Annotated in this window: 75 protein-coding genes (1 of these 75 cut by a window edge); 28 read left to right on the plus strand and 47 right to left on the minus strand. The window is 39.0% G+C overall.

What is annotated here, in order from left to right:
* Both WAE64_RS05390 and WAE64_RS05395 read left to right on the plus strand, forming a co-directional pair.
* A protein-coding gene (locus WAE64_RS05390) for an ELWxxDGT repeat protein (protein WP_340235208.1) crosses the window boundary here: on the plus strand, positions 1–3,985 show its 3' portion. The gene continues 1,034 nt to the left of window position 1, outside the view; only the last 3,985 of its 5,019 coding nucleotides appear in the window; the start codon falls outside the window, past its left edge; the stop codon is at positions 3,983–3,985.
* Positions 3,986–4,252: 267 nt separating this feature from the next.
* Positions 4,253–5,452 (plus strand): thioredoxin family protein, encoded by a 1,200-nt coding sequence (locus tag WAE64_RS05395; protein ID WP_340235209.1) that lies wholly within the window; start codon positions 4,253–4,255, stop codon positions 5,450–5,452.
* Positions 5,453–5,458: 6 nt separating this feature from the next.
* Here WAE64_RS05395 and WAE64_RS05400 read toward each other — a convergent pair whose 3' ends face one another.
* From WAE64_RS05400 to WAE64_RS05410, 3 genes are all read right to left on the minus strand, one after another.
* On the minus strand, positions 5,459–6,442 hold the full coding sequence (locus WAE64_RS05400) for a hypothetical protein (RefSeq protein ID WP_340235211.1): 984 nt from the start codon (positions 6,440–6,442) through the stop codon (positions 5,459–5,461).
* A complete protein-coding gene (gene mtgA, locus WAE64_RS05405) occupies positions 6,442–7,224 on the minus strand; it encodes a monofunctional biosynthetic peptidoglycan transglycosylase (protein ID WP_340235212.1) in 783 nt (260 codons plus the stop codon). Before mtgA ends, WAE64_RS05400 begins: the two co-directional genes overlap by 1 nt.
* Before the next feature lie 69 nt (positions 7,225–7,293).
* Complete coding sequence (locus WAE64_RS05410; protein ID WP_340235213.1) at positions 7,294–8,178, minus strand: PhzF family phenazine biosynthesis protein; 885 nt, start codon at positions 8,176–8,178, stop codon at positions 7,294–7,296.
* A gap of 208 nt (positions 8,179–8,386) precedes the next feature.
* On the opposite strand from WAE64_RS05410, the gene WAE64_RS05415 reads away from it, so the two are divergent.
* The 3 genes from WAE64_RS05415 (at position 8,387) to WAE64_RS05425 (ending at position 12,443) form a co-directional block, all read left to right on the plus strand.
* The gene (locus WAE64_RS05415) at positions 8,387–9,502 is read left to right on the plus strand and encodes a DUF2911 domain-containing protein (protein WP_340235214.1); all 1,116 of its coding nucleotides are present in this window, start codon (positions 8,387–8,389) and stop codon (positions 9,500–9,502) included.
* Between the two features lie 196 nt (positions 9,503–9,698).
* Positions 9,699–11,576, plus strand: a complete 1,878-nt coding sequence (locus WAE64_RS05420) for a M61 family metallopeptidase (RefSeq protein ID WP_340235215.1) — start codon at positions 9,699–9,701, stop codon at positions 11,574–11,576.
* A 189-nt stretch (positions 11,577–11,765) separates the two neighbouring features.
* Positions 11,766–12,443: a hypothetical protein gene (locus tag WAE64_RS05425; RefSeq protein ID WP_340235216.1), complete on the plus strand. Its 678-nt coding sequence runs from the start codon at positions 11,766–11,768 to the stop codon at positions 12,441–12,443.
* A gap of 81 nt (positions 12,444–12,524) precedes the next feature.
* On the opposite strand, the gene hisC is transcribed toward WAE64_RS05425, so the two are convergent.
* The gene (hisC, locus tag WAE64_RS05430; protein ID WP_340235217.1) at positions 12,525–13,571 is read right to left on the minus strand and encodes a histidinol-phosphate transaminase; all 1,047 of its coding nucleotides are present in this window, start codon (positions 13,569–13,571) and stop codon (positions 12,525–12,527) included.
* A gap of 174 nt (positions 13,572–13,745) precedes the next feature.
* Entirely contained in the window at positions 13,746–14,513 is a 768-nt protein-coding gene (locus tag WAE64_RS05435; RefSeq protein WP_340235218.1) for a 3-hydroxyacyl-CoA dehydrogenase, read from the minus strand.
* Between the two features lie 81 nt (positions 14,514–14,594).
* Here WAE64_RS05435 and hemF point away from each other — a divergent pair, with 81 nt between their 5' ends.
* Together hemF and WAE64_RS05445 are read left to right on the plus strand one after the other, a co-directional pair.
* Positions 14,595–15,491 carry an oxygen-dependent coproporphyrinogen oxidase gene (gene hemF / locus WAE64_RS05440; protein WP_340235219.1) on the plus strand — a complete coding sequence of 299 codons (897 nt, stop codon included), beginning with the start codon at positions 14,595–14,597 and terminating at the stop codon, positions 15,489–15,491.
* Positions 15,492–15,802: 311 nt separating this feature from the next.
* On the plus strand, positions 15,803–17,206 hold the full coding sequence (locus WAE64_RS05445; protein WP_340235220.1) for a chloride channel protein: 1,404 nt from the start codon (positions 15,803–15,805) through the stop codon (positions 17,204–17,206).
* Between the two features lie 69 nt (positions 17,207–17,275).
* Here WAE64_RS05445 and WAE64_RS05450 read toward each other — a convergent pair whose 3' ends face one another.
* Both WAE64_RS05450 and WAE64_RS05455 read right to left on the minus strand, forming a co-directional pair.
* Positions 17,276–19,018 (minus strand): DUF885 domain-containing protein, encoded by a 1,743-nt coding sequence (locus WAE64_RS05450; protein WP_340235221.1) that lies wholly within the window; start codon positions 19,016–19,018, stop codon positions 17,276–17,278.
* 100 nt (positions 19,019–19,118) lie between these two features.
* Complete coding sequence (locus tag WAE64_RS05455) at positions 19,119–19,958, minus strand: AraC family transcriptional regulator (RefSeq protein ID WP_340235222.1); 840 nt, start codon at positions 19,956–19,958, stop codon at positions 19,119–19,121.
* 114 nt (positions 19,959–20,072) lie between these two features.
* On the opposite strand from WAE64_RS05455, the gene WAE64_RS05460 reads away from it, so the two are divergent.
* Together WAE64_RS05460 and WAE64_RS05465 are read left to right on the plus strand one after the other, a co-directional pair.
* Positions 20,073–20,945, plus strand: a complete 873-nt coding sequence (locus WAE64_RS05460) for a 3-keto-disaccharide hydrolase (RefSeq protein WP_340235223.1) — start codon at positions 20,073–20,075, stop codon at positions 20,943–20,945.
* 43 nt (positions 20,946–20,988) lie between these two features.
* Positions 20,989–21,399 carry a Dabb family protein gene (locus tag WAE64_RS05465; protein WP_340235224.1) on the plus strand — a complete coding sequence of 137 codons (411 nt, stop codon included), beginning with the start codon at positions 20,989–20,991 and terminating at the stop codon, positions 21,397–21,399.
* Between the two features lie 63 nt (positions 21,400–21,462).
* Here WAE64_RS05465 and WAE64_RS05470 read toward each other — a convergent pair whose 3' ends face one another.
* Complete coding sequence (locus tag WAE64_RS05470; protein ID WP_340235225.1) at positions 21,463–23,022, minus strand: FMN-binding glutamate synthase family protein; 1,560 nt, start codon at positions 23,020–23,022, stop codon at positions 21,463–21,465.
* A gap of 213 nt (positions 23,023–23,235) precedes the next feature.
* Between WAE64_RS05470 and WAE64_RS05475 the strand changes: the two genes are divergently transcribed.
* Positions 23,236–24,264: a sialidase family protein gene (locus tag WAE64_RS05475; RefSeq protein WP_340235226.1), complete on the plus strand. Its 1,029-nt coding sequence runs from the start codon at positions 23,236–23,238 to the stop codon at positions 24,262–24,264.
* A gap of 1,254 nt (positions 24,265–25,518) precedes the next feature.
* The gene (locus WAE64_RS05480) at positions 25,519–25,740 is read left to right on the plus strand and encodes a hypothetical protein (protein ID WP_340235227.1); all 222 of its coding nucleotides are present in this window, start codon (positions 25,519–25,521) and stop codon (positions 25,738–25,740) included.
* 76 nt (positions 25,741–25,816) lie between these two features.
* Here the strand turns inward: WAE64_RS05480 and porD are convergent, their stop codons facing one another.
* Together porD and coaBC are read right to left on the minus strand one after the other, a co-directional pair.
* The gene (gene porD, locus WAE64_RS05485) at positions 25,817–26,722 is read right to left on the minus strand and encodes a type IX secretion system protein PorD (protein WP_340235228.1); all 906 of its coding nucleotides are present in this window, start codon (positions 26,720–26,722) and stop codon (positions 25,817–25,819) included.
* Positions 26,723–26,762: 40 nt separating this feature from the next.
* Positions 26,763–27,962, minus strand: coding sequence for a bifunctional phosphopantothenoylcysteine decarboxylase/phosphopantothenate--cysteine ligase CoaBC (gene coaBC, locus WAE64_RS05490; RefSeq protein ID WP_340235229.1), 1,200 nt, complete (start codon positions 27,960–27,962; stop codon positions 26,763–26,765).
* Between the two features lie 136 nt (positions 27,963–28,098).
* On the opposite strand from coaBC, the gene WAE64_RS05495 reads away from it, so the two are divergent.
* A complete protein-coding gene (locus WAE64_RS05495; RefSeq protein WP_340235230.1) occupies positions 28,099–33,063 on the plus strand; it encodes a translocation/assembly module TamB domain-containing protein in 4,965 nt (1,654 codons plus the stop codon).
* Positions 33,060–35,423: a translocation and assembly module lipoprotein TamL gene (gene tamL / locus WAE64_RS05500; RefSeq protein ID WP_340235231.1), complete on the plus strand. Its 2,364-nt coding sequence runs from the start codon at positions 33,060–33,062 to the stop codon at positions 35,421–35,423. Before WAE64_RS05495 ends, tamL begins: the two co-directional genes overlap by 4 nt.
* Before the next feature lie 102 nt (positions 35,424–35,525).
* On the opposite strand, the gene WAE64_RS05505 is transcribed toward tamL, so the two are convergent.
* From WAE64_RS05505 to WAE64_RS05525, 5 genes are all read right to left on the minus strand, one after another.
* On the minus strand, positions 35,526–35,831 hold the full coding sequence (locus WAE64_RS05505) for a DNA-directed RNA polymerase subunit omega (protein WP_340235232.1): 306 nt from the start codon (positions 35,829–35,831) through the stop codon (positions 35,526–35,528).
* 90 nt (positions 35,832–35,921) lie between these two features.
* A complete protein-coding gene (locus tag WAE64_RS05510; protein WP_340235233.1) occupies positions 35,922–36,821 on the minus strand; it encodes an outer membrane protein assembly factor BamD in 900 nt (299 codons plus the stop codon).
* Between the two features lie 77 nt (positions 36,822–36,898).
* Entirely contained in the window at positions 36,899–38,185 is a 1,287-nt protein-coding gene (hemL, locus tag WAE64_RS05515) for a glutamate-1-semialdehyde 2,1-aminomutase (RefSeq protein WP_340235234.1), read from the minus strand.
* 194 nt (positions 38,186–38,379) lie between these two features.
* Positions 38,380–40,740 carry an ABC transporter permease gene (locus tag WAE64_RS05520; RefSeq protein WP_340235235.1) on the minus strand — a complete coding sequence of 787 codons (2,361 nt, stop codon included), beginning with the start codon at positions 40,738–40,740 and terminating at the stop codon, positions 38,380–38,382.
* A 195-nt stretch (positions 40,741–40,935) separates the two neighbouring features.
* Positions 40,936–41,391: an Lrp/AsnC family transcriptional regulator gene (locus tag WAE64_RS05525; protein ID WP_340235236.1), complete on the minus strand. Its 456-nt coding sequence runs from the start codon at positions 41,389–41,391 to the stop codon at positions 40,936–40,938.
* 291 nt (positions 41,392–41,682) lie between these two features.
* On the opposite strand from WAE64_RS05525, the gene ald reads away from it, so the two are divergent.
* Both ald and WAE64_RS05535 read left to right on the plus strand, forming a co-directional pair.
* The gene (gene ald / locus WAE64_RS05530; protein ID WP_340235237.1) at positions 41,683–42,795 is read left to right on the plus strand and encodes an alanine dehydrogenase; all 1,113 of its coding nucleotides are present in this window, start codon (positions 41,683–41,685) and stop codon (positions 42,793–42,795) included.
* A 121-nt stretch (positions 42,796–42,916) separates the two neighbouring features.
* On the plus strand, positions 42,917–43,552 hold the full coding sequence (locus tag WAE64_RS05535) for a ribonuclease H1 domain-containing protein (protein ID WP_340235238.1): 636 nt from the start codon (positions 42,917–42,919) through the stop codon (positions 43,550–43,552).
* 52 nt (positions 43,553–43,604) lie between these two features.
* On the opposite strand, the gene WAE64_RS05540 is transcribed toward WAE64_RS05535, so the two are convergent.
* From WAE64_RS05540 to WAE64_RS05560, 5 genes are all read right to left on the minus strand, one after another.
* Positions 43,605–44,345: an SDR family oxidoreductase gene (locus tag WAE64_RS05540; RefSeq protein ID WP_340235239.1), complete on the minus strand. Its 741-nt coding sequence runs from the start codon at positions 44,343–44,345 to the stop codon at positions 43,605–43,607.
* A 62-nt stretch (positions 44,346–44,407) separates the two neighbouring features.
* Positions 44,408–44,983 carry a Crp/Fnr family transcriptional regulator gene (locus WAE64_RS05545; RefSeq protein WP_340235240.1) on the minus strand — a complete coding sequence of 192 codons (576 nt, stop codon included), beginning with the start codon at positions 44,981–44,983 and terminating at the stop codon, positions 44,408–44,410.
* Between the two features lie 66 nt (positions 44,984–45,049).
* Positions 45,050–45,796: an SDR family oxidoreductase gene (locus WAE64_RS05550; RefSeq protein WP_340235241.1), complete on the minus strand. Its 747-nt coding sequence runs from the start codon at positions 45,794–45,796 to the stop codon at positions 45,050–45,052.
* 298 nt (positions 45,797–46,094) lie between these two features.
* Entirely contained in the window at positions 46,095–47,012 is a 918-nt protein-coding gene (locus tag WAE64_RS05555) for a PfkB family carbohydrate kinase (protein WP_340235242.1), read from the minus strand.
* A 186-nt stretch (positions 47,013–47,198) separates the two neighbouring features.
* Positions 47,199–48,383 (minus strand): hypothetical protein, encoded by a 1,185-nt coding sequence (locus WAE64_RS05560; protein ID WP_340235243.1) that lies wholly within the window; start codon positions 48,381–48,383, stop codon positions 47,199–47,201.
* Between the two features lie 267 nt (positions 48,384–48,650).
* Here WAE64_RS05560 and WAE64_RS05565 point away from each other — a divergent pair, with 267 nt between their 5' ends.
* The 3 genes from WAE64_RS05565 (at position 48,651) to WAE64_RS05575 (ending at position 50,446) form a co-directional block, all read left to right on the plus strand.
* Positions 48,651–49,241, plus strand: a complete 591-nt coding sequence (locus WAE64_RS05565) for a hypothetical protein (protein WP_340235244.1) — start codon at positions 48,651–48,653, stop codon at positions 49,239–49,241.
* Positions 49,242–49,327: 86 nt separating this feature from the next.
* Positions 49,328–49,594 carry a hypothetical protein gene (locus tag WAE64_RS05570; protein ID WP_340235245.1) on the plus strand — a complete coding sequence of 89 codons (267 nt, stop codon included), beginning with the start codon at positions 49,328–49,330 and terminating at the stop codon, positions 49,592–49,594.
* Positions 49,595–49,699: 105 nt separating this feature from the next.
* Complete coding sequence (locus tag WAE64_RS05575) at positions 49,700–50,446, plus strand: NIPSNAP family protein (protein WP_340235246.1); 747 nt, start codon at positions 49,700–49,702, stop codon at positions 50,444–50,446.
* Positions 50,447–50,532: 86 nt separating this feature from the next.
* Here the strand turns inward: WAE64_RS05575 and WAE64_RS05580 are convergent, their stop codons facing one another.
* The gene (locus tag WAE64_RS05580; protein WP_340235247.1) at positions 50,533–52,152 is read right to left on the minus strand and encodes an amidohydrolase; all 1,620 of its coding nucleotides are present in this window, start codon (positions 52,150–52,152) and stop codon (positions 50,533–50,535) included.
* 23 nt (positions 52,153–52,175) lie between these two features.
* Positions 52,176–53,318, minus strand: a complete 1,143-nt coding sequence (locus WAE64_RS05585) for an amidohydrolase family protein (protein ID WP_340235248.1) — start codon at positions 53,316–53,318, stop codon at positions 52,176–52,178.
* Positions 53,319–53,512: 194 nt separating this feature from the next.
* On the opposite strand from WAE64_RS05585, the gene WAE64_RS05590 reads away from it, so the two are divergent.
* On the plus strand, positions 53,513–54,151 hold the full coding sequence (locus WAE64_RS05590; protein ID WP_340235249.1) for a SanA/YdcF family protein: 639 nt from the start codon (positions 53,513–53,515) through the stop codon (positions 54,149–54,151).
* A gap of 75 nt (positions 54,152–54,226) precedes the next feature.
* Here the strand turns inward: WAE64_RS05590 and ispF are convergent, their stop codons facing one another.
* The 3 genes from ispF to WAE64_RS05605 form a co-directional block, all read right to left on the minus strand.
* Positions 54,227–54,706 carry a 2-C-methyl-D-erythritol 2,4-cyclodiphosphate synthase gene (ispF, locus tag WAE64_RS05595; RefSeq protein ID WP_340235250.1) on the minus strand — a complete coding sequence of 160 codons (480 nt, stop codon included), beginning with the start codon at positions 54,704–54,706 and terminating at the stop codon, positions 54,227–54,229.
* A 235-nt stretch (positions 54,707–54,941) separates the two neighbouring features.
* Positions 54,942–55,571: a hypothetical protein gene (locus WAE64_RS05600; protein ID WP_340235251.1), complete on the minus strand. Its 630-nt coding sequence runs from the start codon at positions 55,569–55,571 to the stop codon at positions 54,942–54,944.
* Between the two features lie 15 nt (positions 55,572–55,586).
* On the minus strand, positions 55,587–56,192 hold the full coding sequence (locus tag WAE64_RS05605; protein ID WP_340235252.1) for an RNA polymerase sigma factor: 606 nt from the start codon (positions 56,190–56,192) through the stop codon (positions 55,587–55,589).
* A 614-nt stretch (positions 56,193–56,806) separates the two neighbouring features.
* Between WAE64_RS05605 and WAE64_RS05610 the strand changes: the two genes are divergently transcribed.
* The 3 genes from WAE64_RS05610 (at position 56,807) to WAE64_RS05620 (ending at position 62,114) form a co-directional block, all read left to right on the plus strand.
* Positions 56,807–57,934 carry a hypothetical protein gene (locus tag WAE64_RS05610; RefSeq protein ID WP_340235253.1) on the plus strand — a complete coding sequence of 376 codons (1,128 nt, stop codon included), beginning with the start codon at positions 56,807–56,809 and terminating at the stop codon, positions 57,932–57,934.
* A 53-nt stretch (positions 57,935–57,987) separates the two neighbouring features.
* Positions 57,988–60,768 carry a CHAT domain-containing protein gene (locus WAE64_RS05615; protein WP_340235254.1) on the plus strand — a complete coding sequence of 927 codons (2,781 nt, stop codon included), beginning with the start codon at positions 57,988–57,990 and terminating at the stop codon, positions 60,766–60,768.
* 110 nt (positions 60,769–60,878) lie between these two features.
* Positions 60,879–62,114, plus strand: a complete 1,236-nt coding sequence (locus tag WAE64_RS05620) for a M16 family metallopeptidase (RefSeq protein WP_340235255.1) — start codon at positions 60,879–60,881, stop codon at positions 62,112–62,114.
* Between the two features lie 270 nt (positions 62,115–62,384).
* Here the strand turns inward: WAE64_RS05620 and WAE64_RS05625 are convergent, their stop codons facing one another.
* From WAE64_RS05625 to WAE64_RS05665, 9 genes are all read right to left on the minus strand, one after another.
* Positions 62,385–62,711: a HesB/IscA family protein gene (locus WAE64_RS05625; RefSeq protein ID WP_340235256.1), complete on the minus strand. Its 327-nt coding sequence runs from the start codon at positions 62,709–62,711 to the stop codon at positions 62,385–62,387.
* Positions 62,712–62,795: 84 nt separating this feature from the next.
* Positions 62,796–64,328 carry an ArnT family glycosyltransferase gene (locus WAE64_RS05630; protein ID WP_340235257.1) on the minus strand — a complete coding sequence of 511 codons (1,533 nt, stop codon included), beginning with the start codon at positions 64,326–64,328 and terminating at the stop codon, positions 62,796–62,798.
* 93 nt (positions 64,329–64,421) lie between these two features.
* Complete coding sequence (locus WAE64_RS05635; RefSeq protein ID WP_340235258.1) at positions 64,422–65,492, minus strand: M42 family metallopeptidase; 1,071 nt, start codon at positions 65,490–65,492, stop codon at positions 64,422–64,424.
* A gap of 89 nt (positions 65,493–65,581) precedes the next feature.
* Positions 65,582–66,445, minus strand: a complete 864-nt coding sequence (locus tag WAE64_RS05640) for an alpha/beta hydrolase (protein ID WP_340235259.1) — start codon at positions 66,443–66,445, stop codon at positions 65,582–65,584.
* Between the two features lie 57 nt (positions 66,446–66,502).
* Positions 66,503–67,375 carry a carboxypeptidase-like regulatory domain-containing protein gene (locus tag WAE64_RS05645; RefSeq protein ID WP_340235260.1) on the minus strand — a complete coding sequence of 291 codons (873 nt, stop codon included), beginning with the start codon at positions 67,373–67,375 and terminating at the stop codon, positions 66,503–66,505.
* A gap of 101 nt (positions 67,376–67,476) precedes the next feature.
* Complete coding sequence (locus WAE64_RS05650; RefSeq protein WP_340235261.1) at positions 67,477–68,625, minus strand: hypothetical protein; 1,149 nt, start codon at positions 68,623–68,625, stop codon at positions 67,477–67,479.
* A gap of 31 nt (positions 68,626–68,656) precedes the next feature.
* Positions 68,657–69,247 carry a hypothetical protein gene (locus WAE64_RS05655; RefSeq protein WP_340235262.1) on the minus strand — a complete coding sequence of 197 codons (591 nt, stop codon included), beginning with the start codon at positions 69,245–69,247 and terminating at the stop codon, positions 68,657–68,659.
* The gene (locus WAE64_RS05660; protein WP_340235263.1) at positions 69,237–69,782 is read right to left on the minus strand and encodes an RNA polymerase sigma factor; all 546 of its coding nucleotides are present in this window, start codon (positions 69,780–69,782) and stop codon (positions 69,237–69,239) included. The genes WAE64_RS05655 and WAE64_RS05660 overlap by 11 nt, the downstream gene beginning before the upstream one ends.
* A gap of 181 nt (positions 69,783–69,963) precedes the next feature.
* Complete coding sequence (locus WAE64_RS05665; RefSeq protein WP_340235264.1) at positions 69,964–70,380, minus strand: winged helix-turn-helix transcriptional regulator; 417 nt, start codon at positions 70,378–70,380, stop codon at positions 69,964–69,966.
* A gap of 117 nt (positions 70,381–70,497) precedes the next feature.
* Between WAE64_RS05665 and WAE64_RS05670 the strand changes: the two genes are divergently transcribed.
* Complete coding sequence (locus WAE64_RS05670; protein ID WP_340235265.1) at positions 70,498–71,301, plus strand: enoyl-CoA hydratase/isomerase family protein; 804 nt, start codon at positions 70,498–70,500, stop codon at positions 71,299–71,301.
* A gap of 214 nt (positions 71,302–71,515) precedes the next feature.
* Here the strand turns inward: WAE64_RS05670 and WAE64_RS05675 are convergent, their stop codons facing one another.
* Both WAE64_RS05675 and tilS read right to left on the minus strand, forming a co-directional pair.
* On the minus strand, positions 71,516–73,822 hold the full coding sequence (locus WAE64_RS05675) for a carboxypeptidase regulatory-like domain-containing protein (RefSeq protein WP_379976963.1): 2,307 nt from the start codon (positions 73,820–73,822) through the stop codon (positions 71,516–71,518).
* A 148-nt stretch (positions 73,823–73,970) separates the two neighbouring features.
* Positions 73,971–75,305, minus strand: coding sequence for a tRNA lysidine(34) synthetase TilS (gene tilS / locus WAE64_RS05680; RefSeq protein WP_340235267.1), 1,335 nt, complete (start codon positions 75,303–75,305; stop codon positions 73,971–73,973).
* A gap of 90 nt (positions 75,306–75,395) precedes the next feature.
* Here tilS and WAE64_RS05685 point away from each other — a divergent pair, with 90 nt between their 5' ends.
* The 3 genes from WAE64_RS05685 (at position 75,396) to WAE64_RS05695 (ending at position 78,875) form a co-directional block, all read left to right on the plus strand.
* Positions 75,396–77,003: an OstA-like protein gene (locus WAE64_RS05685; RefSeq protein WP_340235268.1), complete on the plus strand. Its 1,608-nt coding sequence runs from the start codon at positions 75,396–75,398 to the stop codon at positions 77,001–77,003.
* Positions 77,004–77,186: 183 nt separating this feature from the next.
* Positions 77,187–77,780: a T9SS type A sorting domain-containing protein gene (locus WAE64_RS05690; protein WP_340235269.1), complete on the plus strand. Its 594-nt coding sequence runs from the start codon at positions 77,187–77,189 to the stop codon at positions 77,778–77,780.
* 117 nt (positions 77,781–77,897) lie between these two features.
* The gene (locus WAE64_RS05695) at positions 77,898–78,875 is read left to right on the plus strand and encodes a glycosyltransferase family 2 protein (RefSeq protein ID WP_340235270.1); all 978 of its coding nucleotides are present in this window, start codon (positions 77,898–77,900) and stop codon (positions 78,873–78,875) included.
* Here the strand turns inward: WAE64_RS05695 and WAE64_RS05700 are convergent.
* The 6 genes from WAE64_RS05700 to WAE64_RS05725 all read right to left on the minus strand — a co-directional run bounded on the left by WAE64_RS05700 (position 78,872) and on the right by WAE64_RS05725 (position 83,598).
* On the minus strand, positions 78,872–80,194 hold the full coding sequence (locus tag WAE64_RS05700) for a spinster family MFS transporter (protein ID WP_340235271.1): 1,323 nt from the start codon (positions 80,192–80,194) through the stop codon (positions 78,872–78,874). The genes WAE64_RS05695 and WAE64_RS05700 overlap by 4 nt on opposite strands.
* Before the next feature lie 76 nt (positions 80,195–80,270).
* On the minus strand, positions 80,271–80,864 hold the full coding sequence (locus WAE64_RS05705) for a DUF4126 domain-containing protein (protein ID WP_340235272.1): 594 nt from the start codon (positions 80,862–80,864) through the stop codon (positions 80,271–80,273).
* Between the two features lie 62 nt (positions 80,865–80,926).
* Positions 80,927–82,174, minus strand: coding sequence for an MFS transporter (locus WAE64_RS05710; RefSeq protein WP_340235273.1), 1,248 nt, complete (start codon positions 82,172–82,174; stop codon positions 80,927–80,929).
* A 7-nt stretch (positions 82,175–82,181) separates the two neighbouring features.
* Complete coding sequence (locus WAE64_RS05715; RefSeq protein WP_340235274.1) at positions 82,182–82,397, minus strand: hypothetical protein; 216 nt, start codon at positions 82,395–82,397, stop codon at positions 82,182–82,184.
* Between the two features lie 52 nt (positions 82,398–82,449).
* On the minus strand, positions 82,450–83,040 hold the full coding sequence (locus WAE64_RS05720) for a TetR/AcrR family transcriptional regulator (protein ID WP_340235275.1): 591 nt from the start codon (positions 83,038–83,040) through the stop codon (positions 82,450–82,452).
* 51 nt (positions 83,041–83,091) lie between these two features.
* Positions 83,092–83,598 (minus strand): YdeI/OmpD-associated family protein, encoded by a 507-nt coding sequence (locus tag WAE64_RS05725; protein WP_340235276.1) that lies wholly within the window; start codon positions 83,596–83,598, stop codon positions 83,092–83,094.
* Between the two features lie 65 nt (positions 83,599–83,663).
* On the opposite strand from WAE64_RS05725, the gene WAE64_RS05730 reads away from it, so the two are divergent.
* Complete coding sequence (locus tag WAE64_RS05730; protein ID WP_340235277.1) at positions 83,664–85,424, plus strand: ABC transporter ATP-binding protein; 1,761 nt, start codon at positions 83,664–83,666, stop codon at positions 85,422–85,424.
* A gap of 86 nt (positions 85,425–85,510) precedes the next feature.
* On the opposite strand, the gene WAE64_RS05735 is transcribed toward WAE64_RS05730, so the two are convergent.
* Positions 85,511–85,702, minus strand: coding sequence for a cold-shock protein (locus WAE64_RS05735; RefSeq protein ID WP_116982241.1), 192 nt, complete (start codon positions 85,700–85,702; stop codon positions 85,511–85,513).
* 229 nt (positions 85,703–85,931) lie between these two features.
* On the opposite strand from WAE64_RS05735, the gene WAE64_RS05740 reads away from it, so the two are divergent.
* Positions 85,932–88,709, plus strand: coding sequence for a TonB-dependent receptor domain-containing protein (locus tag WAE64_RS05740; protein WP_340235278.1), 2,778 nt, complete (start codon positions 85,932–85,934; stop codon positions 88,707–88,709).
* A gap of 74 nt (positions 88,710–88,783) precedes the next feature.
* On the opposite strand, the gene WAE64_RS05745 is transcribed toward WAE64_RS05740, so the two are convergent.
* From WAE64_RS05745 to WAE64_RS05760, 4 genes are all read right to left on the minus strand, one after another.
* The gene (locus tag WAE64_RS05745; protein ID WP_340235279.1) at positions 88,784–89,011 is read right to left on the minus strand and encodes a VF530 family protein; all 228 of its coding nucleotides are present in this window, start codon (positions 89,009–89,011) and stop codon (positions 88,784–88,786) included.
* Positions 89,011–90,255: a DEAD/DEAH box helicase gene (locus WAE64_RS05750; RefSeq protein WP_340235280.1), complete on the minus strand. Its 1,245-nt coding sequence runs from the start codon at positions 90,253–90,255 to the stop codon at positions 89,011–89,013. The genes WAE64_RS05745 and WAE64_RS05750 overlap by 1 nt, the downstream gene beginning before the upstream one ends.
* Positions 90,252–90,626, minus strand: coding sequence for an RNA recognition motif domain-containing protein (locus tag WAE64_RS05755; protein ID WP_340235281.1), 375 nt, complete (start codon positions 90,624–90,626; stop codon positions 90,252–90,254). Before WAE64_RS05755 ends, WAE64_RS05750 begins: the two co-directional genes overlap by 4 nt.
* Positions 90,627–90,744: 118 nt before the next feature.
* On the minus strand, positions 90,745–92,124 hold the full coding sequence (locus WAE64_RS05760) for an HAD-IB family phosphatase (protein WP_340235282.1): 1,380 nt from the start codon (positions 92,122–92,124) through the stop codon (positions 90,745–90,747).
* Positions 92,125–92,701: the final 577 nt, after the last annotated feature.

Raw genomic sequence — 92,701 nt, forward strand, 5'->3', positions numbered from 1 at the left:
TTTTCTGGGTAGTTGGGGGTCTTTTGTATCAAACCTGATAGATATAAACGGAACAATTTATTTCGTGGCTAATACCGGGTCTAATGGACCCGAACTTTGGAAAAGTGATGGCACACCAGAAGGAACAGTGCTGGTAAAAGCATTTATTTCGAGTTATGATTATAGACAGTTAGATAATCTGACAAATGTAAATGGAAAATTGTATTTTGTGGGGAGTATTGTAGCAAATACATCCGTTTATTATTCTACACTATGGAGTATAGGCTCTTGCACACCTGCCAATCCTTTTATCAATACAGCCGAAAAAACATCACCCTTTAATATTCAGGTGCAGGATTCAGTTAATATTACCTGCTACTGCAATGTTTTTAACGAACTGATTACTACAGTTGAAGCAATAGGAGATACGCCTGTCAGCGGTACTGTTCCTATAAAAGAATGGCGATACCCGCCGACTGAAGGGTATTATGTACCACGTCAATATGAACTTTATCCTGAAAATGACCCTGACAATGCCATGGCTAAAATAACGTTCTATTACACTCAGAATGATTTTAATGAGTATAATGGATATACTGCCAGTGCACTTAAACTGCCTATTGACAGTAGCGACATAAAGGGGATAAGCAGTATACTTATTGAAAAACGTGTTGGCACCAGTTATAACGATTCAGGCTGGCCAAGTACGTATGCCGGTGCTACAACACAGATTGACCCTGTAGATACTGATATAATCTGGAACAGTACAGCCAAACGTTGGGAAGTGAGTTTTGAGACTAAAGGGATGGGAGGGTATTATCTGAAAACCCTGACACTAACCGAACCAACGTCTGTGACCGTGAGCGATACCGCTATTTGTAGTAATAAAACCATTACGCTTCAAGCTACGTGTGCGAGTGGAGTGCTTAACTGGTATACCAGTGCTACAGGGGGAAGTAGTATTGGTACAACCTCACCGCTGGTGTTTTCTCCTGCTACTACGCATACCTACTATGCCGCTTGTGAATATGGACTGAACAGCACTAACAGGATAGCTACTCATGAAGTAGTTGTAACAGCAATGCCTACCAATCCGACGGGCCTATCGGTTAATAAAACAGCTATTTGTAGTGGTACAACCATTGAGCTGACAGCTACTTGTGCTATAGGAATCGTTAAATGGTATAATCAGGCCAGCGGTGGAAGTGTTATCAGTACAGAATCAGTCTTGCAAGAGACACCTATGAGTAGCATACCTTATTATGTAGCTTGTGAAAATGATAATTGCAAAACTGATAGAGTATTGGTAGGAGATATTAGTGTAACCCAACAGCCAACCAAACCAACAGGTGTATCAGTTGACCAAACATCTGTTTGTACATATTATACGATTAACCTGTTTGCCTCTTGCGATATTGGAACTATCACATGGTATGCTGGCCAATATGATACGACAAGCATCGGTACGGGTAATAATTTTAATATAATACCAGAAAATGGTACTTCTTATTATGCATCTTGCGAACTTGGTGAATGCACAACCGAGAGAGTTTTGGCCGGAACTGTTACGGTATATGAACAGCCTGATACCCCAACTAATGTTTCGGTAAACAAGACCGCTATTTGTAGTGGTACGAATATTACTTTATCAGCTCTTTGTTCTGTAGGAACACCTGTCTGGTATGAAATAGGAGAAGATGATGCTCCACTTGTAGGAGAAGGTTCTATTGTTACTTATACTCCTGCGGCTACTGCTAAGTATTTTGTCTTTTGTAAAAATAATATATGTGAGAGTGATAGGGTAATTACAGCAGAAGTAGCAGTAACTACGCAACCATCTGTACCAACTAATGTTTCAGCTAGTAAATCTGCTATTTGTCGGGGAACAAGTGTTTCTCTATCAGCTACTTGTAGTGTCGGGACTCTTTTGTGGTATACACAGGCAACCGGAGGTACAGCAATAGGCACCGGGACAGCGCTGAGTCAAAGCCCAACTACCCCAACTACATACTATGCAGAGTGTAAAAATGCTGATTGTATTAGTGCAAGGGTGGCTACAGCCGAAGTGCTTGTAGATGCGCCAACTACCAGCCCAACCGGAGTTAGCGTCGATAAGACAAATATCTGTAGTGGTACAAAAGTTACCTTATCGGCTAATTGTGCTACCGGAAATATCACATGGTATAATTCGTCTACGGCCTTTAATGTAGTGGGCACAGGAAACAATCTTACTCCGACTCCTGGCGTAAATACAAATTATTATGCATCGTGTGAAAATGGTGTTTGTAAGTCGCCTAGAATACCTACCGGAATGGTAACAGTTTTACCTAGCCCTGCCAAACCTACGGCACTCAGACAGGCTTCATCAACACTTTGTAAAGGGAGTGATTTCTTTCTTTCAGGTGAGTGTGCTAGCGGAACATTGAATTGGTATGATTCAAGCACAGCTACTACAGCTATTGGCTCAGGAGAATTTTTTGTGTTGTATCCTACTACAACAAAAACTTACTATGCTGCTTGTACAACTACCTCTTGTAGTAGCGAAAGAGTGGCTATGAACGAAGTAAAAGTATATGATCAACCTGAAGATCCTACTGGAGTAGCTCTAGGTAAAACAACTATCTGTAAGGGCGATACTGTTTCTTTATCAGGTAGTTGCGCTATTGGTAGTATAAGCTGGACAAGATATGGTGCCGGCTTAGGTGTAGATACGATCTTTACTAAAAAACCAGATACACTTAGTATTTATTTTGCCCGTTGTGTAAACGGCACATGTTCAAGTAATAGTATATCTACAGAAATAGTAGAGGTTTTAACGCAGCCCGTAGATCCGACTAATGTATCAATTAATAGCACAATTATCTGTCAGGGAGATAGTGTTATTGCCGAGGCTTCATGCCCGGTTGGAGTTGTTACGTGGTACAAGTCTGCAACAGATATAGCTGTATTCGGAACAGGCGATAGTTTTAGGTTTGCTCCCTTATCAACCACTACGTATTATGTAGCTTGTGTGAACGGAATATGTACTAGTGGAAGAGTAATGGTAAACGAAGTACAAGTGAAGTCAAAACCTTCAACACCTGTAATTTCGGCTAATAGAAATAGTATTTGTAACGGCGAAAGTGTTACGATAACTGCATCGGTTCCTGCAAATGTACCAGCGGCTACATTGCATTGGTTAAGTGGGCTAACGGGTAATAGCGTTTCTTCAAATATATTACCGACAGTTACAACAAATTATCAAGTTATAGCCACTTATGATGGTTGTAATAGTGATTCATCAGCTAAGTTTCAGATAACCGTAAATCGTGTACCTGCACAACCAAGCATTAGTGCCGACAACGCAACTATCTGTAGAGGCACTTCAGCTATTCTGATTGCACAATGCCCGAGTACAACAGATAGTTTCTACTGGAGCAATAATTCGGCATTGACAAACGCCGATACTCCTGGTGGGGTTTATAAAAGTACCAGAGCGATAACTGAACCGGGTACATATAAAGGCTGGTGTGAGTCAAACACAGGTTGTAAAGGGCCTGAGAAAAGTATCACAATTACCGCAGGAACTAATTGTAATGGCAAAGATTTTATTACTATTACTCCCGCAAAACCTGTTATCTGCCCTAATACTTCGCTCACACTTACCGCAGCAGGTTGTAGTGGAACTATTACCTGGATAGGTGGCGCGAGTAGCCGGACGGGGACAAGCATTAGCATAAGCCCAACTACAACAACTACTTATATTGCCCAATGTAGCACAGGTGGCTTTAGCTCAGTTGATGTAACAGTAGTTGGCACAGCCGTAGTTATGAATAACAATATTAGTACGGGTACTGAGAAAATAAAGGCATTAAATACTATTGAATCGGCTAAGAAAATAGGCGACCCGAATTTTACGCCTGCTCCGGTTGTAACTTTTGAAGCAGGTAAATCTATTTTACTAAAACCGGGCTTTGTAGCTGATTCCCGAAGTGTATTTACAGCGCAGATAAAGGGGTGTAATTAGCATAGGGCATGGGGTGAAGGGCAGAGGGAAAAGGGTATAGAGCATGGGGTTGAAAAGGAGATGGATTTAATTCTTGCTATCTTCTTTTTTACCTCATTCTTTTTCTACTAAACCTTTAACCCTTTGTCCTTCTAAAATAAGTTTTTATCCTATGCCCTTTGCCCCATGCCCTCTGCAAAATGCCCCATGCCCTTCGCCCTATGCTCAAAAATACTTTTTGAAGCAATCGGTTTTCTTGCTTACTTTGCCTTTTTAACCAAGTCTTTAATGAAGAAAACATACTTTTTGCTTGCATTTGTGTTGCTAACACAACTATCCTTTGCGCAGGGGATTATCTGGGAAACTGACATCGAAACTGCTTTCAAAAAAGCAAAAGCTGCCAATAAACTGGTTTTTGTAGAGTGTTATTTGCCTACTTGTCCGGTATGCCAAAGTTTTGAGCCTGTGCTGAAATCGGCTACTGTGGGGGCATTTTTCAATAAGAATTTTATCAATTATAAACTGAATGGCGAAAAAGCCGAGCAGGTGAAGTTTTTGAATAGTAAAAATATCCATCTACCAAATTTTCCTTTGTTTTTGTTTTTCGACCCTAATACCAATCTGGTACATCAGGCTGATGCCGGCGAGCCAAAAGATGAAAGTGTGATTAGTGTAGGAAAAATAGCGCTTGATCCTGAGAAAAGGTCATCAAGCTACAAAAAGCGGTATGAGGCAGGAGAAAGAGATTTGAATTTTCTGATAGGCTATGCTTATTATAGCCGTGTGGTGAAAGATACCGCTACCAATCTGGCAGTTGCCCGCACTGTTTATGAGGTTTTCCCGAAAGATGAATTGAACACCCAAATCAGTTGGGCTATTACAAAAAAAGTAGTAGAAGATGTTGACAACGGCTTTGCCCAATACTGGCTCGAACACGTAGATGTAGCCAAACAATATGAAATTGCTGGAGGCCACGCCGGAGGGGAGCAAAATGTATTTGGTGTTATTATTCAGAACTCATTATATAGCAAAAGAGGACAATCATATTCTTCGGCAAAGCTTAACCAGATTAAGCAATACATGAACCGTGTAGGCTTTGGCCAATATGCCGAAGGCGCTACCTGGCAGCAAGAATCTAAGGCATTGGTTCGTGAAGGCCACACCGACCAGGCAATGACGATAATAGATAATTTTGCCAAAAAACTGAGCGGCAATGGCGCAGGTTTGGTTTATATCGCCTCATTTGTGTTAGACAATACAGCAGACAATACCCATTTGCCACAGGCTGAAAAATACCTTACCCAAGCCAAACCAATATTGAAAGACAATGGGCAACAAGCAGAGTATTATTTCCAATCGGCCAGATTAAAACAAAGAAAAGGTGATGTAGCCGCTGCCAAAAAGGAACTGGCAGAGGCAGAAAAATATGCTACGCTAGGCAAGCAGGATTTAACGAAATTCAAAGAATTGGGTGCTACGCTAAAGTAAATGGATTTAATGGTTTTTTTGGTAGAATTCTTTTAGATTAGTTATTAATTTATTCTCTGCTTGGTTAATTAATTTTTCAACGTTATTCGCTTCTGAATGTAAATCATCAGCTATATTCTTATTGTTAAATATAATACCATTATATAAGTGATTATATTCTATAACTTTTAGTTCTAAATTCTTAGATTCAATATTACTATTATCTAAAATTTCAGATAGATATTCTATAAGTGGTTTTACTAATTGATCATAAAAGATTGTATAACTATTAGAGATATTATTATTTCTAAGGTAATTATGAAAGTCAAACCACATTTTATATAATTTAATGAGAAGGTTTTCTTCTCTTGAAGAAAATTCTCTCATTATATTATTTATCTCATTTACCAGTAAACTTAACTGAGTTTTTCTATTAAAATCTAACTGAACTTTTTGTTGGAAATTATCGATTAAGCTTTTCCTGTTACCTTCAATTGTTTCAAATACTCTGAATAAATCTGCTATTTTGCCATCGCCTATTTGATTTTGATATGAAATATAATAATCTTCTTGATTAATGACAGAGACAATTTTTTGTAAACTTATATGTGATTCACTTTTAATAGGAACAATAGATTCGGGATTATCTTTGATAACTCTAGATGCTTCTCTTAATCCTTTGACATAACTTTTGCCAAATATTAAAGATTGAGACACTAGATAATTAAAATACAATAATTTCTCTTTTTCATAATTTTCTCTATCCTTTCTGTCTTTTTCTTTACTATCATATAGTGTATATACCACTAAGACCACACTTAGAAAACTGAGCAAAGTACCTAAAATTCCACCTATGAATGATCCATAATGGTCTAATAATTCAGTTTTTAAATTTAAAAAGCCAATAGCAAATAAGGAAAACATTGATGAAAGAGCGAGAAAGACTATTATTATTAAAGCAAAAGCTTTTATGAACTTATGAGTAAACATAATATTATGAAGAATAGACATTAAAACTTTCGTAGATTATTCAAATACGCAGGGCCACCTAAAGCTCGCATCTGGCGGGCTATTTGCCCTGTGCGACGTACCACATAAGGCCCCGGCTTGTTGATAGACCACTTTCTGGGGCTTGGTAATACGGCTGCAATACGAGCCGCTTGTTCACGGGTCAAATTAATAGCTGCTTTCCCGAAATATCGTTTTGAGGCTTCTTCAACGCCAAAAGTCATATCGCCCATTTCGGCTACATTCAGGTACACTTCCAGAATCCGTTGTTTGCCCCATATTAATTCTATCAATACCGTAAAATATACCTCAATTGCTTTTCTGATATAGCTACGGGTTTGCCATAAAAATACATTTTTGGCTACTTGTTGAGATATAGTACTGGCACCACGTATTTTCTTACCTTTCATGTTCCGTTCAAAAGCAGTATTCATCGATTTAAAATCGAAACCCATGTGCTCAGGGAAAAGCTGGTCTTCTGCCGCTACCACTGCAAGCGGGGCTTCTCTTGATATTTCGCTGTAAGGCGTCCAATCATAATAAATCTTGCTGTTTTTACCCTCGGCTATGGCGTCTATCTTTCTCGATAGCATAGTAACCGTAAAAGGTACAGGTACAAACTTGAATAAAATAACTGCTCCTATAGTAGAGGCAAAGAAAAAGATTGTAAACCTGATGAGCATACGCTTCAACCTTACACGCACAGAAGCAAATCGGGGTGGCGCAGGAGCCTGAGCTACTTTTGCAGGTGGAGGTGTTTTGCTTCGGAATGTATTCTTTGCCATAGGTTAGGTATTTTAGAAAGGGTAATTATGAGGTTAATTGTTTGTGCAAAAATCGTAAAAATTTAGTGCTTACACAAACCATTTTCCTTGTGCTACCAACTGAACTTTTCCACCAACTTGCAATTTGTAATTACCCTCGTTATTTACCTCGCCACGTATACCAATTAAAGACGGACGATTCATTTCATAGCCTTGTTCAACATATTTATGAATCATGGGTAGCTCGTATTTAAGTAAATATGCCAGCAAACAAGCATTTGCACTTCCTGTGGCGGCATCTTCTACAATTCTATCGTTTTCGAGGCAAAACATACGGGCGTGTATATGATTAACACTGGCGTGGGTTTCTTCGGTAAAAATAAAAAATGCCGTAGTCAGTCCATCGGGCGAGTTAGTTTTATACAACTTGTTTTCTGCCAGCCATTCTTTAATAGGCAAATCTTCTATGCGTACTTCCTGAATAGCCCGCATGGTTTTTACAGGGACAATAATATAAGGCAGCCCGGTTGAAACCAATTGTATAGGCAATGTTTCATCTATATCTTCCGGCAAAATACCTAGTAACTGCGCTAAATCCGAACTAAAATTCTCGCCAAAAACAGGATTAGTTGTTTCAAGCCAAAGTGTTTTATTTTCTACGTTTACAGGTATTTTTCCAACTTTCAGATTCAGACTTATCTGAGTTTCCGCCTCTTTCATCAACACAAAGGCTGTGCCTAGTGTGGGGTGGCCTGCAAATGGCACTTCGTATTCGGGCGTAAAAATTTTAACATCATAAGCACCATCTAAGGCTTCGTCAGAAACCACAAAGGTTGATTCCTGAAAGCCAATCTCACGGGCAATATGAAGCATCTGTTCGTCAGTCAGCCCATTGGCATGCTCAAAAACAGCCAGCTGATTACCCTGATATTTTTGCTCTGCAAATACATCAACAATCGAAAAATCTAATATCATAGTTGTAAGATTTATATATACAAAAATATATTTTTTCTCTTGAAATCAAGCCATAAAGGCATATTTCAGCAAGATTAAGGGTATAGAATTAGTTTAACGACGAAATATCCCCAAAAATGGGTGATAGAGGGCAGATTATTTTTTACTTATTTGCTGTGCTTCTTAAAAGCCTTAGCAATAATCTATTATTTACTCAACAATCTGAATTATGAAAAAGACAATTTTACTTGCTATTGCCTTGCTTGTAGCAAGCACTACCACATTTGCCCAAGGAGACTTGACAGCCGCACCCGATGGCGGAAACAAAAAAGCATCGGTATCAGAACAAATAGGAATAAGTAAAATCACGATTGAATACGGCCGTCCGGGTGTGAAAGGCCGTGAGGGTAAAATATGGGGTACGCCTATAGCGCACTATGGCTTGGCTGACCTAGGTTTTGGTACCAGCAAAGCAGCACCTTGGCGTGCCGGAGCCAACGAAAACACTACTATCAGTTTTTCAAGTCCTGTGAAAATAGAGGGTAAAGATTTACCGGCAGGTACTTATGGTTTTCATATTATATTAGGTGAAACCAACAATACCCTCATTTTCTCGAAAGCCAACAATTCTTGGGGTAGTTTTTATTATGACCCGTCGCAAGATGCCTTGCGGGTAGATGTAAAGAGCCAAACACTCGATAAAAGTGTAGAATGGCTCAAATATGAGTTTCTTGACCAGACCGACAATTCAGCCACGATTGCGCTGATGTGGGAAAAACGCATGATATCTTTTAACGTAGTGCTTGATGTACAACAGATACAACTGGCATCTTTCAGAAACGAGCTCCATACAAAGCCGGGCTTTAAGTGGGAGTCGTTTGTGCAGGCGGCTAATTATTGTCTGCAAAACAACATAGCATTAGAGCAGGCTCTTGCTTGGGCCGACGAAGCCATTACAGCCCGTTTTGTTGGGCAAAAGAATTTTCAGACATTAAGCACCAAAGCCGCTGTGCTGGCAAAACTTAACAGACAAGCCGAAGCTAAACTTTTAATGGACGAGGCTGTGCCGCTTGGCAACATGATAGAGTTGCACCAATATGGCCGCCGATTGTTAAGCATGAAACAAGCGCAAGATGCCCTGATAGTTTTCAAGGCCAATTATGATAAACACCCTAATGTATTTACAACAAATGTAGGACTAGGAAGAGCGTATTCGGCTAACGGCGATTACAAAAAAGCACTCGAATACATGAAAGCCGCTTTGAGCCAGGCACCAGATGATTTGAATAAAAACAGCGTAGCCAACATGATAAAAAAGCTGGAGGAAGGTAAAGACGTTAATTAATGTTAACAAACAAAGGTTCAGCGAGGTTTGTTTTTAGCTTAGTACTCTTAAAAATAGGGTGTTTAGCAGCCTTTTAATAATTAATCCGTGCAATTGATTATTCGGTCTATTTCATACTCTTATAAGAATTAATAAATTTGTGCGTTCTTATGTACCCGATTCGTTTTAAATTTTAACAAACAATAATCAAATATTTATGAAAAAAATAGCTTATATGCTTCTGACTATGGCTGTAATGACAGCTTGTACCAGAAAAGCTTCTGTGAGTACTTCATCCGCACAAAAAGATAATCTGTATCAGTTTTCTGTTGATTTAACTAAAGTTGAGAACGATAAATTAGAAGTTTCGTTAGTTGCGCCAAAAATCAGTGCCGACCAGATTACTTATTTTCTGCCTAAAATTGTACCGGGCACTTATGCTAATTATGATTTTGGCCGTTATGTATCGAACTTCAAAGCTTACAATGCAAAAGGCGATACTTTGCCTGTTGATAGAACAGACGTGAATAGCTGGACTATCAAAAATGCGCAAAGTCTTTATAAAATTACTTATAAAGTAGATGATACCTGGGACTCGCCGGAGATTAAAGGAGAAAAAATATTTGAACCTGCCGGAAGTGACATTGATGCCAATAAGAAATTTGCCGTGAATACTTTCTGCTTTTTCGGTTATTTCGGTGGCATGACAAAAGTACCTTATCAGGTTTCATTCACTAAGCCTGAAGGTTTTTATGGTGCTACTTCAATGAATTTTGCTAACACTACAGCTACTAAAGATGTATTTGTAGCCGACAATTATTTCGATTTATCTGATGCACCGATTCTTTATACCCGCCCTGATACAACCGTATTGAAAATTGGTGGTGCCGATATTCTTGTATCTGTTTTCTCGCCAAACAAACAGGCTAATTCTAAAGAAATCGCAGCTAATATTAACTCAATGCTGAATGCACAGAAAGAATATTTGGGTGGAGAGTTACCAATTAAAAAATATGCTTTCCTGATTGTGTTGTCTGACAACCCTAATCTAATGAGCTACGGTGCTTTAGAGCACTCTTATTCATCTTTTTATTACCTGCCTGAGGGAACATCTAAAGAGCTTGCACAGACGGTAAAAGATGTAGCTTCGCATGAGTTTTTCCATATCATTACACCTTTGAGCATTCACTCAGAAGAAATCGGCGATTTTGATTTCAACACACCTAAGATGTCGAAACACTTATGGATGTACGAAGGTGCAACCGAATATGCAGCAGGGCACATGCAGATTAAATATGGTTTGATAGAAATGCCGCAATACCTTGATATGTTGCGCCAGAAAATGACAACCATGAAAATGATGAACGATAAGTTGCCATTTACTGAAATGAGCAAAGGTGTATTGGATACGTATAAAAACCAATACATGAACGTGTACAACAAAGGAGCTTTGATTGCACTTTGTTTAGATATTAAACTACGCCAGCTATCGGGTGGTAAATATGGTACGCAAAACCTGATGAGAGATTTGGCAAAAACTTATGGTAAAACACAGTCGTTTAAAGATGATGAATTATTCGATAAAATTACTTCTTTAACTTATCCCGAAATCCGTGAGTTCTTTGCTAAATATGTAGAAGGCTCTAACCCGTTACCGTTGACAGAAGCTTTGCAATTGGTAGGTATTGAGTATTTGCCAGAGGCTACTATCAAAAAAATCAGCTTAGGTGGCATCAATCTGGGCTTTAATGCACAAACCAAACGTATCAAGATTGCCAATGTGAGCAAAATGAATGAGTTTGGGACCAAAATGGGCTATCAATTAAATGATGAAATAGTATCATTGAATGGCCAGCCGTTTGATATTCAGAAGGCACAACACATTTTAGATGATTATAACAACAATACCAAAGAAGGTGACGTAGTTACGATGGAAGTTGCCCGTAAAAATAGCGACGGTAAAGAAGAAATAATCAAGTTATCGTCTCCGGCAATGGTGGTAGATGTAACCGAGAAAAATGTGTTAAAACTGGTTGATAAGCCAACAGAGGCACAATTGAAATTAAGAAAAGATTGGTTGAGTACTGAAAAATAATCAGGGCCTTACAACCTTTCAATATAATTAACAGTCAAGGGTATAAAAGCAATTTTATACCCTTGACTGTTTTATGAACCTTAGTTTAAGGCTTTAGTAAATCAGGGTAAGATGAAATTAAAATTGCTGTAGATCGTTATTTATTTTTATATGTTATCACTATCCTCTAAAAAGCTTGTGAATAAATTTTTGAAGAATAGCCTTTTCTGTGCTCTTGCCGGAATAACTGCTGTTGCCTGTACAAACCTAGTACCTACTCCGTCGTCACCTTCCGAAGCAGTTCCTGAAGAACAAGCAATTAGAATAGGTGATAAGCCTTCTACCAAACCCCCTACCAATAGTAACGACAATGGTTTGGTGGTAACGCCCGATACGCTTAAGACCACGCTTGTTAGAAGCGATTTAGGTCAGCAAGTTTTTGATTTCTATCCGATTACCTCACCTGATATTAATTTTTCTTTTCCTTCGCATAGCGTTGTGATGATGCCGGTTTCATATGTAGGTATCGAACAAGGAATTGCAAATAGTTTTTGTGAGTATTGGCTTTATACTAAATCAGGAGAGTTGGTTTGTTACTGCAAAAATACCGTAAGTGGTTTGCATCCTGTTTATGGTAATAGTTTCAATGCTAACAACCATTTGCCTGATTTTACTAAAAAAATTGCTTATGGTGAGTACAGACTAGTATACAAGAATATTTCTACAGACCCCGTTAAGCAAACTTTGATTTTTGGCTTGATAGCTAATTACGGTAAAGACCAGATAGATACATACGTATTGAGCGGAGAAACGAAGGAATTCTGGATTAAGATTTATCCGTCTACGAGCGAGTTCAAGATGAATAATAATAACAAAGAACCTATGTAAGCATTAGGTAGAATTATTACAGAAATAGCCCTATTAGTGAGTTTCGCTAGTGGGGCTATTTGTATAAATAACGCAATAAAATCAATAGGTCTTTAATACTTCTACCAAGCTGCTGTTCTCTGCATCAGTACCAATAGAGATACGGATACAGCCTTCGCATAATTGTACGTTTGAGCGGTCTCTGGTAATTATTTTTCTGTCAATCAAATATTTGAAAACAGCCTTGGCATCATCAAATTTAACCAGTAACTGATTAGAATCAGACGGATAAATGTGTTTTACCAACGGCAACTCACTTAGTAATCCGGCCAGTTTCTCACGGGCTTTCAGAATATCTTTCACATAATTGTTTTTCTTTTCCTCGTTATCAAGTGCTTCTAAAATCAAAGTCTGTGTAACAGCATTGAGGTTATAAGGGTATTTGATTTTGTTCAGAATCTTAATTAAATCTTCTGATGCAAAAGCCATTCCGAAACGCAAAGCGGCCAGGCCCCATGCTTTAGAGAAAGTTTGTAATACCACCAGATTCGGATAAGTATCTAATAGTTTGGTGAACGATTCGGCATCTGTAAAGTCAATATAGGCTTCGTCAACAATTACTAAGCCCGTCTGAAAACTATCCAGAAGCTGAATAACGGCTTCACGCTGCACCAAATTTCCTGATGGGTTATTAGGCGAACAAACCCAGATAAGTTTTGTATGCGCATTTACAGCCGCTAATACTGCCTCAACATTTATCTGAAAATCGGGCGTAAGAGATACCTGCACAACAGGCGTATTCTGAATATCGGCACATACCTTATACATACCATAGGTTGGCGGCATGGTAATGATATTGTCTTCTTTGGGCTCACAGGTAGCACGAATCAACAAATCGATGGCTTCGTCAGAACCATTGCCCAGAAAAATCTGGCTTGGCCGAACGCCCTTGATAACAGCCAGTTTCTCTTTTATTTCAGACTGATAAGGGTCAGGATAACGATTATATTTGCCTTCAATAACAGCCCCGAAAGGGTTTTCGTTGGCATCTAAAAAAATGCCCTCTTTTCCGGTATACTCATCACGTGCCGAAGCATAAGGTGTTAAAGTAAGGATATGACGACGAATAATATTACTTAATGAGAACATGATTGTTTAGGAATTTGTCTTGAACTTTGATTTACCTGATTTAATGATTTTACTGATTTGCTTTAATTGAGGAATTATCTAATCAGAAATTATAACCTCAAAATATTCATTTTAAATCATTTTAATCAGACTAATCAGGTAAATCAAAGTTCAAGATTTTTTGTTTAATTCTATTTATTTCGGTGCCATTCTGATTGCGCCGTCGAGACGGATTACTTCGCCATTCAGCATGGTGTTTTCTACAATACTTTGTGCCAGTTGAGCATATTCATCAGGGCGGCCTAATCGTGGCGGGAAGGGCACTTGCTGACCTAATGATTGTTGAGCTTCTTCGGGCAATGAGGCCATCAAAGGGGTTTTAAAAATACCCGGAGCGATGGTCATTACTCTTATGCCGTTTCTCGATAAGTCTCGTGCAATAGGCAAGGTCATGGCAACAATGCCTCCTTTAGAGGCTGAGTAAGCAGCTTGTCCGATTTGTCCATCGTAGGCAGCTACCGAAGCGGTGTTGATTATCACGCCTCTTTCACCTTCTTCGTTTGGTGTATTGTTTGACATCTCAAACGCCGCCAGACGAATCATATTAAACGAGCCAACAAGGTTGATATTAATGATTTTCTGAAAATGTGCAAGCGAATGCGGGCCTTCTTTGCCAACTGTGCGGGCAGGTGGTGCAATACCGGCACAATTAACCAGAATATGAATGGCCTTGAAACGTGCAATAGCCTGACTCATTACCTTTTGCGCATCTTTTTCAGAAGAAACATCACACTTTACAAACTTAGCTTTGCGGCCTAATTCGCTCGCCAAAGCTTTGCCTTTTTCCTCGTTCAAATCCACAATAATGGCGTTTGCTCCTGCCTTAACGAATCTTCTTACTACGGCCTCTCCCAAGCCCGATGCACCTCCTGTAACTACGGCTGTTAATCCTTTTAGTTGCATATTGAATAGATAAAAAAGAAAATTATTATTGGGTAGCTCTATAAGTGTCGCTAAATTGCCACAAAATTTGAAAAGAATCTTATGTTATCCAAAGAAAATATTGCTGATTACTTCAAAACACTTCAAAATAACATTTGCAAGGCGCTTGAAGAGACAGATGGCAAAGCAAAGTTTCATGAAGACCTGTGGCAGCACCATAGCGGTGGCGGCGGACGCACACGTGTAATTACTGACGGCAATATCATTGCCAAAGGCGGGGTGAACTTCTCGGCTGTTTCGGGCGAGGTTTCAGAAGCATTACAAAAGCAATTGAAATTAACCGAAAAGACAGATTATTTTGCTACCGGGGTTTCTATTGTGCAGCACCCCATAAGCCCAATGGTGCCTATTATACACATGAATGTGCGCTATTTTGAAATGGCAAATGGCACGTGTTGGTTTGGCGGCGGTATTGACCTAACCCCCCATTATGTAGTAGAAGAAGATGCCCGTTGGTTTCATGCGCAATTGAAAGCAGCTTGCGACACGCACTCGCCAGAGTATTATCCGAAATATAAAGAATGGGCCGATAATTACTTTTTTATTCCGCACAGAAACGAAACCCGTGGCGTAGGAGGGATATTCTTTGATTACCTGAAACCAAGTGAAGAATTATCAAAAGAAACTTTGTTTGCTTTTGTGCAATCGGTTGGTGAAAGTTTTGCGCCAATTTATACGCATTTGATGGCTAAAAACAGCAAATTACCTTACGGAGAAGGTGAAACAAACTGGCAGATGCTTCGCCGGGGACGCTATGTAGAGTTTAATCTGGCATGGGATAGAGGAACAAAATTCGGACTCGAAACAAACGGCCGTACCGAATCGATATTAATGAGTTTACCGCCAGTAGCCAATTGGGTATATGATTATAAAGCCGAAGCAGGTAGTGAAGAAGAAAAGACTTTAGGCTTATTGAAAAAGGGAGTTGATTGGGTTTAAATTGCTTTTTAAGTGTGGTAGACATAGCTTGCAAGTCCTCTGAATGCTTATGCGTGCCACGGCCTTTTTCGGGCGAGTATAGCTGTGGCACACTAGTGTTTTCTGCAAGGTGTGGGTTTAAGAAGCTGTTTGAGTTAAATTTTATGAATCAAAATGAATTATTTTTTGCAAAGACAATACAACAAAACCGGAGTTTAGCAGAGCTAAATGAGGATTTTGGTGGCGCAGAATTTGCGAAAAAGAATCATTTTGAACATAATTAAGATTAACTCAAACAGCTTCTAAGATGTTGAATCAAACAATTTACTGTTATGAAATATAGATTTATCAGGAAGAATCTGAAAACTATCAGATGGGTACAGAAAATCGAAGGGATAGTAAGAGAATATCTGAAAACCAGATTTGATTCGATAGCTAACAACAAGCTTAAACAAACTTTGCTCAATGCCTTGCCATTTTGGCTAGGGGCTTTACTTACAGGTGTGGTTGCTGTAATTTATGCCAAACTTTTTTTACTAGCCGAACAAGGTACAATCTATCTTTATAACCTCAATAAGTGGTTGTTTTTTGCCATAACTCCGCTGTGTTTTGTTGTATCGTGGTGGTTGGTGCATAAATATGCACCTTATGCAAGAGGTAGCGGAATTCCGCAAGTGAGTGCCAGCATAGAGCTGGCAAATCCAAAAAAATATCATTTGGTTAGTAAGCTTTTAGGTTTTAGGATTTTGTTGATAAAGATTTTTTCGAGCTTGGTTATGGTTTTTGGTGGCGGTGTAGTGGGGCGTGAAGGCCCGACTATTCAGATTGCTGGTTCTATTTTTAAGAAAATTAACGACCTGCTACCCGAATGGTATCCTAAAATATCGAAGAAAAACATGCTCATTACCGGAGCCGCTTCGGGCTTGGCGGCTGCTTTTAATACCCCACTTGGGGGTATTGTTTTTGCTATTGAAGAGTTAACAAAGACACATTTCAGCTTCTTTAAATCAGCATTGCTCACGGGTGTAATTATTGCCGGGCTCACAGCACTTAATATACTTGGGCCTTACTTATACCTCGGGTATCCAACAGTTAATCATCTTTCATGGTGGGTAATTTTTCCGGTTTTGATAGCAGCGGTGCTTTCAGGTTATCTTGGGTGTAGCATGACACGCATTATTCTTTATGTGTTAAAGAAGAAAAGTGTGCTACAAACCAATGCAAAGAAAATTGCTTATGGTGTTGTAGGAGGCTTAATAATTGCTGCACTTGGGGTTTTGATAAACATGGAGGCTTTTGGCTCAGGCAAAGAGCTTATGCAAACAGCACTACTTACCGACAATAAATATGTTGAGTGGTATGTGCCGCTTTTAAGGTTTTTTGGCCCTGTTATTTCTTTTACTAACGGAGGTGCGGGGGGCGTATTTGCACCCTCTTTAAGCGCAGGTGCAAGTATTGGGTCGTTTGTGGCCGAATGGTTTCAACTCAATGGTTCAAATGCCAATCTTATTATTTTGTGCGGTATGGTAAGTTTTCTTACAGGTGTTACCCGTAGCCCTTTTACTTCGGCAATTCTGGTTTTAGAAATGACAACTGCCGAGACTACTATTTTTTATCTAATGATGGCTGGGCTGATGGCTAATCTGGTTTCGTCGTGGGTAAGTAAACATTCTTTTTACGACCAGCTCAAAGAGCAATACATGCAAGAAGTTGACCACGAAGAAGTGAAAGCTTGAAAACTTCCTACAATTATGTGTGCCACGGCCTTTTTCGGACGAGTATAGCCGTGACACACGGGTAGTTATCTATTTCTTATTTAACTCTTCGGCAATATATTTATCAACCATTTTTTCCAGAATAGACATCGTAACTGTGCCTTGTGATAACACAAGGTCATGGAACGCCCTTACATCAAATTTATCTTTCAAGGCTGCTTCTGCTTTTTTGCGTTGGTTTTTGATAGTTATTTCACCAATCTTGTAAGCAAGTGCCTGTCCCGGCCAGCAGATATACCTATTGATTTCGGTATTTACTTCGTGTAAAGAAAGGGCAGTGTTATCGGCCAGAAAACTAACCGCTTGCTCTCTCGTCCAGTCTTTGTCATGGATACCTACATCAATCACTAATCTGCAAGCTCGCCACATTTCATACGTAAGGCGGCCAAACAGGCTATAAGGGTCTTTGTATAAACCTAGTTCATAACCCAGATATTCTCCATAAAGTCCCCAGCCTTCGCCATAAGCATTTACATACAGGTTGCGTCTGAACTCCGGTAGGGTTTCTAATTCTTGTGTAAGCGATATTTGTAAATGATGCCCCGGAACGGCTTCGTGTAGCGTCAGGGCCTCAAGCGTATATAAAGTACGGCTAGGTAGATTATAAAGATTTACCCAATAATTACCCGCATTTTTTGATTTAATTGATGCACCACTATAGCGGCCCGCTGTATAGGTAGGGGCGAGGTAGTCGGGCACAGGCACAACACCATAAGGTTGGCGAGGCAATTTACCGAATAGCAGGGGCAGCTTGCCATCTATTTTTTTGGCAATAAACGATGCTTCCTTTAGCAATTGCTCACCCGTAGTCGGGTAAAACTTAGGGTCATTACGCAGGTAATCAATAAAGTCTTTGATAGAACCCTTAAATTTTACCTCATCAAGTACCTGTTGCATTTCTTTTCTGATGCGTTCTACTTCCTGCATTCCTATGTTGTAGATTTCGTCAGGTGTTTTGTTAGTAGTAGTGAAATGCTTTACCTTTTCAGCGTAGAATTTCTTTCCGTTTGGCAGGTGCGATGCTCCCAGTGTTTTACGGGTTTTAGGGTGGTATTCTTTCTCAAAGAAAGTTCTTATTTTCTCATAACTTGGCACCACACTTTGTTCAATCTGTTTTCTGCCCTCGGCTTGTAATTGTGTCCAATCAGCGTCTGAAATTGCATAGGGTTTCTCTTTAAATGGCTTCCAGAAATTAGATTTTTCGTAACTATCAACAATATGGGTGTTGTAGGTTGCCTCATAACCTTTCAGCGCCACGCTAGGTTGCGAAATGCCCAAAGCAAGCCCTTTTCTGATTAAGTCAAGGTTGTCATCAACAAATACCGGAATCCCTTTCAATAGAGTGATATAGCGTTGCATCTGCTTTTTGTCGGAATAATTGCGTGAAGCAATACCCGCCAGACCTGTGTGGAAGCCTTCATCAGAGAGAATCGGGTTCAGGTGCTCTTTGTATTCGTAAGAAATCAACTCATCGTTGATTCGGTATTTCAGCAAGGCAATATTTATCTGGTCGTCGAAAGTCAGACTTTTTTCGTCAACACTGTTTAGTTTATCATATTCTTTTTTATAAAACTGATACTTACGTAAGAAATCTTCTTCCCGATTTCTACCAAACGGATAAGGAGAATTAACAGAGTCAGAGGCTGATTCCTGCTTGTTAAATGCTTTCATATCATCAAGCACAGCATTAATAACCATGTTTTTTACCGGATTTTGAGCGAAAGCAAGAGAACTGTAAAGGCATATCCAAAGCAAGAAGAAACATTTTTTCATGGATTAGTTGGTTAAGGTTGTTGAGACTCCGAAGATAAGAAAAATATATACTTTACCGAAAAATTAGAACATCGGCGAATAAAATTCGGGTAAAAGAATTTTAAGCATCCCTTTTGCGAAAAGCCGTAGGCGTGCTGCCCGTAAATTTTTTAAATTGTTTACAAAAATGGCTCTCGTCGGTATAACCAAATTCGTCAGCAATCTCTGAAATTGTCAACCGACTGAATAGCAATCTGGTTTCAATGAGTTTAATTTTATGTTTGGTAATGTACTGCTTCAACGATTCTCCCGTATGTTTCTTGAAGAATATACTGATATAATCGGGAGCATAATTAAATACATCGGCCAGATGCTCAATCGTAAGTTCTGAGGGTTGATAAATATGTTTCTTTATATAGGTTAGAATAGCTTCAACCGAATCTTTCAGCACCGGGCTAGTGGGTGTTTGTCCAAATAGGTTCCGTGCCAGAATTATCATCATACTGCGCATAATACTGTTGCGGATTATCTCAAAATACTGCGATTGCTCATTCTCGTTTTCTTCTTCGAGCAGTTTTAGTAAGCTATGTAGTTTTTCTCTCTCATGTTTATCATGCACTATAGTACCTCGGCTCTGCGACGAGGTATAAAGCAAGGCTTTCATAATCTGCTGCCAGTTGCTGTCTTTCTCTTCGGCATGGGTATTATAAATAGATTCGTTGAAGCGTATAAAACAAAACTCGGTAATAGCATGAATCTCAAAATGATGATAATCTTCCGGCCCTAAAAGATATACGTCTCCCTCAGCATACTGAAACTCATTACCATTGATATTATGAATGCCATTGCCACGGAGTATAAAAATAATCTCAAAATAGGTGTGTTTATGCACCGAGTGTACCCACGTAGTGGCCTCGAAGTGATAAATGCTAAAGGGAGTATGTAGTATGTATCGTTTCATGAGTGTATAGTCAAAAAAGCACCAGTATATATTGGATTTTTACAACGATTGAGCCCGTGTTTTCAATTAGTTTTGCAGCAAGATATATAATTCTACAATTAAATGAATAGGGTCATGAAACAAATATATTTGCTAATAGCATCATTTATGAGTGTTATTGCGCTGTTGTCTATCAACAAAGCCGATGAATGGTCGACGCTTTTAGATAAAGACCTAAGTCAATGGGAAAACTATTTAAGTTATGAACACAAGAATAATTATAATGGAAATATACCAAAAGATTCGCTAGGGCGAGATATTAAACCTATTGGTTATAATAATGATACTCATGGAGTGTTTACTGTTGCAAACCAAGCAAGCGGCCCTGTATTGAGGGTAAGTGGCGAAATATATGGTTGCTTGATTAGCCGTAAGTCGTATGAAAATTATCACCTGAAACTGCAAGTAAAATGGGGAAAGCAAAAGTATGTACCCAGATTAGATAAACTGCGAGACTCTGGTATTCTTTACCATTCTATCGGTGAGGCAGGTGTAGAATACTGGCGCTCGTGGATGCTTTCGCAGGAGTTTCAGATTATGGAAGGGCACATGGGAGATTTCTGGTGCCAAGCAAATTCGGCTATTGATATACGCTCGCTTGCCTCAGAAGGTATCATGAATAGCATTGCTGATGAAAAAGCACCATACAGAACATTTAAAAGCAAGGGAGATTATTATTGTATGCGTTCGGGTAACTACGAAAGCCCAGCTAATGAATGGACTACCCTAGAGTTAATTTGTTATAATGGCAAAAGCCTGCATATTGTAAATGGCCACGTAGTAATGGTGCTGCAAAACTCACGATACATACAACCTGACGGTAAAGAAGTGCCTATGACCAGCGGAAAAATACAATTGCAAAGCGAAGCGGCCGAGGTATTCTACCGTGATATACGCATCAAACCTATTAGTGCCATGCCTAAGGCGTATGAGAAATTATTTTTGTAAACGCTCCCGGCAAAGATTTATCGAATTATAAATAGAAAAGACAATGAATAAGACAACACGTAGAAAATTCCTGAAAAACACTGCATTGGCTTCAGTGGCTACTGCACCGGTTTTTGCAGCAGAAGAAACAAAGGCTAAAGAACTATTTGTGCATCATGTATATTTCTGGTTGAAAAACCCAAGTAGCGAAGCAGATAAAGCTAAGTTATTAGAAGGCTTAGATGCGCTAACCAAAGTACCTCAAATAAAAATGGCGCATATTGGCTTGCCTGCAAGCACCAATCGTAGTGTAATTGAGCGTAGCTACGCTGTTTCGTGGTTATTGTTTTTTGATAGCCTCGAACAAGAAGAGATTTATCAGACACACCCGATCCACCTGAAATTTGTTGAGAATTACTCACACCTTTGGGAGAAAGTGATTGTCTATGATTCAGTTGGGCCGAAGAGGGGTTAATTTATTGCTATAAAACGTTGTGGTAATTCATGAACAGACATACCACAACGTTTTATAGTAAACTCAATGTGAGCCTTTTCCACCCAAATAAGGATTATCTAGCAACTTCTGGAAACCTTCAAACTTAACAGGAGTTTTCTGATACTGATACGTTGTTCTGAGCGATTGCGTACGGTTGTTATCGCCCATTGCTACATCAACATCGTCCATCATAAACTGGCAAGGGTGTTCATAACCTGCCGCATGGCATATCTCCAATATCTCTTTTGTCATGGTTTTCATGTAATTATACAGGCGTTCGCTTTTTAGCGTTGGGTCAATGCCCGACTGCAACCACTTGTTTTGTGTAGCTACGCCCGTAGGGCAGCGGTTATTGTGGCAGACCTGTGCCTGAATACAGCCGATTGAAATCATGGCCTCACGCGCTACATTTATTACATCAACACCCATCGCAAAAGCCATTACGGCCTTATCTGGCAAGCCTAGTTTTCCGGCACCCATAAATGTGATTTTATCGTTCAGGTCTCTTTTCTGGAAAATACGGTATACCGACGAGAACGCATAAACAAAAGGCAATGAAACGTGGTCGGCAAAGCTTGGTGGCGCAGCACCTGTGCCGCCCTCGCCACCATCGATATTAATAAAATCGGGGCCTTTGCCTGTTTTTTTCATTATATCAGCCAGTTCTTCCCACATTTCCAGTTTTCCAACCGCCGATTTAATACCAACAGGTAAGCCTGTGGCATCGGCCATTTGCTCAATAAAATCAACCATTTCACGGATATTGGAAAAGGCGCTGTGGCTGGCAGGCGAAATAATGTCTTTTCCCATTGGCACGTGTCTGATGTCGGCCAGCTCTTGTGTGAGTTTAGAAGCGGGCAATACGCCTCCTTTGCCGGGTTTAGCGCCTTGTGAGAGCTTCAATTCAATCATTTTTATTGCCGGGTTATCCTGACATAATTTAATGAGTTTCTCCATCACAAAATTGCCATTATCATCACGCACGCCAAAATACGCCGTTCCGATGTTTACCACCACATCGGCTCCTTTTTTATGGTAGGCTGATACGCCGCCTTCGCCTGTATTATGGTAACAACCAAACTTATTAGCCCCTACATTCAGCGACTCTATGGCCGGAGCTGATAGAGACCCAAAGCTCATGCCCGATATATTAATAATCGACTTAGGCAGATAAGGGTTTTTACGCTTATGATATTCGCCGATAACCTTGGCAGAAGGACAGATATATGGGTTTGCTATATTTGGATGCCCTGACGGTAATTTATAAGGTAACATAGCAGGTTTAATAAAGTTGTAGCCTGCACTGTACATATCCTGGTCGGTACCAAAGCCCTGAAAGTTGTTTTCTTTTTTTGAAGAAGCATAAATCCAAGAGCGTTGGCGGCGGTTGAACGGAAGCTCTTCCCGGTTATTGGCAACAATATACTGGCGAAACTCTGGCCCTATGCTTTCGATAAAATAGCGTAGGTGACCTACCAGCGGAAAATTATGAACTATGGTGTGTTTCTTTTGTGAAATATCTCTGACTATAAGCAAAACAAGAATGATAAGTAGGTATCCCCACCAGGGAATGTTACCTAAAAACTGTAACAGGGCCTCCATAAAGCAAAATTTGATGTGATGAATTTAATGTACTGTTTAGTAAGAATTATGCAATAGAATGGGTGAAAGTATAAGTTTTTACCAGATGAGTAGTAATATATCGCATTAAATTCGTATTAATCTACGATATTTGAAAAACAATTGCCTTTTATTTATCGAGCAATACACAAATCTGCTCAACAATCACTATTTCACTCAAAACTATTGTATCCTATGAAACTTCAACGTCTATTAGTTCTATTTTGTTTACTATACGTAAAAAATAGTTTTTCACAGAATTTGGTTCTTAAAAAAGAAAATATCTTTACCAATCCACCATTTGCTGAGTGCCATGCTTCTTCAATTGTAGAGTTATCGAAAGGTAAAATGATGGCCACATGGTTTGCAGGCACACGTGAGTCGAACCCCGATGTATGTATCTGGCTTTCGACTTACGAAAACGGTGTGTGGTCGAAACCTGAAAAAATCGCCGATGGGGTTATTGATGAAAAACTAAGATACCCAACGTGGAATCCGGTATTGTTTAAAAACACCGATGGCAAACTATTCTTGTTTTACAAAGTAGGTAAAAACCCAAGAGAATGGTGGGGTGAGGTAAAAACATCGACTGATAATGGTACTACATGGTCTAAAGCAGAGAAATTGCCTAATGGTATGCTAGGACCAATCAAAAACAAACCTGTGCAATTGGCTAATGGTGATATTCTGTATCCAACAAGTACCGAAAGCGTGAAAGGCGATATCTGGCATATTCATTTGGAGAAATCAGATAAAGATGGTAAGAACTGGGAGAAGATTGAAATTAAGAACGATACCTTCAGTGTTATCCAGCCAAGTATCTTGCAGTATGCCGATGGCCGTATGCAGTTGCTTTGCCGTAGCAAGCAAAACTATGTGGTAGAAACGTGGTCGAGCGATAATGGTAAAACCTGGGGGCCGCTAAAAACAACCAGCCTGCTAAACCCGAATTCGGGTACTGATGCCGTAACTTTAAAAAATGGCAAACAAGTAATTATCTATAACCCTTTGAAGAAAGGTAAAAAGTGGGATAATGGCCGCCAAAAACTAGCCGTAGCGGTTTCGGAAGATGGTGTTAACTGGAAAGATATATGCATACTAGAAGACGAGCCTAAAGGCGAGTTTAGCTACCCTGCTATTATTCAATCGTCAGATGGGTTAGTGCACATTACTTATACCAACGACCGTAAGAATGTAAAATATGTTGTATTAGATGTGAAGTAAAATAAATACCGACAAAACTTATTTATAGTACTTAAAGCAGGTATAGTGTAACTATATCTGCTTTTTTGTGCCCATACAAATTACCAAAAAGGCTTAAACGGTACCACTTATCGAAAATAGCTTACCACTTACCCGAATAAGGCCGCCAATTATCTGAAAATTGTCTCCAAACAGAGGGCATTTCCTGCACTTCATCGAAAAAGGCTCTCTTCATACTCAAATTGCGTATAAATTTGTATCATCAAAACGCAGGAAAAAAAAGCGTAAAAGTAAAAATACTAAGCTATTATTGAGTGGATAAGTTTTTTTTGAGTGACCAATTTTATTAGTCGACGTCCCAAGAGTAAAAGTGTTTTAGTGAAAGAGTTTTTTAACAATTGCTATTGAAGAAAATTGAGTTTTATCAAACTGCTGTTTATTTTAAAAGTTGAGGTTGAATAGAACAATTGCTATTGAGTTGAATAAAAATTACTATTGAGAAAGAATTTAATACCGATTACAAGGACTGCTGTTTTGTTGGAATAGGGAATTTTTTACAAGTTACAGAAGAGTTGAGGAATACACTATTACGCCCAAAAAGTAAAAAGTGTTTAAAAAAGAAAAGTGGAGTTGAAAATCGACTCCACTTTTACTGACAATTGCTATTGAGTGAATATTTTTTTTACATTGATTATATATAAATCTAAGTATTAAAAATCTGGTTTAAAAATAGGGAATTGTATTTTTCTAATAAAAACAGAAACATACAAGCTGGCACCGGAAAGAATACATAAAAACAAACGCATGTATCCCAAATTGTTATAATCACTTCCAACGCCTCCCTACAATGAGCATCTTTACATATTACCAGGAGAGCAAAAATGCTCATTCACGGGAGGGTTGGAGTGACCATTACGATGTCCCATAAATTACATAAGAAATAATCATACCAAACCTTGTAAATAAAGCAAATAGTATTTATTTTTGTTTAGAGGTACATCTAAAAAAGCCTTAAAATGTTGTGTTTTTAGATGATTTTATGCCGCTTAATAATAAAGTTAAACTTTTGCTACCTTTTGATAATTTTTTTAAAAGCGAAAAAAAAATCTGCTTTGAGCTTATCAAAAACTATAAAATGAATTTTAATATTATCGAACGGTACCAAAAGCAAAAATCAAAAAAAATGGTATGAATTTTGTTGACGTGTGATGCCGTTTTTTTAAGGTTTGGTTTGTACTTTCTTACGTGTCATAAACTTCATAAACCCAACATAAAATGAAAACTTCTACAAAGAATACTTTGAATACAATTGAGGAGGTTCTAACAGAAATTAACAATTTAATTGCCCTAGAAGAGAAAGAAGATTATGCCAGAATTTTTATTAAACGCAATAATCTCTCAACCACGTATCATTCAAATGAATATTTGACGATAATGGATATAAGCTCGACACTTTCTACACAGAGCATCGCATGGCAGGCTGACTTTAGCTTGTAAAGCATAGCACTCTATACCAATAATTTACCTATCAAATACTGTACCATAATAGGATAAAACACAGTTGCATTTTTACCTATTTTACTAACTTGCGGTATAGTTCGGTTTTTGAAGGATCAACCGCAGAAAGCACCTGAAATGCTTTTTGCTTTTCGTCTTTTGTTGCTTCCGAAAAAACATTTACCATTTCTTGCCCCTTGGCATCTAAAAAACTATTCAATAATACCGAATTGCTTCGTGATTGTTGCATTGTTTTTATTGAATTCAAAAACTCAAGCACTTGCCGACGTCCGTTACCTGGGTCGTTGGTAAAATTGTCTAAGGCTAAACGATGGTATGTATAAAATCCTTCACGGAAAGGTAATAATTGCTGATTTTGCAGATTCTCCACCAACCAATACCTGTTTCTCCCGTCTCCTGTCTGTTCCCAGCCGCTTTGTCCGGCACTAGAAGCCATGTTGGCAATATTATAAGCTCTTGTAAGAAACTGATCTCCGCCTGTTTTCGAGAAACTATCGTAATCAAGCGTGAGCGCAATCATCGAATAAAAACCCAGAATAGAGGTCAGATTGTTAGTAAATGTCTGTTCATTAAAAATCATCTGACGGTCTTCTGGCGAAAACGAAATATTAAAATTTCTGTCAACATAGCTCAATAGCAGGGTTTCATAAGTGGTATTAAATACTGGTCTTATTACCTGAAATTGCGCATTGCCCTGAAAAACATTTTGCTGCGGCGATTTTGTGAACGTAATGATGAGGTTACACTTAATGCGCTCGTCTTGTGAGTAAATATCGTTTGTCCAGCGTTTGTTGTTTATAAAATCGCTTATGGCAATTTTCATATCAACAAAAACCTGCTTTTCGGCTGCTTGTTGCGCATTAATCTGGTCTGATATAATAGTTACGTTACAGTTCAGCTCTTGAGCCTGGGCTATAAACGAACAACAAACTGCCGACAATAAAATAATAAATCTCTTCATAGCTGATTTTAAGCACAGGTATAGCCGTAGCTTACCTTATTTATGATAGTTTTTCCAGTACAATATTCAGAATATCTTCGGCTACTTCTTGCTTTGGCTTTAAGTCAAAATCGTATTGATTCCCTTCTTTATCCAGAATTTTGATTTTATTGGTATCATAACGAAAACCAGCCCCTTTATCTTGTAAAGAGTTAAGTACTATAAAATCAAAATTTTTCCGTTCAAGTTTTCCTTTCGCATTTTCAAGCTCATTGTCGGTTTCTAAAGCAAAACCTACTATCAGTTGTCTGTTTTGTTTTTGTTTGCCAAGTGTAGCTGCAATATCAACAGTCTTGGTGAGCTCTATATTGAAAACATCTTCTTTCTTTTTAATCTTTTTATCGGCCACGTGCATAGGAGTATAGTCGGCAACGGCTGCCGCCAGAATAACGATATGGCTTTCGGAAAAATGTTTTTCTACGGCTTCAAACATTTGTTGAGCCGAAAAAACTTTTTCAACCTTTATGCCAGCAGGTGCCTGAATAGCTACCGGCCCACTCACAACGGTTACGTCAGCACCTGCCATATAAAAGGCTTCGGCAATGGCAAACCCCATTTTACCCGACGAGTGGTTGCTGATAAACCTTACGGGGTCAATAGGCTCTTGGGTAGGCCCGGCGGTAATCAAAACTTTTTTGCTTTTTAATACAGGCTTTTGCAAAAAATGACGACGTAGCTCATATACTATATGCTCAGGCTCGGCCAGTCGGCCTTCGCCTACCAGTCCGCTGGCTAGTTCACCGTATTCGGCATTGATAATGCTATTGCCATACGAAACCAGTTTTTCAAGATTGCTAAGGGTGTTTGGGTGCTTATACATATCGAGGTCCATAGCCGGAGCAAAGAATACGGGGCATCTGGCCGAAAGATACGTAGCTACCAAAAGGTTATCGGCAATGCCATTGGCACATTTGGCAATTGTATGAGCCGAGGCGGGAGCAATAAGCATGGCATCGGCCCATAAACCTAACTCTACATGGTTGTTCCATTCACCTGTTTCATTATTACTGAATGCAGATAACACCGGATTCTTCGATAGCGTAGATAAGGTAAGCGGTGTAATAAACCCTTGGGCTGCTTCGGTGAGTATTACTTTTACCTGCGCTCCTTCTTTTACCAATAGGCGTACTAGTGTTGCTGCTTTATAAGCTGCAATGCTTCCGGTAACCCCTAAAACTATTTTTTTATCTCTTAAACTCAAGGTATTAAACTTTGGTATGATTTTTTTATCTCTAAAAACTATTACGCAACAAAAATAGAAAACATAAGATTAAGTCTTTGATATTTTCGTTAAAAGTACATACTTTTAAAAGTAGGGCAACCAATAAAAGATTTTGATGAAACGACTTACACGCATTTTTTTATGGTTTATTGTTGGGGTCCTGGCACTGGTTGGATTAGTGATTGTGTTCGTGCAGTCGCCTACCGGACAAGATTTCATTACAAAGCAAGCCGTAACATTTCTCCGCAAAAAATTAGGCACACCCGTAGTTGTTGAAAAGGTTCGTTTTCGTATTCCCGACTGGGTTACGTTAGAAGGTGTTTACGTACCCGACCTCAAAAAAGATACACTACTATACGGGAAACGCTTACACGTTGACCTCGATATGCTTGGTCTGCTGAGTGGTAATGTGAAACTCAACCAGATTGAGTTAGAAAACATACGGGCAAAAGTGATTCGTACTTTGCCGGATACCACCTTCAATTTTAATTATATTCTTGATGCGTTTATGTCAAAAGACGAAAAAGTGGATACCACCTCTTCGTCAGACCCTTTTGATATAAGTCTTAAGCGAGTTAAACTTAATAATGTAAGAATTACGTATAATGATGCCATTATTGGTACCGATGCCGATCTGTACCTGAAAGACTTAAGTACTGATTTTAAGGAGTTTAGCATCGCTAAATCGCAGTATCATTTTGGCAATATAACGGGCAATGGTGGCGCTGCAAAGCTAAGGCTGTATAAGTCGGTAAAGCCAAGTCCTGTTGCTCCACCAAGCACTGTACCACCCGAAGTTGCTGCTGCTGACACGCTCGATTTAAATATAGGAACTGTAAACCTCGCTAATTTTGACTGGCAAATGAATAGCGAGGAAGACGGTATGCGCAATAGTGTAAAACTAGGTAAATTAGAGCTGGAAGGTGATAAGATTTATCTGAATGGGCAGAAAATAATTTTCAAAAAAATAGCCTTAGAGAATACAGAGGCTATTGTTGAAATGGCCAATAAACCTGAGCCTGCACCTACTAAAAAAACGCAGACTCAGCCAGCCAAAAAACCTGAGGAAAACAGCACAGATAATGGCCCGGGTTGGACGGCCATACTAGGCAATGTAGAGGTCAATAAAGTAAGGCTTAAATACGATGATAAATATGCACCACGCCAGACAAAAGGCCTCGACTACGGGCATCTTGATGTAAGCAATCTGGCACTGGTATTAAAAAACTTTACGTACAGCCCTGATAGAATTGCCGGACAATTGGCTAAAGGTACGTTTACAGAGCAGAGCGGATTGAACCTTCAGAGCCTGACAGCCAATTTCACGTATAGCAATAAGGAGATTGGTTTGAGGAATTTATTCCTCAAAACTCCCCAAACTGTGATTCGTGATGAAATGGTAATGCAATATGATACCATCGCTGATTTAAGTAATAATCTGGGTAATGTAAGAGTGAAAGTGAACATCAAACAAAGCCAGGTGGCAATGAAAGATGTTTTGCTGCTTGTGCCCGATTTGGCTAAAAATCCTACATTCAAAAACAATCAGAACGACATCATTAAGGCTGATGGAATTATTACTGGTAAAGTAAATAATTTGTCGGTTTCTAAGCTTTCAATTACAGGTTTTGGGGCAACCAGAGTGCTAGCCAAAGGAAACATTACAGGCTTACCTGACCCCAATAAATTGGGCTTTAATTTAGATATTACTGAGGTTTCTACTACCAAGCAGGACATCATAAAACTTGCAGGGGCCGATGCTATACCAGAATCTATTGAATTGCCTGAGAAAATAGCAATAAAAGGCAAATTAAGAGGTAAAGCCAATGATTTGCAGGTTGATGCCTCGCTCGAGTCAGACCTCGGCGGGGCTGTGTTTACAGGTAAATTACAAAACTTTGTAAAAGGCCAGAATCAGGCTTATGACGGTAAACTAACCCTTGAAGAATTTGATGCAGGTAAACTCATAAAACAACCTGAAAATGTTGGTAAGCTAACGTTGGAAGTAAATGCCAAAGGCACGGGTATTGACCCTAAAACCATGAATGCCAGCATTGATGGTACTGCAAAAAAAGCAGTACTAAAAGGATACGAGTATAATAATCTTATACTAAAAGGAAATATCAATAATCAGATTGCCAACATCAATGCATCTTTAGATGACCCTAATGCAGATTTTAAGTTGCTTGCTAATGTTGATTTATCAAAAGAGTTCCCTGGCGTAGAAGGTAATGTGTCAATCAATAATATCGATTTGAAAAAACTGAACCTGTATGCCGACGACCTTAAGATAAAAGGAGATATTAAAATGGATTTGGCATCAACTGACCCTAAGAATCCAAGCGGAACAGTATCGATTAATAAGGCAGTGATTGAAATGGGGGGTAAAGTAATTCCATTAGATACTACTAATCTACAGATTCAGAACTTACCCGAAGGCCGTAACATAGTGCTCAAATCGCCGATTGTTAATGCAGAGGTAGAGGGTAATTTTGACTTTGAGCGTATACTCGATATGGTATTAACAGAGGTAAACAAATATTTCAAGATTCCTGATGTTGCCTATACTCCTGTTACCGAAGGGTATGATATACATATTAATGCTAAGATAAATCAACACCCGATAATTCAGAGTTTTGTACCTGAGTTAACAAAACTTGGAACTGTAAGTTTTATTGCCGAAATAGATAATAGAAAAGATACTACTATGCAGGCAACTGTAATTGTGCCTTTGGTAGAGTATGATTCTTCAAGTGTGCGCAATGCTAATTTGAAACTCTATGCTACTGGTAACAAAGCAACTTATAGCGGAGCCATCAGCCAGATAAATGTTTCAGATTTTAGTATTAAACGTACTTCTCTTAGTGGCGAAATAGCCGATAATGCACTTACAACAAAAGTGGTGCTGAAAGACTCTTTGAACAAAGACCAGTATGCACTAGCTGCCCGACTGAAATCAGAAGAAGGCAAGTATCGCATGAACCTTAGTTCGAGAGGTACACTGATTGATTATAAAGAGTGGCGTTCTGACTCAACCGGATATATCGAATACGGCCCGCAAGGCCTATTGGTTAAACAGTTTTTATTGGAACAAAACGGACAAAAGCTATTGGTAAACAGCGCAAGCAACGAGCCTAATTCGCCGATTGATGTAAAAATTGATAGCCTTGATATTAAGCCTTTTGTTACTATTGCTACGCTCGACTCTACATTGGCAGGAGGGACGCTGAATGGAGAATTAAAGCTGTCTAATTACATGACATCGCCTGTTTTTACTGGTGACCTCGTTATTAACAATCTTACCGTTACCCAGATTCCGGTTGGAAACTTAGCCTTAAAGGCCAATAACGAAACAGCAGATATAATTGCGGCAAAGGTATCGTTGACCAACGATAAAAACGATATTCAGGTACATGGCAATTATTTAACTAAACAGAAAGAAGCCCTCGACCTTACTGTTGATATTAACAAGCTTGGAGCTGAAACTGTGAAGGCCTTTAGTTTCGGGCAAATCAAAAGTGCTGATGGAAATTTGAGCGGTAAACTGGCAATAAAAGGCGAACCTACTAAACCGAAAGTTTCGGGTGAGTTGAAATTTGATGACGTAGCGTTAAGCCTTACACAATTAGGCTCAAAATACATCTTCAATAACCAGGTGCTTACTTTTAATGATAGCGACCTTAAGTTTAACAACTTTGTAATAGCCGATACCTTGGGGCAAAAGCTGACAGTTAATGGTAATCTGAATCTGCAAAACATACCTGAGTTTAACTATAAACTACAAGTAAATGCCAACAACTTTATGGCATTGAACGGTAGCCGTAAAGACAATGATTTCTTCTATGGTAAAGGTTTTATAGATGCAAATCTGAATATTACAGGGGTAGGAGCAAAGCCTTCGATAGATGGAACAGTGAAGCTGAAAGAGGGTAGCGATATTACTGTGATTTTGCCCGACGAGTCTATCAGTGAAACAGAAACGGATGGTATCATTGAGTTTGTGAACATGAAAAATCCGGCACCTGTTGCTGCACAAGATAGTAGCCAACTGGCTTCAACCTATGATTTCGCCTCCGAAATGGCATTAAATATTGAGGTTGACGATAAGTCGCAGTTAACAATAGTGATAGATGAAGTAAACGGCGATAACCTGAAAATAAAAGGTAATGCCCAGCTTAATACAGGTATCACACCAAGTGGTGAGTTTTATATCTTTGGTTTATATGAAGTTACCTCGGGGCAATATGACCTAACCTTTGAAGTATTAAAACGCCAATTTACAATAGAAAAAGGTAGTAACCTGCTATGGACCGGAGACCCAATGAAGGCCCAGATAGATATAACGGCAGCATATCCGGTTAGTGTTGACCTTACATCGCTTAATGAGGGTACAAGGCTGTATGGCAAAGTACCAATAAAGGTGTTATTAAAAATGCAAGGCAATTTGTCAAGCCCTGATATTAGTTTTGATATTCAGCTCGACGAAACGCTGGCATCAAGTGATGTAAAGAATTTTGTTGAAAACAATGCTGTATTCAGAGATATAAAGAGAGATCCTGTGGTGATGAACAAAGAGGTTTTTTCATTATTGGTACTTAACCGTTTCTCTGGCCAGCAATCATCTGATTTCTTCTCGGGTATGAACGCCGAGGCCATTGCCCGCCAGAGTGTGAGTAAAATCTTGACCGAACAATTGAATATACTGGCAGGTGATTTGATTAAGGGTGTGAAACTAGATTTTAACCTCAACTCAAACTTTCAACCAAGCCAGACAGGAACAGGCGCACGAACAGACCTTAACGTGGGCTTGAGTAAGGCATTCTTAAACGACCGCTTAACGGTATCGGTTGGTAAGAATTTCCAACTCGAAAACACAACCGGAATTCAGAAAAACTCAACCGAAATTTTTGATAACATCGCACTGAATTATAATCTTACAAAAGATGGCCGCTATATGTTTAGGGCCTATCGTAAAAATGAGTTTTTTATTCTGGACGGCTACGTACAGGAAACCGGGGTTAGTTTTGCCCTTACTTTAAGTTACGAATATTTTAAAGAATTATTTAATAAACAGAAATGAGAGCAGCAAAATACATATTACTATTAAGTATGATAGGCCTATGGAGCTGTTCGGTTACGAAGCATATACCGGCCGGAGAAAGTTTATATACAGGGGCAGTAATAAAAATACAAGCAGATACTTTGGTTACCAAATCGCAGATAAGTTCGGTTAACGACCAGATTAAAGAAATTATACGGCCTAAACCTAATGCTACTATATTGGGTTTTCCGTATAAAGTTTGGTTTTATTATTTATTTGGTGAACCCAAAAAGCCAAAAGGTCTAAAGAATTTTGTTCGTACCAGATTAGGCGAACCTCCGGTATTAGCCAACAAGAGAATGGTTACAACCAGTTCGGCCATTATAGCCAACTACCTGAATACCGAAGGGTATTTTCGGTCTACGGCAAACGGAGAATTAGTGATTGAGGGCAAAAAAGCCAAGGGTATTTATACAGCATATCTGAAGCCTCGCTATACCATTAATAATGTAGAATTTGTGGTTAAAGACAGTAGTATATTTAACAGAAGTTTCAGGGTATCGGAGAGAAGAAGTATCTTGAAAAAAGATGACCCTTATAGGTTTGAAACTATAAAACTGGAGCGTGAGCGTATTGACCAGTTTATGAAACGTAGAGGTTTCTATTTTTTTCGTCCTGATTATTTGATTGTTAAAGTTGATACTAATCTGAATACACACAAAGTAAATTTGTATGTAGATGTTAAGCCTAATGTCAATCAGACCTCATTGAAGCAGTATCGAATTAACAATATTTTTGTAAATACCGATGCCACCGATACCACTACTGCTCAGTTTGTGCAGCAAAAGTATATTAAGATTTCAGACATTAAAAATACTTATCGGCCAAGAGTGTTCGACGATGCCATAGGTTTCCGATCAGGAATGATTTACAGCAGTACTATACATGATGCATCATTGTCCAGACTTATTAACCTACGTAATTTTAAGTTTGTCAGAAATCGCTTCGAGATGGTGCCTCGCTCTGATTCAGCCCTTATTGATGTTCATTATGATATGACACCAATGAAGAAAAAATCGTTACGGTCCGAGATTACAGGTTCTTCCAAATCTAACGGGCTGGTAGGGTTTCAGATAGGTGTAAACTGGTCGAACAGAAATATGTTCAGAGGGGCAGAGGTCTTAAACGTAGGTGTAAACGTCGGAACTGACGTTCAGCTAAGTGGAAGAAGAGCCTCAAACCTGAATAGTTACCGTAAGTATGGCGTTAATTTAGATCTGGCTTTTCCAAGATTCGTATTGCCATTTTTCAGAATAAATCCTGCAAGAAATCAGGCTTTGCCTAAAACAAACCTTAATCTTGCTTACAACTGGTTGTTGCAAAGAGGTGTTGCATATAATAACGATAGCACTACTTATGCTTATACGCAATATGTACTTACTTCAATTGCAGGGTCGTGGGGCTATGAGTGGAAGCCTAATCCGAATGTAACACATACACTTACACCTTTCTCTATAAATCTTGTAAAACCTCGGAACATAAGCCAGGAGTTTGTAGAATTGATATTCAGAAGCCCGAATCCGGCAGACGTAGTAAGATATATAAGATTACTAGAGAACCGCTTAATATTAGGAGGGCAGTACAATATTTCATATACACCACAACAACGAAACAATAAGCGCCATTTTCTATATTTATCGGGTGGGGTTGATATTGCTGGTAATTTCGGTAGCTTATTTGCAAAAAAGCCGGTAGATGAAACATCTCCGAAATTATTGTTTGGTATTGCATACGAGCAGTATGTCCGGTTTGATGGAGAAGTAAGGTATTACTATGATTTTTCGCCTAGAGTCCGTATTGCCAATAGGTTAGTTTTAGGCTATGGTATACCATACGGTAATTCGAGAGAGTTGCCACAAATTAAACAATATTTTGTAGGGGGAAGTAACAGTATGAGAGCATTTAGGGCTCGTTCGTTGGGGCCTGGGCTTTACAATGCCGACTCGCTTACAGTAGCTATTTTTGGTAATCTGTCGTATGGTGATATCAAACTTGAAGGCAATACAGAACTGAGAGTTAAGGCAACTGATTATATTAATCTGGCAGCATTTGTGGATGTCGGAAACGTATGGATAGCCAAATATGACCCCAATACTTCTTTTTATACACAAGATTCTGAGTTTTCTAAAGATTTTTACAAGCAATTGGCAGTTGGCGGTGGTTTGGGGCTTCGGCTCGATTTCAGTTATATCAAACTACGATTTGACCTTGCTACGCCTTTCAGAAAGCCGTGGTTGCCTGAGGGGGAGCGATGGGTTTTAAAAGATATTTCATTTTCACAGAAAGCTTGGCGGAGAGATAATCTGATTCTGAATATTGCGGTCGATTATCCGTTCTAAGAACTTATATTTTAACATATATACAAAGCCAAAAAGCGGTGTACTTAATAGCACACCGCTTTTTATATAAAGAACCTATCTAAACAGGTTCTATAAAAACTCTTATTCTTCGTCTTTCCAACGATACTCTACTTTCTCTTCTGAGAATTCATCAAGAGCAATAGATGTTGGTTTTGGTTGACGCTCATAAAAACGTGAGATTTCGATTTGCTCACGGTTTTCGAAAATTTCTTCTAAATTATCAATATTCGAAGCAAACTCTGCGAGTTTTTGTGTCAATTCTTCTTTGGTCTTAACAGCCACTTGTTTGGCACGTTGCGAAACAATGAATACAGACTCATAAACATTACCCGTTTTAGCGGCAAGTTTATCAACGTCTCTTGTTACTATTGAAGGATTTACTGCCATAATATAAAAACCCCGGCCTCGGAGGGGGTATTGTGTTTATGTGTAATGATAGCAGATAAGCAAGTCTTACTGAGGCTAAAGACTAAGGGCTTATCCTTTATTTGCAGTATCGGCTTTTGCTGCTTCTTCTGCTTGTTTTGCTTTTAATTCTTTTATTCGCTGCTCTTGTTTAGCAATATCTTCCAGGGCTTTGGTTGCACCATCGTAGGCTTTCTGGCCTTGTTTAATATATTTGCTATTCGGATACGCATCTACAAACTCTTCATAAAACTTCAATACATCTGTGTAGCGCTCTTTTTGTTTGTTCTCAAAACTCACCATTGCCAGTTCGTATTGAGATTGTACTTTCAGATTAGCCAGTTCTTCGTTGTATTGCGAGTCAGGAAAATCTCTCTGAAAATTATCAATGGCTACTACTGCTGCCTTAAAATTGGCAATAGTTACACCGCTGGTTTTATAATAAAGCTTTGCCTTTTCATAGGCTTTCTGCTCTAGTCTATGCCTTAAATCAATCAGGTGCTCGCTACAATTGGCTGCATACTTGCTATCAGGAAAACTGTTGATAAAAGTCTGCAAGGCGTCAATAGCGGTTATTGTATTGGTCTGGTCGAGGTTATAATTAGGCGAATCTTTATACATCGAAAACGCATACATATAAAAAGCTTCCTCGGCTAGCGGGCTATTGGCATAAGTAGCATAAAAGCTCTTAAATAAATAAGAACTCATACTATACTGCTTCTGCTGAAACTGGGCATAAGCATTATAAAACTGTGCATTTTCCGCCAAAGAATCTCCCTTCAATAGCGGTATAATTTCTTCAAAAAGCAGACCAGCTTTATAATAGTCTCCTTTTTTATAGTAATCGTTGGCCGCTTTGTATTTTTCTTCAGTCGTACCTTTTTTCTGCAACCTCGTAAATTTTGCCGAGCAAGCAGAAGCCAATACAATTACAACAAATAAAAGGGCGGTATAAGGTCTTTTCAAAAACATGGGTGCAAAGATAATAAAAAATATATGCTTTCAGAACGAAAAATTTTGCATAATTATTTTTATTTTCCTTTATTCTCCTATAATTCTTTCAAACTTTCTTCATTAGCGTTTAATATCGCCTGAATATGGTCATCAGTAAGGGCTGTCGACAAGAAAAGTGCCTCGTACTGAGACGGTGCCAGATAAATTCCACGGTTGAGCATGGCATGAAAATACTTGCCAAAACGAGGTATGTCTGAGGTCTTAGCCGTATCGAAATCAACCACCGCTGCATCGGTAAAAAACAAACTATACATAGAGCCAATATGGTTGATAGTATAGTTTAAATTCAGTTTTTTAAGTATTTCTCTTAATCCGCCTACAATCTTGTTTCCTGTGTTTTCTAGTTGGGTGTACACTTCCGGATGCTCGTTCAGGTAAGTAAGCATGGTATAACCTGCTGCCATAGCTATCGGATTGCCCGATAAAGTTCCTGCCTGGTAAACCGGCCCTTGTGGCGACACACAGTCCATAATTTCTTTGCGGCCACCATAAGCCCCAACCGGCATACCACCACCTATGATTTTACCTAGGGTTGTGAGGTCAGGCATAATATTGAAACGCTCCTGCGCACCACCTCTCGACAAGCGGAAGCCCGTCATTACTTCATCGAAAATCAGTACGATTCCCTCTTTGGTACATAGCTCACGCAGGCTTTCAAGAAAGCCCTCTTGTGGTAATACAGTACCCATGTTACCTACAACTGGTTCAAGTATTAAAGCCGCAATCTGCCCTTTGTTGGCATCAACCAATTGTTGTACTGCGGCAATATTGTTGAAAGGAGCAGTAAGGGTATCGTTGGCTACGCCTTTGGTTACGCCCGGGCTATCAGGCACGCCCATTGTTACGGCTCCACTACCTGCGGCAATCAGAAACGAATCGCCATGCCCGTGATAACAACCTTCAAACTTAATTATTTTATCTCGACCCGTGAAACCACGTGCTACCCTGATAGCCGCCATAGTTGCCTCAGTACCCGAATTAACCATTCTCACTTTTTCGATAGAAGGCACCATGTTTATAATCAGCTCGGCCATTTCAACCTCACGGCGTGTAGGTGCACCAAACGAAAATGAGTTTTTGATGGCTTCACGCACGGCTTCTTCTACTGGCTCGTAGGCATGCCCTAAGATCATTGGCCCCCAAGAGTTGATTAACTCAATATATTGGTTATCGTCTTCGTCGAAAATATAAGCACCTTTTGCTTTTTTGATAAAGATGGGGTTGCCACCTACCGATTTAAACGCTCTGACAGGAGAGTTTACGCCACCCGGAATAAAATTCTTGGCTCTGGCAAAAAGGGCTTCACTTGTTGTATGTATCATGAAATGCTATATTTTTTATTCAGGCTGCAAAGTTCGTTAAGAAAAGGGAATGACGAAAAGTTTTTTGCAAATTTAGATGAGTTAGAAAAATGACGGTAGCTTATCACTCATGAAATAAGCGTTTTATTAAAACATTAAAGCCAATTGATAATCAATTGGCTTTAGGAGTAGCATAATGATTTTACACCATCAACTCACATATTTCTCAATGACTTTACTGGGTTTGCCAAAGCCGCTTTTATGGCCTGAAAACTTATTGTTAATATCGTAATTACCAATGCAGCAGCTCCTGATACTGCAAATATCCACCAGCTTATATTGGTATGATAGGCAAAACCCTGTAACCAATTGTGCATGATAAAATAGGCTATTGGTCCTGCAATGATAAAGGCCACAAACACAAGCATAATAAAATCTTTTGATAGTAAAGCCATAATACTCGAAACAGACGCACCCAAGACTTTTCTGACGCCTATCTCTTTGGTTCTTTTTACTGTACTGTATGCTACCAAGCCAAATAAACCAAGGCAGCAAATAAGCGCAGCAAATGCAGTAGCAATTAAAGAAAGTTTACCCATTGTTATTTCTGTACGATACTCTCGTGCAAAAACTTCATCAAGAAACGAATATTCAAACAGGTAATTAGGGCTGTATTTCTTAAATGATTTTTCTATGGCAGCAAGTGTTTCGGTTACAGGTGCACTTCCGTCTATTTTAATAAAGTAATTTGCTCCGATATTTTTTGAATAAAGAAAAACAAGCGGCTCTATGCCATGGTGTAGGTTGTCGTTGTTAAAATCATTAGTCAACCCTACGATTTTTCCTTTCCCGTTCCACATTTCCAAGTCAGCACCGATGACATTATCAGGCGTAAGCCCCATTATCTCCATCGCTTTTCTGTTAATGATATAATTGGCAGAGTCACGATTATTTATATTTGAAAAATTTCTACCTGCCAGCATTTCTATGCTCATTGTAGGAATAAAACCTTCGTCACAACGAAAAATCTTAAACGTTACCGAAGAATTTACAGGCTTGTTTTTCCAAACGGGGTCGGTTGTGGTAATAGGCACCGTGAAAACATTACTACCTCCAAAGCCGATACTTTTAACAGAAGGAATCTGAAGCAAATCGTTTTTAAATGGGGCGTAGTTTTTACCGAGTATGTCGTTCCGTTTTACTTCAATTACGTTTTCTTTTTCAAAACCAAGGTTTTTATTGCTGATAAAATTGATTTGCCTGTAAATTGTTATGCTTCCGGTGATTAAAATAATAGATGTGGCAAACTGCACAACTACCAATATTTTGCGGAATCCACCCGAAATTGATGGGGAAACATCTCCTTTCAACACTACAATCGGCTTGAATGATGAAAGTAAGAATGCAGGGTAGCAGCCGGCAAGTAAGCCACAAACTATTGTAATTACAAATGTACCTGCCACAAATATCGGATCGGTGAAGTCTAACTGTACAGATTTTTCGGTGATGCCATTAAACACTGGCAGCAAAAGATGTACTGCAAACAGGGCAAATGTTAGGCTGATAAACGATAAAAGCAGCGATTCAGAAATAAAATGCACAATCAAGCCGGATTGTCTGGCTCCAATTATTTTGCGAACGCCAATTTCTCGGCTGCGGGCGGCCGACTGAGCCGTAGCCAGATTCATAAAATTGATACATGCCATTATCAAAACAATGGCCGCTATAATGCTGAACAACTTAACCTGTTCGATGCGCCCACCCACCGATTGCCCGTTTTCAAATTCGCCATGAAGTCTGTGTTGGGTATATGGGTATAAAAAGGCGTTTGTGCTGCAATCAGTACAGTTCTTTTTAATCAATGCCCCGATTTTTGCGTTGGCATTTTCAAGCGAAGCACCTGGTTTTAAGGAAACCATAGTTTGTGTGCCACCGCTTCGCCAGTTTTGTGTCCATGGGTTATCTTTCACAAAAGCGCCAATAGGTAATATAAAGTCAAACTGTAAGGTAGAGTTTGAAGGAACATCTGCAAATACGCCTGTTACCGTAAATGGACGCATATCGTCTATGCTTACAGATTTTCCGACTGGGTCATTATTACCAAAAAGCTTTGTGGCTAGTGCCTCAGAAATAACTATGGCGTTATTGTCTGGTATCGGATTCTTTTTATCACCTTTCAGTAAAGGAAAACTGAATATTGAAAATAGTGAAGAGTCGGCATAAATGCCTTGTTCACTAAATAAGTTTTTTTCATTTCTGATAAGCGCATTGGTTTCCATGCTAAGCAGTGCTACCTTTTCTACTTCTGGAATTTCATTTTTTATAGCATCTTTCAAAAGTGCCGTAGTTGCACGATAGGTCTCAATCTTACCATCGGGGTATGTATTATTGGTCATTACCCTATAGATATTCGGCGCATTTGCATGAAATTTATCAAAAGACAATTCATCTACAACCCACAAAAATGTAAAAATGGCAGCAGTTAACCCTACGGCAAGACTGAATATTTTGATGAAAGAATAAACCTGGTTTTTTATTAGATTTCTCCAAAAGATTTTTAGATAATTGCGTATCATCGTATTTGCTTATTTTCTGTCAAAAGTAAATATCACAAAATATGCCAATATTGTATCTGTCTTATTATCAGTAGATTGTGTAATTTTCTGGGAGTTTTTATGTCCGAATCTGGACAGTTTATTGCGTTTTCGGACAACGATTAGTCTAATCGATTTTAAAAAATAGAATTGTCGTACACTCTTCAAAGGCAAGCATCAAATCGGCAAAACTGTAGTACTTTTCACTTCTGACATCACAAAAAAACTATGGATCAAGGAAACACTGGGTAGAACCGAAAGCTTTTGCTGGTGAAAGAGGTGATAACTCTCCATATCGGGCACTACAATTTTAAGCAGATAATCGAAACTGCCGGATACGAAATCACAGCTGATAATCTCGGGTAGGTCAAGAATCGACTGGTTGAAATCTTCGGAAGTATCGTGCGTTTGCTTTATCAGTGTAACCTGACAATAAACGGTCAGATTCTTACCTAGTTTTTTTTTATTCAGAATCGAAACATACTTTTCTATAATGCCCTCATGCTCCATGCGCTTGATGCGATCATGCACAGGCGTAAGAGAAAGGTTAATATGCTGAGCAATCTCTTTGAAGGTCAGATGAGCGTTTTCTTGCAATAAACGTAGAATTTTTCTGTCGGTTTCGTCTAGCATTTTTATACAGTTTTAAGCATGGAGCTGTGAAGCCTTATAAATGTGAGAAGTGCGTGCAGAAAAATTTTCTTTCATGCATTCAAAAAACTATATAAGAAAGAAATATTTTTTGCAAATATACTTATTCGAGAAAATATTTTCTTATTTTTTTGAATATAGAAAAAATATTTTCTCCATGTATTAATTTTGTTTTGCAATTATACTTCATCAATAAGCTAAAAATGATTCAATCGTAGTAGTCGGTAAGACTACTTGTATTGAAACACTTCATCAACAAACCTTTCAGAGAGAATGATAATCGGAGTACCAAAGGAAATCAAAAACAATGAGAATAGAGTAGCCCTAACACCTGCTGGGGTAGCTGAATTTAAAAAATACGGACATACGGTTTACGTACAGTCAACAGCCGGAGAAGGCAGTGGTTTTAATGACGATGAATACATCAAAGCAGGGGCTACATTATTGCCAACAATAGAAGAGATTTATGGTATTGCCGAGATGATTGTTAAGGTAAAAGAACCGATTGCTTCTGAATACAACCTGATTAAAAAAGACCAATTATTGTTTACTTATTTCCACTTTGCATCGTCAGAAGAACTAACGCATGCAATGATTAAGCAAGGCGCTGTTTGTTTGGCTTATGAAACAGTAGAAAAAGCTGACCGTAGCTTGCCTTTATTGGTGCCGATGTCGGAAGTAGCAGGGCGTATGGCGATTCAGGAAGGAGCGAAGTACTTAGAGAAACCATTGAAAGGAAAAGGTATTTTGTTAGGTGGTGTACCGGGTGTACCTCCGGCTAAAGTATTGGTTTTAGGTGGTGGTATTGTGGGTACGCAAGCTGCTAAAATGGCGGCTGGCTTAGGTGCAAGAGTAGTGATTATGGATGTGAGCCTACCACGATTAAGATATTTGTCGGATATTATGCCGCAAAATGTAGTAACTATTATGTCGAACGAATACAATATTCGTGAGGCTATTCAAGAAGCTGATTTAATTGTTGGTGCGGTGTTGATTCCGGGAGCAAAAGCCCCACACCTCATTACGAGAGATATGTTGAAAACCATGCGCCCGGGTACTGTAGTAGTTGATGTAGCTGTCGACCAAGGTGGTTGTATAGAAACCTGTACACCAACTACGCACGAAAACCCGACATTTATTATTGACGATGTAGTTCATTATTGCGTAGCCAATATGCCAGGTGCAGTACCTTATACTTCTACACTTGCTTTAACAAATGCTACTTTACCTTATGCTATTCAGTTGGCAAATAAAGGCTGGCAAAAAGCTTGTGCCGAGAACGAAGAATTGAAAAAAGGCTTAAACGTAGTTGATGGCAAAGTGGTTTACCAAGGTGTAGCCGATGCATGGGGTTTAGCCTACGAGAGCGTAGAAACAGTTTTGTAATAAACGCACCATTGCTTTATATATATGACCTCTTCTTTTGCGAGAAGAGGTTTTTTATTGCCCAAGGTTCATATTTTGTGGATAAGTTTTAATTTTGCTTCTAAAATTTGCAATTTGCGGCATGGAAAAAAAACAGAAATTCTACACTGTATGGGAAGGTCGGAAACCGGGTGTTTACGACTCGTGGGATGAGTGTAAAAAACAAGTAGAAGGGGTTGCAGGAGCAAAGTATAAGTCGTTCGATAGTAAAAAGGAAGCAGAAGCGGCATTGAAAGATAATTACTGGAAACACACCCAAGCCCAGAAAGCCCAACAGAAGCAAACCAAGATTCCGGCGTCGGCTTTTCCGCCACCCAATCTTGATTCTATTGTGGTAGATGCAGCCTGGAACTCGGTAAAAAAAGACATGGAGTACCAAGGGTTTTATCTGAAAACCAAAGAACGAATTTTTCATAAAGGGCCTTTTCCGAAGGCTACTAATAATATTGGCGAGTTTCTGGCTATTGTGCACGCATTGGCTTATCTGAAAAAACATAATTCTACTTTACCTATTTATTCTGACTCACGCACTGCCATTAGCTGGGTGCGTAACAAGAGGGCTAATACCAAATTGGAGGAAGCCGACGGCAACGAAGAGGTTTTTGATTTGCTCGATAGAGCCGAAAAATGGTTACAAGCCAATACATACCCCAACAAAGTACTGAAATGGGAAACTGATTATTGGGGAGAGAACCCTGCTGATTTTGGGCGAAAGTAAACTTTGATAGATATATATTAGCCGGATAAATGCTTATCCGGCTATTGTTTTATTATGCCAATGAATTAATCTTTCTAATAGCAAATGCAGGAGCAATGCGTGCCAACCAATACAATAAATTTACTGCACCTATTCTGATTTCTGTGTTATTGCTCTTCTCTAATTTCTGAATCATTTCTTCTACTGCCTTTTGAGTTGTAATAGCTGTTTTAGGAGGATTCCCTTTGTGCCAAGGCGTATTTACTACAGGTAGTAATACTTCAATAATTTTTATTGGTTCATTATTTAACTGTAACCTTAAGGTTTGTGTAAAGGCGTGTAAAGCTGCTTTGGTTGCATTGTAGAATGGATACACTGCCCGTGGTGCATAAACCAAGCCCGTTGTGATATTGATTAATTGCGCATTCGTGTTTTTTAGTAGCAAGGGTAAAAACAATTTACTTAGTCTGATGGGAGCTAATATGTTTGTCTCAAATTCGTAATGCGCCTTTTCTATGGCCTTTTCGTCGTCCAGAAAATCTGTCTTATGTACTATTGCCGCATTATTGATTAGCATATTGCAATTGGGGTGATGGTTTGCTACCCATTCATAAAGTCGCTGGCACTCTGTTTCTGAGGCAATATCGCATTGAAAAATTTTAACTTCGGGTAGTAATTTTTGAGCTTCTTTCAGTTTTTCTTGTGAGCGGCCGCAGATTAAAACTGTATTGTGTTTTGCTAGTAATTTTGTGGCTAGTTCAAGCCCAATGCCCGAGCTTCCGCCTGTAATCAGTATGGTGTTGTTTGTAAGCATTTTATGAGTGTTTTGTGCGTTACAAAACAATAAGCTGCCAGCTACAAAAACATTAACTTATGTTAACGAGCCAATTTATTTCTGATTCGGCTCAAAGAAATAGGAGAGATACCCAGATAGGAAGCTATCAGGTGTTGTTTAATGCGGTGCTCGAGTGTCGGAAATTCTTTTTTGAATAGAGCGTATCTCTCTTGGGCTTCTAGCAACAATAAATCTCGCTCACGGATTTCTTTGGTCGAAAAGGCTTTTTCGAGTATTGTTACCAAAAACTGATTCCAGCACTCATGGCCTTTTTTTAGCTCCAGCCAATCGTTGTAGCTGATGTCGTACAAAAAACTATCTTCCAGTGCCTCAATAAACATACGTGAGGGTTGCTGGCTAATCATGGCCGAATAGGCAGAAATAAAGTTATTTTCTAATATGAAATTCTTGGTAAACTCTGTGCCCTTGTTATTGATATATAAGTATCTGAAGAGCCCTTGCTCAACAAAGCCAAACTTTTTAGGTATTTGCCCTTCTCTTATGTAGTACTCACCTTTGGCAATTTTCGCAGGCTTAAGCAATTTCAGAATCTTTGCCTCTTCTGCTTCCGGTAAATCAATGATGCGTTTTACAAACGATATAAATGATTGAGCCATTGGTTTGTTTTATTTGTTATAAAGTGCATAGATAACGCCATATTTCAGAAAAGCAAAGTGAGTATTTTATCTTCCGCCTGATACATCAAGTATAGCACCTGTTACATAAGAAGCTTCGTCTGACAACAACCAGAGAATAGCCTTGGCAACTTCATCAGGTTTGCCGCCGCGTTTCATAGGTATAAACTCTTTCACCCGGTCTACTCTGCCGGGTTCTCCGGCTTTGCCATGTATATCGGTCTGGATAGTTCCAGGCCGTACTACGTTGACTCTTATCTGGTCTTCGGCTATTTCTTTTGATAAACCAATGCTCATGCTATCAATGGCGCCTTTGGTAGCAGCATAATCGATGTATTCGAAAGGAGAGCCTAGGCGAGATGCCATTGATGAAATATTGACAATACTACCGCCATTGCCCTGATTTTTTACCGACATTCGTTTAATGGCCTCTCTGGCACATAAAAAACTGCCGATAACATTTACTGCAAAGATTTTATGCAGGCGTTCAGCCGACATATCAACCAGTTTCTGTTGCGATTCAATAATACCTGCATTGTTCACTAAAGCACTTATACGCCCCACTTGCCTATCGATAGCTTCAAACATAGCCAGCACATCGGCTTCAACCGAAATATCGGCCTGAAATGCATAGGCCAAACCGCCTTCATTATTGATTTTCTCTACAATGTGGTTGGCGGCAATGTGGTTTTGTCGGTAATTAATGCAAACGGTATAGCCTAGTTTGGCGGCTAATTCGGCAGTAGAAGCGCCGATTCCATCGCTGCCACCCGTGATTAAGATAATTTTGCTCATGGTTTTGTTGATAAAGAGGTGTTATTGCAAAATACTAAATTTGGCGTATTATTGATAGAATTAATAAAGAAATATATGCCAGAAAATAAAAAAGAGGCTGTCTCAAAAGTTTTTTGTACCAAATAATATTTGGAAAAGACCCCACCCTAACCCTCCCCAACAATGGGGAGGGGACAAAAAAGCCCCTCTCCCCACAGTTGGGGAGAGGGGTTGGGGAGTGGGGTCAGTGTCTTGCCAAATAATATTTTGTGCTATTTTCTTTTGAGACGGCCTCTTTAGGTACTTATAATAAAGCGTTTTATTTCAAATCAAAACTTGCCAGTTTTTTAAATTCGTTAATTCGGCTAGTAATTTCTTCCTGTGTCAGGTTCTGTATTCTTTCAGAACCGAATTTTTCAACACAATAAGAAGCCATAGCCGACCCGTAAATAATGGCACGTTTCATGTTTTCGAAGCTCAGATCATCAGTTTGTGCCAGATAGGCTATAAAACCACCTGCAAAAGTATCGCCTGCACCTGTTGGGTCAAATACTTCTTCTAAAGGAAGCGCAGGGCAGAAGAAAATGTTATCTTCCTGAAACAACAAAGCACCATGCTCACCTTTTTTGATGATTAGGGTTTTAGGCCCCATCGCCATAATAGTTTTGGCTGCTCTGCGAAGCGAGTAATCGCCAGAAAGCATACGTGCCTCTTCATCGTTGATAGTCAAACAGTCTACTTCTTTCAATAGTGCTTTTAAATCAACATTCGCAATGTCAATCCATAGGTTCATGGTATCAACCATTACAAACTTAGGGCGGTTACGCAAACGGGTTAATACACGCATCTGTATCTCAGGCGATGTATTCCCTAGCATCAAATATTTACAGTCTTGGTATGCTTCCGGTATTTTTGGGTCAAAATCACCCATTACATTCAGTTGAGTTTCAAGGCTATCACGAGAATTCATATCATTGTGGTAGCGACCTGACCAGAAAAACGTTTTTCCACCTTCTACAATTTCTAAGCCTTCTGTATTTACTCCATGTGTTTCGAGCACCTCAATCATGCTTTGCGGAAAATCTTCTCCAACTACTGCTACAAGGTTATTTTCTTTAACAAAATAAGAAGCTGTAAGGGTAATAAAAGTAGCGGCTCCGCCAATAATTTTATCTGTTTTGCCGAAAGGTGTTTCAATTTTATCGAATGCCACCGAACCAACTGTAAGTAAAGACATAAATGCTAGGCCCTGTTATAAAACTGTGGGCAATTTTTGTTTAGAATGAAAAATTAAACTTAATGGTGTGTTTAGTAAAAACGGCACAAAATTAATAAAAATCCTCATTAAATAGCGATTATAGCTATGTGTTTCATCAGAAAAAGAGAGGTTTTTACCTGCTTTTACTAATGCTGATACTAATTTTTATAAGACAGGGTGCCGTTTGAACGGCTTGGTGTGGTCGAACAGATAGCGGTAGGTAATATAAGTTTTAAACTTTTTAGCACCCAATATTTGTGTTACTTTCAGCATATTTGGGTTGAAATCGGCTATCCAGTTTAATTCAAGTATTTTATATTGATAATTTGGCCGCCAGCAAGCTTTTGAAAATGCCAGTGAAATGGCTGACTCTATCCCACGCCCTTGGTATTCGGGTATCACGCCAAAAATTACCCCTCTTGCTTTATGATTGGTTTTCATTAATTGATGATACAGCCATTTTAGCTTTCCTATCCAGTTTAGCTTACCGTTTAAATGCTTGATAATCTGGTTCAGTTCTGGTATCATAATTGAAAATGCAATGGGTTTATCGTTATGATACCCAAACCACATCAGCTCTTCTTCTAGTATCGGCTTCATCATTTGCATAATCGCTTCGGCACGTTCGGCGGTCATTTCTCCGGCCGCCATATTTTTAGCCCAGGCTTTGTTATAAATAGTTCTGAAATCCTGCGCAAATTTCGATAAGTGCTTTTTATCAACATGGCGAAAATCATAACCAGGTGTATTGTACACACGGTTCGCAATTTCGAAAAGTGCTGGGCGCACAACTTTGCGAGCCTCTTTTTCTTCAAGTGGCAACAGAAATGTATATTGCTGAAAATAATCCCGAAAGCCATAGTCTTCAAAAAATTGTCGGTAATAGGCATGATGGTAAAACATCGACCAGGTAGGCTCGGCATCATAAGGGTCAACCAATAGCCCCCACCAGTTATCACGCTCACCAAAGTTAATTGGCCCTTCCATGGCTTCCATACCTCTTTCTTTTAGCCATTCTTTGCACTTATCGAACATAGCAAATGCCACTTTGTTATTGTTGATACACTCAAAGAAACCCATGCCGCCCGTTGGTTGGTCGTTACTATGTACCACCGTATTCGGATTAATAAAGGCAGCGACCCGGGCTATTGTCTGGCCTTGTTCGTCAATGGCAAGCCATCTGATACAATTGTTATCTTTTAATAATGGATTTTTTTTAGGGTCGAAAACCTTCTCAATGTCGTTATCTAATGGACGAATCCAGTAGGGGTTTGTTTTATAAAGTCTTGCCGGAAATTCCAGAAACTCTTTCTGGAGTTTTGGATTGTCTCCTACTTCAATTATTTGCATGTACAGTTTATTATCGGTCTTTACTGCAAAGATACAGCAATAAAATAATAGAAGGTAGGTGTATGCGTAATTGGGTGATACTATGGGGTTTATGAAATTAATGGCACAACATTTAATAAAATTTTAGAAATAACTTACAACCAATTACGTTCTAAAATAGTCTATTAAGAAACATTTAAGAATTTATTAATTATTTGTTAGGTGTCTTTTTCCTTAATTTTGAGTCTTAATACAAGACAAAAGGAGTTTCAACGAAAAAAGTAAAAAATGAAAAAACAAGTATTTGCTTATTTGATTGCTGGATGCATGCTTGTCTTTGCGCACACCTCGTTTGCACAAAGAGTAACCTTAGAAGATTTGCTGGACAAAGCTATGGTGCTTTCTCAACAGAATGAGAAACAAAAGTTGGCCGAAACCCTGAAAGACGGCAGTATTGCCTTGGAAAGCGAGGCTAATACAAGAGGAAACGATATGAAAGCTAAATTGCTTGGACAAGCAGGAGAGCTTAAAAATCTTATTCCATTGGCTACCGAGGGTACTCTGAAAACAGACGTACTTGGCAAGGTAATTAATACCATAAGATTGGTAGTGGGTGCAAACCAGATAAATAATTTGTTGAGTGAAGGCAAAAATGGTTTGCTTGGCAATGCCGAAAGTCTTACTGGTAGCCTGAATCTGTTGAATGCAGGCAAAGAAGCGCTTAATGTTAAAGACCAAGATAAACTAGGTACTTTGGTAGATGCTGTTTCTGGAGCTGTAAAGAAACTAAATGGGCAAGATACAAGTGCTAAATTGGCTGCTTCGTCGGCAAAAAAAACCTTGGGAAAAATAGTTGACTTGATAAAAGACGCTGTTTAGGATTTTAATTAATGAAATAAGCCAGAAGCTTCTCTCAGATGTAGGGGAGCTTTTTTTGTGTATATTGCACCAAAATTATAGAGACTATGAAGATTCGGTGCCCTAAATGCGCTTGGGAACCAGACGGAGGCGAACATTGGCAATGCCATTGCGGCCATATCTGGAATACTTTTGAAACTATTGGCCGATGCCCGGCTTGTCATCATCAGCATGAATATACACAATGTGTGCCCCATGCCGGAGGGTGCGATAAGCACTCGCCACACCTTGATTGGTACGAAGGGCTTGATAAAATTGTAGAAGAATTGATTGAAGAAGTGTTTACCACCGAAGAGGTACTTCAACAGCCATAGATTAAAGGTTTATAAAGTACGTAGTTATGTATAAAAATATCATAGAAGTAATGAATGTATTTTCTACATAATGAAATACATTTGTATTCTAATCAACCTTATTCTATGAAAAAATCAATCAGCCTATTTATGGCCTTATTGTTTACTATGGCTGCCTTTGCCCACAAACAAGACACCCGCTACTACGAGATGCGGATTTATTACTGCGAAGCAGGTAAACTACCCGATTTGTTGACTCGTTTCAGAAATCATACTACCAAATTGTTTGAAAAACATGGTATGACCAACGTTGGATACTGGGTGCCTATATCAAATGAACAAAATGCCCTCTATTATGTATTGTCGTACCCGAGCAAAGAAGCACGAGATGCTTCGTGGAAAGCCTTCGGTGCTGACCCTGAGTGGAAAACTGTAAGAGAAAAATCTGAGGAAAACGGCAAGATAGTAGCCAAAGTAGAATCAATATTTATGAACTTAACAGATTTCTCTCCGGCTGTAAAAGCGCAGAAGAAAAACCCTGAAAGAGTTTTTGAATTAAGAATATACACTCCAGGGCCTGATAAATTGAATGATTTACTGGCACGTTTCAGAAACCATACTGTAAAACTTTTCAAGAAACATGGTATGGATAACATTGCTTACTGGACAACTATCGAAAAAGATGGAGCGCAGCCGAAACTAGTGTATTTCTTAGGTCATAAAAGTGAAGAGGCTGGTAAAGCATCTTTTGAGGCTTTCAGAAAAGACCCGACATGGGTTAAAGCCCGTGAAGAATCGGAGAGAAACGGTAAACTGGCCGAAAAAGTAGAATCAATATACATGACACCTACTGATTTTTCAACGATTAAATAAATTTTTTTAATGTCGAGTGTCGATTGCAGATTGTCGAATAAGGTTTTCTTAATTTGACATTCTGCAATCGACACTCGACATTTTCTTTATTTTTTCGCTTCTTCTCTTACTGTCGGATACTTAATACCCAATTGCTCAAGATAGGTTTTGTATTTAGTAGCATCATAATAATACTTACTCATTTCCGGACGGAATTTCTCCATAATCTCTTTATTCAACTGAATAGCCGGCTTATCATCTTTCGAAATCAGCGGAGTATATTTTATTTCTTTCGTTTGCTCTTTGTTATAATACTCCCAAGCATTTTTAATAATTTCAGGCTTAAAAAGCATATCTAATACTGTAAGTGCTTCTACTTTTGCCCCTGCGGTACAGCCTTTGTGGGCAATAGGCGTGGCCATTGTAATTGCATTGGCCCAGTGATGCCCCGGCATACCCGGCATATTCGACGGATAACGCAACACAACAGTAGGCAAAGACCACGAAATATCAGCAATATCATCAGAGCCACCCTGACGAATAATATTTGGCGAATACACAGGCTCACCCATAGTATCTAGTTTCATGGCTAGTCCGTCAGTTTTAGGTGAATTGAGTTCTTTCTGGCTGGCTTTTGCCAGAAGCTGGTCTTCTGCCGACCACTCAGGTAAGCCTATACGTTTTATATTATAAAACATGGTTTCGGCAATAGGCTTATTAAAATGCCCCGGCCAGGCACTACCAAGTATTTCGTAAGTAAATTTGGTGTCGGTCATGATAGATGCGCCTTGTGCCATCTTGATACCGTTATCAAAAAGATTTTTGATTCTAGGGTAAGTACGCTCACGGAAATAATACCATACAGTAGCTTTAGACGGCACAACGTTTGGTTGGTCTCCACCATCTGAAATCACATAGTGCGAGCGTTGTGTAGTTTCCAGGTGCTCACGTTTGTAGTTCCAGCCTATGTTCATTAACTCAACGGCGTCAAGGGCACTTCTGCCACGCCACGGTGCACCTGCTGCATGGGCTGCTGCTCCTTCAAAATGAAATTTTACTGAAACCAATCCGGTATTTCCGGCATCTCCCCACGATACCGAAAGGTTATCGCTCACATGGGTAAATATACAGGCATCAACATCTTTAAAATAGCCATCACGTACAAAAATGGCTTTGGCTCCTACCTGCTCTTCGGCAATACCCGGCCATAGCATTAATGTACCCGATAGTTTCTCTCTTTCCATGATTTCTTTCAGGGCAATCATGGCTGTAATATTAAGCGCCTGCCCCGAGTTGTGGCCTTCGCCGTGGCCGGGTGCGCCATCTACAATAGGGTCTTTGTAGGCAACACCGGGTTTTTGTGAGGCTTTCGGAATACAATCTACATCAGAACCAATGGCAATCACGGGTTTGCCCGAGCCCCATTTAGCAATCCAGGCGGTAGGCATACCTGCCACACCTCTTTCTACAGTAAAACCGTTTTTCTCAAGCAATTCAGTAAGGTATTTTGAGGTTTCAAATTCCTGAAAGCCTAATTCGCCAAAACTGAAAATCTGGTCGTTTACTTCTTGTGTAAACTTCTGGCGTTCATCAATTTTCTTGATAACCTCTTGTTTCAAAAGTTCAAGTTTATCGGGTGGGTTAGTGGTTGCTTTTTTCTTTTTTTGAGAAAAAGCAATTCCGCTGCTCAAAATCAAAGTAAGAGCAATGATGAAGTGTTTCTTCATGTAAGTATTTGTTTAGTTTAGATTTACTTCGGAAACTGACCCTTATCAAGGCCGGGTACTATTTTCAAGGCGTTTTTGTAGTACACTTTTTTCAATACTTCGTCTGGCAGCCCTAAGCCATACATGCGCCAGTAAGCATGGTATTTTTTATGGTAAGGAAAATACTCATCTTCTGACTCCAGTACACGGAAGTACGTCTGATATTCATCGGGCACCCAAGAGTCTTTTCCGAATAAGATACGGTCCTGACGTTTTTCAAAGAATTTCTTAGCTGTGCGTGGTTGGCGGCCTAACTCGGCAATTACAGCACCAATTTCGGCATACATATTCGGGAATGCATCCATCAGACTATCAAGTTTTGCCAGATTATTCGGGTACCAACCCATGTGTGCGTTGATGAAGATGGTTTTAGGGTTTTTTCTGAAAACATTGTGTTGTTGCACAAGTAGTTCTTCCCATGTAAATTCTTTTCCGGCAGAGGCGTCACGTTTGCGGCCCGGGTGCGTTTTTAATTCTAACCAACGCTCGTTCTGTGCATTGATAGGGTCCCAGAAAGAAGAAGGGTCGGCAGTATGGATTAATACCGGAATTCCCAATTCGCCTGCTTTTTTCCAGATAGGGTCAATGCGAGGGTCGTCAACGGGTACAATCTTACCATTGTCTTTTACATTAAATCCTAAGCTCTTATAGATTTTAAGCCCTTTGGCTCCACGTAGTTTTACATCATCTTCCAAGGTTTTTACCGCTTTGGCTGTCCAGTCAGGCTCATTTATTTTAGAAAAATCAATGTTGGTAAAAATAGCAAAACGATTAGGGTAATAAGTCTTTACACTTTCAATTTGCTTTACCAGACCTGCGGTACTCTTGGCTTCGTCCTGATTAAACCCACGGCCGCTCAGATTCACCATAATGCCCATATTTAATTTGTCCATTTCTGTGATGAGCTTATTCAAATCGTCTTTGCCATTCATTTCCCATTGGTGGTTATGAATATCAATAAAAGGAAACTTGGCACGCGTGATAGGCTTCCCCGGAACAACTAAGGTTGATTTAGGCTCGTATTCCTCGAAAGTAACTGCACCGGCATTGTCTCCAATTTTAATTTGTTGGGCAAATAGCTGGCCGGTAGTTAATAAAATAGTAGTGGCTAATGCAAACTTTTTCATTAATTATCTTAGGTAGTTTATAAATGATTTTTGCAATATAACGAATAATGATAAATTTTCGGCAGACGAATGGCATGTTTCAGAAGAATAGTATGTGATTTGAGAATATAAATTCATGAAAATTTTCTTGCTCTTATTTATCTATATATTTTTATTAGAGCAAAATACGTTTTGTACTCACAGTTTCTAAAATTATGAACAAGAAAAAACGCATTGTCTTATCCTTATTTGGGCTGTTGATTGTTGCCGCAATAGCAGTATATGTATGTGATGCTACCATTAAGAAATCGGCCAAAGGTAAAGTCTACACAAGCGTTGATGATATTCCGTATAGCAGGGTAGGTTTGCTACTAGGCACAGCCAGAAATACCAAAAGAAAGGGATTTATGAATCCTTATTATAAACATAGAATTAAAGCAGCTACCGATTTAATGAAAGCCGGTAAGATAAAATATCTGGTTATTAGCGGAGACAACGGCCGAAAAGAATACAACGAGCCCGAAATGATGCGTGATGATTTGATAAAAGCCGGCATTGACTCTGCCAATATTTATCTTGATTATGCAGGTTTCCGGACTTTTGATTCAATGGTACGGTTGAAAGAGGTTTTCGGACAAGATTCGGTTACTGTTATCTCTCAATTATTCCATAATGAGCGAGCGCTGTTTATTGCTTCAAAAGAAGGTATTGTAGCTAATGGCTTTAATGCCAGAGACGGCTATGCCGAGGGCGTGATGTTAAGAGAAAAGCTAGCCAGAGTAAAAGTTTTTGTCGATTACCTGATAGCCACCAAACCTAAGTTTTTGGGAAAGAAGATAGAAATACCCGATTAAGGAGTTTTGGTATAGGTATGGCAGGTGTACCCCAACGGAGACATAAACGTTGTGCCTCCGTCGGAATTTGATTGATTAAGCCTTATAAATTAATGCAATGGCATGCGCTTCTAAACCTTCTTTGCGGCCTACAAAGCCCATTTCTTCGGTTGTAGTAGCTTTGATTGAGATACAATTTTCGGGCAGATTGGTTACTCCGGCAATGGCTTTTATCATTTCAGGAATATACTTACCTATTTTAGGCTCTTGCAAACAAACCGTTGAATCGATATTACCAATTTTATAGCCTTCTTTATCGAGCATTTCTGCTACTATTTTGAGTAATATTTTACTGTCGATACCTTTCCAGCGTGGGTCGGTATTTTTGAAATGTTTACCAATATCGCCCATAGCTGCGGCCCCTAAAAGCGCATCACAAATGGCATGTAAGAGTACATCAGCATCTGAATGCCCAACCGAACCAACACTATGTGGTATTTTTACACCACCCAGCCACAGGTCGTATCCTTCGCCTAATTGATGTACATCATAACCCTGCCCAACTCGAATATTCATAATATAATTTTAATTTGTTTTATCGTATAAATTTTAAAGTTAGGGTAAAACTAAGGATTTTTAATGAGATTCGAGAAAAGAGATTCTAAGAAGAGATATCTGAGTTAGCATTTCTACACAAAGCCAATCATAATTGTACTCAAACGTATAAGCCGGGCGTAAGCAAATATTGGTATAAAAAATAAGGCTGCTTTGGTATAAAAGCAGCCTTAGTATATGAAGTAAAGATATTTAATCAAAAGGTTTTACCCCAGAAAATCTGCCAATGAATTTTAGTGATTTCCCATTTTGAGAAAGGGCGGCCTGTATCTTCCCATTTCACTTCGTCAAAAGTCTTTTCGGCTTTTGTTGCTTCACCTACTTGTAGATAAGCCACCACCAACAACCATTTTGATTCGTTACGGAAGTTTTTACTTACGTTTTCATCAGCTTTCAAGCGCTCAAGAATCTTGATTGCCTCTGGCAGGTTTTGTTCGTTTTCCAAAAGCTGGGTAGCTTTTTGGTAATCGTTGGCACGCACCTGGGTTTCGGTGCTCACCGAAACACCATCGCCCCGGTAGTTAAACTTCTTTGGCGAGAAGGTAACAGTGGTAGATAAAAGAAAAACTACAATAGCTGCTGCTGTACTAACAGTACCCAGTATGTAACTCAAGCCACGTTTGGGTTTGTGAATGTGTGTACGGGCATTTGCTACACTAGTACGCACATGAGCCCTTAAAAAGGCCTCTTGTACGAGTCTAAGGTCTTCAACTTGTTGGTGTAAATTAAGGTCGTTTCTAATTAGCTTTTCAAATTCTAGTTTAGTTTTCTCTGGCATTATGCCTGCTACATAATCTTCAATCTGATTTTGCAGAATATCATCCATAGTGTTTAAAAATATTTATTGATGATTTGAGGTAATCAATTCCATTATTTTTTTCAAGCACTTACTTTTGGCATTTCTTACCGTTTGGTCGTTTTCAAATGTCCCGTTGGCTATAAGTTTTTGTGAAATTTCTTGCATTGATAAGCCCTCAATAAGGCGCATATCTAATATTTGTTTACAATTTTTTCCGAGTTTATTTACAAGATTGATGTAATTCTCCCAGTTTTCTTTTTCTATGAGCATATCGCTCACATCATCTTCCAGTTTATCCCACTCGGCCATATATTTATTCTGACGCTCCTCTCTTGAAGCCTCTTGCGAAATATATCTAAACCATAAATTTTTACAAATACTTTTCAGGTAAGTCTCTAATGTAGCATCTTTGAGGGTAAAACTACCTTTTTTTACGTTCACAACAAATGCTTCAATGGCTTCCCAAATGATGTCCTCTGGTTGCTTTGCATAATCTCTTCCGGTGCTTCTATGGATAATGAACCTCTCCAAAGAAACATGAAATTTCTTATATAATGCTACTAACGCCTCATGTTCTTTACGTCCACCTGCCAGAATCCCCTCAACAATTGATTCATCTGACGGGTGTTTTGATAAGCCAAGGATCATATTATATCTATTAATATCAATGCCCCCCTTTTATGTAACCTCCGGAAAGATTTTTTTTTTAGGGCCTTTAAAAAGTATAGTAATCACTCAGTAAAAATTTACAGTTAGTTTAATTTTAACAGCTTGCTTAGTAGTAGTTTACTAAGCAATAATTATGCAAAACAACCCAGTATTTTGGTAACAAAAAAAAAAAATAAAAAAAAAGAAAAATTAATGGTTACAAATTTACTTCTGCTGATATTAATGTTCAGAGTTCAGTGCTTACTAAATCTACACAAGGCTTATAATTGATTTTGGTAAAATGCCTAAACAGGCTAGTAAAAAAAATTATATGCTTTGTGGTTACAAAACGATATTCGACTGATATTAATACACACAAGTTAACTCTATAGCCATAAAACAAAACCCCTCACCCAAAATTTTACTAGGGTTAGGGTTAATTAGCTCAACATTCCCCCTCATTTTGAATAAAAATAGGGGGATATTGACTTTGTTCAAAGTTATACTTAAAAAAAATCTCAACAAAGTTTTCCTTACAACAAAAATTCAAAGATATTTGTTAAGTTCATAAGTTTTGCCAAGGTCTATACTATATTAAAATCACTGACGTTGTAATGAAAAAAATTTACTCTACTTTATTCTTACTATTCACGTTTACGGTTGGCGCTTTCTCACAATCAACAACAATTACTGCTGGTCAGACTGCAAATATCCAACTACCTGTACTAAAGAATGAGGAATTATCTTCGATTCAGTCTCCGAAGGTAGGTATGATGGTATTTGATGCGACTTTTAATGTTGTGAGGGTGTATAACGGAACAACCTGGAGCTGTATAGGTTGTAACGAACAAGCCTACTCGGGTGTACAGCTTGCAAATATCGAATCATTTACTATCGAAAACACAAAAGTTGGAACCAATACCGTATATACCGCCAATAATATTGGGGCATTTAAGGTTGGCGATAACGGAATCGGAAAGGTTAAGCCTGTATTGAGTAATAGTGGCGTACAGCCTAATGGTTTTTTGATGGATAATCAGGATGTAATAGTTTTTGAAACTACACTCCCGTGGCAGTTACAGATTCTATCGCAGTACGACCTGCTGAATATCATCAACCAAAGTAAATGGGTGAATCCGTACACGTATAACCAACCAATTGATTTGATTACTGATGCAGACGAAACTACCCTTACTTATAAAGTAAGAGAATCGGGTAGTTTTGAGCGCCGCGAAAGCAATATATTTGGTTTAAAAGCTTACAGATTTACCAACCGTGTATATACCGAAATATATGCGCCATTTGTGGGTTTCTTTGATAAGCTAATTACACCTGAAACCGCAATTGATTTATACAAAGCAATGGGGCTTAGCCCGCAGGCATACAATATTTTCAGTACATCGCCATGGTTCGCTGTGAATGATGGTACACTGACATTCCCGAGAGGACAAAATAAACCCCAGAGTAATTATGGGCTGATTTACTTCATAGCTAAGTCAAAAAATTTGCCAAATTTCCGCATGAGAATCTTTACCCACCGCCCAAGCTCAAGTAATATTGAGCAGTATTTTGATAGAAGCGGTAATATTAAGAACCGTTCGGAGTATTTGAATAATTATTATATAAACGCCATGAATTCTGACGTCCCGTCGACGTTGAACTTCTCAACGAAAAACCCTAACTTAAAAGTTGCCGACCCTCCAAGAGTACCACCGCCAACAGCAGGTACCGAAAACGGTTGATTTTTAGTGAAGGGCAATCGATATGTATTTAGTCATAAAGCTAATGTTTTAGTATGAGAAAAAATCTTCTTATATCTGTATTTGCTGTATGCGTGTTGAATGTATGGGCGCAGTCGAAAGATCAGGCAATGCAAATTCAACAGGTAAGAGATAAGGTATATACTAGCCTGAACAACCACGAGATTACTACCGAACAAGCACTGAAAACTTATAAGGGCCTTCAGAAGAAACTTCTTGATAAAAAAGATTACGAGAATTATCTGGAGATGTATTTGTTTACAGCGGTAGATATTTATGTAATTAATGATGACTACGAGCACGCCTCAGAAGTGATGCTCGAGAGTTTTGATGCATTAAAATACTTCAACGGTGAGAAAAAAGATTTGTATTTCTTCCAGTTAAACGCCGAGCTTTCGGAGTATTACCGACGAATGCCTAGCAAGCTTAATATGGCAGAAAAACATTTCAAAAAAGGCTACGATTTTTTATTACAACATAAAGAACTTCAGAAAAAAATACCCGCTTTTGTTATTACTTTCCTGAGCAACTATGGTCGTTTGATTGATGACCTGGGAGATACCGAGCAAAGTTTCTATTATTTTCAACAAGCCAGACAAATTGCCAAGCAAGAGAAAATTACGCTAAACCAGTATGCGGTTTTGAGTAATATGGCAAGGTATTACAGAGAAAAAAAACAATATGAAAATGCGCTTGCCTTACTGAAAGAAGCACTGCCACTAGCTGAAAGCGATGATAAAATCGCTAATATTCATTTGTCGATAGGGCGTTGCTATAATCAGATGAACCAGCCAGCCAATGCATTGAAAGCACTTGCAGATGCAGAGAAGTTTTATAGGAAGGCGCAGGAGCAACAACCTCGTATCTGGATTTATATACAGATAATGAGAGCCGATGCTTACGTACAGCTAAACGATTTAGCCAGAGCCGAAAACACCTATAAAAATGCTCTGAAAGATTTTGTTCGTATTTTTAAACATTCGCAGGGTATTCAGGTAGCACGTATTGAAAACGGCCTAAGCGAAATTTATCAGAAAAAAGGTAATATAAAAGAAGCACTATTGCATAGCGAAAAAGCTATGGTAGCTGCCGATAGCTCTTATAAATATTTAAGTGTAAACGCCAGCCATACTTTTGAGGCTATGAGTGCACCCCAAGAGCTGTTTATAGCATTGAATCAAAAGGCAGATTTATTGTCGAGTTCAAATCCGGCCTTATCGGCTGATACTTACATTGCAGCTATTAAGTTTGCTACGCATTTGCGTAAAACTTTTGATATGCCTGAGTCGAAGCTGTTTTACAGCGAAAAGGTGTATCCGGTTTACGAAAAGGCACTTTCTAAGTTGTTTGAGCAGTGGAAAGCCACTCGGTCGATAGTATGGGCTGAGAAGTTTTTTTATGCCTTAGAAGCCAGCAAATCGGCCACCTTATGGGATGCAGTAAAAGAACAAAAGATACGTCCTAAATCGTTGAACGAAGATGTGCTGAATCAGGAAGCGGCTCTGCGTCAGAAGATTGTGAAATTACAAATAAGGCTAATGGAAGCAGGCAATGAAAAAACGCTTTCTGATTTATCTGACGCCAAAATTCAGTTAAATCATCTTACCAAGAAAATTGAGCAGGAGTCGAAAAGTTATTATAAACTCAAGTATGATAACCACCTGATTTCACTGAAAGAAACACAGCAGAAAATTGATAAAAATACCGCCTTTGTCGATTATTTTTTAGGTGAAAATGTATTGTATTACCTGGCTGTTGGTAAAGAATCTTATAACATTGTTAAACACGAAAAGGCTTCTGAAATAAATAACCTTGTACTTGAGTTATACGCTAAAGTAAATACCCCACCAAATATTGATGCCTACAAAGGGCACCAATTATCAAAAAGAATTTATGAAGCATTATTAGCTCCGATTGAACCTATAATGAAGAAGTCGAAGAAGCTGATAATTGCCCGCCATGATATTCTGGGCTTTTTGCCTTTTGAAATACTAGAGAAAAAAGGAGAGTCAGACTACCTATTGTTTGATTATACTATTTCTTATGCCAATTCCGCATCATTACACTTCGACAACGATATTAATAAACCACAGAGCGATATTATCGCCTATGCGCCATTTAGTAATGGTAAGCAGTCTGGTATTTTCAGAGACAAGGGCTTTAAAACCTTGCCGGCTTCGAGCAACGAAATAGGCGAAATAAGTGGACAGATTTTTCAGGATAATAGAGCCACTAAGCTGAATTTTCAGGAAACTTACCGCAACAAAGGTATTATCCACTTTGCTACTCATGCACAGGTAAATGATGCCGAGCCTTTGAAATCTTTTATTGCTTTGTATCCTGAGGGTAAAGATTTTAAATTGTATACGCCAGAACTCTACAATTTATCTTTAGAAAATACCCAATTGGTGGTGCTAAGTGCCTGTGAAACAGGTAAAGGGCAAATCAGAAAAGGAGAAGGAATTATAAGCCTTGCAAGAGCATTTCAGTTTGCTGGTTGTCCATCGGTTATTACTACACTCTGGAACGCCCACGACGAAAGCATTGCCAAATTATCAGAGAAGTTTTACTATTATCTGAAAAAAGGCTACGCTACTGATGAAGCCATTCGCTTATCAAAAATAGACTTAATTCAGAACGAGTCAGACCACCCATTTTATTGGTCGAATTTTGTATTGATTGGCAAATCTTCGGTAATTCCGATTGCTTCAAACAATATCATTTATCTTTGGATAGGTTTATTTGTGCTTATATTATTAGCTGTGTATTTTTTCAGAGCCCGAATAGCTACTTTTTTCTCTAACTTGTCGAGATAAAATATATTCTGCATTTTTCGAAACTCATCAGAAACCTTACATTTGTGATTAGTGTTATGTTAGAATAGGCTTAACAATATGTTAAGATTCTAAAACCCAAATCGCAATTAATGATTAGCTACGAACATTTTACGCTGAAAAACGGACTGGAAGTGTATGTGCACGAAGACCATACAACACCAATGGCTGCTGTGAATATATTATACAATGTAGGTTCAAGAGACGAAGACGAAAAAAAAACAGGCTTTGCTCACCTTTTTGAACACCTGATGTTTGGTGGCTCAAAAAATATACCTTCGTATGATGAACCCCTGCAAAAAGTAGGCGGCGAAAACAATGCCTTTACCTCGCCTGATATTACTAATTACTATATTACGCTTCCCGCCAAAAATATTGAGACGGCTTTCTGGCTGGAATCTGACCGTATGATGAGCCTCTCGTTCGATGAAAAAGTACTAGAAGTACAACGTAAAGTTGTAATTGAAGAATTTAAGCAACGTTACCTCAACCAACCTTATGGTGATGTGTGGTTGAAACTACGCCCATTGGTTTATGACACACACCCTTATAAATGGGCTACTATTGGTAAGGAAATCAGCCATATAGAAGAGGCTACAATGGATGATGTAAAACATTTCTTCTTTAAATATTATCTGCCCAATAATGCTATTCTGGTTGTGGCCGGCGATGTAACTGTGGCACAAGTAAAATACCTTTGTGAAAAATGGTTTGAGCCGATTCCACCGGGAGAAAAATATGTAAGAAATCTGCCACAGGAAAGTATGCAAACTGAGGCAAAGTTTTTAGAAACTTCTGCAAAAGTACCTCTAAATGGTATATACAAGGCATACCACATGCCGGGTCGTTTTGATCCTGATTTTTACAATGCTGACCTACTAAGTGATTTATTGGGCAGAGGGAAATCATCAAGACTTTATACCAAGCTTGTAAAAGAGAAGCAATTGTTCAATAATATTTCTGCCTATATTACTGCTTCGCTTGATCCGGGTCTGTTGATGGTGCAAGGAAACTTGAATGAAGGCGTTAAATTAGAAACTGCCGATGCAGCTATTGAAGAGATTTTAGCTGATTTGGTTAATAATAGGGTAGAAGATACTGAATTGCAAAAGGTAAAAAACCAGAGCGAATCTACTTTGGCTTTTGCTGAGGTTGAATTGTTGAACAGAGCCATGAATCTGGCTTTTGCAGCTAATGCCGGCAACGCCGACTGGTGTAACCAGGATGCAGAGAAAATAGCAGCCGTAACGCCTGAGTCAATTCAGGTAATGGCTAAACATATATTAAGAAAAGAAAATAGCTCAACGATGTATTATCGGGCTAATTGATAAATATTAAGCGTTTACATAAGCGTGGCTTGGCTATACTCGGAAGAATGAGGTCATGTCACGCTTATTTTTGCCTACTAAGGTTACCTCGAGTCTAGCTGATTATAAGGTCATTCACGCTTATTTTTAGCAAAATATGTCAGTTTTAAGCATTAAGTGTGCCACGGCCTTTTTTGGACGAGTATAGCCGTGCCACCCTGCAAAACTAATAGTGCCACGCCCATACTTGTTGAAGTACAGGCGTGGCACATATATTTTACGCTAAGTGTATTAAACTGCAAAACTTTCTCCGCAGCCACAAGTACGAGTGGCATTAGGATTTTTGAATTGGAAACCTTTACCGTTTAAGCCATCTGAAAAATCTAATTCAGTGCCAATCAGGTATAAAAGGCTTTTTTTATCTACAAATACCTTAATACCGTTGTCTTCAAAAACATGGTCGTTTGGACGAGCTTCAAAATCAAATTTCAAATCATACATCAATCCCGAACAACCACCGCCTTCAACAGCTACCCTTACACCAGGATTACCTGCTAAGCCATCTTTTTCTCTTAATTCAATGATTTTATTCTTTGCTATTTCTGTTACTGTTACCATGACCTTCAAACGGTTGATTATTATTAATTTAATGCTGATATAAAAACGACTTTGCAGGCTGAAAAGTTTCTTGATTTTAGAATTTTAAAAAGGACTCTCCAATTCAGCTACTCGCTCGCTCCAGAACTGGCTGAAATTTCTGCGTGGTTGCTGGCATAAATAAACCTGCGTGCCATATTCACGGGCTAAAGGATTACTGATTTTACCCACCAGTTTTACATCGGCAAAAAGATTATTTATATCCTCTCCCAATTCGTCATTTATGTAAATAAAGGTATCGGTGCTGGCAGGCAGTTTTCTTGGAAACCAATAATAGTAATTGTCGGAGAAACTAACAGGCTCTGGTAAACCATACTTTTTGCCTAATATATTAACGGCTGATGCTTGCCCGTAATTTTCGCAATAAATCAGCACATTGTTTTTATCAGGTGCTTGATTATAAGCATTACTGGTGATTTTCGCTAATTCTTCCCAGCCCAGCATATCGGCGTAGTCTTGTGGTAAAGCATGAATTTTGCCGTCTTCGTGTCTGAGCATTCCTTCCATGCCATATTTTGGGGCAAAGTTTTTGAAATGAACAGCCAGATTTTCGGGTGTATCTGTGGGAATACCAATCGGAATCAAGAAGATAGATAGACATACTAAGACGCCAGCTAAAGCAATTCGGAAATACCTTTGTTTAAGAAAAGTTTCCCACCAGACAGCGCCAGCAGCTAAAGCCAAAGGGAATACTCCTGCTGTATAATATCCTTTACCCTTAGCCACAAACAGAATGCCGATTACCAACAGAAGAGTAACGCCAAGCAGACGATATTTACTTAATTTTTGAGAGAATAAAAGAGCAACGAGCCCTGCACAGGTAAGTAGGCAAAAGATACCAGGCATCATCAGTTGTTCTTTCAGAAAATTGACTCTGCTTAAATGTACTAGCTGGTGTTTATTAAGTGCACCAATATGTTTAATACTCGAAAGCCCATGGCTTAACTGCCAGATAATGTTAGGCGATGCTATGACGATACAAAGCAAAATAGCATAGAAGAAAGACTTTTGTGTAAGTACTTTTCTTTCGGTACTTAATAAAAACGCAATGCACAAGCTACCTAGCTGTAATACTACCAGATGCTTATTAAGTATAGCAAAACCTGCCGCTATGCCCAAATACAACAAATATTTTTGCTGATGCGTATTCAGATACCTGATAGTAAAATAAAATAGGAGTGTCCAAAAGAAAATATCAAAAACAACTGGTTGATAAAGGTAAAAAGGGCGGATAAAAATAGGCGCTAAAAAGATACCTAAAACCGCCAGAATTTGTGCAAACCAAGAACCACCTAACTGTTCAGTTAATCGTGCAGTTAGCAAAACCATTGCTCCACCTAACAGAGCGGGTAAGATTTTGATAGCCAATGCTGAAAAACCTATGGTTTTCATGAGCAAAAATGCCAATATACCAATCATAGGGGGCACAGAAGCATAGCCACCTGCCGGATGTGTACCTAGAGAAAAATAGAGTAATTCGTCTCGATGAGGTTCGAGCATATCATGAAAATATAAATGAAAGCCTATTTTGAGTAGGGCAAGAGCGAATATCAGCCACTTAAGTTGATTAGCTTGCATAAGAGGGGTTTTGAATTGAGTAGCAAGATAATTTTTATGCAACAAAAAAGCCACTCCTTTTGTGAAGAGTGGCTTTTCTTGTATGCTAAAGACTTACTTAATATAGCTGAAATCTTGTCCGGCTTCTAGTTTGAGCAAAATTTCGTAGTATAAATCGATACAAGCCTGAATATCGTCTTTGTGGCAGGTCTCAACCGTTGTGTGCATATACTTTTGCGGTAGTGAGATTAAAGCCGAAGCTACACCCTCTGCCGAATACGCAAATGCATCGGTATCGGTACCTGTTGAGCGGCTGGCGGCTGCTCTCTGGAAAGGAATCGATTTTTCGACAGCTACATCAATCATAAAATTGAGTAGGTTGTTTTGTACCGCTGGTCCGTAGGTTAAAACAGGGCCACGGCCACAAGCCAAATCGCCATCTAGTTTTTTGTTATACATCGGCGACTGCGTATCATGAATCACATCGCAGCAAATAGCTACATCTGGTTTCAATCTTCTCGAAATCATTTCAGCTCCACGAAGCCCGATTTCTTCTTGCACCGAGTTTACTATATACAAAGTAAACGGCAATTGTATGTTGTTTTCTTTCAGTTTGCGGGCTACTTCTGCAATGATATAGCCACCAATGCGGTTATCAAGCGCACGACCTACATAGAATTTATTGTTCAATTCCATCAGGGTATCTTCAAACGTAATCACGCAACCTACATGAATACCCATTTCTTCAACCTCTGCTTTTTTGGCAGCACCCACATCAATAAAGATGTTTTTTAGCGTTGGTCTTTCTTCTGTGGCCGACTCACGTACGTGAATGGCAGGCCAGCCGAAAATGCCTTTTACAATACCCTTACGTGTGTGTATGTTTACTCTTTTTGAGGGAGCAATCTGATGGTCGGAACCACCATTTCGACGCACATAAATGTATCCGTCTTCTGTGATATAATTCACAAACCACGATATTTCGTCAGAGTGCCCTTCAATGACAACTTTATAGGGTTTTCCGGGATTAATCACGCCAACGGCTGTGCCATAAACATCAACCAGTTGTGTATCAATGTATGGCTTTATGTAATCGAGCCAGATTTGTTGTCCTGATGCTTCGAAACCAGTAGGAGAAGCATTGTTTAAATACTTGTAAAGAAATTCAATATTTGGTTCTGCCATAATTCTCTTACCCTTTGGTGAAAAATTTGTGCAAAGGTATAGAATATTGCCGAATCATAAGCCTGAAAAGACATTTTTAGCTTTAAAGTTTATTGATTCTCGGGCATTTTATAGAACGCCTGCAATGCTTTGGTAAACGAAATCAGGGCTACGTCCATGTGTTCTAAGTCGCTATAGATATGTTCCTGAAAAGCCAGATTCTCAACTGGTGCTTTTCTGATACTGGCTGCGAGCTTCTGTACTGGAGCAACATTCCATGTTTGCTCTTCTGAACCTCCCACAGTCAGAAATAAATTGAGAGAGTCTTTGGTACTTCGGTTCTGCAATTTTTCTGTCAGTTGATTCAGATAAAAGTTATTGTACCACAAGCTAGGGCTAGCCGAAGCAATACTTTTAAAAGTAGAGCGATTGCTCTCAATCTGGTTTAATAATGCATAGAGGCTGAAATACCCACCAAACGAATGCCCAAGTAAGCTGCGGTTTGTTGTATCTGCATGGAAATTAGCATCGATGTAAGGTATTAGCTGACTAACAATGAAATCATTAAAGTTTTTGCCACCGCCCGGTGTTTGCATCTCGTCCGATGGGATTGCAGCAGGATATAAGTAATCACGTACTCTCAGCGAATCCATCAAGGGAAAAGATTTGTAACCAATGCCGACGAGTATCATAGGTGGTAAGAGTCCGGCTGTTTGGTACTGGCTTACAATCCCAGCCAACATCGGGAAATAGAAATTGGCATCTGTTACATAGGCTGTAGGGTATTTCTTATCAGGGTTTTCGTGATAACCCTCGGGCAATTGCACCGATATATAGAATGAGTCTTTTACGGCTTCTGAATAAAGTGTGATGTCTTTTCTGAGCGATTTTGTGGGTTCACTGGTTTTAGTGTCAGACACAGCACAGGCATATACAAGCAAAGAGATAATTGCTATAAAAAGTGATTTTTGCATTTTATGTTTTTGATTAAAATCCTACGGCTACACGCAAGCCAACAGGTGTTTTAGTGATTAATAACTCAATGTTACAAAACTGCTCAAATTCATACCCAGTCTTTTCCACTTGTCCTGACTGGCAATTCTTGCGTAACAGTTTTTTGAAAAAAATGTCTTGGCAACAGGGAGTAATGTAATAGGGCTTTCTTTTTTATCCATTCTGCTCTCAACCCATTGAACCGTTACTATGAAGTCTTGTGGTACTTGTATATGATAAGGCTCCAAGTCAACCTTTATCCAGCCTGTTTTAAAATTATCGACAGTCTTAAAAATTTGCTTGTTATAAATTAATGTATCCGGCATATTATCTTTCACAGCATAGATGTTTATACGGTATTTAATATAGTTAAAATTGTTGCCTGAAAGATTGAAGCTAAAGTCTTTTAAAGAGGTATTTGTGTTTTTAGTTTTAAACCTCATGCCCATTTCTGAACCAATCGTTTCTTCAACTGACTTTTTATTGTGAATAGAAACCTGAATGAATTTTGCATTACTTTGCCGACCAATTGTTTCGGTATTTGTTTTACTTTTAATTATGCTTACTTCTGCCAGTTCTATAATTTTTATGCTTAGCCTGATTGTATTTTCTTTCCTCTCAATAAAGTTTTTCACGACAATTTTCTTTGGGAAATATCCAACTAAACTAATTTGTAAGGTATCTGCTAAATTCTGCTGACTGACTTGAAAACTAAAGTTCCCAAGGGTATCTGTAAGTGTGCCAATTGATTTATTAAGCACGCCAATACTTACATAAGAAAGCGGTAGATTATTTTCTTGTTGGATAATTATACCTTTAACAGAAATGCTTTCTTTTGTCGGGTTTTGTGAAAACGTTGTTGGTGAAAAGATTAGTGTAAAAAGAATAGCGAGTAGTATTTTCGATTTCATCGTATTAGTCATTTTGAGGTGTTTAGGAAGGGGAGTGCCAACAATTAATGAAAATGCTGTCGATAATTTATACTTAAAATTATTGTCTTAGCTGATATTCATTAAAAACCCACTGCCACCCGCAACCCAACAGGCGACTGTTTGCCAAAGATGTTAATTTCAGGTTGGAACTTAAGCCATGGTGTAACATGATACCAAGCAAATATTTTGATGGATTTCTCGGCATAACCAGCAAATAATCCGGCCTTTAATTCTATATCAGAGCTTTTTCCTCCTTTTTTCTTATAGAATGTCATTCCGGCAAAAGGCATGATTTTGGTACTGAATTGATACGTATTATCGGGTTTGTAATTATGAGGAAAATATGCCTGTGCACCTATAGCAAAGCCCTTTTTTAGGTAATTATCGGATACTAAACTTACAGTAACACTAGTAGACGGTACAAACATATCCCGATAAGTGCCTAGACCTATATCAGCATTAATTATCAGCATATCCAGTAAGGGGCCACCTACTACAGAAGATTTAATTTTCTGGTTGGCTACATCATTTTCTACTTTTACCATTTTCCAAGCTGAGGCGCTTTTTCGTTCATTTCTTGCCCTTTCTACTGCTTCAATAATGCTTTGGTTAATATTCACCTCTAAAATATCTCTGATTTCATCCAGACTATTGAGCACAAACGTAAACTGCTGAGACGGATAGGTTTTGAAAATTCTATTGTGAGACTTTACCAATTCCGATACGGCTTTATCCTGATAATTAACCAAAACGAGGGTGTCTTGTAAGAGTTGTACCGATTGCACTTCACTATCTTTGGCTATCCGTAAAACTTCTTTTTGCGGATAATAAACAAGGTCAATTAATGGTTGACCACTGACATAATGATTTTTACCAAAATAGGTAATTTTCTTGGTAGCATCTTTTCTAAGACTTTCTTTCACTAATTGGTAATCAGCCCAGAAATTTCTTAGGAGAGAGTCGGCGTTGATTTTTAAATCAAAATCACTGCCGTAGAAGTCTATTAATAACTGATTTTTACTGCCGAAGTCTATTGTTATTTTATTGGTGTTTTTGATAACCTCTTCATGCGAAAATACATCTGCACGTTTGCCAAAATTAGAGAGCAGGATGGGAGGACGAATACCTTCCAACACATTCATGGTGTCGTATTTGGCTGTGGTTTGGCATATAGCTCCCCCTGCAATGCCCGTAAAAAGCATTGATAAAATTATGATTGTTCGTAGCATAATTAATTGATATTAAGGCAATACTGTGGTTTTAATGCTGATTTCTTGCAGCAAATCTGATTTTAAATTTGGGTTGTGGCATAGGTGATTGCTCAGTATTTGAAATTTCATTCACATGAATCTTCTTGAATTGCGGTTTTGCCTCAGCCATCACCGTCGGTGCGCTGACTGGATTAATATGGATAGAGTCTTGCTTAATAACAAGTGCCTGCGTAGGCAAAGGCGTTGGCTTGAAACTTAATTCGGCAACTGCTATCTCTAAATCTTTATTGGGCTCAATCGTTTGTTTAGGCTTAACTTGTGGTGTTTGTTTCTTTGTTTTCTGCGGTGCTACGGCAGTAATCGGATCTTGCTTTTCTTTTATAGATTCAACAATCTTTTTAACACGGCTTGTTTGAGGTTGCTGTGGCAAGGGCTTGGGCAATAGTATGCCCCAAAGTGCTAGTCCACCGATACAAGCGGCAAGTGCTACCCATTTCCACCAGTTTTTAGGCTGGGGTTTGTCGATATTTTTCTGTAATTCTCCCCAGAATGCCTGTTCATCGAACGTTGAGCTTTCGGGGATTGTATCCTCTGTGCTTTCAATCTTTTTACGAAAGAAGTCATCTAATTTATGTTCCATAGTTATATCCTAATTTCGTCAGTTCGGCTTGTAAAACCAATCGGGCTTTGTACAATTGGGTTTTAGAGGTGTTTTCGCTGATACGCAATTGTTCGGCTATTTCTTTGTGGCTAAAGCCCTCAATGGCATATAGGTTAAAAACTGTTCGGTAGCCATCTGGTAATTTTAAAACCAACTGATAGATGTCTTCCTCTTCGAATTTATCGTAGGCCGAAAAATCGCTTATCGGTTCTTCGTCGGCTATTTCTTCCATCAGTACCCAATTGTTTTTCCGTTGTCTGATAAACATCAGGCATTCGTTTACCATGAGTTTTTTCAGATAAGGCTCAATGGTGTTTTCGCCTCGATACTCAATTTTAGCTACCGCATTAAAAAACTTCAGAAAACCATTCATTAATAATTCTTGTGCATCGGCTTCAATTTTTACATACCGAACACATAGCCTGAACATTCGTTTTACATAACGGTCGTAGACTCGTTTCTGCACAAACGGATTCTGCTTTTGTAGTTCCTGAATGAGTTGAAGTTCTTGCATTAATAACAATGTTAGTGGCTTTCAATAGTATATATGCAGAGTGAGGGCAAGAAGTTGCCTGCCAGACAGATTTTTTTCTGAAAAGATTTTAAAAATTAAAACGTTTAGTGCCGCTTTAAAATAGACTGTATAATTTAGAGATAGGAGTCTATAGCTTTTGGACTTACAAATAAGACAAAATCTACTTCACTCGCTCCTGGAGTTTCTTGCTAAGTCTTTTGATGATTCCGTCTTTATCTGCTAAGATTTTTTTGCCTAACTCTGACTCTTTGCTGTTTTCACTATGATTTGCTCCCCAGTAAGCAATTTCAATAACGATAGGTAACAAGTCTACGCCTTTTTGTGTAAGGCTATATACAAATTTAGATTTATTTTCAGGGGAGACCTCTTTGAGCAGGATTTTTTCAGATTCCAGGATATTCAAGCGATTTGCAAGAATATTGGTAGCAATCTTCTCTTCAGACTTTAAAAATTCATTGAAAGAAACTTTTTCTTTCATCATTACATCTCTTATGATCAGTAATGACCATTTATCTCCAAAAATATCCAGCGATGAACTAATCGGGCAGTCCGACCTCTTTTTATCTAAATCTTTCATGATGTACTTGCGAATTGCAATTTCTTTTTTGTTGTAGTGCTTGCATTTTGCAATTTCTTTTTATATTTGCACTTGCATTTTGCAATAACAAAATTAATCAATAAAAACATATAGATTATGATTCTTACAACGAAAAAAATCTCAGAGGCTTACTGGAAAGTAATCATTAATAATCCACCAATTAATCTTTTCGGTCCTTCGTTTTCGAGAGAATTAATGAGTTTAATGGATGAGTTTGAATCTAACGAAGCATTAAAAGTAGTAGTTTTCGAAAGTGAAAATCCAGACTTTTTCATTGCACATCTAGACATTATCAATGCGGGCGATTTCCCTACAGGAGAGGGGAAAACAGGGCTTTCGAGAGCCTGGCCAGACCTTGCCAAACGTTTTGAGCAAGCGCCATTTGTAAGCATAGCATCAATTAGAGGAAGAGCAAGAGGTTTGGGAAGCGAGTTTATTCAGGCTATGGATATGCGTTTTGCGAGCAAGGAGAAAGCAGTTTTTGGTCAACCCGAAATTGGAATTGGGGCATTTCCGGGTGGCGGCGGAATGGAAAGGCTACATTTACTTACCGGAAAAGCCAGAGCTTTAGAAATTCTCTTAAGCGGCGATGATTATGATGCCGAAACGGCAGCTGCTTATGGCTGGATTAACCGTGCTTTTCAGGATGATGAATTAGATGTCTTTGTGGATGCTCTTGCTAATAGAATCGCTTCTTTTGATAAAAGCATCATTGCTACCATCAAATCGATTATCAATGAAAGAGCAATTCTTCCTAAAAATGAACATATTATGGATACCCAAACGAAGTTTTATGAAGCCTTGGCTAAGCCGGAAGCAGGCATAAGAATAAAAAAATTGATGGGAAAAGGTTTGCAGCAAAATGGTGATGTAGAACTAAATCTTGGAAAACATCTTTAGAAGAAAGCGTTACCCAAACTTAATAAATCAACAAGCGAAAAAAATACTTTTTCGCTTGTTTTGAAGATAAATTATCAGCCTTCAAGGTCTCTGAACTCAGCATTAGATTCTTGGCTTACTTTATAAAAAAAGCATCGCACAAGTTGTACAATGCTTTCGGAATAATAAACCCTAACCTTGATTTATGAAAAAAACTACTCTTTTATCTCAGATTTTATCGGCTGCTGACAGCTACTGATAAGATTTTAAATTCGGTTCTACGATTAGCCTGATGTTGCTCTTCTGTACAGGTTGCGCCATTGTCACAATTGTTCAACAATTCGCTTTCTCCGTAGCCTTTTGCTTCAACTCGGGCAACATCAATGCCACGTGTAGCCAGATAATCAACTACTGCTCTTGCACGGTTTTCAGATAGTTTCATGTTAAAGGCATCGCTAGAGCGACTATCAGTGTGCGAGCGAATTTCGATACGCATTTCAGGATACTTCCTTAACAAAGGTACCAGCTTTGCTTCAAGTTCTTTTATGGCATCGGGGCGTATAAAAAACTGTCCGTAGTTATAGTAAATGTTATCTAGCCTGAAAATATCGCCTGTGCCTACTAGCCCCATATTTTGCTCCAGTGTAGCAGGGCCTTTTTTAGTAGGTTTCACCTTTCCTATGTTTTCGGTATTCACAGCATATTTATCTTTAATGGCAGTTACGCTGTATTCTCCCTCTTTTTTAGGTTGAAACTCATATTTACCGTCAATACCCGTTACTACCGATTCAACAGAGCCATCTTTTTCGTTCTGCAATGTTACTGTTGCGCCCTCAATAGGTATCTGGCTCACTTCGGCTACAATTGTTCCTTTAATGATAGGAGGGGGAACTTTAGCCTTTTGCAGATACATAGTAATAGAGGTTCGGTTTTTAAGCGAGGTAGCAAACGTACCGTATGAGATACCATTCGGCTCGTAGCCCTCTTTCATGGCCTTAAACTCAAAATCGGTTCCTGCTTCGAGGCATATCATTATGCGGCCATCGGGGCCTGTTACCATCAATTGTTTATTGAGGCCATCTTTAAGTACCCTTACATCAACATTTTCAATGGGCTTCTTGGTATCGGCATCATAAACCAGCACATTTAGCTCTCGGCAGCTATGTGAAAACGAATACAGGTTATCATCGTTATACCCACGTTTGCGGTTCGAACTGAAATAGCCTCTGTTACGGTTAGCATCTGTAATAAGCCCAAAATCATCTTTTGCTGAGTTGATGGGTGCACCTAAGTTCTTTACATCACTCATGGGTATTCCTTCACGTAATTCAACAAAGAAAATATCAAGTCCGCCTAAGCCTTCGTGGCCGTCGGAGGCAAAATACATATTGCCATTTTCGTCAACAAAAGGAAACATTTCGTTGCCTTCTGTATTAATTTCTCTGCCCAGATTTACCGGAGAACTCCACTGGCCGTCACGGTATTCGCTTACATAAATATCGGTTCCACCAAAGCCACCGGGCATATCTGATACGAAATATAGTTTGGTATCGTCAGGCGATAGTGCCGGATGGCCGCATGAATATTCGGGACTATTAAAAGGTAAATCTATTATATTACCCCAGCCTCTGTTGCCTTCGGTAGCCATGTATAGTTTCAACTTCGTGATACCATCAGAGCTTACCCGATTTTTGCCTTTGCTGCGGTTGTTACTCGTGAAAATGATTTTTTTGTAGTCTTTAAAAAACGTAGCCGGCCCCTCGTGGTATTTCGAATTGATAGTTTTGCTGAACTGCTCAACTTTGGTAAGCGGCTTTTCGTCTTTTTCTTCCTCTTCTTTTTCAAGTGTCCCGAGCGATGCCATACCAATAGCACCTGCACCGTTTTTCTTCATGGTCAGGTTATCGGTTCTGAGCTGCGTAGTATCAGGAAACATAAACAGGTCGAGAAAAGGAGTCTGGTTTTGCATGAAAACCCGCTTGATAATACCACCTTCGTCACGGGCTGATACAAAAACTAAGGCATTTTTGTAAAACATCGGGCTGAAATCAGACTGGCGGGAATTAAGTGCATAAAGATAATCGACTTTGTAGGTCGATGAATCTTCATAAAAACGGCTTTTATCCATATAAGCAACAGTAAACTTGCGCCCACGCATATCGGCGGCTTGCTCTTGCCCATATTTGCTATACATTTTCTGAGATTCTTTGTACTTGCCATTGCTAGCCAACGCCTGTGCATAATACAGGTAGATTTCGCTCTCTATGTCTTTGCCATAGGTACTCAACAACTCGGCATACACACGCTCTGCATTTTGCGAATCCTGCACTTTTCGGTAACTGTAAGCCAGTTTGGTGAGTGCTTCTTTTACTTCGGGGTTAGCTTTTTTGCCTAATCGCAAAAAATCTTCATAATTACGAATTGCCTCAATGTAGCTAATATTATCGAAGTTGCGGTTCGCTAATTTTAGTTTGTTAGTTTGAGCAAAAGTATGTTGGACTATTAGGAAAGCAAATGCCAACAGCCCAATTCTAGTTTTCATCATGGACTTGACTTTTATTAAACGGGTTAAAATATATAACTTATGGGTTATATTTTAAGCTCGTCAAAAGCCGTGCCAAAAGGGGCTTCGAGAGGGAGAAGGATTTTAAAGGGGGTGAGCAAAAAAGGACAAACCTGTTACAATCAGCTTATTGTATTTCTATCCGTAATACCTGCTCTGTTGCTTGTGTAATTTTAAATCTATCGTCGGTGCGTTGGCCTGTAATCCATACAATGTCATTGCCTGAACAGAGCACGAAAGTAGTTTTTTTCAGGTGTAGCGGTACTTTTTTGTCTACCAGAAAATCGCTGATTTTCTTTTTGCCTTTCATACCTAAGGGAATAAACCAATCGCCTTCTTGCCAGGGGCGAATTACCAAAGGAAAGCTGAGACGCTGTGCATCAACCCACAGGATATTCGGGCTTTTTTCGCCAGCCAGATACGTACGCCAGCCTTCTACGGTAGCATTGCTTATTCGTAATTTTCTGCCATTATATACTGTTTCCTGCGTGCCTTTTTCAATCAATGCTTCTTCAAAACTCTTTTCTTGTTTAGTAATAATAATCAGATACTCACGGTCTTTTACAAGTGTATGAGTAGCCGAATGAAAGGTTTTACCTGAGCTTTTATTGAGCGAATGATAGATTTCTTTTGATTGAAAATAGTTGAAACCAAACTCTTTTAGGGTTTCTTCTAATAAATAAGCCGCCGATTTCCGGTTTTGAATACCTGCTATACTAAGCATCAATGTGCCGTTTTCTTCTTTGCTAATGGCTTTCTTGAAACTATTGAGGCTATGCTGAAAGTCATTGTCAATGGCTTGCAGTCGCTCAATATTGCGGGCAAAGGTTTGCTCTAAATTCGGATTTATTTGTTTGAGTAGGGGTATTACTTCGTTTCGTAGCAGGTTGCGCTGATATTCGTTAGAGGCATTGCTGCTATCTTCTCGCCATTGTAGTTGGTTTTCTGCTACATAATTTTCAATCTCTGTTCTTGCTGCAAAAAGGAGCGGCCTGATAATGTGTGCTTTCTTAGGAAGAATACCCCGAAGTCCCGAAATACCAGTGCCTTTGGTGAGGTTTAGCAGAATGGTTTCTATACTATCGTTCAGATGGTGGGCCGTGGCAATATACTGGCAGCCAGATTGTTGCCTTATCTGCTCAAACCATTCATAACGTAGCTGGCGAGCTGCCATTTCAATAGATAGTTTATTTGCCTGTGCAAAGACTTTTGTAGAGAAAGTGGTCGCACGGAATGTTATTCCGTTGCTCGCACATAGTTGTTCTACAAATACGGCATCCTGGTCTGAGTCTTCGCCCCTTAGCTGAAAATTACAATGCGCTACTTCAAAATTAAACTTCGCCTTGCAAAACAAGTCAAATAATACAACAGAGTCTTTGCCACCGCTCACGGCCAGCAAGATTTTGTCGGTGGGTTTAAACAGACTTTGTTCGTTAATATATGTTAAGAAAGAATGAAGCATAAACGCAAATACGTACTTTTGCAACAAAATTAGAATATTGCTCACAAGATGTTGACTATTGGCCTGAAAAATATAAGAATACTAAGTTTTATGCATACCAACAGGTTTTTGCTGGTGGTACTGATAAGCTTATTATGCTCAATTGTATCTTTTGCACAAAAACCGTTGAATCCACCGGAGCCTTCAGCTCCTAAAAGCCGTATTATTCTTCTACGTGCCGATAGCCTGGTTGGTACTAAAGAGCCGGTAGATGTACGCCGATTTATCGGGAATGTTGCTTTTCAGCACAAAGGGGCAATACTTTATTGCCAGACGGCCATTCAATACGAAATGACTAATACACTAGAGGCTTTTGGTGACATACGCATTGTACAAGGCGATACCCTGACTGTAACGGGCGATACACTTTATTATGATGGTAACACAAGGTTTGCCAGAGTTTTGGGTAGAAAGGTTGTGTTAACCGACTCTAAGGTAACACTTACTACCCGAATAATGGAATACGATATTCAACGCAACAGGGCGTATTATCCGGTAAGAGGTGTAATTGTACAGGATTCAAGCACTTTGCGAAGCGAAAAGGGCTATTATAATACCCGCTCAAAGATTTTTAATTATAAAGAAAACGTAGAGATAGTTAATCCAAAATATACCATTACTACCGATAGTTTGCAGTACAATGCCCGTACAAAAATAGCGCTATTTAAAGCACCTACGCTCATTAAAAGCAAAGATGGTGATATAGCAGCCAATAGTGGTAGTACTTATAATACCCAAACCCAGCAGTCGAATTTTAAAGGCCGCTCAAAGGTGGTGAACGAAAATTATACGCTAGTAGGCGATACGCTACAATTCGACCAGAAAACAGAGTCGGGTGTGGCGAAAGGCAATGTGGAGATGGTTTCTATCAAAGATAAAGTGATAATGACTGGGCATCGGGCCATCAGAGACGGTAAAACGGGTTTCACCAAAATAATGGGTAATGCTATTATGCGCAATGGCTCTGAAAGAGATACTTTGTATATGCGTGCCGATACGCTTTATGCCTACGAAATGATGGACACCGATAGTACTAAAGCTTCTGCTAAAAAAGATACGGTGAAGCGAGAGAAAAAGATGGAAAAGCTCATAGCGCAAGGCAATGTACAGATATATAGGATAGATATGCAAAGCAAAAGCGATTCGCTTTTATATGACCTTAAAGACTCGGTAATACATTTTTTTACAAAACCTATTCTCTGGAATCCGAAAAACCAATCTGAAGCAGATACTATTCACGTATATATGAAAAATGGCAAGGTAAACCGTATGTTTCTTGTTAATCAGGGTTTTGTGATAGCCAAAGATACCTCGACAAATTTCAACCAGATAAAAGGCCGTAAAATATCTGCTTTGTTTAATGAACAAACACGCCTCGAACAGGTAATTGTGGAAGGAAATGGACAAAGTATTTACTATGCTTTAGATGACAAGAATAAACTAATTGGTGTAAATCATGTCGAATGTAGTAGAATGAATATCCGGTTTAAAGAAAATCAGGTAAAGCGCATAACGTTTATAGGTAAGCCTGATTCAAAACTGGTACCACCTAAAGAGCTGACTAACAGCGCAAACCGCCTTGACGGCTTTAGTTGGAGAGAGTCAGAGAAGCCCACAAAGGAAGATGTGTTGGGAATAAAAATTGTCGAAAAACAATAGGGCTGGCATAGTTTTTTGCATATTAAAAAGTGCTAACGAGAAAATTTATAAGTTATTGCAACCATTTAGTAAGAAAAAGCGTCCTTATATAAAAAATTAATTTGGTTTTTACGGTACGTTGTATATATTTGTACAATCCCTACAAGTCACATAACGAATCTTATACGAAGTTTTAATTAAAATATGGTAAAAAGTTTACAGAAATATATATTGGTATTGATTAGTTTCACCCTACTATCAAACGTGGTTTCGGCGCAAGTCGAAAAAGGAAAATCACGCTTGGATATTGGTAAAAAGCCAACTACAAAGGCTTCGGCACAAAAGCTGAGTTTTGTTAGTAAACCAATGCCCAACGAGGTGAAGCTTGACAAACCGACAGTGGTTAATCAATACTTCAGAAATGCGCTATTGAATGGTTCTTCAAAACCAACAACTGCAAAAGCAGACGTAGTGAATGCAGGTAGTGAAAAAAGCATGGCTAATGCTGAAAACGCTGACAAATTGTTTTTAAATGATAAAATTTCGGTTTCTAATATTTATCCGAACCCTGCCAACGATTTTGCAGTTATTGATTATCAGATTACTGGCCATGTAAACGATGCGAGTATGTCTTTTTATAATTTATTGGGTAACGAGGTAGCTAATTTTGAATTAGACAAAAACGACCGAAAATTGAAAGTTCCTACTACTAATTGGGACTCAGGCGTGTATCTCTACCAGTTGGTAATAGATGGCAAAAAAGTAGCAACAAAAAAATTACTTGTAAGACACAATTAAGCATTTGATAAAAATATACTTTTAGGGAGGCGAGCAATCGCTTCCCTATTTTTTTGGAAAAGCAAATAGAATATGGCTTTTTTGCAGAAAAAATCATTTGCTCAATACTATCGCTGCATGCAAAAGTACTCAGTTATCACGCCTGTATATAACCGCCCTGAAGAAGTCAGAGAACTTCTGGAAAGCCTGACCAAGCAGACCTATAAAAATTTTGAGGTAATTATTGTTGAAGATGGTTCAACCCTGAAATGCGAAGAAATTTGCAGAGGCTTTGAAAATCGCCTTGATATTAAGTATTTTTATAAGCCTAATTCGGGGCAGGGTTTCTCACGTAATTATGGTTTTGAGCGTGCAGCAGGCGATTATTTTGTGCAGCTAGATTCTGATGCCATTATACCTGAGCGATATTTCGAAATTGTTGATAATTACTTGTCTGCTCATTGGCTTGATGCTTACGGAGGCCCGGATGCTGCGCATGATAGCTTCACTGACACACAAAAGGCTATCAACTATGCCATGACATCGGTATTTACTACAGGTGGTATCAGAGGAAAGAAAAACAATGCCGGAGGGCAGTTTCATCCACGGAGTTTTAACTTTGGTATTTCACGCAAGGTATGGGAGGCAACTCAAGGCTATACCATGACCCGCATGGCCGAAGATATTGAGTTCAGTATTCGTATCATAGACAAAGGCTTTAAGGTTGGCCTAATAGAAGACGCCTTCATCTACCACAAACGCCGCACCGATTTCGGGCAGTTTTATAAACAACTGCATTTCTTTGGTAGGGGGCGTATCAACCTCGCCCGAATGTTTCCGTCTGAGCTAAAGCTGGTACACTTTTTCCCGATGGTATTTACATTAGGCTGTTTGTCTATACCATTGCAACTCTTGCTTGGTTTTATCAGTCCGTTTTTCTGCTATACTTTTCTGTTTTCTGCGGGCGTATTCGCTCTCTATAAACTGATGATATTTGTTGACTCTACCCTAAAAAATAAGAGTATAAAAGTAGGCTTTCTGAGTATCATTGCCTGTTTTATTCAGTTATTTGCCTATGGTATCGGCTTTATGCAAGAGAAATTTAAAGCAGCTTAAGCCACTGTCAAATGTTTTTTCAGGTAGTCAACACTTCTTATAAAAGGTTTAAGCCCAATAAATAAGGCTGCTGCCGAAATGACACACCCTGACATTTGAGCAATAAATATTGAGTAATTGATTTTAAGGGGGTCATGAAAAACGGCATCGTTGAAAAAACCTACTGACAAAGGCCCTAAACCTAAACCAATAATATTGACTACAAACAGAAAGAATGCCGAGAAAATAGCCCGCATATTATTAGGTACGATTTCTTGAATGGCAGCCGTGGCAGAGCCATAAGGAAACGACGAAAAGAAGCAGAATAAACCAATAAATGCGATAGTTGCATTCGGGTTAGGAAATAGCACACCAATTGTGCAAAGTATGGCGATAGACATACCTATGTAGCTGGCTTTCATCTTTGCATTCACCACGCCTTTCTTTGAAAGATAATCGGCATAGCGGCCGCCAGATATTACTCCTAAAGTAGAAAAAACAGTAACCAACAAACCAAATGTTACCCCGGCTTTGGTGTCGTTCCAGCCATGCACGCGGTTCAGAAACGTTGGCACCCAGTAGATACCTGCATAAGAAGCAAAAGCCATAAAGGCCATGCCGAAATTCAGACTCAGGAATGTTCGTTTATTGGCTTTAAAATAAGCTATAATTTCTTTGAGCGTAGCCTTACTAGCCGACTCTCTGTCGCTATCTAATTCTTTGCGTTTAGGCTCTTTTATACTTTGTACAAGCAATACTATCAATAAGCCCGGTAAACCGATGTAGAAGAATATTACCTGCCACGAGAAGATTTCACCTACAAAAGGCAACTGAATGTTTTCCTGGCCTATCATGGCTCTTATGGCAGCCCCAAGCAGAATAGAAATGCCTGAGCCTAAATATACGCCCATGTTATAAATACTCATGGCTGTACCGAGTTTCTTCTTCGGAAAATAGTCGGAAATCATAGAGTATGCCGCAGGCGAAAGCGCAGCTTCCCCAACACCTACACCCACCCGTGCCCAAAACAACATCGAGAAACTCCCTGCCAGCCCGCATAGTGCTGTCATTAAACTCCAGATAGCAATACCCCAGCCTATAATTTTTTTGCGGCTCATTCTATCGGCCATAATTCCGATAGGAATACCCAAAAAAGTATAAAACAGCGCAAAACTAAGCCCCATCAACAAGCCCATCTGGGTATCAGAAATACCAAACGATGCCTTGATTGGCTTAACCAGAAGTGCCAGAATTTGCCGGTCAATAAATGAGGAAATATAAGCCAGTAAAAGTATGCCTAATACATACCATGCGTAGCGGAGAGAAGACTGTTCTTTCATAGAGGTATAGCCCGACATACCATCGGGTGTAAGCTTAGGGTCTTAGATTGAGCAGTAAGTTAGTATTTTTTATCTGTTAATTAGAATTATTCTCATAATTAATTTTGTTTTTCTTATTCTGAAAATGCTTAATGATTTTACGAAGTAGGAAGGCAACGAGTAAGACAGAAAAAACGGCAATTAGAACTGGAATCCAGAGTGTGAGAATTGAAAAGAGAATAGAAATAAAGTTTTCGACAGTAGCCAAAATAGAATTACCAAAGCCACCTGTAAATTTGGTAGAAGCTAGTCGTAAAAGACCTGTGCCTGCCTGTATGGTTCCGGCTACGCCACCGCCTGCTACTATGCCGAGCGTCCATTGGAGTTCAGGAGAATCAATTTTAAGAAAAGAAGTAGTAAGTATAGTGCCTGCCACAAACGAAGCAGGTGTGGCAATAGTATCCAGAAAATTATCTACAATAGGAATATAATAAGCCAGAATTTCGGCTAGTGTTGCAGCACCTAATATGTAAGTAGCAGCAGGGCTGCTAAGCCACTCAAAACCTTGTGAGAGGTCAAAGACCTCGAAGCGTGTTGAAAGATTAGCGATGAGCATCGGCACAAATACCCTGAAACCCGAACAAGCACTCAGAGCAATGCCCACACAAAGGCTTATAAACAATTCTTGCATAAATTGAGCTGAAAAGATAACTCAATTTATGCAAAAATTTGATAAGTCTCAAGCAACTGATTCTATGCGTTTTCGGATACCGTTTGTTTAGGGCCAATTTTGTGCTTCACAAGTACATTTACTTTATAAACAAGCCATAAACAAATAAGCATAATAACTACCGAAATTACCCCAAGTGTCGGGTAATTTTCTAAAGGACTATAACGGTCTTTCTGTACAATTATAAAACCTGCTACAATAGATGCAATACCACCTGCAATTTGCTGCAACGATGAGTTGATACTCATAAAAGCGCCTCTATCCTGCATTTGAGGAATGGCCGTCATAAGCGAAGTAGACGGAATCATTCTTGACATGATACCTGCAAAAAGTAGTATGTTAATAATCAGGATTGACCAAAGCGGCACTGGAGGCAGGTTTGTATAGATAACCGTCATGACAATGGCCCAGCCTGTACCAAAGGCAAATACCTTAAACTTATCGAACTTGTCGCTCAGGCGGCCAACAATTGGCATAATAACAAGCGATGCAATACCGGTTATCATGTATATAAGTGGCAAATCATCTTGCGTAATTTTCAGGTTATTGATAGCAAAAGCACTACCAAATGGCATCATCAGAAATCCACCAACCGATAGCAGGGCTGTGCCGGCAAAAGCTATCTGGTAGTTTTTAGAAGATAATACATGACGGAAATGCTCAAATACGTTTCTTTCGGTTTTCAGAGCCAGGTGTTTGTCAACAGGTTTAAGACCTTGCATAATGGCTAAGGCAATAATAATGCTCAAGCCAACAATCATCAGAAATGGTGAGTGCCAACCCCACAGATTAGCCAGATACAAACCTATCGGGATACCCAATACCTGGCTGGCTGCAAAGCCCATTTGTACTACACCCATTACTCGCCCACGTTGCTCAATAGCAAAAATATCGGTGATAATAGCCATACCAATAGAACCTATTACACCACCAAACAAGCCTGTAAAGATACGTGCGGCTACCAGTAGCTCATAGTTTGGTGCTAAGGCACAAAAGAGTGTGCCAATGATAAAGCCTACATAAAAGAATAACAAAAGCTTTTTGCGGTCGTATTTATCGGCAAATCCTGCGGCCAACAAACCGGAAATACCAGCACTAAAAGCATAGCTCGATACAGCTAAACCAAACTGTTTAGGGTTAATCTCTAATGATTTCATCAGAATATCGCCCAGCGGCGACATAACCATAAAGTCCAGAACTACCGTAAATTGTGTAACTGCCAACAAAGCAATCACTAATTTTTCGTAGCCTGTAAAAGATGTTTTTTTCATAATATTTCTAATCGTTTAATTCTTCACATTCAAAACCCCATTGCACAATTAAAGCCATGAGGCTGTTAATACTTAATCCTTCAGCCGATGCTCTGAGCACACCATCACAGTCCTGATAATCGACCGACCATTTTTTAATTTGTGGAATTTGGTTGATTTGTAGCGCAAGCACGTCTCTCATAACAGAGCTACGTACATTGGTTTTTAGAATAAATAACTCCATAAATAATAGCTTTTTCGCAAAATGTTAAATCTATAAGTATTCTTGCAATCTATTAAATCTTTAAGGCTTTCATCACTACTTCAAATGTTTTCCACATAGACTCTTCCGAGAGTTTGAAAGGCTTGCCTGCCAGGCTTATGCCTTCGTTATGAAAGCGTATTAAATTATACAAGGGCGCATAAGCTACCGACCAGAATACCTCATGAGGCATGGGTAAAATTTCTTTATTGGCAATAGCATTTTGCAAAAACTTGCCCATGGCTGTTACAAACTCCTGGTCAAGTGCTTCAAAAACCCGTGCCCGCAAGGGCGAATGCCGTAATTGCTCAAGAAACGAAGCTCTGGTGGGGTCTTCGAGCCAATAATCGGCTCTGTTGCGCCACTGGATGCGCATTCCTTCTTCAAAACGCATATTTGGGTCAAAATCCCTGAGTATAGTTGTGGTTAGGCGAGTGGCTTCTTCGTACCCGAGTTGTGCCAGTAAGTCTTCTTTATCTTTATAGTAAATATATAAAGTAGCAGGCGACACCCTGGCCTGTTTGGCTAGTTTTTGCATACTAAAACCATCGAGTCCCTCTTTTACAATCATCTCAATGGCCTTGTCTTTTACAAGCTGCTCTTTATGTTCGTCTCTATATCTCATAATCGAGTACAAATATAAATGAATGTTCGTTCATTTATTATTAAAAAAATATTATTTTTTTTCTTTAAAGTGTCTTATCATCGGCCCATAATCCATGCCCATCGATAATCCCCAAACTGCTTGAGTAATACGCTTGGTTTTGGTCTCAATGGTTTTGGCTTCTTCAATCCATTTTGAGAAGTATCTCTGGTGGCCAGGGGTAAGGCTGTTAAACTTTTCTAAAGCCTTTGGCTCGTCTTCCAGGCATACCAGCAAATCTTCAGACATTTTAAACTCGCTTTCGTCTACTGCCAGGGTAATAGCAAGCGTATCACCTTCGTTTTTCCTGATTCCTTTACGCATATTTCCATTAATAGGCATAATAAAATCACCATCACCTGCCGGCAGCAAGGCGACTTGCTCAATCGGGAAATCGTCTAATTTTCCCTTTACTCTGAACGATGTACGGGTATTTGGCTTTAGTTGATTGGCAATACTTAGCGGAATGATAATGTATGTCCAGCCTGTTTTGTCTGCATTTTTTTCAAATTTGTGTAGGGTAGCCTTAAAAGTGAGCATTGTTTCTGAACGATTATGTATCTTTATGAGTTTAAAATTAAGAAATCTTTGTAAAAACAAACTTAATGAGCGAACAAAATCCTTCAGGTAATATTTTCGATTGGGCAGTTCTGAAAAGGTTGTTTCAGTTTATTCGTCCGTATCAGTTCCGTTTTTATGTGCTCGTGTTCGTCATTCTTGTAGGGGCAGCGCTGGCACCCGCACTTCCGCTTCTGATTAAACAAACAATTGATGGCCCGGTTTCGGCTGGTGATTACTCTGGCTTGGCAAAAATGATGCTGATTATGGTTGGGGTTTTGGTCTTGCAATCGCTTATTCAGTTCGTAAATACTTATCTGGCCGGATGGTTGGGGCAAAACATCATTCGTGATATACGCATTCAGCTATACCAGAAAATTATTCACCTGCGCCTCAAATTTTTTGATGATACACCCATTGGTCGCTTAGTAACCCGCACAATATCAGATATAGAAACACTCGCCGATGTATTCAGTGAGGGAATCGCCGCCATAGCAGGCGATATTCTGCAATTGGTTCTGATTATAACCGTAATGTTTTACACCGACTGGAAGCTCTCATTGATAAGCCTTAGCACCATTCCGCTAATGCTGATTAGTACTTATATTTTTAAAGAGAAAGTTAAGAAATCGTTCAATATTGTGCGTAATGCGGTAGCTAATCTCAACTCGTTTGTGCAAGAGCATATTACGGGTATGAGCATAGTGCAGATTTTTAACTCTGAGAAAATAGAATACAAAAAGTTTGTTGAAATAAACAAAGAACACCGTGACGCCAACATCAAGTCGATTATGTATTATTCTGTGTACTATCCGGTAGCAGAGGTTATTGCGGCTTTGGGTACGGGTTTGGTGGTTTGGTTTGGCGCAAAACAAATGCTCAATAGCGAGGTGAGCTATGGTACAGTTACGGCCTTTATTATGTTTATCAATATCTTCTTCCGCCCAATCAGAATGTTGGCCGATAGAATGAATACCTTGCAAATGGGTATTGTGAGCACCGACCGAATTATTAAATTGCTTGATAGCGACGAGTACACTTCTAATGAAGGTACATACACTACCCATCTGAAAGGCGATGTAGCCTTTAAAGATGTATGGTTTGCCTATAATCAGGAAAACTACGTACTGAAAGATATTTCATTTAAAGTAAATCAGGGAGAAACTGTTGCTTTTGTAGGTGCTACTGGTGCAGGGAAATCGTCTATCATCAATCTGTTATCGAGGTTTTATGAGATAAATAAGGGAGAGGTAAGGATAGATGGCATAGATATAAAAGAATATGAATTGAAGCATTTGCGTGAGCAGATAGGCGTTGTGTTGCAAGATGTTTTTCTGTTTTCAGATACCATCGAGCGGAACATTACGCTGGGCGATACTACGATTTCAAGAGAGAATATCATAGAGGCAGCCAAGTTGGTAGGCGTACACGATTTTATCATGCAATTGCCTAATAATTATGATTACAATGTACAAGAGCGTGGCGCAACGCTATCGGTAGGGCAACGCCAGTTGATTTCGTTTGTGAGAGCAATGGTGCAAGACCCGAAGATTATTGTCTTAGACGAAGCTACGTCGTCGGTTGATACCGAAACCGAAGAATTGATTCAGAATGCCATAGGGCAGCTAATGAAAGGCCGCACAGCCATTGTGATTGCCCACCGTTTGAGCACTATCCAGAAAGCCAATAAGATTATTGTATTAGATAAAGGGCATATTATGGAAGAGGGTACGCACGAAGAACTATTGGATAAAGAGGGATTCTATGCGAATCTGTATCGGATGCAATATAAAGAGGCATTTGCGTAAAAGACATAATTTCATAAGCCCCCTATAAAAATCAAAAGCTCTCAATTTCGATTGAGAGCTTTTTTATAATTATATATCTGATATAATTATGCCAATTTCACGTTCACGGCGTTAAGACCTCTTTTACCTTCTTGGATTTCGAAAGTAACTTCGTCATCCTGACGGATTTGGTCTTTTAATTCTGAAACATGGACGAAAACCTCTTGGTTTGTTCCATTTACTTTAACGAAACCATAACCTTTGGTTTCATTGAAAAACTTAACTATTCCTGTAGACATTTGAGAAATTTGTATTATGTACTTAAAGTACAAAGGTTACATTAATAATCGACAATAACAAGCATAAGTGCTTTTTATTCTTAAATATGGATAATTTTACCTATTTTTTGTACTATATTTTTACTCAATTGCTTTATACATTAACCTTAATTAACATTATTTCAATCTCTGTTAACCTATGTTTATAAGTGGGGTTTCTACTTTTGTTGCGACAAAAATCAAACCACTTATGAAAAAGCTTTTCTTTCTTCTTTTGTTTGCACTACCGGGTTTTGCCCAAAAAATAACTATCAAAGGCATAGTTACCGACTCGGCCTCGGCACCTTTGCAGTATGCTACTGTGTTGTTGCTGAGCCCCAAAGATTCTTCATTAACTAATTTTGGGCGTACTAACGACAAAGGCAGTTTTGAACTCAAAAACCTCAATTCGGCCAATTATCTGTTTAAAATCACCTATATAGGCCACGAATCTTTTTATAAACTGATAGTACCTGCCGAAGCAACAGAGATAGACATGGGTACTATAAAACTGCAAGCACTCAGTAAAGAGCTGGCAGAAGTAACCGTAAAAGGCGAGAAAGCCCCCGTGAGCATTAAGGGCGATACCGTTGAATTTAACGCAGGCTCGTTCAGAGTAAAACCTAACGCTATGGTAGAAGACCTGCTAAAAAAGTTGCCGGGCGTAGAGGTTGATAAAGACGGTAACATAAAAGCGCAGGGCGAAACCGTAAGACGTATTACGGTAGACGGCAAGGAGTTTTTTGGAAGAGACCCTAAAATGGCTAGTAAAAACTTGCCTGCCGATGCTATTGAGAAAGTACAGCTCTATGACAAACGCTCTGACCAAGCTGATTTTACAGGAATTGATGATGGCCAACGCCAGAAAAACATTAACCTGAAACTGAAAGAAGACCGAAAAAAAGGAGCTTTCGGCAATATTACGGCAGGCGCAGGGCTTGACGAACGCTACGCTGGTAAGCTGAATATCAATAGTTTTAATAAAGATAAGCAATTATCGGTGCTGGGCATGGGTAATAATGTAAACCAGCAGGGCTTTTCGATTGAGGATTATATGAATTTCTCGGGAGACTTAATGCGTATGATGAGTGGGCGAGGGGGGCAGATTCGAATGCAATTCAGTAGTGATAATGATGGTGGCCTGCCACTTAACTTTGGAAATCGTCAGAATGGTTTTGTGAGAAGCTGGGCCGGAGGACTTAATTTTAATAACCCTATTACTAAAAAAACAGAGGTAAACGGAAGCTATATGTTTAATAACATCAATCAACTGATTGATAGAAAGATAAACCGCCAGAATTTTTTGCCTAATGGTGATAGTTATACTTCGTTGCAGAAAAACTCACAAAACACACTAAACGATAACCACCGTCTTAATTTCACGCTCGACCAGAAGATAGATTCTATGAACTCCTTTAAGTGGTCGTCTTATGTAAATTATAACAAAACCACCGCCAATACATTGAGCAATAGTCAGTCGTTGAGCAGTAGTAATATTTTAGAAAACGAAGGCAACCGTAATTATGGTGGTGGTAGCGAGGCATTGAGCATAAACAGTGATTTATTGTACCGACACAAGTTCAACAAAAAGGGTAGAACACTCTCTACCAATTTCAATTTTCAGTTGAATAATACAGATAGTGACGGAGACCTGACGGCTCAGAACAAATATTATACTGATGGCGTACTGACCCGCACCGAGAATATCAGACAAAACAGTGTCAGGAAATCAGACCGAAGGAATTATGGTTTAACAGCGGCATACACCGAGCCATTGGGCAAACGTAAGTACTTAGAAGTAAACTATGCTTTGCAGAAAAACGATTATCTGTCAGATGCCTTGGTAAATGATATTAAAGATGGCTTGCCTGTGTACAACAGCCAGTTGAGTAACAAATTTGAAAGTGATTTTATTTATAATCGTGTTGGTGCTAATTTCAGATTGGTACAGAAGAAATATAATTTCTCTACGGGTTTAAGTTTCCAGCATGCTAACCTGAGAGGGAAAATGTTGCTTCTGGACGATGATATTTCACGGACATTCCAGAATGTATTGCCAAATTTACACTTCAACTATGATTTTCAGCAAAGCCAACGTTTGAGATTTGATTATGAAACCAATTTCCAGGAGCCGAATATTACACAGCTAGCACCTATTACTGATAACCGTGACCCATTGAATATTTATGTGGGGAATCCTAACTTAAAGCCGGAGTACATACACAGATTCGGACTGAACTATAACTCATTTAATCAGTTGAGTTTCTCAAATTTCTTTGCTGCGGCTAATTTTATTTATACTACCAATAAAATTAACAATGCACAGCAAATAAGCCCTACGCTTGTACAGACATCGCAGCCTATCAACGTAAAAGATGATTATTTGCTCACAGGAAACCTGAATTATGGTTTCAGAATAAAGCCTATCAAGTTAAGGGTAGACATTGGTGAGCGTTTGATGATGAACAGAGGTATTAACTTCGTGAATGAACAAGAAAACCGTACTAAAGGCTTGCAGGCAAGTACAAGTGTAAGACTAAGCTACCAGAGAGATAATCTTGATGTATCGGCCGAAGCCCGTATGTCTTATAACCAGACGCACTATTCGGTAAATAAACAAATGAATCAGGAGTACTTCAATAATGTATTCTCAACCGACCTTAACTGGACAATCACAAAGAGTGTTGCCTTCAGTACCGACTTTGATTATAACGTTTATTCGGGGCTTGCAGGGGGCTTTAACCAGAAAATTCCGTTATGGTCAATGTCGGTCTCAACTTTCTTCCTGAAAAACAAACGTGGTGAATTGAAATTATCGGTAAACGACCTTTTGAATCGTAATACGGGTATCAGCCGTACAGCGCAATTAAACTTTGTGCAAGACGAACGCATTACTACGCTGGGCCGATATTTTTTATTGAGTTTTACTTATACCTTAAAAGGCATTAATCCGTCACAGAGAGGCGGAATTAGAATTATATCGAGATAAAGGCTTTGTCCAAATCTATAGTTTGGTATATTTTTTAGTTTGTTGGTAGATTAGGCAGCCATGTTTATGGCTGCCTATCTTTTTAAATCGTCGAGCATTCTGATATACAAATCCTCTACTTTTGTACGAGCCCAGGGAGTTTTACGCAGAAAAGTAAGGCTTGATTTTATACTGGGGTTATTCATAAAACAATTAACACGAACATGATATGCCATCTGGTCCCAGCCATAATAGGCTACCAATTCGTTCAGAATCATTTCAAGCGTTTTGCCATGTAGCGGATTATTGGGTTGTTCCTGCATTATTTTTTGCCTTTACTTTTCTTACGTTTCATTTCTTCAAACTTCTCTGCTTCTTTCAGCAGCGATTTCAAATCAGAACTGGTAGTATCTTTCGAGAAATCGATTGTGGCAGAGTAATCCAGTTGGTCTAGCTCCAATACCTGCACAGGTCTTGTCAGATACGCTTCTATTTCGGCCAATATAGGTTTTTCTTCTGTACTACAAAAAGAGATAGCATTACCTTTTTGTGTGCCTCTTCCCGTACGGCCAACTCGGTGTACATAGTTTTCGGGTACATCGGGTAAATCGTAGTTTACTACATAATCAACGTTGGCTATATCAATCCCTCTGGCACTTACGTCGGTGGCAATCAATAATTTGGCTTCACCTTTTCTGAACTGGTTAAGCACTTGCAGGCGGTCGGTTTGTTCTTTATCGCCATGTAGCGTTTCAGATTTTATACCAACACGCTCCATTGCAGCTTTTACACGCTCTGCCCGCACTTTGGTGCGTACAAAAACCAGAATCTTGCTTTCGGGGTGTTCGTTCACCAAACGCTCCAGAAAAAAGCGTTTATCGTCCATTTCAACATGCATTACTGCATGGTTGATGTTTTTAGAAACCTTATCGTTAGGCGAAATCTGTATTCTGATGGCATTATGTACCAACGAGTAAGCCAGTTTTTTGATAGTTTCGTTGATAGTAGCCGAAAAAAACAAAGTCTGGTGTTTGCGAGGGATAAACCTTATTACATCCTGAATGTCTTTAATAAAGCCCAGGTCAAGCATGTGGTCGGCCTCGTCGAGTATCAAAACTTCTACGTGGTTGAGTTTCAGGTGTCCCTGGCTTATGAGGTCAAACATACGGCCCGGTGTAGCCACCAATACATCAATACCTTTTTCGAGTTTTAATATTTGCGGGTCTTGCTCTACACCACCAAACAGCGAGAAAGCTTTAACCTTAGTACCTTGACCTATCTTCTGAAAAACTTCAGTAATCTGAATCGCCAATTCACGTGTAGGTACCATTACGATACAACGAATGGCATCGGCACGGGAGCTTTTCTTGGCATCATGAATCAGGTGTAGTACCGGAATCGCAAACGCTGCCGTTTTGCCCGTGCCCGTTTGGGCAATAGCCAGTACATCTTCGCCACGCAAAATAGGCGTGATAGATTTATACTGAATATCGGTTGGGCGCTTAAACCCTAATTGGGCCAAGTTGTGCTTGATTTCCGGTGCAATACGGTAGTCGTCAAATTTCATTTTTTATTTCGTTTATCGTAGCCTTTCCCAATACCTCTGAAATTGCCCGAGGGTTTACCCAAATGGTTAATTTTAAAGTTTTTCACTGGCTTAGGTGCTTCTTTTTTCGCCGACAGGCTCACTTCTATTTCACGGCCCATCAGTTCGGTGCCATTAAGCTCATGAATGGCGTTTCTTACGGCGTCTTCGTCGGGCATTTCTACAAAGCCGAAGCCCTTATTCTGGCGTGTAACTTTATCTTTTACGATTTTTACTGCTGTTACTTCACCGAATTTTTCGAACAAAGCCCTTAATTCTTTTTCTTTTAGTTTGAAAGGAATACTCCCCACAAAAATATCCATTGCGTTGGTATTATAAGATGTAAGCTGCAAAATTACGAAATTTACGCAGAATGTAGATTTTTGTTGAAAATAGTAGTGCAGGATAAAAAAATGGCTATCAAATAATAAAACAGAGAGATAAGCCTCGGCTATCTCTCTGTATGCGAGTTTAAAGGGCTACTTCTAGTAGTTTTTTAAACGAAGGCTCTGAAATAATTATATCAGCATGATGGTTTACGAGCGGGTCTTTAGAGCAGAAAGCAATCCCCAGACCTGCTTCTTTTATCATCCAGAGGTCGTTCATGCTGTCGCCGATAGCAATACAGTTTTGTTTCTGGATTCCATATCTTTCCAAGATACTTGCCATAGCATTGGTTTTGCATATAACCAGTTTATTAACACTCTTCGGATTATTAAACAAATAAGATGGTATCTTAACCTCGCCTGTGGCTACTCCTTTCGAAAACTCAAGCTCATTGCCAATCGAGAAGTCCATACCAAGTTTGTTTTTTATATGGCTTGTTACAAAATCATAGCTGTCAGAGATGATTCCGGTTATATAGCCTCGTTCTTTCAGTTCATCTATTACTTCTTTAGTTTGGGGTACTATCTCAATTGAATCTAAGACCTGAATGAGCTCACCGTAATTGCGGCCTTTTAGCAAAGTAGCTATTCGTTTTGTTATAATTACGGGGTCATGCTCGAGCGAGCGTATTTCAAGCAAGTCTTTTGTGAAATTAAATCTTTCGGCACAGGCATCAATAAATCTACCCATTAATAGGGTATTGTCCATGTCGAACACTATCATTTTTTTGAGCTTTTTGAACTGACTTTCCAATGACACCTCCATTTGTGAGCGGATTTCGGTAATAGTACCTAATTCTTCAAAATTAAAATTCGAACTGTTGTTTGAGGCAGCCTTTGAAATAATAGCCTGTGCTACTTCTTTACTCATTTTACCCAATGCCTGCCAGGGTTTGCTTTTGTTTTCTAGGTACCCAATTGCTACTTCTTTTATGCGTGCGTTCATCAGGTGCATATCTATTAAAATACCTATGTCAACCCCATAATCATCTCTGAAATCTATTTGTTGTAGCAGCTCTTTTTTACCTGCTATCATGCCGCTCAGGGGCTGATTAAATGAGGCTAGTTCTGGAAAAAAGATACTCAACAAGGGTTTAGCTACCAATTCGGTTACTCTGCCGGCGTTTCGGTTGAATGCCGATTTTACGAAGTCAGCCTCTCCGGCTATAATCGGTTCAGTAAGTAAATTAATTGTTTCTGCTGGGTAGGGGTTTATGTCGCCATCTAAAAAAGCCAGAATATCATTTTGTGCATATAATACCCCTTCACGCATTGATGCCCCCTTGCCTAGTTTAGTGCTGGTAAGCACAGTAGCACCATGTTTTTTGGCAATGGGTACCGTTTTATCACGCGATTTATCATCAATTACCAGTACTTCACTCACGTGAGCCTGGCTTTTGGCAAATTCGACTACACTGGCAATCGTCTCTTCTTCATTGAGTGTTGGTATAACAACTGAAATCATATTACTATGGGTTTTAGATTGAACAATTTTATACACTTTCCTTTTTTTAAAGCAATAGCATTTGGTGTTTTTCTTATTGAAAAACACCAGTTAACCTGATAATATGTATAGCGATTTAGTCTTTGCCAGTACAATTAAATGTAGCCCGGCAAGACTGTAATGTTTGAATTTTACGATCTGGTAGAAAACAATTATTTAAGCAGAGGATTGAGTCTTCAGAATGAGATTCTATATAATGTTTGTATAAAGTTGTGTTTCTGCTTGCATCTTAATAACGCAAAAACGAGGCTGTGTGTTTCAAAAAAGTACTTTTGAATATAATTTTGTGGGAGTAGTATGAAATTTTTGTAATATTAAATAGTTGATTTTCAGGGTTTTAGTTAGGCATATGTGAAGGATAAACGCTTCTCTGAGTATTTAGACGAAAAAATGCCCAACCAGTCAGGTTGGGCAGGTATTTTAAAAATCAGGATTATTTCACAAGATTTAGAAACTGTTTGAGTTAAATTTTAATTAGGACTTTCGCTTTTGCGAAAGAGTTTAAAAATAGTTAAGTTAGCCTCATGCTAACGAAAAA

The organism is Emticicia soli (assembly GCF_037860775.1).
Classification (GTDB): Bacteria; Bacteroidota; Bacteroidia; order Cytophagales; family Spirosomataceae; genus Emticicia; species Emticicia soli.

Coding starts and splice junctions, on each gene's coding strand:
- WAE64_RS05630 (WP_340235257.1), bottom strand. CDS start 64,328: ATGCAAGCTAATCAACTTAAGTGGCTGATATTCGCTCTTGCCCTACTC.
- WAE64_RS05475 (WP_340235226.1), top strand. CDS start 23,236: ATGAAACTTCAACGTCTATTAGTTCTATTTTGTTTACTATACGTAAAA.
- WAE64_RS05585 (WP_340235248.1), bottom strand. CDS start 53,318: ATGAAAAAGTTTGCATTAGCCACTACTATTTTATTAACTACCGGCCAG.
- WAE64_RS05570 (WP_340235245.1), top strand. CDS start 49,328: ATGAAGATTCGGTGCCCTAAATGCGCTTGGGAACCAGACGGAGGCGAA.
- WAE64_RS05620 (WP_340235255.1), top strand. CDS start 60,879: ATGATTAGCTACGAACATTTTACGCTGAAAAACGGACTGGAAGTGTAT.
- WAE64_RS05580 (WP_340235247.1), bottom strand. CDS start 52,152: ATGAAGAAACACTTCATCATTGCTCTTACTTTGATTTTGAGCAGCGGA.
- ispF (WP_340235250.1), bottom strand. CDS start 54,706: ATGAATATTCGAGTTGGGCAGGGTTATGATGTACATCAATTAGGCGAA.
- WAE64_RS05715 (WP_340235274.1), bottom strand. CDS start 82,397: ATGGAGTTATTTATTCTAAAAACCAATGTACGTAGCTCTGTTATGAGA.
- WAE64_RS05675 (WP_379976963.1), bottom strand. CDS start 73,822: ATGAAAACTAGAATTGGGCTGTTGGCATTTGCTTTCCTAATAGTCCAA.
- WAE64_RS05740 (WP_340235278.1), top strand. CDS start 85,932: ATGAAAAAGCTTTTCTTTCTTCTTTTGTTTGCACTACCGGGTTTTGCC.
- WAE64_RS05730 (WP_340235277.1), top strand. CDS start 83,664: ATGAGCGAACAAAATCCTTCAGGTAATATTTTCGATTGGGCAGTTCTG.
- WAE64_RS05695 (WP_340235270.1), top strand. CDS start 77,898: ATGCAAAAGTACTCAGTTATCACGCCTGTATATAACCGCCCTGAAGAA.
- WAE64_RS05410 (WP_340235213.1), bottom strand. CDS start 8,178: ATGATATTAGATTTTTCGATTGTTGATGTATTTGCAGAGCAAAAATAT.
- WAE64_RS05450 (WP_340235221.1), bottom strand. CDS start 19,018: ATGAAAAAATGTTTCTTCTTGCTTTGGATATGCCTTTACAGTTCTCTT.
- tamL (WP_340235231.1), top strand. CDS start 33,060: ATGAGAGCAGCAAAATACATATTACTATTAAGTATGATAGGCCTATGG.
- WAE64_RS05395 (WP_340235209.1), top strand. CDS start 4,253: ATGAAGAAAACATACTTTTTGCTTGCATTTGTGTTGCTAACACAACTA.
- WAE64_RS05720 (WP_340235275.1), bottom strand. CDS start 83,040: ATGAGATATAGAGACGAACATAAAGAGCAGCTTGTAAAAGACAAGGCC.
- tilS (WP_340235267.1), bottom strand. CDS start 75,305: ATGCTTCATTCTTTCTTAACATATATTAACGAACAAAGTCTGTTTAAA.
- WAE64_RS05670 (WP_340235265.1), top strand. CDS start 70,498: ATGATTCTTACAACGAAAAAAATCTCAGAGGCTTACTGGAAAGTAATC.
- WAE64_RS05615 (WP_340235254.1), top strand. CDS start 57,988: ATGAGAAAAAATCTTCTTATATCTGTATTTGCTGTATGCGTGTTGAAT.
- WAE64_RS05665 (WP_340235264.1), bottom strand. CDS start 70,380: ATGAAAGATTTAGATAAAAAGAGGTCGGACTGCCCGATTAGTTCATCG.
- WAE64_RS05460 (WP_340235223.1), top strand. CDS start 20,073: ATGAAACAAATATATTTGCTAATAGCATCATTTATGAGTGTTATTGCG.
- WAE64_RS05505 (WP_340235232.1), bottom strand. CDS start 35,831: ATGGCAGTAAATCCTTCAATAGTAACAAGAGACGTTGATAAACTTGCC.
- WAE64_RS05725 (WP_340235276.1), bottom strand. CDS start 83,598: ATGCTCACTTTTAAGGCTACCCTACACAAATTTGAAAAAAATGCAGAC.
- WAE64_RS05605 (WP_340235252.1), bottom strand. CDS start 56,192: ATGATCCTTGGCTTATCAAAACACCCGTCAGATGAATCAATTGTTGAG.
- WAE64_RS05510 (WP_340235233.1), bottom strand. CDS start 36,821: ATGTTTTTGAAAAGACCTTATACCGCCCTTTTATTTGTTGTAATTGTA.
- WAE64_RS05555 (WP_340235242.1), bottom strand. CDS start 47,012: ATGTCTTTACTTACAGTTGGTTCGGTGGCATTCGATAAAATTGAAACA.
- WAE64_RS05710 (WP_340235273.1), bottom strand. CDS start 82,174: ATGAAAAAAACATCTTTTACAGGCTACGAAAAATTAGTGATTGCTTTG.
- porD (WP_340235228.1), bottom strand. CDS start 26,722: ATGAAGAGATTTATTATTTTATTGTCGGCAGTTTGTTGTTCGTTTATA.
- WAE64_RS05625 (WP_340235256.1), bottom strand. CDS start 62,711: ATGGTAACAGTAACAGAAATAGCAAAGAATAAAATCATTGAATTAAGA.
- hemL (WP_340235234.1), bottom strand. CDS start 38,185: ATGATACATACAACAAGTGAAGCCCTTTTTGCCAGAGCCAAGAATTTT.
- mtgA (WP_340235212.1), bottom strand. CDS start 7,224: ATGGCAAAGAATACATTCCGAAGCAAAACACCTCCACCTGCAAAAGTA.
- WAE64_RS05735 (WP_116982241.1), bottom strand. CDS start 85,702: ATGTCTACAGGAATAGTTAAGTTTTTCAATGAAACCAAAGGTTATGGT.
- WAE64_RS05415 (WP_340235214.1), top strand. CDS start 8,387: ATGAAAAAGACAATTTTACTTGCTATTGCCTTGCTTGTAGCAAGCACT.
- WAE64_RS05550 (WP_340235241.1), bottom strand. CDS start 45,796: ATGAGCAAAATTATCTTAATCACGGGTGGCAGCGATGGAATCGGCGCT.
- WAE64_RS05465 (WP_340235224.1), top strand. CDS start 20,989: ATGAATAAGACAACACGTAGAAAATTCCTGAAAAACACTGCATTGGCT.
- WAE64_RS05635 (WP_340235258.1), bottom strand. CDS start 65,492: ATGGCAGAACCAAATATTGAATTTCTTTACAAGTATTTAAACAATGCT.
- WAE64_RS05470 (WP_340235225.1), bottom strand. CDS start 23,022: ATGGAGGCCCTGTTACAGTTTTTAGGTAACATTCCCTGGTGGGGATAC.
- WAE64_RS05480 (WP_340235227.1), top strand. CDS start 25,519: ATGAAAACTTCTACAAAGAATACTTTGAATACAATTGAGGAGGTTCTA.
- hemF (WP_340235219.1), top strand. CDS start 14,595: ATGTTATCCAAAGAAAATATTGCTGATTACTTCAAAACACTTCAAAAT.
- WAE64_RS05435 (WP_340235218.1), bottom strand. CDS start 14,513: ATGCAACTAAAAGGATTAACAGCCGTAGTTACAGGAGGTGCATCGGGC.
- WAE64_RS05655 (WP_340235262.1), bottom strand. CDS start 69,247: ATGGAACATAAATTAGATGACTTCTTTCGTAAAAAGATTGAAAGCACA.
- WAE64_RS05600 (WP_340235251.1), bottom strand. CDS start 55,571: ATGGATGATATTCTGCAAAATCAGATTGAAGATTATGTAGCAGGCATA.
- WAE64_RS05560 (WP_340235243.1), bottom strand. CDS start 48,383: ATGCAAATAATTGAAGTAGGAGACAATCCAAAACTCCAGAAAGAGTTT.
- WAE64_RS05520 (WP_340235235.1), bottom strand. CDS start 40,740: ATGATACGCAATTATCTAAAAATCTTTTGGAGAAATCTAATAAAAAAC.
- WAE64_RS05545 (WP_340235240.1), bottom strand. CDS start 44,983: ATGGCTCAATCATTTATATCGTTTGTAAAACGCATCATTGATTTACCG.
- WAE64_RS05690 (WP_340235269.1), top strand. CDS start 77,187: ATGGTAAAAAGTTTACAGAAATATATATTGGTATTGATTAGTTTCACC.
- WAE64_RS05700 (WP_340235271.1), bottom strand. CDS start 80,194: ATGAAAGAACAGTCTTCTCTCCGCTACGCATGGTATGTATTAGGCATA.
- WAE64_RS05455 (WP_340235222.1), bottom strand. CDS start 19,958: ATGAAACGATACATACTACATACTCCCTTTAGCATTTATCACTTCGAG.
- hisC (WP_340235217.1), bottom strand. CDS start 13,571: ATGTTCTCATTAAGTAATATTATTCGTCGTCATATCCTTACTTTAACA.
- WAE64_RS05445 (WP_340235220.1), top strand. CDS start 15,803: ATGAAATATAGATTTATCAGGAAGAATCTGAAAACTATCAGATGGGTA.
- WAE64_RS05540 (WP_340235239.1), bottom strand. CDS start 44,345: ATGCTTACAAACAACACCATACTGATTACAGGCGGAAGCTCGGGCATT.
- WAE64_RS05400 (WP_340235211.1), bottom strand. CDS start 6,442: ATGTCTATTCTTCATAATATTATGTTTACTCATAAGTTCATAAAAGCT.
- WAE64_RS05745 (WP_340235279.1), bottom strand. CDS start 89,011: ATGCAGGAACAACCCAATAATCCGCTACATGGCAAAACGCTTGAAATG.
- ald (WP_340235237.1), top strand. CDS start 41,683: ATGATAATCGGAGTACCAAAGGAAATCAAAAACAATGAGAATAGAGTA.
- WAE64_RS05525 (WP_340235236.1), bottom strand. CDS start 41,391: ATGCTAGACGAAACCGACAGAAAAATTCTACGTTTATTGCAAGAAAAC.
- WAE64_RS05705 (WP_340235272.1), bottom strand. CDS start 80,864: ATGCAAGAATTGTTTATAAGCCTTTGTGTGGGCATTGCTCTGAGTGCT.
- WAE64_RS05645 (WP_340235260.1), bottom strand. CDS start 67,375: ATGAAATCGAAAATACTACTCGCTATTCTTTTTACACTAATCTTTTCA.
- WAE64_RS05650 (WP_340235261.1), bottom strand. CDS start 68,625: ATGCTACGAACAATCATAATTTTATCAATGCTTTTTACGGGCATTGCA.
- WAE64_RS05750 (WP_340235280.1), bottom strand. CDS start 90,255: ATGAAATTTGACGACTACCGTATTGCACCGGAAATCAAGCACAACTTG.
- WAE64_RS05610 (WP_340235253.1), top strand. CDS start 56,807: ATGAAAAAAATTTACTCTACTTTATTCTTACTATTCACGTTTACGGTT.
- WAE64_RS05575 (WP_340235246.1), top strand. CDS start 49,700: ATGAAAAAATCAATCAGCCTATTTATGGCCTTATTGTTTACTATGGCT.
- WAE64_RS05760 (WP_340235282.1), bottom strand. CDS start 92,124: ATGATTTCAGTTGTTATACCAACACTCAATGAAGAAGAGACGATTGCC.
- WAE64_RS05565 (WP_340235244.1), top strand. CDS start 48,651: ATGAAAAAACAAGTATTTGCTTATTTGATTGCTGGATGCATGCTTGTC.
- WAE64_RS05495 (WP_340235230.1), top strand. CDS start 28,099: ATGAAACGACTTACACGCATTTTTTTATGGTTTATTGTTGGGGTCCTG.
- WAE64_RS05420 (WP_340235215.1), top strand. CDS start 9,699: ATGAAAAAAATAGCTTATATGCTTCTGACTATGGCTGTAATGACAGCT.
- WAE64_RS05660 (WP_340235263.1), bottom strand. CDS start 69,782: ATGCAAGAACTTCAACTCATTCAGGAACTACAAAAGCAGAATCCGTTT.
- WAE64_RS05535 (WP_340235238.1), top strand. CDS start 42,917: ATGGAAAAAAAACAGAAATTCTACACTGTATGGGAAGGTCGGAAACCG.
- WAE64_RS05685 (WP_340235268.1), top strand. CDS start 75,396: ATGCATACCAACAGGTTTTTGCTGGTGGTACTGATAAGCTTATTATGC.
- WAE64_RS05590 (WP_340235249.1), top strand. CDS start 53,513: ATGAACAAGAAAAAACGCATTGTCTTATCCTTATTTGGGCTGTTGATT.
- WAE64_RS05640 (WP_340235259.1), bottom strand. CDS start 66,445: ATGCAAAAATCACTTTTTATAGCAATTATCTCTTTGCTTGTATATGCC.